This window comes from Actinobacillus minor NM305 (assembly GCF_000175195.1).
Lineage (GTDB): Bacteria > Pseudomonadota > Gammaproteobacteria > Enterobacterales > Pasteurellaceae > Haemophilus_A > Haemophilus_A minor.
Genome location: NZ_ACQL01000068.1, coordinates 1 through 115,343 on the forward strand (window position 1 = coordinate 1; position 115,343 = coordinate 115,343).

The following is a 115,343-nucleotide window of genomic DNA, read 5'->3' on the forward strand; positions in this document are numbered from 1 at the left end:
CGGACAAGGACTGTTACACCTGCCCAATGGGACAACCGCTCATTTACAGCACTACTACAAGAGAAGGCTATCATACCTACAAATCCACCCCGGCTTATTGTCAGACTTGCCCCCTTCGTTCGCAGTGTACCCAAAATCAAAAAGCCGAAAGGCTGATAACCCGACATATCTATCAAGCTGCGATGGAGAACGCCAATGCGGTGAGACTGTCGGAGCAAGGAAAAAACTCTACAAACGTCGAGCCGAAACCGTAGAGCGTAGCTTTGCGGACGCCAAGTAACACCACGGACACCACAACGCCCGTTACAGAGGGTTGTTGAAAGTACAGATGCAATGCTTCCTAGCGGCAATGGCACAAAATATCAAGAAGATAGCCCTTGTGCTATGGGCTTTTTTACGCTTTTTATGACTCAGTGTTTATCAATATGCGGTAATGGTAAAAAAATCCACAAAACTGACCGCTTGAGTGGCTATCTAAAGTGAAGTGCAAAAGAAAGAGATAAAACAGCAAAAAAATAACCCCACCTTTGACAGAAGGTCTGTAAAGGTGGGGTTGTCAGTGGTCTGAGCCTGAAAGCAATTTCAGGCTTTTTTGTGTGTTTATAAATAAAAAATAATAATGTTATAAATAAAATAAATTATTGACATTAAAAAATAATCAAGGTAAAAGCATAGTTAAACACATACATCATTTATAGGGATAATTATGCTAATCATTCATTATACTAGTGAGCATTCTTTACTCTGCACTCTTCCTCCACCTGCGGAGTTATCCAAACAACAAGGCCTTTGGGTATTATCTGAATTTGCACAACGTTTGCCCAATGTTCATGAAACCGTAGTCGGTATGAATAATGTTACCCTATTTCACGATTTTCATACCGATACAAAAACACTGATTGAACAAGTAAATCTATTATGGGAACAGGTTCAGCAGCAAAGTACCACCCATCTAGGCAGATTAGTTGAAATTCCTGTCCATTATGGCGGTGAATATGGCGAAGATCTGCATTATGTTGCCGATTATCACAATACAACACCCGAAGAAATTATTCGTCGTCATACCGAACCAACTTACACAGTATTTATGATGGGCTTTCAACCAGGTTTCCCTTATTTAGGCGGTTTGCCGGAAAATTTGCACACTCCACGCCGAGATGTGCCGAGAACCAAAGTCCCGGCAGGAGCTGTCGGTATTGGTGGTAGTCAAACGGGGATTTATCCTTTCACATCTCCCGGTGGTTGGCAGTTGCTTGGTAAGACCTATACGCAACTTTTTGATGTGAACCAAACTCCTCCGGTACTTTTAAAAGCAGGTGATCAGGTTCGTTTTGTGGCGGAGAGTATTAGCCTATGATTTATATTCAACAACTTCAAGCCTTTGCTCACATTCAAGATTTGGGGCGTTTCGGATGGCGTGGCTTTGGTATTGGCCACGCAGGAGCAATGGATAATCTTGCTTTACAAGCGGGTAATTTATTATTAGAAAATGCAAATAATGCGTCAGCAATTGAACTCGCTCTTGGTGGAATGACGATAACTTTTGATTGCAATACACCCTTTTGTTTAACAGGCGCGCTTTGCGAGGCGGAATTAGATGGTCAGCCGATTTTTTCTTACTGGCGTTATACGGCAAAAGCTCGCCAAACCTTAAAAATTAAGCGGATCGTCAAAGGTAACTATGCTTATCTTTGTGTAGCCGGTGGTTTTATCGTACCAGAAGTACTGGGATCTTGTAGTACCGATTTAAAAGCTGGTTTTGGCGGTTATCAAGGGAGATTACTCAAAGTCGGCGATCATTTGGCAACAGGAAAACGAAATACTACTTTAAATGAAATCGGGATAGAGCCAATTGCGTTTACCAACCGCATTTATGCGACCGTTTCATCTGAATATGAACATTTTACAGCAGAAAGCCAATCGCAATTTTGGCAACAAGGTTGGATGCTCCAACAAAACAGTAACCGTATGGGGTATCGTTTCGCCGGTTTGCAAAAATTAAACCTAAAATCACCGCTTGAAATGCTCTCTTATGCCGCACCGGCTGGGACAGTGCAAGTTCCTCCGGACGGACAGCCAATTATTTTAATGGCGGATGCGCAAACAACAGGAGGGTATCCAAAAATCGCTTGTGTAATTCACGCTGATCTTGGCAGATTAGCTCAAACACCTTTCGGACATCCAGTCTATTTCGAGCAAGTCAGTCGTGAGCAAGCGGTTGCACTATACCAACAAGACCAAATGTATTTAGAAAATATCAGGAGAAAAGTTCGTGAAACACGTTGATTTAAATGTTGATCTTGCCGAAGGTTGTGGCAACGATGAAAAATTATTGCAATTAGTCAGCTCTGCTAATGTTGCTTGCGGTTTACACGCTGGGGATTACAACGAAATGCGCAAAGCAATTCAGTGGGCGAAAGCGAATAATGTACGAGTGGGGGCACACCCAAGTTTTCCTGATCGTGAAAATTTTGGGCGTACCAATATGCAGTTAGCTGATGATGAATTAAGAGCTTGCTTACTTTATCAATTAGGTGCAGTAAAAGCCTTATGCGATGCAGAAAATGTTATTTTGGCATATGTGAAACCTCACGGTGCACTCTATAACCAAGCCGCAAAAGATCCTGCATTGGCACGCCTAATTGCTCAAACGATTAAAGCCTTCGATCCGAAATTGGCAGTAATGGGATTGTCGGGTAGCTTAATGCTTAACATTGCTCAAGAAGAAGGTTTGGACATTATCTCAGAAGTCTTTGCCGATCGACACTACTTGGCAGATGGCTCACTTGTTCCACGCTCTCGAGATGATGCTTTGGTTGAAAATGATGAAGAAGCTATTTCACAAGTGTTACAAATGGTATTAGAGGGAACTGTTCCAACCATTGAAGGCGGTAAAGTTACTATTCAAGCCGATAGTATTTGCTTGCATGGCGATGGTACGCATGCCATTGAATTTGCAGAAAAAATTCGAGTTGCGTTGAAAGAAAAGCAGATTGACATTCATGCAAAATAAAACATAAATAAAAAACACAATAGGAGTCTATATGGCAAATAACAACCGTAGTGCCCTTTTAGGTGCAGCATTTTTGATGGCAACTTCAGCCATCGGTCCAGGTTTTTTAACGCAAACAGCAACTTTTACCCAGTCTTTATTAGCCAGTTTTGGCTTTGTGATTTTACTTTCTATCTTACTAGATATCGGTGCACAGCTTAATATTTGGCGTATCGTTGCAGTTTCCGAAAAGAAAGCTCAAGATATTGCTAACGCCGTTTTACCTGGCGCAGGCTATTTCTTAGCCGTTTTAATCGTCATGGGCGGTTTAGCATTTAATATTGGTAACGTGGGCGGCGCTGGTTTAGGGCTAAATATTTTGACGGGTCTATCACCTGAAATGGGTGCAGTTATCAGCGGTGCTATCGCTGTGGGCATTTTCCTATTTAAAGAAGCTGGAAAAGCAATGGACAGATTTGCTCAAGTGATGGGTTTTGTGATGATAGCACTGACTATTTACGTTGCAGTTAAAGCGAGCCCTCCGGTAGGCGAAGCTGTTGTTCGTACTTTTTTACCAGAAAAATTAGATGTGATTGCAATTGTTACTCTCGTAGGCGGTACCGTTGGTGGTTATATTACCTTTGCAGGCGCACACCGTTTGTTAGATGCCGGTATTAAAGGTAAAGAATCACTTAAAGAAGTGAGCAAGAGTTCGGTCTCTGCGATTTTAATTGCTTCTATTATGCGTGTAGTGTTGTTTTTAGCGATACTCGGTGTTGTATCTCAAGGCGTAACCTTGGATCCTAAAAATCCGGCAGCAACGCCATTTTCACATGTTGCAGGTAATTTCGGCTTAATTATTTTTGGCATTGTGATTTGGGCGGCTTCGATTACTTCTGTTATCGGTGCAGCTTATACTTCTGTTTCATTTATTACCAGTTTTTCACCAAAAATTGAGAAGCATAAAAATTGCTGGATTGTTGCCTTTATTGTGATTTCAACTATTGTTCTTGCGACTATTGGTCGTCCTGCGCAAGTACTTGTTTTTGTCGGTGCATTAAATGGCTTAATTTTACCAGTTTCTTTAGGCTTAATTTTACTTGCAGCCCATAAAACAAAGATTGTTGGTAATTATAAACATCCAATTTGGATGACCGCTTCAGGTGCTGTTGTTGTGATTGTTATGGCAATTTTAAGTGCGATGACTTTAGTTAAATATTTTAATAGCTTATTTGTGTAGTTATAAAAAGCGGTAATAAAAACGGTCGAATAATTTTATTTTTCGACCGTTTTATTTAATGTGATTTAGTAATAAGAGTGTTCACCATGTTGATGTTCTGTCACATCTTTTACGCCGGCTAATTCATCAGGGAATTGGAGTAGAAGTTGTTTTTCGATACCTTCTTTTAAGGTTACATCAACCATTGAACAACCATTACAGCCACCACCAAATTGTAGGATTGCAAATTTATCTTCAGTGACTTCAATCAAAGTAACTTTACCGCCATGGCTGGCAAGTTGAGGGTTGATTTGGGTTTGAATAACATAATCTAAGCGTTCAATAAAAGGTGCATCATCTGCAACTTTACGCATTTTGGCATTAGGCGCTTTTAAGGTTAATTGTGCGCCCATTGGATCCGTTACATAATCAATTTCAGCTTCATCAAGAAATGGTAAGCTAATTTCATCAACAAATGCAGAAAAACCATTATATTGGAATTCTGTATCGGTATCTTCAACGGCATTTGGAGGACAATATGACACTCCACATTCAGCATTTGGCGTACCTGGATTAACGACAAAGATGCGAATGTTAGTACCTTCTTCCTGTTGTTCTAATAAACGGCAAAAATGGGTTTGAGCCGTTTCTGAAATAGAAATGTGAGTAGTTTGTTCTTGTTCCATATTCTTTCTCATCTTAACTTAAATAATTGAGTAATTTCATAAAGTATTCTACGCCTTATCCCATTGTGAATCTAGCTCAAATTAAACAATTTAAACAATAAATAAACATAATCATCTTTTGTAGAAAGTGGCTAATTATTTAGAGGTAGAAGTTGCTTTAGCGTTGTTTGATATATTGATAAAGTTCAATTATTCAAGAGATAAAATGTAAAAAATTTGTGTTTTTATAGAAAAATAACCTCGTTTTGGGGTAGAATAAGGCGTTTATTTTACCTCGTGATAACACGGTGTAAAAATCTGATTTGAGAAATTTGGTAACTTTAGGAATAAGTGGGGGAATTCGTTTATTTCTATATTGAAGTTACAGCTCAAGAGAAGGGGTTGCGAGTTTTCGCAACCGTATTTTTAACCCAAGAAGAAGTAGTGCAAATAATATGATTACAATCAAAAAAGGCTTGGATTTACCGATTGCAGGTAAGCCGGCACAAGTAATCCATAACGGCAATACCGTTAATGAAGTTGCGATCCTTGGCGAAGAATATGTAGGTATGCGTCCTTCAATGAAAGTCCGTGAAGGCGATGCTGTTAAAAAAGGTCAGGTTCTTTTTGAAGATAAAAAGAATCCGGGCGTTTTATTTACAGCACCTGCAAGTGGTACTGTGGTTGCGATCAACCGTGGTGAGAAACGTGTTCTTCAGTCTGTGGTGATCAAAGTTGAGGGTGATGAGCAAATTACCTTTACTCGCTATGAAGCTGCGCAATTAAGCGCTTTAACGGCTGAGCAAGTTAAACAAAATTTAGTGGAATCAGGTTTATGGACTGCGTTCCGTACTCGCCCATTCAGTAAAGTACCTGCGTTAGATGCGAATCCATCTTCTATTTTCGTAAATGCAATGGATACTAATCCATTAGCTGCGGATCCAGAAGTGGTTTTAAAAGAATTTGAAGCAGACTTCAAATATGGTTTAACAGTATTAACTCGCCTATTTGAAGGGCAAAAACCAGTTTATTTATGTAAAGATGCGGATAGCAATATCCCTTCAAGCCCTGCAATCGAAGGTGTAACCATTCAATCATTTAATGGTCCTCATCCGGCAGGTTTAGTGGGTACACATATTCACTTTATTGATCCGGTTGGTGCAACAAAACAGGTGTGGCACTTAAATTACCAAGATGTGATTGCAATTGGTAAGTTATTTACCACAGGCGAATTATTCACAGATCGTGTGGTTGCTTTAGCAGGTCCACAAGTGAAAAATCCTCGTTTAGTACATACTCGTTTAGGTGCAAGCCTTTCACAATTAACGGCAAATGAACTAGAAGCGGGTGAAAACCGTGTGATTTCTGGTTCAGTGCTTTGTGGTGCGAAAGCATTTGGCCCAGTTGATTATCTAGGTCGTTATGCATTACAAGTTTCTGTCATTGCTGAAGGTCGTGAAAAAGAGTTTATGGGATGGATTTCTCCACAGGCTAATAAATTCTCAATTACACGTACTGTGTTAGGTCATTTCGGACGTAAATTATTTAACTTTACAACGGCTGAAAATGGCGGTCATCGTGCGATGGTTCCAATTGGTAACTATGAGCGTGTTATGCCATTAGATATCATTCCAACACTATTACTTCGTGATTTAGAAGCGGGTGATACAGATTCAGCACAAGCGTTAGGTTGCTTAGAGCTAGATGAAGAAGATTTAGCATTATGTACTTTCGTTTGTCCGGGTAAAACCGATTATGCTCCACTCTTACGCCAAGCGTTAGATAAGATCGAGAAGGAAGGTTAATAATGGGTTTAAAAAATCTTTTTGAAAAAATGGAACCTGCATTTTTACCAGGTGGTAAATATGCAAAGCTCTATCCATTATTTGAAGCAATGTATACTCTAATGTATACGCCGGGTTCTGTTACACGTAATACAACCCACGTTCGTGATGCATTAGATTCAAAACGTATGATGATTATTGTTTGGTTAGCGTTACTTCCTGCCGTGTTTTACGGTATGTATAACGTTGGTCATCAATCAATCAATGCGATTTTAAGTATGAATACCACAGTTGAAGCATTAGCTGCAAAAGACTGGCATTATGTATTAGTTCAAATGTTAGGTTTAGATGTTTCTGCAACAGCTGGTATTGGCAGCAAAATGGCACTAGGCGCAGTATTCTTCTTACCAATCTACTTAACCGTATTTGCGTTAGGTTCATTGATTGAGATTATTTTTGCGGTTGTGCGTGGTCACGAAGTAAACGAAGGTTTATTCGTAACAACAATTCTTTTTGCGTTAATCGTTCCACCAACATTGCCTTTATGGCAAGCCGCTTTAGGTATTACGTTTGGTTTAGTGGTTGCGAAAGAAGTATTTGGTGGCGTAGGTAAAAACTTTATGAACCCAGCTTTAGCAGGTCGTGCGTTCTTATTCTTCGCATATCCAGCGCAAATTTCAGGGGATTTAGTTTGGACGGCGGCAGATGGCTTCTCTGGCGCAACAGCACTTTCTCAATGGGCAGTGGGTGGTCAAGCAGCACTTAAACATGTGGCAACAGGCGAACCAATTACCTGGATGGATGCTTTCTTAGGTAATATTCCTGGTTCTATGGGCGAAGTTTCAACAGTTGCTTTAGCAATCGGTGCTGTAATCATTGTGTTTGCACGTATTGCTTCATGGCGAATTATTGCTGGCGTAATGCTTGGTATGGCTGGAATGGCAACGTTATTTAACCTCATCGGTTCAGAGACTAACCCATTATTCTCTATGCCTTGGCATTGGCACTTAGTATTAGGTGGTTTTGCAATCGGTATGTTCTTTATGGCAACGGATCCGGTATCTGCGGCATTTACCAATAAAGGTAAATGGTGGTACGGTATTTTAATCGGCGTAATGGCTGTGTTAATCCGTGTTGCAAACCCTGCATACCCAGAAGGTATGATGTTAGCGATTTTATTTGCTAACCTATTTGCTCCGATCTTCGACTACTTAGTGGTTCAAGGTAACATTAAACGTAGAAAAGCGAGAACTGCATAATGGCTAAATTTAATAAAGATAGCGTAGGCGGTACTTTAACCGTCGTTGTGTTGTTGAGCTTAGTCTGTTCTCTTATCGTAGCGGGTGCTGCGGTGTTATTAAAACCAACACAAGAGATCCAAAAACAGCTTGATAAACAGAAAAACATCTTACAAGCGGCTGGTTTAATGCAAAAAAATACCAATGTTCAAGAAACCTATGCAAAATTCATCGAACCTAAAATCGTGGATTTAGCAACGGGTGATTACGTTGAAGGTATTACCAATTTTGATGCAAAATCGGCAGCAAAAGATCCTGCTCAAAACGTGCAAATTGCACAAGCTGATGATAAAGCTGGCATTAAAACTCGTGCAAAATATGCTGAAATCTATCTTGTAAAAGATGAAAGCGGTAAAGTAACTCAAGCTGTATTACCAATGTATGGTAATGGTTTGTGGTCTATTATGTACGGTTTTGTTGCAGTACAGCCTGACGCAAATACTATCAACGGTATTACTTACTATGAACAAGGTGAAACAGCGGGTCTTGGTGGTGAAATCGCAAATCCAAACTGGCAGAAATACTTTGTTGGTAAGAAATTATTTGATGAACAAGGCAATGTTGCTCTAACTGTTGCTAAAGGTGCTTCAGCAAATAAAGATCATGGTGTAGATGGTCTTTCTGGTGCAACTTTAACTTCAAATGGTGTTGATGGTTCATTTAAATATTGGTTCGGTCCACAAGGTTTTGGTCCATTCTTGGCAAAATTTAAAGCAGCAGGAGCTAACTAATGGCTAGTAACAATCTTAAAAAATTATTGTTATCGCCAGTGGTAGATAACAACCCTATTGCATTACAGATCTTAGGTATCTGTTCTGCACTTGCGGTAACTACGCAGTTACAAACTGCAGTCGTAATGGCGATTGCTGTAAGTTTAGTAACAGCGTTCTCAAGTATGTTTATTTCAATGATCCGTAACTATATCCCAAATAGTATTCGTATCATTGTACAAATGGCAATCATTGCATCATTAGTGATCTTAGTTGACCAAGTATTACGTGCTTATGCTTATGATCTTTCTAAACAATTATCGGTATTCGTTGGTTTAATTATTACAAACTGTATCGTAATGGGACGTGCAGAAGCATTTGCAATGAAATCTGCACCATTAGAAAGCTTTGTTGATGGTATCGGTAATGGTTTAGGTTACGGTGTTATTCTTGTTATCGTTGCATTCCTTCGTGAATTAATTGGTTCAGGAAAACTCTTTGGTGTAACCATTTTCCAAACGGTTCAAGATGGTGGTTGGTATCAAGCTAACGGCTTATTCTTATTAGCACCAAGTGCGTTCTTTATTATTGGCTTCTTAATCTGGGGCTTAAGAACGTGGAAACCAGAACAAGTGGAGAAATAAGATGCAAGAATTACTTAGTATTTTTGTGAAATCAGTATTCATTGAGAATATGGCACTTTCTTTCTTCCTTGGTATGTGTACATTCCTTGCGGTGTCTAAGAAAGTCTCAACAGCATTTGGTTTAGGTATTGCAGTAATCGTAGTATTAGGTATTGCTGTGCCTGCAAACCAAATTGTTTACGAAAACGTTTTAAAAGACGGTGCGTTAGTAGAAGGTGTAGATTTAAGTTTCTTAAACTTTATTACGTTCATCGGGGTAATTGCAGCATTAGTTCAAATTCTTGAAATGGTGTTGGATAAATTCTTCCCGGCGTTATATAGCGCATTAGGTATTTTCTTACCATTGATTACAGTAAACTGTGCAATTTTTGGTGCGGTATCGTTCATGGTTCAACGTGAATATACGTTAGGGCAATCTGTTGTTTACGGTATCGGTGCAGGTACAGGCTGGATGTTAGCAATCGTTGCACTTGCTGGTTTAACAGAAAAAATGAAATATTCTGATGTACCGGCAGGTTTACGTGGTTTAGGCATTACCTTTATTACCGTTGGCTTAATGGCATTAGGCTTTATGTCATTCTCAGGTATTCAGTTATAAGGAGTAAATTGTGGATAGTAATTTTATTTTCGGTATTATCGCATTTACTGCCCTTGTGTTAGTACTTGCGGTGATTATCCTTTTTGCTAAATCAAAATTAGTTGATTCAGGCGACATTACGATCTCTATCAATGAAGACCCATCAAAAGCCATTACTTTACCGGCTGGTGGTAAATTACTTGGTGCATTAGCGAGCAAAGGTATTTTCGTTTCATCAGCTTGTGGTGGCGGTGGCTCTTGTGGTCAATGCCTTGTAAAAGTGAAAAGCGGTGGTGGGGAGATTTTACCAACCGAGCTTTCACACATTACGAAGCGTGAAGCAAAAGAAGGTTATCGTCTTGCTTGCCAAGTAAACGTTAAGAGCAATATGGATGTAGAACTTCCAGAAGAAATCTTTGGCGTGAAAAAATGGCAATGTACCGTGATTTCTAACGATAACAAAGCAACTTTCATTAAAGAGCTTAAGTTAGCAATTCCAGAAGGCGAAGAAGTACCATTCCGTGCCGGTGGTTATATCCAAATTGAAGCAGATCCGCATACAGTTAATTATAAAGACTTCGATATTCCTAAAGAATACCATGAAGACTGGGATAAATATAACTTATGGCGTTATGTTTCTAAAGTGGATGAGCATATTATCCGTGCTTACTCAATGGCTTCATATCCGGAAGAGAAAGGCATCATTATGCTTAACGTGCGTATTGCAACGCCTCCACCAAGCAATCCTGATGCGCCTCCGGGTCAAATGTCTTCATACATTTGGTCATTAAAACCAGGTGATAAAGTCACTATTTCTGGTCCATTCGGTGAATTCTTCGCGAAAGAGACTGATAATGAAATGGTATTTATCGGTGGTGGTGCCGGTATGGCGCCAATGCGTTCACATATCTTTGACCAATTAAAACGTTTAAAATCTAAACGTAAAATGTCATTCTGGTATGGTGCTCGTTCTAAACGTGAGATCTTCTACCAAGAAGACTTCGACCAATTAGCTGCAGAAAACGACAACTTCGTATGGCATGTAGCGCTTTCAGATGCATTGCCGGAAGATAATTGGACGGGTTATACAGGCTTTATTCATAATGTTCTTTATGAAAACTACCTGAAAAACCACGAAGCACCGGAAGATTGTGAATACTACATGTGTGGACCTCCAATCATGAATGCTTCTGTGATCAAGATGTTAAAAGATCTTGGTGTAGAAGATGAAAACATCTTATTAGATGATTTCGGTGGTTAATAAGAGATCTCAATAATTGATCGACAAGCGGTTAAATTTGTAAAATGTTTTGCAGATTTGACCGCTTTTACTTTACCTTTCTTAATCCCCTAAATATCAGACTTATGCTATAATTACCAAAGTTCTTCTTTAAGATTTTGGTAAGTAAATGAAAAAACTCCTTTTAATTTTAACAACACTTTTTGCTTTAACCGCATGTAAACCAGAACCTAAACAAATTGCCTTTGAAGGTAAAACAATGGGGACAACTTACCACATCAAATATATTGATGATGGTAGCGTGAAAAATTTACCTAAAGCCGAAGAAGTTCAAGCACAGCTTGATCAACTTCTTAAAACGGTAAATGATGAGATGTCCACTTACCAAAAGGACTCTCAAATTACGCAATTTAATCAATTTCGTGAAGTCAATGTACCATTTAGCATCTCTACGGATTTCGCCAAAGTGGTTGAAGAGGCAATTCGATTAAATAAAGTTACCGAAGGGGCATTAGATGTCACCGTAGGTCCACTAGTGAATTTATGGGGCTTTGGTCCGGATAAACGTTTAAATAAAGTGCCAAGCGCAGAGCAAATTGCAGAACGAGCAGCACGAGTAGGGATTGACAAAATTTCTGTAGATTTTAGCGATAATAATCGCAAAAATGGGAAAGGTTTACTGACTAAAAAAGTGCCAGAGCTTTATCTTGATCTTTCTTCTATTGCAAAAGGCTTTGGCGTAGATAAACTTGCTGAACATCTTGAAAAACTTGGGCTAGCAAATTATCTTGTTGAAATCGGAGGCGAATTACGCGGTAAAGGCAATAATCTACAAGGTCAAGCTTGGAAAATTGCGATAGAGCAACCAACCTTTGCACAAGGTCAAGCTGCTCAAATTACTGTGCCATTACGCAATTTGGGTATGGCAACATCAGGAAATTATCGTAATTATTTTGAAGATGAACAAGGCAATCGCTTATCACATATCATTGATCCGAAAGCATTAGCGCCTGTTCGCCACAATTTAGCCTCAATTACGGTTCTTGCGCCGACAACAATGACCGCTGATGGTTTATCCACAGGGCTTTTTGTGTTAGGGGCTGAAAAAGCACTTGAGGTTGCAGAACGTGAAAAATTACCTGTTTTCTTAATCATCAAAAACGGGGAGGCATTTGAGACACAAATGTCGAGTGAATTTAAGAAACTTATTAACTAATCGTGGAGTAAATATGGAAACGATATTATTAACTTTTGGCTTTTTTATTGCGGTAATTTTTGCTATGTCGATTGGCTTTATTATTAAAGGTAAAACAATCAAAGGCAGTTGCGGTGGTATTACTGCGCTAGGTATGAAAAAAATGTGTGATTGCGAAGAGCCTTGCGATAATCTGAAATCAAAAATAGCAGATGGTACCGCAGATCCTAATGAAGTTGCTCGTTTTGAAAAGAAAGCTGAGCCACAATTCTACGAAGTAAAATAATGTGATATATCAAGCGGTTAAATTTGTAAAAATTTTTGCAAAAATAACCGCTTGTGGTATATCCATATCCTTTTTTAATCATAACGTGCTTCGCCTTTAACGAAGTAAACGGGAGAACTATGTCAAATTCTAATCTATTACAATCATCTACCTATAATTCACATTTCCCCCCTTTAACGGAAGAACAGCGTGCTGAAAATGCTAAGAAAAAGGTCATTATCGGTATGTCCGGTGGGGTGGATTCCTCGGTTTCGGCTTTTATTCTTCAGCAGCAAGGCTACCAAGTTGAAGGCTTGTTTATGAAAAACTGGGAAGAAGATGATGATACCGATTATTGTACTGCGGCGGCTGATTTAGCTGATGCTCAAGCTGTTGCAGATAAACTCGGTATGAAGTTACATAAAATCAATTTTGCCGCAGAGTATTGGGATAATGTTTTTGAACACTTTTTAAGTGAATATAAAGCTGGACGTACCCCAAACCCGGATATTTTGTGTAATAAAGAAATTAAATTTAAAGCATTTTTAGAATATGCAGCAGAAGATCTTGGCGCAGATTATATTGCAACAGGACACTATGTCCGCCGTTCGGGCGATGATGAGAATGCGCAACTTTTACGTGGTTTAGATACAAATAAAGATCAAAGTTACTTCCTTTACGCATTAAGTAAAAAGCAAGTGGGACAAAGCCTTTTCCCTGTTGGTGAAATTGAGAAGCCAATTGTGCGCAAAATTGCAGAAGATCTCGGGCTTGCCACAGCGAAAAAGAAAGATTCAACCGGTATTTGCTTTATTGGGGAGCGTAAATTTAAAGACTTTTTGGCCCGTTTTCTTCCTGCTCAACCAGGCGAGATTAGAACGGTTGATGGCAAAGTTGTTGGTCGCCACGATGGTTTAATGTATCACACTCTTGGGCAACGTAAAGGACTTGGCATTGGTGGTGTGAAAGGGTTAAGTGAAGAGCCATTTTATGTGGTAGAAAAAGACCTTATCAATAATGTGTTAGTAGTTGCTCAGGGACACGATAATTCTGCCTTGCTTTCCACGGGGCTTATTGCCAGCCAGTTAAATTGGGTTGATTTACAGCCAATTCGTGAAAACTTACGTTGTACGGTAAAAACACGTTATCGCCAAGAGGATATTCCGTGCGAAATTCAACCGATTGATGATAATACAATCCGAGTAATGTTTGACGAACCACAAATCGCGGTAACACCGGGGCAATCTGCCGTATTTTATTTAGACGAGGTTTGCTTAGGCGGTGGAATTATTGAAGAACAATTAAAGTAAGTGGTTGCTTGAAATGTTAGATATTGTTTTATATGAACCTGAAATCCCACAAAATAGTGGGAATATTATTCGTCTTTGTGCTAACTGTGGCTTTCGCTTACATATGATTGAGCCTTTAGGCTTCACGTGGGACGATAAAAAATTGAAACGCTCCGGATTGGATTATCACGAGTTTGTCGATATTCAAAAATACAAAAACTTTGATGATTTTTTAGCTCGTGCGAAACCTAAGCGTTTGTTTGCGCTTACGACCAAAGGCGAGCCTAACCATAGCGATGTACATTATGAATTGGGCGACTTTTTAATGTTTGGGCCTGAAAGCCGTGGGATTCCAAAAGCGATTTTAGATACTTTACCTATGTCGCAAAAAATCCGTATCCCAATGTGTAAAGATAGTCGTAGTATGAATTTATCTAATTCGGTAGCTGTCGTTGTTTACGAAGCGTGGCGACAATTTGGCTATGTTAATGCAGTGCCGAGACAACCTATTTAATTAAATTTTTTAGGTAAAATATTTATGAGTAGAGAATTACAAACGAGAAAAAGCATTTTAGGTAATATTATTTTTGCCAGTCGTTGGTTGCAACTGCCAATTTATTTAGGCTTGATCATCGTGCAAGGTATTTACGCCTATAAATTTACGAAATCGCTTTATAGCCTCATCATGAACCTAAATGAGATGGATTCAGACACCATTATGTTGGCTGTACTGAATTTAATTGATGTGGTTATGATTGCAAATCTGTTGGTTATGGTAATTGTGGGGGGCTATGAAACCTTTGTCTCCAAGCTTAATGTTGATGAACATCCGGATCAACCGGAATGGCTAGATCACGTAAATTCGACTATTTTGAAAGTAAAACTTTCAATGGCAATTATCAGTATTTCGTCTATTCATTTATTACAAACATTTATCAATGCAAGCAAATTGGCAGAGAAAGTTATTATGTGGGAAGTGATAATCCATATTGCCTTTATCATTTCTGCAATTGCGATGGCGCATATTGATCGTTTGCTTAATAGTGCGCATAAACATTAAACCTATTGCAACAATTCAACATCTTTTGCAAAAAGTGATTAGAATTAGCCCGCTTGTATTTTAATTTTAAAGTGAAGGAAACAGATTATGACTAAACATTATGACTACGTTGCGATTGGCGGTGGTTCTGGCGGTATTGCCTCTATTAACCGTGCAGCGAGCTATGGAAAGAAATGTGCCATTATTGAAGCAAAACATCTAGGTGGCACTTGTGTAAATGTGGGCTGTGTGCCTAAAAAAGTCATGTTTTATGGTGCGCAAGTGGCAGAAGCGATTAACCACTATGCGCCCGATTATGGCTTTGATGTGAGCGTCAATCAGTTTGATTATGCTAAATTAGTTGAAAGCCGTGAAGCTTACATTAGCCGAATTCACACCTCTTACAATAATGTGTTGGCAAAAAATAATGTGGATGTGCTAAATGGTTTCGCTAAATTCAAAGATGCAAAAACGATTGAAGTAAGCTATGCCGATGGTTCATCAGAATTAGTTACTGCAGATCATATTTTGATCGCAACAGGTGGTCGCCCAAGTATTCTAAACGTAAAAGGGGCAGAATATGGGATTGATTCAAATGGCGTATTTGCTTTAACATCGCTACCAAAAAGTGTTGCAATTGTCGGAGCAGGTTATATCGCAGTGGAATTAGCTGGCGTATTAAGAAGTTTTGGTGTGGAAACGCACTTATTTGTTCGCCAACATGCGCCATTACGTAGTCAAGATCCGCTGATTGTAGATACGTTATTAGAAGTATTTGAGCAAGACGGTATTCAATTACATACAAAGGCGATTCCTCAAGAAGTGGTTAAAAACAGCGATGGATCTTTAACTCTAAAATTAGAAGATGGTCGTGAAACTCACACAGAAATGCTGATTTGGGCTATTGGCCGTGAGCCGGCAACGGATGTGATCAATTTAGAGGTAACGGGCGTTGCAACAAATGAACGTGGCTTTATCAAGGTTGATAAATTCCAAAATACCAACGTGGAAGGCATTTATGCGGTAGGCGACATTATTGAAGGTGGGATTGAATTGACACCGGTTGCAGTTGCTGCTGGTCGCCGTTTATCTGAGCGCTTGTTCAATAACAAACCGAATGAACATTTAGATTATAACCTTGTTCCAACGGTTGTATTTAGCCACCCACCTATCGGCACAGTTGGTTTAACCGAACCACAAGCTATTGCACAATACGGGGAAGAAAATGTGAAGGTTTACAAATCCTCTTTCACACCAATGTATAGCGCAGTTACCCAACATCGCCAGCCTTGCCGTATGAAGTTAGTCTGTGCAGGTAAAGATGAAAAAATTGTCGGTTTACACGGCATTGGTTTTGGTGTGGATGAGATGATTCAAGGTTTTGCGGTTGCTATTAAAATGGGCGCAACTAAAGCAGATTTTGATAATACCGTTGCAATTCACCCGACAGGTTCCGAAGAATTTGTTACAATGCGATAATATATAACAAGGAAAACCTATATAGATTATAGGTTTTCCTTGAATTCTTCATATAATTTGGGAAAGAATTCTCTCTTAATTTTTTATTCTTTTTATAAGGCTTTGAGCATGAATAAAGTATTAGCTTTTTTAAGTTTCATTTTTTTTGTTTCATCTTGCGATCAATCCATTGAATCTCGTCTGAGTAAACAAAAAGGAAAAAGCAATGAATCAGGGAGCAAAGTAGAAAATATTGAGAGTAAAGCACCTGATTTAAAAAGTGATAAAGTCTCAGAAAGCGAGAATAAAGACAGTAAGTTAGCAGAGTCTACTGAAAAGCTCGCTAATAAGGTCACTCAACCAGAGAGTGAGAAAGCTCAACCTCAAAATATAAACATTGAAGCATCAGAAAAAAAAGATGCTACTTCACCGAAAAAGATTGATACCGTTTCATCAGAACAAGCAAAAGAGCATTTACCAGAAATTAAAGAAAGCTCTTCTTTACTTACTCAGGCTTCAGTAAGTAAAACATCCAAAGATATTTCTAAACCAGTGAAAAAAAATAAACAGCCTAAAGTAGTGAAAAATGTCACATCTAAGCCATCCTTATCTAAGGAAAATAAAGAAGATAAAAAGGTAGTGAAAACCTATACAGTAACAACTCCTAAGAAAAAATTACAAGAAAGTAAAGCGAGCAACTCTGCTAAATTAGAAATTGTTAAAGAGGAAAAAGCGGTTGCTAAGCTTCCTCCTGCTAAAGTTGAGCGTAAAGCTAATGAAAGTGACGGTACTTATGAGAATGGTAAACTTGTGAGTAACTTTACAATAGAGGAACTGCGTTTAGGCTCGCCAAGACCTCTTTCTAAAGAAGAAATTAAATATTTCAAAAGATTATGCCGTTATGCTTTGATGTCAGAGCAAGAAATTATTGAAAACGGCTGCCAAACTAAAAATGTTACTTTCTCCCGTTAATTTTAAATAGCACAAAGTCATTTGTGCTATTTTTTTATGAAGAACTTGACAAAAGCGCCTTGTACTAGTTTAATAGTACAAAATCATAAGCCAAAAGGATAATAAAAAATGGCAGTGCAAATTCAACAAACCTCAATGCCTTATTTTGCGGACACCACTTCCCTTTATCACACATTATGCGGCAATCGTCCGCATACGTTATTGCTTGATTCAGCAGAAATTCAAAGCAAAAACAGCCTAAAAAGCCTGCTCTTTGCCCAATCTGCGTTGCATATTTCTTGCGTAGGGCAAACGGTTTATTTTGAGCCGCTAACCCCAAACGGAAAAGCAGTTATTCCACAAATTAAAACGGTATTAGAAAATTTAGCACCTGCGCCAATTTGCGAAATTTGCTCTGAATCTAACCGCTTGCAAGCGGATTTTCCGTCTATTCCTCTTCATTTAGATGAAGACAGCAAGCTCAAAACAACAACTATTTTTGATGCATTACGTGTTGTGAGCCAATTATTTAAAGAGGCTGAATTTCCTATCTATTTAGGCGGTTTATTTAGCTATGATTTGGTGGCAAATTTTATTCCGATGGAAGGCATTTCTCTCAATGATGATGGTTTAAGTTGCCCCGATTATAGTTTTTATTTGGCGGAGCAATTAGTTTTCATCGATCATCAAACTGAACAAGCAACCCTGCACACCTTCTGTTTTGATCCAAATGAACACGCGCATTTGCAACAACAAGCGGTCGAATTTGCTGAAAAATTAGCGAATGTTGCGCCTTTTGCTACCGTATCTGAAAAAGTTGAGGCTGAAGTTCAAGTAAATTTAGATGATGAGGCATTTAAGCAGATCGTTTGTGATCTCAAGCATCACATCAACATCGGCGATGTCTTCCAAATCGTTCCTTCTCGCCGTTTTAGTTTGCCTTGCCCGAATACGCTTGCGGCATATCGCCAGCTGAAAATCAATAACCCAAGCCCTTATATGTTCTATATGCAAGGTAAAAATTTTACGCTGTTTGGTGCTTCGCCTGAAAGTGCGTTGAAATACGCAGAGCATAACCGCCAGCTTGAGATTTACCCTATTGCCGGCTCTCGTCCTCGTGGCTTTGATGAAAACGGCAATATTGATTTAGAGCTGGATTCTCGCTTAGAGTTAGAACTGCGTTTAGATCAAAAAGAGTTGGCGGAGCATTTAATGTTGGTAGATTTAGCCCGCAATGATGTGGCACGAGTAAGTCAATCTGGCACTCGCAAAGTGGTGGATTTAATGCAAATCGATCGCTATTCGCAGATTATGCACTTAGTTTCTCGGGTGGTGGGGACGCTTCGAACCGACTTAGACGCACTGCACGCTTATCAAGCCTGTATGAATATGGGAACGCTCACCGGTGCACCAAAAATCAAAGCAATGCAATTGATTTATCAAGTTGAGAAACAAAAACGGCATAGTTACGGTGGGGCAGTAGGTTATCTCACTTCCGAAGGCAATTTAGATACCTGTATCGTGATTCGCTCCGCTTTCGTGCAAAATGGCACAGCATATGTTCAAGCCGGCTGTGGCGAGGTGTTGGACTCCGATCCGCAATTAGAGGCAGATGAAACCCGTCATAAAGCAAGAGCGGTATTAAAAGCAATTCAACAAGTTAATCAAGGTTAGGCAAGGAGTAAAAAATGGCAAATATACTTTTCGTGGACAATTTCGATTCCTTCACTTACAACCTTGTCGATCAGTTTAGAGAATTAGGTCATCAAGTAACCATTTTCCGCAACGATTACCCATTGCAAGATTTCTTAGCCAAAGTGCAAAATACCGAAGATTGCTTAGTTGCACTTTCTCCCGGACCGGGTAATCCGGCAGAGGCTGGCAACCTATTAGCCATTATCCAACAGCTAAAAGGAAAAGTACCAATGATCGGCATTTGCCTAGGGCACCAAGCGATTATCGAAGCATTAGGGGGCGAAGTTGTGCATACTGGCACAGTTTTGCACGGCAAAGTGTCTAAAATCGAACACGATAATCAAGCAATGTTTGCGGGGCTAAATAACCCAATGCCGGTAGCTCGCTATCATTCGTTAATGGGCGATAAACTCCCTGAAGAATTGGATGTGAATGCGTGGTTTGGGCATATTGTAATGGCTATCCGCCATAAAACATTGCCGATTTGCGGCTTCCAATTTCACCCTGAATCCATTCTGACGGTGGAAGGCACAAAATTACTAAAACAAGCGATTGAATGGCTTATCAAACAAAAATAATCTTTTGCGATCAATCGAATAATAAGGAAGAAAATATGCAAACTGAACAACTTTTGGAAAAACTCTTCAATAAACAACCGCTTACACAACAAGAGGCACAATTTTTCTTTACTGAAATTATGCAAGGCAAGCTAACTAATGAACAGCTTGCAGGGGCGTTAATCGCCTTAAAAATCAGAGGGGAAACAATAGAAGAAATTTCAGGTGCTGTTTCTGCGGCGCTTGAAAATGCCCAGACATTCCCAACACCGGATTATGCTTTTGCTGATATTGTAGGAACGGGGGGCGATGGGCATCATACCATCAACATTTCAACGGCAAGTGCCATTGTAGCGGCAGCAATGGGCTATAAAATCGCTAAGCACGGTAGCCGTAGCGTATCAAGCAAAACGGGCGCAAGTGATGTATTGTCCGAATTAGGTATTAACATTATGGTCTCACCTAATATCGCTCGCCAAGCCCTTGATGAAATAGGTGTTTGCTTCCTCTTTGCGCCACTTTATCACAGTGGATTTAAATATGCTGTACCGGTTCGACAAGCATTGAAAACACGCACGCTTTTTAATATTCTCGGTCCATTGGTTAATCCGGCTAGAGCAAGACGCCAATTATTAGGTGTTTATTCGCCGGAAGTCCTTGAAATTTATGCCCAAACGGTAAAAGCGTTAAATCACGAGCATACTATAGTGGTTTATGGCGCTGGGCTTGATGAAGTGGCGGTGCATGGCGAAACGCAAGTGGCAGAAATTGAAAATGGACAAATTCGCTACTACACGCTTACCCCAGAAGATTTTGGTGTAGAACGACACAGCCTAGAAAGTTTACGAGGCGGAGAACCTGCAGAAAATGCCGCAAAAATCACCGCTTTATTACAAGGAAAAGGCGAAACGGCGCACATTGATGCCGTTGCCGTTAATGTTGCAATGTTGATGAAAACCTTTGGCGAAAGCGATTTAAAGGCCAATGTAGCAAAAGTAAAAGCTGTTTTAGCTAGCGGTAAAGCATTTGAAACCTTGCAAAAATTAGCAAAATACCAGTAAGATACACGCCCGAGATAATCTTCGGGCGTTTTATTTTATTTGCTAATGAGAGGCCATCTGTGAAAAAAAGCATCTACGACACTCCTATCTTTTTTGAACGCTATCAACAACTTCGCCAAAATCCTATCAGTATGAATGAAGTGGTGGAAAAGCCAACAATGTTTTCCATGTTGCCCGATCTCAAAGGCAAAAAAGTCTTAGATTTAGGCTGTGGTACGGGGGGACATTTAGCGCATTATTTACAGCTTGGCGCAAAGCGTGTCGTAGGACTGGATTTGTCTGAATTGATGTTAAAAAAAGCCACAGACGATCTCTCTTTACAGTGGAAAAAAGGGCAAGATTTTGATTTTCACTGCTTGCCAATGGAGGCGTTAGAGCAGATCGAAGAAGCCGAATTTGATGTGATTACCAGTTCGTTTGCATTTCACTACATAGAAGATTTTTCAGCATTACTTGCAAAAATTTCGGAAAAATTGACCGCCTGTGGTACGCTTATTTTTTCCCAAGAACATCCAATCGTTACTTGTTATCGCCAAGGCTATCGCTGGGAGAAAAACGAACAAAAACAACAAGTTGCATATCGCTTAAATTATTATAGGGAAGAGGGCGAACGAGATCGGAGCTGGTTTCAACAAGGTTTTAAAACCTATCATCGAACAATGGCAACGATTTTTAATCAGCTCATTCAAGCAGGATTTGACATTACTCAGGTAGAAGAACCGATGCTGGTAGCTCAACCTGAATGGCATAACGAATTCAAAGATTTGCAACACCGCCCACCATTGCTTTTTATTAAAGCGGTCAAAAAATAAGAAAAAAACGGACGCCAGCGTGGCGTCCCTACGTTCCTATTAAATCATTCCCATCCCAATCACCGCCACATAACAAGCGATTTCACATTCCTTACCCATTTTAAATTCAAACCGATCCGATCACTGTATCTAATCTTGATCTTTATTTTGTTGAGAATTATTATCGTTTATTAGATGTTGAAGAAAGGAGATAGTTAATTGATGAAAAAGAATGTAATTATAATATCAGGCATTGTATATAGCCTTACTCAATATATTTTTGTAAATATATAATCGTATGATTTATGCTAATACAAAATTGCGGTTCATCTGAGTAAAATAGGAGTGTGTATGAATAGATTTCCTTATGTTATCGGCACTATTATTGGAATAATTATATACTATATATTTAATTATATTATGGGGTATAAATTAAAAGGAGTTATAGGGTTTGTTATTTTTGTGAGTTTAACAACTTTAGGTTGTGTTTATTTTCCAAAATTGATAAAGAAAATGGAATAGAGACATTATTGCCAATTAGCAAATTGATATATTTAAAAAAAATCACTCCACTCGTAACCCAATCGCAGACATATAACAAGCGATTTTACATTCCCCACAACCGTTGCATTTTTCTGTGTCGATGTCTAATTGCGCAGAAATCGCCTTTTGGGGGCAGGCTTGTTGGCAGCTTTGGCAGGGTTGTCCTTTTTTTTGAACGCAGTGAGCCACAATTTCGGGGCGGAGGTGGGTATCGGCTTTAAAGGCGAGGTTGAGAACGTCTTTGGGGCAGGCTTTGGCGCATAGCCCACAAAAATCACAGGCGAGATAATCAATCTCTAAAGTGGCTAAGCCGTCTTGTAAGCTAATCAGCCCATTTGGGCAAGCGGAAACACATTCCGCACAGCCGTTACAGACTGCGGTAAAAAGATGTTCAGAGCAGGCAAAGGGCGGTCGGGTTGCCGTCCGTTTTTGCTCTGTGGAAAGGGTTTTCTGCGTGCCGCCCAACACGCCGCGAAATAAGCCACGGCGAGAAATGTGTTGGTGTGATAAATAAGCCTGATAATAGCGTTCGTCTTTCATCATTAAAAATAGAGTTGCACTTTAGGAACGGTTAAAGCCAGCTCGGTTTTCCAGCGTTGCAAGGTTTGTTGTGCCATCAAACTTAAGCCTTGATAGAACGGATAGTCTGCTTGTTCTGCTAAAAGTTGTAAATAACGCTCCGACCATGTGAGCAAATGTTGAGTGAAAAATTCCTTAAGTAATTCAGGCTTATTCTCCGCCAAATAAGCGGCAAGCATCAACATTAAGCCAAAATGATCTTCAGGCTCATTTTCTGTTGAGCTAAAGGCAATTTGGTGCATTTTTAAGAAGGTACGCAATTCCACCAGTGAGTTGCCAAAAATCACCGCCTCAGGATCCAAATAAACCGAGCCCCAAGCAGGCGCAGGTAAACTGTTTGGACCAATGAAAAGGTATTGGTACGCCTCGTCCAGATCTTGTTGTAAGCCTTTTGCAATCAGTGTTTTAATTTCATCCGCTTGTGTTAAATCTTGCCATTCTTCAATCCAATTAGGCTGGCGGAAAAAGTTTAAAATCGGCTTAACCGCTTGAGCTTGTGGATCGTAATAAAATGCAGCACCTAATAAACGTCCAAAGGTTGAAATTTCTTGTAATAATGTTTGCTCCATAAAATATCCTAATAACAGATAAACCCTGCGCGAAATTTATTTCATTTAACATCTCCCCCTCCGTTTACGGAGGGGGGATAGGGGGGAGGGAAATTATTTCATCTTCTCTCATTATATCCTTTTCCCCCTCCCTCAGCCTTCGGCAGCTCCCTCCGTAAACGGAGGGAGCGAAGGGCTTTAAGCTAAATAATACTGAATTTTTCGTCCGTTGGTTACCCAGCAACCGCCATTCCCACGGTCATATGCAAGCCATAGAAAAGTAAGCGTCCGATCATCTCTGCGAATAAAACAGCTAAAGCGGCAAGGCTTAATAAGCCCGTTTTTGGCAATTTGCAAAGTGCAATGGCGGCTAAGGCTAACAGGGTAAAGCGTAGCGCTTGCAGATTTGCAAAATCAGGCACTAAATCCACCGCTTGTTGTACCGAGCTGTGAATATGGCTAAGCCCGAATGCTTGGTAAATCACCACAACCACGGCAAAGAATAAGCAGGCTAAGTAGATATAAGGCACAAAGCATAAGCGGTATTCTTTATGCGGATTAGTGTTTAACAACGCATAGCCTAATGCCGCCCCCCCGATAATCACGGTTAAATAGAACTGCCACGAAGTTAAAGCGCTGTTCCACGTTGGTACGGTGTTGATATGATAAACGTTGTTCATCATATACATAAACACCAAGCCCAAAAGCGCGGTCAAAATTAACCAAATTTTTGCAAGCGCCTCAGGCATTTTGCCTAAAATGCTCAGTAACCAATATACACCGGCAAAGGTAAAAAACACTGCACCGCTGGCGATTTCGTTACTTAACATTGAAGAGCCGACACGATTGAGGGAGTTAAATGCTCTAAACGGCGAACCTAAGTGCAAAATCGAGCAGAAAAAGCCGATGCCAAGTAGTGCGAGTAACAAAAACATCGCTTTATGTAAGTATTGCTTACTTTGCGCTGTATTAGGTTGGCACAGCACCCAGCTAAACAGCAACCAAGCCCCCACGACCGATTGGGCTAAAACGGTAAAAATAATGAGTGGTAATTCGTGTAATCCGTTCATTTTACACCTCTCTCGGGTTAGCTAAAAAGCCCGTTGTATCGCCACTTGGACGGCAATGTTTATTCGGTTTAATCACTAAATTTGGCTGGGTAATTTCCGCTGGCGGTAATGGGGCAATAGATGCCTGATTGCCGTATTTTTCACGCAATTCATCAATCGGTGCAAAATCCAACGCACGCAATGGACAAGCCTCTACACAAATTGGTTTATGACCTTCTTTTATGCGAGAGTAGCAACCATCGCATTTGGTCATATGTCCTTTTTTAGCATCATATTGTGGCGCATCATACGGACATGCCATATGGCAATAACGGCAACCGATACAAATTTCTTCGTTCACAATCACAAAGCCGTCTTCGTTTTTGTGCATTGCCCCAGTCGGACAAACTTTGGTACAAGCCGGGTCGCTACAATGGTTACAAGAAATCGACAAATAATAAGCAAATACATCTTGGTTCCAACAACCGTCAGCTTGTTGAACCCAATCGCCGCCGGCATATTCATAAATACGGCGGAAGTTTACATCAGTGCCTAAATCTTTATAGTCTTTACAAGCTAATTCGCAAGTTTTACAACCGGTACAACGTTCGGCATCAAAATAAAATCCATATTGTTTCATCATTTACCCCTTACGCTTTCTCGATTTGAACTAAGTTAGAGTGTTGCGGATTACCTTTTGCCAATGGTGAAGGACGCTGGGTTGTTAAAACATTAACACAACCAGCATGATCTACCCGATTAGCATCAGGGGAATGCCAAGCTCCTTCACTTAATGCGATGACACCAGGAATAATTCTTGGCGTTACTTTTGCATTTATTCTAACTTCCCCACGATCATTAAAAATACGGATAATATCACCATTTTTAATCTGTCTAGGTTCCGCATCAATTGGGTTAATCCAAACTTCTTGAGGATTAGCTTCTTTAATTACATCAACATTCCCGTAAGTTGAGTGTGTTCTTGCTTTATAATGGAATCCTGTTAGTTGTAATGGATATTTCTCCATTAATGGATCGCCATAATGTTCAAAGCTATCTACATGTATTGGAAGAGGATGGATAACTTCGTCAGCCTTTAATTTCCAAGTTTTAGCAATTTCAGCTAATCGAGAAGAATAAATCTCAATTTTCCCCGAAGGGGTATTTAACGGATTTTTTTCTGGATCTTGTCTAAAATCTTTATAAGCAACATAGAAACCATTAGGGTCTAATTTTTTGAAAATTCCTTGTTTTCTAAATTCATCGAAAGTTGGTAGTTCTGGGATATTTTCCCGAGATTGCTCATAGATATGGCGTAACCACTCTTCCTGTGTTCTTCCTTCTGTAAATTTTTCTTTAACACCTAATTTTTCAGCAAGCTCTGAAAGCATATCGTAAATATTTTTACACTCAAAAGATGGTTTAATAACTTGATCAGCAAAAATGACGTAATCCATATTGGCAATGTAAGCATCTAGTGCAAAATCCATTTGCTCAGAAGCTGTACAATCAGGGAGTAAAATATCACTATATTTTGCTGTTGAAGTCATGTGATTATCAATAGTAATAATGAGTTCACATTGTGTTTCATCTTGTAAAATATCATGTGTTTTATTGATATCAGCATGCTGATTAATTAAACAGTTACTTGCATAGTTCCAAATAACTTTAATTGGTGAAGTTAATTTTTCTACGCCTCGAATACCGTCTGTTATTGCAGTCATTTCATGGGCTCTGAAAATTGCATCAGTCCAAAGAAACATTGGGATACTTGCTTTAACAGGGTTTTCTAATGTTGGCATTCGAACAAAAGGCATTGAATATGCGCTTTCTCTTGCACCAGTATTACCCCCATGAATCCCTACATTTCCTGTTAGAATTGGAAGCATAGCAATTGCTCGAGAGATAAGTTCACCATTACTACGGCGCTGAGGCCCCCAACCTTGAGCAATAAATGCTGGTTTTGTTGTAGCAATCTCACGAGCGAGCTTAATAATTCGACTTGCAGGAATTCCAGTGATTTTTGCTGCCCATTCAGGTGTTTTTGCAATACCATCTTCGCCTTGCCCTAAAATATAGGCTTTATAATGGCTATTTGGGGGCGCACTAGCTGGTAGAGTTTTCTCATCGTAACCGACACAGTATTTATCCAAGAAGGCCTGATCAACTAAGTTTTCTGTGATCATGACATAAGCAAGGGCAGAGCAGAGCGCTGCATCTGTTCCCGGGCGAATAGGAATCCACTCATCTTCACGACCGGCGCCTGTATCGGTATATCTAGGATCAATAATAATCATTTTAGCGCCAGATTTTGCTCTAGCTTGTTCTATGCAGTAAGTTAAACCGCCTCCACTCATACGGGTTTCTGCAGGGTTATTCCCAAATAACACAACTAATTTTGTATTTTCAATATCAGCCATACCATTACCTAAAGCCCAACCGCCTCCGTAAGTGTAATCTAAGGCAACAGCAATTTGTGCTGTACTGTAATCTCCATAATGGTTTAAGTATCCACCAATACAATTCATTAACCGAGCAAGCATTGTTGATGCTGGCGGCCAAGAGCGTGTCATTGTGCCACCTAATGTACCCGTACCATAATTTAAATAGATGCTCTCATTACCGTATTTTTGGATATTTTTTTGTAATGATTGTGCAATTTCGGTAAGGGCTTCATCCCAAGAGATTCGTTTGAATTTCCCTTCACCACGTTTTCCAACACGTTTCATTGGGTATTTTAAACGATCGGGATTATAAACCCTTTTACGCATAGAACGCCCTCTTAAGCATGCTCTTACTTGGTGATCCACGTTATAAGTATCACTTCCTGTATTATCTGTCTCAACGTAGATAATTTGATTATCTTTTACATGCATTCTTAATGGGCATCGGCTACCACAGTTTACAGTGCAAGCACTCCAAATAACTTTTTCCTCACTGTTTAAGGTATTTGTAGAAGATGAGGTATTTGCCATTGCATTAAAAGGTAATGCAATATCTGTTGCTAATGCGGCAACGCCTAAAGAAGAGCCTTTAAGAAAGCCTCTTCTAGAAAGGGAGAGTGAATTATTAGTATTTTCCATAAATATTCCCTCATAGTGAATTAAGTCAGGAATATTTAATCACTTTTGGTTACTCAATAGTAGTTGTTGATATAAAAATTGAATAAAAAACTGATTAGAATCAAAGTGTTACATTAGTGAGAATTATTATTGTTATATACGTAAGATTATTGCTTTAGTTTATTAACAAAATTAAGAAATGCTGAAAATAACAAAGTGTTTTCCCCAAAATTCAAGTAAAATAGTTTATCTATTTAAATTTATTAAGAAGGAAGCGGAATGTGGTTTAAGAACGTTATGATCTACCGTTTAACGAGCGAACTTGCGTTAAATGAGAGTGAATTAGAAGCACAATTACAACAAACAAAATTTACCCCTTGCCAGCAGAGTGATATGCAAAAATTTGGCTGGTCTCAACCGCTTACAGGCTCTGATTTACACTATTTTTCTCAAGGTAAACAGTTTTTACTCGTTTCTCATAAAGAAGAAAAATTATTACCGGCAAATGTGGTTAAACAAGAAACAGAAGCAAGAATTAAAGAGTTGGAAGCGAAAGAAGCTCGACAATTGAAAAAAACGGAAAAGCAAGCTGTAAAAGATCAGGTTGTCTCTGTTTTATTGCCTCGCGCATTCAGCAAACATCAATTTACAGCAATTTGGTTAGATTTAGAAAATCAGTTGGTTTATGTTGATGCTGCTTCAGCAAAACGAGCGGAAGATACCCTAGCATTACTCCGCAAAACGTTAGGCTCATTGCCTGTTGTGCCGCTTTCATTTATTCTACCTCCGGCAGAAGTGATGACTAACTGGATCGCCAAAGGGCATACACCGGCATGGGTAACGTTATTAGAAGAGGCGGAACTCAAATCATTTGAAACAGAGAGTGTGATCCGCTGCAAACGCCAAGATTTAGAAAGTGAAGAAATCACCCCACATTTACAAGCGGGTAAATTTATTACTAAACTTGCAATTGATTGGGAAAATCACTTCTCTTGTGTGTTAAATGAAGATGGTACTTTAAGCCGAGTGAAATTTGCTGATGAAATTCGAGAAAAAAATGATGATATCCTCAAAGAAGATATTGCCCAACGTTTTGATGCGGATTTCTTACTGATGACAGAAGAATTAAAACTATTTACCCAAAAAATTAGCGAAGAATTTGGGGGAATTAAAGAAGGAATGGTTTAACGAAATACAAATACGAAAAAATAGCCTGTATGCAGAAACATACAGGCTGATTATTATAAATTTAAGGGATTAGTCTTGATATTTTTGGAAGACTAAGCAAGCGTTTGTACCGCCAAAGCCGAAGCTGTTAGACATTACGGTTGTTAATGCTTTGTCTTGGCGTTCTGTAACGATATTGACACCTTGTGCTTGTTCATCAAGTTCTTCAATGTTGATACTTGGTGCAATGAAATCGTTATCTAACATTAATAATGAGTAGATCGCTTCGTGAGCGCCTGCTGCACCTAATGAGTGACCAGTCATTGATTTAGTTGATGAAATCGCTGGGGTTTTATCGCCAAAGACATTTTTGATTGCGCCTAATTCTTTCACATCACCCACTGGTGTTGATGTACCGTGTACGTTGATGTATTCGATTTCGCCTTTAACTGTTGCCATTGCTTGTTTCATACAACGTTCCGCACCTTCACCACTTGGGGCAACCATATCGTAACCGTCTGATGTTGCACCATAGCCTACGATTTCCGCATAAATTTTTGCACCACGAGCAAGGGCGTGTTCAAGCTCTTCAACCACAACAACAGCACCACCACCTGCGATGACGAAACCGTCACGGTTTGCATCGTAAGCACGAGATGCTTTAGTTGGGGTTTCGTTGTATTTAGTTGAAACCGCACCCATTGCATCAAATTCGGTTGCACATTCCCAAGATAACTCTTCTGCACCGCCAGCGAAAACCACGTCTTGTTTGCCTAATTGGATTAACTCCATTGCGTGACCGATACAGTGTGCTGAGGTTGCACAAGCAGAGCTGATAGAGTAGTTTACACCACGAATTTTATAAGGGGTTGCTAAGCAAGCAGATACACTTGAAGCCATTGTCTTAGTTACGGCATAAGGACCAACCGCTTTTACGCCACGAGGACCACGCACTGCATCACAAGCCACTAATTGACTGTGAGCAGAGCCTGTACCTGCACCGATAACTAAACCGGTACGGTCGTTAGACACTTGCTCTTCGGTTAAACCTGAATCTTCAATCGCTTCTTTCATTGAAAGGTAAGCATAAGCTGCTGCATCGCCCATAAAACGATAGATCTTACGGTCAATTAATTCCGCTGGGTTTAATTTAATTGTTCCTGCAACTTGGCTACGCATACCCACTTCAGCAAATTCAGGTACAAATTCAATGCCTGATTTACCTTCTTTTAATGAAGCTAATACTTCTTCTTTGTTATTACCAATACTTGAAATAATGCCGATACCTGTGATGACAACTCTTTTCATGTTTAATCCTTATGATTAGAAAAATTTAAACTTTTCAGCTTACATTTAAAATGGAGCAAGCTGGAAAACTTGCCTATTCTACACAATTTTATGCTTTGCCTGAATAACTTTTCTTAATTCTCTTATTGTGATCCGAGCTGTTGTTGGTAAATATCAAACTTCTATTGGCTTTAGCTTTACTTTTATAACTAAACTGATAGAGTGTATTTCAAATTTTTACATGAAGGAATCTCGCGTGAAAAACTGGGTATCAATCAACCCTTGTCAAATTAAAAATCAGGCGGAAACAGCTGCTTTGGTTTTAGATTTGAATACCCAAATGGGCAAAGCAGTAGAGCGGATTGATACGCTAGAACAGTTAAGGATGCACCGAGCATTAGCATCGGGTAGCCCTCATTTTAAGCATGTCTTTTTACTTCTACCATTACTGATTCATTACAATATTCCAGAATTTCCGGCGTATGTTGAGAATGCTCCCCAAGGAATCGCTCATTTTTATTTAAATGCCTATCAACAACGTTTTTTTGACACAATAAGTGATCATCATGAAGAAGAACTGTCTGAGCAGCCTATGTTTGATGGTTTATATTCAATGGGTAGTACGGGTTCTATTACGCAAACAACATTATCTGATTTGGATTTATGGTTGTGCTATTCAGATAGTATGAGTAATGCACAGTATCAATTAATGGAAACGAAATTAGCCAAACTCAAACAGTGGGCTAAGAATTTAGGTGTGGAAGTTAATTTTTACTTGATGAATCCTCGTCATTTTAAGACAAACCATCATAATAGCCATGTGACCGAAGAGCATAGTGGCTCAGCACAACATTTTTTCTTATTAGATGAATTTTATCGTTCAGCCATTCGTTTGGCGGGGAAAAGGCTGCTTTGGTTACATTTACCAGATGAACTTTATAAACAAGCGGTAAATCATCCCTCTCTTGATTTATCCCAATGGATCGATTTTGGTGACTTTTCTTCACTCTCTACCGCAGAGTTTTTTGGGGCGAGTTTGTGGCAACTTTATAAGGGAATCGAAAGCCCTTATAAATCGGCGATTAAAATTTTGTTATTAGAAAGTTATGCGCAAACTTATCCTGAAACATCACTAATTTCTAAAATTTTTAAACAAAAATTACTTGCTAAAGAAAAAGAAGAATACCATTTTGATCCTTACTTAGCGATGTTGGAACAGGTGACTGCCTATCTAGAAAGTCGTCATGAATACTCACGATTAGACCGCTTACGTCAATGTTTTTATCTTAAAGCAAATGAAGGTAAAACATTATATAACTGGCGTGAGTCTTGGATTAAAGGATTGATAGAACAATGGCATTGGCAAAAAGAGGATATTCAGATTTTAAATAATCGTTCTCATTGGAAAATGAAGCAAGCAATGGCTCAACACAAAATGCTTGTAGAACAGTTATTGCAAAGCTATCGGAATCTAATTAATTTTGCTCGAAAATTCCATATCGATCCTACAATTATGACCGCAGATACAGATATGTTAATGCGTAGATTATATTCCGTATTTGAAGTTTTACCGGGAAAAGTAACTTTAATCAATACGAATATTGCTTCTAATTTATCAGAAAAAGCGATCTCGTTTATTGAAGTCATTGAAGACGGGAATGTTAAGCCGGGTTGGTATATTGTAAATCAAACACCGGCAAGTGATTATGATTCAGAGAAACGTTTTGTTCAGTACAATAAAAATCTAACAAAATTAGTGGCGTGGGCTTATTTTAACGGCGTGATTACCGCAGAAACGAAGTTACATATTGTTAGCAATCATGTAGATTTAGTGAAACTTCGCCAATTTATTACGGATCTTAGACTCTTTTTTCCAATTGCTGCACCTCAGATTTCTAATGAAGAGTTGCTTCATCCGAATGAAATTCGTAGTCTTATTTTAGCGATTAACCTGACAAATGATCCAACGGAGCATGGTTCAAATAATCGCCGTAGTTTCCATCAAAGTGATCTGTTTAATTTAGGCATTTCAGAGCAGAATTTAGTGGGAAGTATTAGTATCATCTATCGAAATATGTGGAATGAAATCAGAACTCACCATTTTGAAGGTGAAAATGCAATTTTGAATGCGCTAAAAGTGATTTCCAATAAAATTTATCGGGATTCCGCACCACCTCAATCGGTAAATGTATTTTGTTATAGTCAATTATTTCGGAGTGAATTGCGAGAAATTATTGCAGATTTAGTTCATCGTAGCATTTCTGTTCAAACTGGAACGGTTTATACCAAAGTATTTAATACGTTAAAAGTGGATGGTAAAACATGGCAATTTGTTTTTAATGATCAAAATGTACAAATTAAGCCGATTCAAGAACAAGCGGTCGAAAATGATCAGCAAAATGTAAAAGGGAGCAGCGTATCTTCACATTATCCAAAAGAGATCAATGAGTTTGCCAGTGAAGGTTTCTTGCAGTTTTTCTTTGAAGATAGCGATAATGATTGTTTTAATGTTTATGTATTAGATGAAAGAAATAACATGGAAAGTTATTCAACTTGTCAGGGCACAAAGGACGAGAAAATAAAAGAAATTAATCGCTTTTATGCAGAAAATGCACTGACGAATTTAGATGAAGGTATTTTTAATTATCCTCAGTTTTATCAGCTACTTAATTTTGATGATCGAGTTGAAATCGTGCCATATCAAAGTAAGCAGCATCTTGATTTTATGCTAAATCATACAAAATAGAAGCATTTTGAATCATCAAATAGACCTAATTCCCTTAGGTCTATTTTTTTATTTATCATTATGCAGAAGATAGTGTAAATCTTAGCTTAATTAATGTTGTCACAGAAAATAGTGGCGCAAAGGCTAAAACAAATGCGGTAACCTTAAAAGATCTCAATAAATCAGCATCCTCTGATTTACGTAGTTTACTCAAAGAAGAACCATCAATTAACTTTGGTGGTGGTAATGGCGGTACATCTCAATGGGTAACGATTCGTGGTATGGGGCAAGATCAAATTGATTTTAAAGTTGATAATACTTCAAGCGATACGCCTATTTTCCACCATCAAAGTAGATTCATGTTAGATCCGAGTTTAATTAAACGTATTGATGTGCGTAAAGGTGCAGGGTCTGCAAGTGCAGGTATTGGGGCAACAAGTGGCTCAATTGAAGCAACAACAGTCGATGCAAAAGATTTATTAAAAGAAGGTCAGGAATTTGGCTTTAAACTTAATGCAGGAGTAAGCAGCAATAAAGGTCATTCTCAAGGCGCAACAGTATATGGAAAATCTGGTGCTTTTGATGCTGTTTTAAGTGGTAACTGGCAAACCCTTGAAAATTATAAAGGGGGAAAAGGTTATTTAAATAAAGAAAATTCAGATACTGTCAAAAATAGCGCATTGGCACAACGTGGCTTATTAGCCAAATTTGGTATTGATTTTACCGAAAATCAGCGCGTAGTATTAAGTCATCGCCAAGAACACTATCATGGTGAACGTGCATTACGTGAGGAGTTTGACTTTTCTCAATCTTATAAAGCAGGAACAAAAAAAGATCTTAAAAATGGTCAAACATTGAGTAATGTTTTTGCTGGAAAATCTCGTGGCAATGACACTTACTATATTTTAGATGCGAATGGTGCCTTCATTCCTTATGATGAAAATAATTCACCTCGTTACCGTATTACCAGTCAAGATACAACAAATTTAGAATGGCAAGGTAAAAATATGGGGGGGGTACAGAAGCAAAAGCTAATGCTTATCGTATCGAAACATCTCGTAAAGAACCTTCCGAAAATAGCAGAACACGAGTATTAACTCACGGTATCAATTTAGATTTAGACTCTGAAATAGGTCAAAATCATTGGCTCAAATATGGGGTAAATTATCGCCATCAAGAAGCAAAACCAAATGCGATTGAAGCGATTGCTAGAAATCGAAATTCTGGAAAAATGGTTCCAACAGGTGTAAAACGTAACCAAGAAAAAGATGACTTAGGTTTTTATCTTGAAGGAATCTGGGGTGTGGGATCGCTTACTCTCACAACAGGAGCTCGTTATGATTACTTTAAGTTTAAAGCCAATAGTGGTAAAGATGTTAGCCATGCGGATTTCAATCCAAGTGTTGGCTTAATCTGGCAAGCATTAGATAACTTAAGTTTCAACACAAACTTAAATTATGCAAGTCGTAGCCCTCGAATGTTTGAGGCTATGCTGGCTGGTAATACTTTAAGAGATGTTGCAGATAATCTTCGTGCAGAAAAAGCTCGCAATACGGAAATTGGATTTAATTATGATTTAACAGAAAATATCTCCTTTAACGGAAGCTATTTCTGGCAAAAAGTAAAAGATGCACATGCAATTAAAGATAATATGATTGTTAATTCTGCGCTTTTACGTAACCAAGGCTATGAATTAAGTGGTGCTTATACATTAGGTGGCTTTAAATTCCGAGTCGGTGTTGCAGAAAGTAAACCTGAAACGTTTACCTTCAATGATGCTAGTTTAGATAATGCTGTTTTTGCAGTAGCGACAGGGCGTACATGGACAACATTAATTTCTTACAAATTTGAAGCTCCGAGTTTAGAAATTGGTTGGAAAGGACGCTTTGTTGAAGGCGAAACAGGCTCACCGAGTCGAGGTTCTAGTTCCAATAGCACTCCAATTAAACAAGCTGGATATGGTGTAAATGATTTCTTTGCTAGCTGGGATGCGAATAAAAACTTGAAGCTTAATTTTGAAGTAAACAACGCATTTAACAAAAACTATAAAAGCCATAGCCAACGAGCTGGAGGTAATAGTCTAGTTGGTGCTGGTCGTGATTTCCGTGTAAATGTGAATTACACCTTCTAATTTATTCACTTAAATCTTTCAACCTCATATACCTCTCTTGGAGTATATGAGGTTTTTTCGTTTCTTCATCTTTGGGATTTATGGCATAATTTCGCTAGTTTTATTTGCGTTATTGGATAATCAATGCTTCCCGAATTAGGTTATTTTGCACTTCTATTGGCAGCAATGACTGCAACAAGCCAAGTCCTTTTTTCACTATGGGGCGAGATCCGAAAGTCTCCCTCTTTTTTAGCGTTAAATCCCTTTTTCACTTTGCTTCAAGCGGTCGGTTGCGGGCTTTCTTTTGCTTGCTTGGCAAATGCTTTTCTGACTGACGATTTTTCTGTCATTTATGTTGCTCAACATTCTAATAGCCAATTACCTGATTTTTTCAAGTTTGCAGCAAGTTGGGGGGGGCATGAAGGCTCAATGCTCTTTTGGCTTACAGCTTTAACGTTATGGTCTGGTGTTTTTTGCATTTTTTCACGAAAAATTGACCGCTTGTTTGCTAATCGAGCATTAGCGATGCTAGCGCTGATCTCGCTTGGTTTTATGCTCTTTATCCTGTTAGTGTCTAACCCTTTCGAACGCAGTTTTCCGCCACCTCCGGAAGGACGGGATCTGAACCCTATGTTGCAAGATGTGGGATTAATCTTCCACCCTCCGCTACTTTATTTAGGCTACGTTGGCTTTGCCGTCAGTTTTGCAATGGTGGTGGCAGGACTGTTGTCCGGTATTTTTGATGCGGCAATCGCACGTTGGCTCCGCCCTTGGGCAATGATTTCATGGGGCTTTTTAACTGCTGGTATCATTTTAGGTGCTTGGTGGGCATATTATGAACTCGGCTGGGGCGGTTGGTGGTTTTGGGATCCCGTTGAAAATGCTTCATTAATGCCGTGGCTTTTAGGTACTGCACTCATTCACTCATTAATTGTGAGTGAACAGCGTGGTATTTTTAATTATTGGACGATTTTACTTGCCATTTTTGCTTTTGCCTTGAGCTTGCTCGGCACTTTTATAGTACGTTCCGGTGTTTTAACCTCCGTTCATGCTTTTGCCGTTGATCCTGATCGTGGTATGGCGTTATTAATTTTGTTTTTTAGTCTCAGTTTTATTGCTCTTGCACTTTTTGCATTAAAAACGAGGCTTTGGCAAGGGGAAGTTCGTTTCTTTTTATGTTCAAAAGAAACGGCGTTTTTACTGCTCAACGGCTTATTTTCGGTGGCAATTTGCGTGGTTTTATTAGGGACTTTTTATCCTATGATCTTTACCGCAATGCAATGGGGATCAATATCCGTAGGCGCACCTTATTTTAATACGCTTTTTATGCCACTTACATTGTTGTTGATGTGTGTGATGGGCATTGCTACGGTATTACGTTGGAAAAATGCTTCTAATCGGGCTATTGTCAAAAAGTTGTGGTTATTGCCTGTGGCAATGTTGTTAGCATTAGGATTGATTTATCATACCATTTCTCAACATCACGTATTTCAAGTTGAAGTTTTACCAGCCGTGTTTATCACGTTAGCGATTTGGTTGATTTTAACGCATATCCCTTATTCGCAAAGAATGTGGAAAATAAAACCGCTTGCGATGCGCTTAGCACATATAGGCTTTGCTGTTTGTATTATCGGCGCTATGATGAACAGTTATTATGGCGATGAAATCGGCGTTCGTTTGAAACCTCAACAAACGGCAACGTTAGCCGGCTTTGAGTTTAAATACCAAGATTATCAAGATGTGATTGGCGATAATTACACTGCTGAACGCGCCATTTTTACCATTGCAAAAGATAATCGCACGCTTGCTGAAGTAAAACCGGAGCGCCGTTATTACGATATTCGCACAATGACAATGGCTGAAGTCGGCTTATATCATCAAGGGCTGAATGATATTTATATTGTCATGGGAGATAAGTTCGGTAATTTAGAATATGCCTTCCGCTTACATTATAAACCTTATGTAGGAGCATTATGGCTTGGTGGTGTGATGATGATTTTTGCTGCTTTATTGGCGCTTTTAGGCTATCGAAAACCTTAAAGGAAGAGTAATGAAAAAAGTATTATTGTTTATGCCTCTGTTTTTTTTGATCAGTATTGTTGCTTTTTTAACAGTACCTTTAATGAATAAAGATGCGCTATCTCCCACAGAAGATTGGCAAGATAAGCCTTTTCCAGAATTTGTCGGTAAAAATTTGCTCGATCCTAATGCCAAAATAACGAATTTGAGCTTGCCACAAGAGCCTTACATTTTGAATGTATGGGGAAGTTGGTGTACGTGGTGTATTAAAGAATTTCCAATTTTATTGAAATTAAAAGCCCAAGGTGTACCAATTGTCGGTTTAACTTATAGCGATCAACCAAATGATGCCCGAGAAGCACTTAACCGTTGGGGAAACCCATTTACGCTTGTCATTGATGATTATGAAAAAGGATTTTTAATTCAGACCTTAAAAGTGTCTTCAGCACCTTCCAGTTATTTGATTGATAGACACGGGATCGTTCGCTATCAGCAAAAAGGCTACAATCCTGATTTTGAAAAAGATTTTCTACCTCGGTTAGAAACCTTACGTAAAGCACCTTAAAAAGGAATAATAGATGAAATTTTGGCAAAAAATACTCTTTTTTCTACCGCTTGTTTTTAATGTAGCGCAAGCCGAAATGGTGGATACTTTCCAATTTCATAATGAAGCCGATCGTATTCGTGCAGTGAATTTAGCCAAATCTTTACGTTGCCCACAATGCCAAAATCAAAACCTCGTGGAGTCTAATGCAACCACGGCTTATAAGCTACGTTTAGAAGTGTATGAGATGGTTAATCAAGGGAAATCAGACCAAGAAATCATAGATACAATGACACAGCGTTTTGGGCATTTTGTAAATTATCAACCGCCGTTTAATCCACAAACGTGGTTGTTGTGGGGATTTCCAATAGGATTATTGGTTGTGCTTTTGGGGGCGATTTTATGGCGAACCTATCATCGAAAACATTCCCAACAGGCTGGTAAAAATGAAAACACGTGAGCAATTAAATACAGAAACTTACCAACAAGCGGTTAAATTTGCACAATCTTTTGCCGAAGAACTTAAAACTGAATATCTAAACGAAGCAACGGAGCGTTATCAGTTTGAGCAATCTCACAACGAGGTTATTTCGCAAAACAAAGAGAAATTATCACCGCTTGTGATGTTATTGATGTTTGCTATGTTAGTTGTGATGAGTAGCGCAATTTACTGGCAATCGGGACGTTATCAGATTGTACAAAAAGGCGAACAGATGCACCAAGCCTTTCAAGTTCAATTCGATTTAGAACAAAAAGAGCAGAAAAATGAGCGCTACATTCTAAATTTGCAAGATCGTTTACGTCAAAATCCGAATGATGGTAACTTGTGGTATGAACTAGGGCAAGCTTATGTGCTAAATAACGATTTTGCATCAGCCTTAATTTGTTATGACAATGCACAGAAGGTTTTAGGCGAAAAGGCAGCCATTTTAGGCGCTATGGCAACGGCAGATTATTATCAGCATAAACAAACGCTAACCGAGCAAACCAAACAGTGGATTGAAAAGGCACTAGCCTTAGATACTAAAGAGAGCTCGAGTTTATTGTTACTTGCCTCAGATGCTTTTCGCAACAAAGATTACGCAAAAGCAATTGATTATTGGCGGAAAGTGCTGGATAGTGAAAATGAAGCAATTGACCGCCGAGCAGTAATTCAAAGCATCCAAATGGCGCGTCAAATGATGCAACAGAACTAATGTGGCATAATGAATGCCGTAGTTGAGATAGCAAAAAGGTCTAGCAAGCTAGACCTTTTATCATTCCTAAAAGAATTATTTTACTAAATCTTTTAATGCTTTACCTGCAACGAATGCTGGGATTTTTGCAGCAGCAATTTTGATTTCTTCACCTGTACGTGGGTTACGACCAGTACGAGCTGCACGCTCATTTACTTTGAATGTACCAAAACCAATTAATTGAACGGTATCGCCTGCTTTTAAGCTTTCAGATACTGCTTCTAATGTTGCTTCTAAAGCTGCTTTTGCATCTTTTTTGCTTAATTCTGCTTTTGCTGCGATAGCATCGATTAATTCACTTTTATTCATAGTTAAAATCCTCTAGGGGTTGTCTTTGAAATAATAACGCTTCATGCGTTAGTATGGTTGAAATAACTGGTGTGTAGCTTAATTCAAACTTTGTATTTCTCAAAGAGGTAAAAGCTATTTTTATGCAAAAAAATTGCTTTACTGATTAAAATTTACACCAATGTTGCTAATGCCGGTACTTCTAATCTCATTTTTTAGATCAAGAATAAGCTGTGTATCACGTTCTTCACACTCATTGAGTAATCGATAAATTTGCCATTGAATATCTAATTCTTCCTGAATTTCAGCGGAATTTTTCAGTTCTTGTTCGTTGAGTTCATGTTCAACTTGAAGTTCTAAATAGCTTGCAACTGTTGAAAGCGATATTTGGCTGATACAAATTGCTTGTTCCAATGTTGAGCCTGCAATAATACTGTGTAACAGTTCAGAGAGCGCTTCACAGGCCTCTTGAGCCGGAAGTACGCCAAAAAATTCATAGTCATTGACATCAGGTATAATTGCTTCTAATTTCTCTAGCTGATTATCGAAATTAATTTTAGCCCCTTTGATGGTTAAATGTTCCCAAACCAAATTTAATATATTTTGGTAGGTTTTGGCGAATTCATCTTGTTCTGTAACTTGACAAAAGAGTTGATAATTTGGATACATTCTTTCACACAGGCAAGCCATAAAAGTTAAATGTTGCCAAGGTTCAAAACGTTCCATGCGTTTATGGATAGGGTTACGCATATAAGCTCCTTTTTAAGTGAATATGGCTTGTTATGGATAACAAGCCATTGTTTTTATTTATGATACGCTTTAGAAAGCTCATGGATAGCATCAACAAAGATTTTTGGGCTTTCTACCGGAACATCTTGATGAATTCCGTGACCTAAGTTAAATACATGTCCAGAGCCATTTCCAAAACCAGCAAGAATTTGTGAAACTTCTTGTTCAATTCTGTCTGCATTTGCATAAAGCACGCTTGGATCCATATTTCCTTGAAGGGCAACTTTATGTCCTACTCGGCGACGAGCATCAGCAATATCAACCGTCCAGTCTAGACCTACGGCATCACAGCCTGTTGCTGCAATCGCTTCAAGCCATAAACCACCGCCTTTCGTAAATAAAGTGACAGGAACTTTTCTGCCTTCATTTTCACGCATTAAGCCATCTACAATTTTATGCATGTAGTGTAGAGAGAAGGTTTTGTAATCTTGGTGAGCTAATACGCCGCCCCAAGTATCGAAAATCATAACCGCTTGTGCACCGGCTTTAATTTGTGCGTTTAGATATAAAATGACGCTATCTGCCAATTTATCTAATAACGCATGTAAGATGTGTGGCTCGGCATACATCATTTTCTTAATTTTAGTAAAGGCTTTGCTTGAACCGCCTTCAACCATATAAGTTGCTAATGTCCATGGGCTACCAGAAAATCCAATTAGTGGTACTTCGCCTTTTAGCTCTCGGCGGATTGTGCGAACGGCATTCATGACGTATTGCAACTCGCCTTCAGGATCCGGAATGGGTAGATTTTGCACTTGTGTAAGATTTTCAATAGGACGTGCAAATTTAGGACCTTCGCCAGCACCAAAACTTAGCCCTAATCCCATGGCATCCGGAATAGTGAGAATGTCAGAAAAGAGAATAGCTGCATCTAAATCATAGCGACGTAAAGGTTGTAGCGTGACTTCACAGGCTAAGTCAGCATTACGGCATAAAGACATGAAATCCCCAGCTTCAGCACGGGTTGCTTTATATTCGGGTAGATAACGACCAGCTTGTCGCATCATCCAAACTGGGGTCATATCAACGGGTTCACGTAATAATGCTCTTAAATAGCGATCATTTTTTAATTGAGTCATGAAGTTTTCCTTTCTCGATCTTATCGACTAAATTTAGTGTAAATTATTTTTTTCTGTTGTTTGTGTGGAAAGCGAAAAGTGGCTATGTAAAAAGAGTGCTAATACTCTTAGGTATTCGACAACTTCTTCACCCGCTTCAATAAGCTCTTCATTTTTATCATCTTCGTGATAGCCTAGTTTTGAGATTTCTTCTAAATCATCAATCGCTTCTCCGACCTCATCGGTTTCTTCATTGAATTTGGGTTGCGCTAATCCTAATCCTAAAATAAATTGGCTTGTCCATTCTGCAATCGCATCTGCTAAAGCAAAACCATCATTTTCGTTTTCAGGAAGCCATAAATTAAACTGGGTATTGGCTTCAGCGTAACAAGCGGTTAGATTTTGGTAAAATTTTTCCAATGCTTGTAAAGGTGTTTGTGAAAATGCATGCCCATCATTGGTAAATTGATAGGTTAATGTTTTCCACGATTCATCTTGGATTCCGCCTGCAATGAGTCCACTTAAAAAGCCGTGAAATTCTGCAGGAGTAAGGTCGATCTGTAATTCTGTAATTAATTGTTTAAACTCGTTTAACGTCTTCATGAATAGTGATTTTATGTTCTTTTCATCAAATAAAAGTGGGTGCATAATAACAAAAAATCTTAAACTTAGGGATAAAAATCCTTAAATTATGAGCATGCTAATAGAAAACTTAGCCTTTACGATGTGTTGGCTGATTTTCTATTGGTGATCAGGCTAAAAAATGGCATAATACTTAAAAAATTTATAAGTTAATTAAGGATTTTTTGACTATGTCGTCAAATAGTATTGAGATACAGATATTTGGACAAGTTTTGCGTTTACATTGTCCGCCTGAACAACAGGAAAATTTACTCGCTTCGGCACAACGTTTAGAAGAGCGAGTAGCGGTATTGAAAGATCAATCTGGCATTATTCAACTTGAAAAAGTGTTAGCCATTGTTGCGCTAAACCTTAACTATGAATTAGAACTCGAAAAACAGAAAAACGAAAATAATAAAGCGGTGCTTGAAAATTGTATTCAACAATTAGATAGCTCTTTGACTAAATTACTCTCAACCGGAACAATTTCTGTCGAGTAGTCGCATAAAAGCTGATCGAACACAAAATTTATTGTGTTTTAGGCTAGGAAAAAACATAAAATTCCGTTATATTTAACTTGTCTGGGGTGTGCGTTGTTAGTTACGTCCCTGAGCCGATAATTTAAAACTTTGAGTTGGATATTCAGTTGCCGGTGAGCAGGCTTACCTTGAGTAAGAAGCCTAAAGGCAAATACATTCGACTCCCTTGAACCGTTAGGTTCAAGGACCATTACTGATGACGGCACTTCGGACACCTTTCATCATGCTTATGCTATCAACTTCAAATCAGGCGTTACGCCAACAAATTCGTAAACAGATCTTAGATATACGTTCTCAACTTTCTGAGCAACAACAAGAAAACGCTTCACAACATATTATACAACCTGCATTACAATGGATTGAACATTATCAAGCCGAACATCTTGCGTTTTATTTGCCATTTAATCATGAAATTTCACCGCTTGTCTTGATGGAAAAACTGAAAAGCCTAGGAAAGTCTATTTATTTACCGGTTATTCATCCTTTCACTCGGGGCAATTTATTATTCTTTAAATATGACGAAGATACGGTTATGCAAACACATCGATTTGGTATGTTGCAACCTAAATTAGATGTCAGAAAACTTATTCCTCTCACGGAATTAGATATTATCTTTACGCCTTTAGTAGCTTGTGATAAAAACAATGGTAGATTGGGCTATGGAGGTGGGTTTTATGATCGCACCTTGATTCAAGCGAAAAAAGCAAAAAGTATTGGTTTAGCTCATCGTTGCCAATATGTAGATAATCTGCCCTTAGAAGCATGGGATATCCCTTTAGATCATATTATTCTGGGTTAAAATAAGAAAAAATTGAGATAAAAAACGTGTTTTTATTGATATTTTGGAAAAATTAGGTAATCTTCTTTACTTTATTGATTTTGTTAAGGACTGAGAATGTTTGGCTTAGAACCAACCATAGTAACTTTCCTCGTATATATTCTGGGAATGATTTTAATCGGCTTTATTGCCTATCGAGTAACGAATAACCTTTCTGACTACATTTTAGGTGGACGTCGTTTAGGAAGTTTTGTCACTGCGTTATCTGCAGGTGCATCGGATATGTCTGGCTGGCTTTTAATGGGATTGCCTGGGGCAATTTATGCTGGTGGATTGATTGAAGGTTGGTTGGCTATCGGTTTAACTATTGGTGCTTATTTAAACTGGAAATTGGTCGCAGGACGTTTACGTTCGCACACAGAACATTGCGGAGATGCTTTAACCTTACCGGAGTATTTTCATAACCGCTTTAATGATAAAACACGAATTATTAAAATTTTATCAGCAATCATTTTCTTATTATTCTTTGCGGTTTATTGTGCTTCTGGTGTGGTAGCTGGTGCTCGTGTTTTTGAGAACCTCTTTGGAGTGCCTTATGAGCATGCGATTTGGTATGGCGCTATCGCTACGATTCTTTATACCTTTATTGGTGGCTTTCTTGCTGTAAGTTGGACCGATACTATTCAAGCAACTTTGATGGTCTTTGCTCTAATTCTGACCCCCGTTTTTGTTTTAATCAATATCGGTGGTTTTGACGCAATGCAAGAAGCGATTACACAAGCCGAAATACTCGCAAATAAAAATTATAATGATATTTTTACCGGCACAACAGTACTTGGTGTTTTGAGCTTGCTTGCATGGGGGCTTGGCTATTTTGGACAACCTCATATCGTTGTACGTTTTATGGCAGCAGAAAGCGTTAAATCGTTAGAAAATGCCCGCCGTATCAGTATGACTTGGATGGTTATTTGTTTAGTTGGTGCTATTGGTATTGGTTATTTTGGTATGGCTTATTTCTTTGCCAGACCAGAGCAAGCCAGTGTGGTTAATGCAAATCACGAACAAATCTTTATTGAATTAGCAAAATTATTATTTAACCCATGGATTGCCGGAGTATTACTTTCAGCTATTCTTGCTGCTGTAATGAGTACGCTCTCAGCACAACTACTTATTTGTTCCAGTGCAATTACGGAGGATCTTTATAAAGGTATTCTTCGTCCACAAGCAAGTGATAAAGAGTTAGTATGGTTGAGCCGTTTAATGGTTCTTGCTGTTGCGGCATTAGCAATTTATATTGCACAAGATCCAAATAGCCAAGTCTTTGGATTGGTAAAAGATGCATGGGCTGGTTTTGGTTCTGCATTTGGTCCGGTTGTTCTTTTATCACTTTTCTGGAAAAGAATGAATGGTTTTGGTGCGATTGCAGGTATGTTAGTGGGGGCTCTAGTTGTTTATTTCTGGAAAGATATTACTTTATCGCTTTCTCTTCCTGAAATGTATTCCATGATCCCTGGCTTTATCAGTGCGATGATTGCGATAGTTATTGTTTCCCTTGTAACCCCTTCGCCAAGTCAAGTGGTGATGGAGACATTTGAATTAGCGGATAAAGCTTATCGTTCAGAATTACAATAAATATTTAATCCCTTTAGCTGAAAATGTTAAAGGGATTTTTCATTTTTTCCATTCAAAGATGGCGAGAATTCACGTATAATTACCTTTCAGTTGTCGAAAGATAACCATTCTTTTTTTACGATCACAACTGAGATTTTCTACATGACTCATCAAACAATTAGCACACCAAAACAGGCGTTTGTAGGTTTACAAATGTTATTTGTTGCCTTTGGCGCACTTGTTCTTGTTCCTTTAATTACGGGCTTAGATCCAAATACTGCACTTCTTACTGCTGGTGTCGGTACATTGTTATTTCAACTTTGTACACAGCGTCAAGTTCCTATTTTCTTAGCCTCTTCATTTGCTTTTATTGCACCGATTCAATACGGTGTTCAAGAGTGGGGCATTGCCGTAACCATGGGCGGCTTGGCTTGTACCGGTTTAGTTTATTTTGCGTTAAGTTTACTCGTAAAATGGAAAGGCGCTCAGATAATGGATAGAATTTTTCCGCCGGTTGTTGTCGGTCCTGTCATTATCATTATTGGGCTTGGCTTAGCACCTGTTGCTGTTGATATGGCATTAGGAAAAACCAGTAATGGGGCGATTTCACAAGATATGGCAATGCTCGTTTCCATGGTGACATTAATTACTACCGTGATTGTTGCTGTATTTGCTAAAGGTATGATTAAATTAGTTCCGATTATGTTTGGGATTGTTGTTGGCTATATTTTATCTATATTTCTTGGTATTGTTGATTTTACGCCAATTACTAATGCAGCGTGGTTCAGTTTACCAACCATTACAACACCAGAGTTCCGCCTAGATGCTATCCTTTATTTACTCCCGATTGCAATTGCACCTGCTGTTGAGCATGTTGGTGGCGTTATGGCAATTAGTTCTGTAACAGGACAAAATTTCTTGAAAAAACCAGGATTGAACCGCACGCTTCTTGGAGATGGCGTGGCAACCTCTGCAGCTTCTTTATTAGGGGGGCCACCAAATACAACTTATGCGGAAGTAACCGGTGCTGTGATGCTGACCAAAAACTTCAACCCTAAAATTATGACATGGGCGGCTTATTGGGCGATTGCAATCTCTTTCTGTGGCAAAGTAGGTGCTTTCTTACAAACGATTCCCGGTGTTGTCATGGGCGGTATAATGATGTTAGTTTTCGGCTCTATTGCAGCAGTTGGAATGAGTACACTGATTAAAGCGAAAGTCGATATGGGAGAAGCTCGTAATCTGGTTATCGTTTCTGTTGTGATGACCTTCGGTATTGGTGGCATGCTAATCAATGTTGGTGAGTTCTCTTTAAAAGGCATTAGCTTGTGTGCCATTGCCGCAATTATAATGAATCTCGTTTTACCGAAAGAAGCGGTTAAAAAAGAAGATTAATTTACAAAAATAAATGAATGAAGCTAGCCCAATGGTTAGCTTCTTTTTTATGTGATAAAAATGTGATCTTATTCACACTTCTGTTACATTCTTATGTTTTTATTTCTATTTTTGTGTATATTGCAATTAATTTTATAGACTAAATTGTTGTGGGGGATTTATGGGCACAAGTGTTCATTCTGTAAAACAAACTAATCTACGCAATATGGTTATTTTTATTGCAAATGTTGTATTGTTTTTTATTTTACTTAATACCTTACCGTTTGCGCCTGAAGCCACAAAAGGGTTGGCTCTTTTGGTATTTGTTGCGGTGCTTTGGCTAACAGAGGTATTACATGTTACTGTAACCGCACTCCTAATCCCAATTTTGGCGATAGGGTTAGGTCTAGTTAAATCAAAAGAAGCGTTAGTTGCTTTTGCTGATCCAACAATCTTCCTCTTTTTTGGCGGATTTGCATTAGCCACTGCATTGCATGTGCAACAATTAGATCGCATGATTGCAAATAAAATCATGGCAATGTCAAAAGGGAAATTATCTGTTGCAGTGATTTACCTTTTTGTGACAACGGCTGGGTTATCCATGTGGATGAGTAATACAGCAACAACAGCCATGATGTTACCACTTGCAATGGGGATCTTGAGTAAATTAGATAGACAAGAAAACCACAATACTTACGTTTTTGTGCTATTAGGAATTGCTTATAGCGCAAGTATTGGTGGAATGGGCACATTAGTTGGTAGTCCACCAAATGCGATTGTAGCATCACAGCTTCATCTTTCTTTTGCTGATTGGATGAAATATGGTTTACCGATGATGTTTATGCTCATGCCATTGATGGTTGGAATTTTATATGTGGTATTTAAACCAAAATTTAATGTTACCTTTGAACAGCAATCTGTTGAACAAATTGAGTTAAATCGTGAGCGTATTTTAACGTTAGTGATTTTTATCTGCGTTGCATTAGGGTGGGTATTTAGTTCTTATTTAAACCCACTGATTTCTAGCGTTTTAGGCTTAAAAGGTAACATTGGTAGCTTTGACAGTATTTTAGCACTTCTTGCCGCAGCATTATTATGTATTACACGCATTACAACGTGGCAACAAATTCAAGATGGTACAGAATGGGGAGTTTTATTCCTATTCGGTGGTGGTTTAACATTAAGTGCCGTATTGGGTCAAACCGGTGCGAGTAAAATCATGGCTGACGGTATAGTATCGATTATTGAAGGTGGGCATTATTATATTATCGGCTTGATTGTTGCAGCCTTTATTATTTTCTTAACAGAATTTACCTCAAATACGGCAAGTGCAGCATTACTCGTTCCTATCTTCATTTCAATTGCTCAAGCTCTTAATATGAATGCATTAGGTTTGGCGTTAATTATTGGTTTAGGTGCATCTTGTGCATTTATGTTACCTGTTGCGACTCCGCCAAATGCGATTGTCTTTGGTACAGGGACAATTAAACAAAGTGACATGGTTAAAGCAGGCTTTTGGTTGAATATTATATGCGTTTTAGCGATTGGTACAGTAGGGTATGTATTCTGGTTTTAGTTTCTAGTATAAGATAAAGAACTTATTAAGGCCTTCATTGAATAATTTTTCAATGAGGGTCTTTCATTTTATATAGTAAGCAAAAAAATGCATGGAGTATTGACTGAGAAGGGGAGATTTCCAATAAGTGGAGAGAAGAAATCATCTAAAAATACTCTCAATTTCTTTTATTGAGAGTATTGGTTTCTTGTATCATGACACATCTGAAATGTTTTTAGTAGAATAACACAATGAGTGCAGAAAGAATAATAAGATACCCTAATATAGGCATGAAAATACATTGCCATACTGTTTTTTTGATATCAAAGCCTATTGCATGAATCATTAAAATAGCCATTCCATAAAAAACAAAAAGTGCTAAATAAGGAATCTTACCGCCAAAATGGTGCGCAAAAAGATTTGAATACATCAAAATAGCAATAAACATTCCTAAGGCTAGGATAAAAGAAAGGGCTTGTAGCCAGCCCTTTCTTGTTAATGAATAGAGTGAGTTAATCATTCTATTACGACCTATTCGTCAAATTTACCCGTCTTCTCAATTTTTACTGTCATAAATACAGCAAAATAGATAGCAAGGAACATGCCGAAGAACCACGTTAAATAAAACATAATAACTCCTTAGTATGCTGTGCTATTGTTGTCTTCAATGAATTTAGCATCAAGACGACCATACATTTTAATATATGACCAAATTGTATAGAACAATACAATCGGAACAAAGAAGCATGCTACATAGAACATCACTGTTAAGGTATTTTCGCTTGCTGATGCATCCCAAATAGTTAAACTCATTTCTGGGTGAGAAATAGAAGGCATTACAAATGGGAACATAGATACAGCAGCTGTGACAATAACACCAATTTGCATCAATGATGAGCTAAAGAAAGCAAAACCTGAGCGATTAGCTTTAGATGCTAAAATAGTCAATAAAGCACCTAATACCGCAATTGCAGGTACTACCCATAACACTGGCATTTCAGCATAATTTTTAAACCATGCACCGCTTTCAACACTTACCGTTTTATTGGTTAATAGTGATTGAGCATGATGATCTAAAGCACTCGTTAATACAAAGCCATCTTTAAAATATAACCATACGCCTGCTAATACAAATGCAACAAGTGCAACGCCAGCAGAAAGTTGTGCCCATGCTCTTGCACGATTACGTAAATCTGCAGTTGTTTTCATTTGTAGCCAAGTAGCCCCTTGTGCTGTAAGCATAGCTAAACTTACTACACCGCATAGTAATGCAAATGGATTTAATAATCCAAAGAATGTACCAGTGTATTGAACTTGATTGATTTGGTTAAATTCAAAAGGTAAACCTTGTAATAAGTTACCAAATGCCACGCCAAAAATTAATGACGGAACGAAGCCACCAACAAATAAAGCCCAGTCCCAAGCATTACGCCATTTAGGTGAATCAATTTTCGCGCGGTATTCAAAACCTACTGGACGGAAAAATAACGCTGCAAGCACAAGTACCATCGCAAGATAAAAGCTTGAGAAGGAAGTTGCATATACGGTTGGCCATGCTGCGAAAATCGCACCACCGCCTGTTAATAACCATACTTGGTTACCATCCCAGTGAGGGGCGATAGAGTTAATCATGATTCGGCGATCTGTGTTACTTTTACCAATTACGGGTAAAAGATTTAAAACGCCCATATCAAAGCCATCAGTAATCGCAAAACCAATTAACAATACCGCAATTAAGATCCACCAAATAAAGCGGAGAACTTCATAATCTAACATAGTCTATCCCTCTTATTTCGCAGATTGTTCAAAGTAGTATTTACCAGTTTTTAATGAACTCGGTCCAAGACGACCATATTTGAACATTAAATACATTTCAACAACAAGGAATACCGTATATAAACCACAGAGTAAACCGATTGAGAGCCATAATTCTCCCGTTGTTAAATTTGATGCTGAAATACCTGTTGGTAAAATCTCATATACAGCCCAAGGCTGACGAGCATATTCAGCTAAGAACCAACCTGATTCAATAGCAATCCATGGTAATGGCATTGACCATAATGCCGCTTTAAGGAATAATTTATTTTTACCCACTGTACCACGGTAGTTAAAGAAGAATGCTAATCCAATAATAACTGACATTAACATGCCTGAACCAATCATTAAACGGAATGCCCAGAAGTTAGGTCCCACATTTGGAATCGTTGCATCCGCGGCTTTAATAATTTGTTCCTCTGTTGCTGTTGTAACATCATTTACATATTGTTTTAACAACAAGCCAAAGCCTAAATCTTTTTGAACTGCTTTAAAGGCTGCTTTGTCTTCTTCCGTATAGTTTCCTGAACGTAATTTCTCTAATAATACAACAGCAGTTGCACCATTACGAACCCGATCTACGTTTTCTTTACGAATATCGTTTAAGCCTTTAATTTCTGTATCAAAAGAACGTGTAGCAATCACACCACCTAAGTAAGGAATTTGAATTGCAAATTCATTAGTACGCGCTTCTGAATTTGGAATTGCAATCGCATTGAATGCTGCTGGGGCAGGATGAGTTTCCCATTCAGCTTCCATTGCTGCTAGTTTTACAGGTTGCGCTTTACCGATTTCATAGCCAGATTCGTCGCCCATTAACATTACTGCCAGAATAGCAAATAGACCAAAGCTTGCGCCCACAGAGAATGAACGTTTTGCAAATCCTAAGTCACGGCCTTTTAAGAGATAGTAAGCACTAATACTTAAAACAAAAATCGCACCACAAGTGTAACCAGCTGTAACAGTATGTAAGAATTTGGTTTGAGTAACAGGATTGAGAACAAGATCCGCGAAGCTTGTCATTTCCATACGCATAGTTTCAAAGTTGAACTCTGAACCCACAGGGTTTTGCATCCAACCATTTGCCACCAAAATCCATAAAGCTGAGAAGTTAGAACCAAATGCAACACAGTAAGTTGCTAATAAGTGTTTACCTTTTGATAGGCGATCCCAACCAAAGAAGAATAAACCTACAAAAGTTGATTCTAAGAAGAAAGCCATTAAACCTTCAATTGCTAATGGAGCACCGAAGATATCCCCTACATAATGAGAATAATATGACCAGTTCGTACCAAATTGGAATTCCATAGTAATACCAGTAGTAACCCCTAATGCGAAGTTAATACCGAATAATTTACCCCAGAATTTAGTCATATCTTTATACACTTCTTTACCTGTGGCTACATAAAGCGTTTCCATCACAACAAGTACGAAAGAAAGACCTAATGTAAGCGGCACAAATAAGAAGTGATAGAGTGCAGTTAAAGCAAACTGCAAACGTGAGAGTTCTACAAAGTCTAACATCTCAAACCTCTTTCTTAATAATATGAATGAATTATATTATTCGAATTACCGAATAATTCCCCCACAAAGCTTACCTAATAAGAGTTGCTCTCATTAAATTATAAAGTAAAGCTTCATTTTGTTATTCTACCTTTAAATGAAGAAATAAAAAACAGTAGAATTTAACATTGCTTTAACCTTTGGGTGTCATTGTTAAAGTTTTATTGACTTTTTTTATTTACAAAAATTTTGATTTTAAAATTACACTCCAAAAAGTTTTTTTTCTATTTGTTTTTTGAGCAAGCTCAAAAAAGAAAAAAGATTTTTTATCATTATAATGCTGACAATATATGCAAAGCATGCTAATCTTTTTCAGTTAATTAGAATAAACTATACCATATCATAGATTTTAACTATAACTGAAAAAGGTAAAAACATGTTCAGAAAATCTTTCATTATGCTGTTTTCTATTAGCTTATCTATGGTGTTTTGTCTAAATGTAAGTGCAACTAATAAAAAGCAGACATTAAGTGCTTCTGGTACTAAATTACCAGAACAATGTAAAAAAATGTTTAGTATGGCTGATTCATTGATTAGCGAAGCGGAAAGACAACCGGGCACACATACCCAAGTGGCAAAGCTAAAAAGTAAGTTATTTGCTACGAAACAACAAATAATCAAGATGGAATCTGAGCTTCAACAAAAAAGTTGTGATAAAGGTTTGGTTGTATTGAATTCATTGAAGCAAAAGCATTAAACTAACAGTACATCAAAATTACAGAGAATAACTTTATTAAAAATGCGATAGCTCCTAAATGATTAGGAATGTTATCGCATTTTTTATGTTACCCTTTAAAGAAAGGCATTTAACATATTATTCCGTAAATTCTTGCATAAATTTAACCGCTTGTTTAACCATAGATGTTGAACCAGTAAAGAAAGGCACTCGTTGGTGTAGTTCAGTCGGTTTAATATCTAAAATTGGATTTATGCCATCTGTTGCCATACCTCCAGCTTGCTCTGCTAAGAATGCGATTGGATTGCCTTCATATAATAAGCGGAGTTTACCTTTCGGATAAACGGTTGAAGTTGGATAAATGTAAATGCCACCTTTTAATAAGTTACGATGGAAATCAGACACTAATGAACCAATATAGCGTGAAGAATAAGGACGTTTAGTCTCTTTATCACTTTCTTGGCAGTATTTAATAAAACGTTTAACACCTTGTGGGAAGGTAACATATTGTCCTTCATTGATCGAATAATATTTTCCTTCTTCAGGCATTTTAAGATCTGGATGAGAGAGAATAAATAAACCGAGAGATGGATCGTAAGTAAAGCCATTCACACCGTTACCTGTCGTATAAACTAGCATCGTAGAAGAGCCATAGGTAACATAGCCTGAAGCAACTTGTTTACGCCCTTCTTGTAAAAAATCTTCCATAGTCACAGGCGTTCCAATGGGGGAAACACGTTTATAAATAGAGAAAATGGTTCCCACGGAAACATTAACATCAATGTTAGAAGATCCATCAAGGGGATCGGTCATCAGAATATATTTAGCATTGCGTCCGCGTTCATTATCAAATGCAACAAAATTATCGTCTTCTTCAGATGCAAAACCTGCCACATCTTCACGAGCAATGAGTGCTTTTTTCATGGTTTCGTTAGCGAATACATCTAATTTCATTTGGGCTTCGCCTTGAATATTTTCAGAACCTGCTACTCCCAAAATATCTTGGCTTAAACCTGCACGGTTAATTTCTCGATGGATAATTTTTGCGGCAAGGCGGATAGAAGAGAGGATACCACTGAGTTCTCCTTTTGCTTCGGGATATTCAGCTTGTTTTTCAATAATAAATTCACCTAGTGTTTTCATAGTACATTCCTTTTATTATGTTAAGTTAGAGAATTGTTAAATTATTATAGAGGGGAATAATGATTAGCTCTAATGAGATCTGATAGTTTTGTGAAGTAGATCACAAATTTTATGAGGCAAAATGTAACATAAAAAAATGAGCGAGAGGTTAGTTATACCTTTCGCTCATTTTCTAGAGAACACTGAGAATTAGCTAATTAACCCTAATTCATAAACCACGAAAAGCAGTGTGAAGGCAGTTAAATAAGTCAAACCAACAACGGCTAACCAGAATAAACCACCTTTAACACGGTGTTCTCCTTTTAATACAAGAGAGAAGTTTAACCATGCAAAAATCGGGGTAGAAACGAATGAACAAATCATCGCAAATGTAAGCATTTTCGCTACATCACTCATAAATGCGGTAATAATGATAATGCCGATAGCTGCGGTAACGGTCATCCAAATATTTAAACTTGCCACAGAGCTTTCTTTTCTACGTAGAATTAAACGTAGTGCTTCATTATTCGCACGTGAATAGCCATCAATTACAGTAATTGTCGTGCCAAACATACACATAAATGCGATTAAGGCGATAAGTAGTTTAGACCAGTCTCCGATTGCGAAAGCGTACATTTTAATTAATTGAGCAATATATTTTACCCCGGCTTGTTCAACCACTTCGCCTGAACCATATTGAACTAATGCACCTAAAGCTAAGAATACAAGGGCTAGAATAGCTGTACCGATAAAGCCTACGTTAAAGTCGAAGATACCATCTTCAAAACTCACTTTACTTAAGCGACGTTTTGCCACCACCCACATAGAGTTGATTGCTGAAATTTCAATTGGAGCCGGCATCCAACCCATTAACGCAACAATAAAACCTAAAGATGCAAGATTCCAAGGGCTTGGTTCAACAAAGTCTGGTGCGATTTGTACACCACCTTTGATCGCTGCAATTACAACCGCAGAAACAGTAGAGACAGTTAATGCGATCATAATCCACTTTGAAAGTTTATCTAAGAATTTGTATTGACCGAGTAATAAAATTCCCCAAGTAACGACAATAATGATAGTACTTGCAGTTGGAATACTAAGATCGATATTTAACCCTAGAGCAGAAATGATGAATTTTAAAATTGCCGCAGTAACGATACCAACTGCTGCGGTATTGATCATGGCAGCAATCACGTTCAGGATAAAGAATACAACAAGATAGATGTTCCCTTTTTCTTGATAGCCTTCTAACAATGTTTTATTTGAGCCTAGTGTATATTGCACACCAAAGCGGAAAAAAGGATATTTGAAAAGATTGGCTAAAATAATGATAATTGCTAATTGCCAACCGTAAATTGCTCCAGCTTGTGTTGAAGCTACGATATGCGAACCACCAACTGCCGCAGAAGCCATTAAAATTCCCGGCCCTATCGCTTTAAATTTAGAAGCCCAGCTTGAGGATTGTTCAATTTCTTGAGTCATGAAAAGTTCCTTTAAATAAGAAAATTATTTGAGTGAAATTGATTGTAATCAAAAATGAAATAAAAAAATAGTGTTATTTTTCTTTAATTTAGAATTTTAATCTGTGGAAAGGTTTATTTTATAATGTTTTTAAATTTTCTTTGATATGTAATGCTGATTTTGTTTTTATTTTTGGAGTTTTATTCTTGTTTTGTTTTATTGAGAGAGATTTTGTAAAATCAAAAAAAGAGGCTAAAACATTTTTGCTTTAGCCTCTTTTTTTCTATTTTTTTCTATTGTAATGCTTTTTCGACTTTCTCAAACAAATCTCGAGCAAGATTATCTAAATTTTTCAGGCGTTCGAGTCCACGTTTCATCAGCGTTTGACGTTGATTATCATAGCGCGAAAGTTTAATCAGCGGTTCAATTAAACGAGACGCTACTTGAGGGTTGCTTTCGTTTAATTTAATTAACATATCCACTAAGAAGCGATATCCAGAACCATCAGCATTATGGAATGCTTTTGGATTTTGGCTTGCAAAGGATCCAATTAACGAGCGAATACGGTTTGGGTTATTGATGTTAAAGCTACGATGCTCAAGCAGTCCTTGTACAATTTCAAGCACATTTTCATCTGGTCTTGTTGCTTGGAGTGCAAACCATTTATCCATCACTAAACCATCTTGATGCCATTTTTCTTCGAAATCGGCTAATAATTCATCTCGACATTCCAGCTCTGCTTTTGTTGCAGCAGAGAGCGCTGCAAGTGTATCCGTCATATTATCGGCAGTAACATAATGTGCTTTAACCAATTCTTCGCCTCGATCAGTGAATGCTAAATAAGATAGGCATACATTTCTTAAAGCGCGTTTTGCCATATCTTCAGCATTGACTTGGTATGCACCACATTCATTAGCGTGGTAGAGTTGAACAAAATGAGCTTCAAAATGCGCAGCAGCAATGGACTCAAGTAAATATTCTCTCACTTTAGCAATACCAATAGGGTCGATATTTTTGAATAGCTCTGCAAACTCTGTTTCTTTTGGTAAAGTCAGCATTAATGCCGTTAATTGAGGATCGACTACGTTATTGAGCAACATTGCAAGTGCATCGGCAAACTTCTCTGAGAATTGGAGTAATTCACCCTGTTGCAAGCGGACTAAATTTTCTTTTAATTCATTATTAAATAGGGTTTGAATAGCATCCCAGCGAATAAAATCATTATCTGCAAATTTTAATAATGCAACAAGTTGCTCTGCTGAATAATTAACATTTAAACGTACAGGCGCAGAAAAATCTCCCAATAATGCTGGAACCGGGCGCTCATTTACATGGTGAAATTCAAACGTTTGCTGTTCTTGAATAACATTTAATATCTCATTAATACTTTCATTTTGGTAAATGAGTGGAATTTTTTGACCGCTTGTTTCTCCAATTAATGCGATTTTTAACGGAATATGTAAATTTAGTTTTTCCAACTGATCTGCGGTTGAAGGCGTATGCTGTTTTACATGTAATCGATAAATATGACGCGCTGGATCATATTCATCGCTTATCGTTAATTCAGGTGTCCCTGATTGGCTATACCAACGGCGGAATTGTGTTAAATCAATACCTGACGCACGTTCCATTGCTGCAACAAAATCTTCACAGGTTGCGGCTTTTCCATCATTTTCTTGAATATAAAGCTGCATGCCTTGTTGGAATTTTTCTTCGCCAAGTATCGTATGTAACATACGGATAACCTCGGCTCCTTTTTCATAGACAGTTACCGTATAAAAATTATTCATCTCAATCACTTTTTCAGGGCGGATTGGATGAGCCATTGGGCTAGCATCTTCGGCAAACTGAACAGCTCTTAATAATCGAACGTCCTCGATACGCTTAGCAGGACGAGACCATAAATCTGAAGTAAATTCTTGATCACGGAAGACGGTTAAACCCTCTTTTAAACTTAATTGGAACCAATCACGACAAGTTACTCGATTTCCCGTCCAGTTGTGGAAGTATTCGTGTGCAATCACACTTTCAATATCTAAATAATCGGTATCAGTTGCAGTTTCTGGTTTAGCTAAGACAAATTTAGAGTTAAAAATGTTTAACCCTTTATTTTCCATCGCGCCCATATTAAAGAAATCCACCGCAACGATCATATAAATATCTAGGTCGTATTCTAAGCCGAAGCGCTCTTCATCCCATTTCATTGAGCGTTTTAAACTTTCCATTGCCCATGATGCACGGTCTAAATTACCACGATCTACATAGATTTCTAATGCAACTTTACGTCCACTTCGGGTAATAAAATAATCGGTAAGTAAGTCAAAATCGCCAGCGACTAATGCAAATAAATAGCTCGGTTTAAAGAAAGGGTCTTCCCATTCAACCCAATGGCGTCCATCTGTTAAATCGCCTTGTGCAATTCGGTTGCCGTTAGAAAGCAAGAATGGGTATTTTGCTTTATTAGCGGTAATTTTTGTTCGATATTTTGCAAGAACATCAGGACGGTCTAGCATATAAGTAATTTGGCGGAAGCCTTCTGCCTCACATTGAGTACAAATGGCATCCCCTGATTGGTATAGACCTTGTAAGGAAGTGTTTTGTGCGGGATTTAAGCCGGTTTCAATTTGTAATTCAAATTGATCTGCAACAGCCGAAACGTCAATAGTTAAAGATTCATCATCTTTTTCAAAGTTTGAATAAGGCTCGCCATTGAGTTTCAATGATAAAAAATCAAAACTATGCCCATCTAAACGTAAATGGGTAGAGCCTTCTACTTTACGTTCAACCTTTAATGTTGAGGCTACAAAAGTGCGATCCGCATCTAATTGAATATCTAATGATATGTCAGTAATGGTAAAATCAGGCGCACGGTAATCTTTTCTAAATTTAGCTTTAGGCTGCATAATATATTCCTTTAGTTTTTATATTTGGATTAGATAATCCCCCAAATTGCTCATCATTGTACTAAAAGTGCAATAAGATTTCACTTTTAAATCAAACTATCTATGAGTAGGATTATGGGAATTTCTTAAATTTATTTATGACATAAAAACAAAATGTAATTTTTTAATATAAACCTCTTGCGCAAGTTTACAGCTATATCTAAAATAGCATCCCAATTTCGCCTAAAAGTTAGGCGTTTTTTTGTGTTTGGTCTGTTAAGGAATTGTATTTTGGATTTTCCTATTCGGGTTTATTACGAAGACACAGATGCTGGTGGCGTAGTTTATCACGCTAATTACATCTGTTTTTTCGAGCGAGCAAGAACAGAATTCTTGCGACAAGGTGGTTTCTCTCAGCAACAATTATTAGCAGAAGATATTGCGTTTGTCGTAAAAAAGCTTTCTATTGATTATAAATCTCCTGCTCGTTTAGATGACTTATTAACAATAAAAACGATCATCACAGAAGTGAAGAAAGCAACTATTGTTTTTAATCAACAATTGTGGAAAGACGATATTTGTTTAAGTGAAGCTACTGTTATAGTAGCAAGCGTTAATTTAACGAAGATGAAGCCTATCGCGATTCCTAATCATATTTTGAATGCTTTACAAGCGGTTCAAAAGTATTAATTTTTTACTAATTCGGAGTTTTAAATGGAAACTGGATTTGACCTTGTTTCTTTATTTGCGCAAGCAAGTATAGTGGTTAAGATTGTTATCTTAATCCTTATTGCATTCTCGGTATTATCTTGGGCGATTATTATTCAACGTAGCCGTACACTTACAAAAGCTAATAAAGATTCTTTAGCATTTGAAGATAAATTTTGGTCTGGTGAAGATTTAAATCGTTTACATGAAGGTTTAGAAAATCGCCGTGATGGTTTAAATGGTTCAGAACAAATTTTTTATGTGGGATTTAAAGAATTTTCACGTTTACAAAATGCAAACCCTGAAGCACCTGAAGCGATTATTCAAGGAACAAGCCGTGCAATGAATCTTGCATTAAACCGTGAGGTTGAGGGCTTAGAAAGCTATATTCCGTTTTTAGGTACGGTAGGCTCTATTAGTCCATATATCGGTTTATTTGGTACTGTATGGGGGATTATGCATTCTTTCATGGGACTTAGTGCGGTAAAACAAGCTACTTTACAATCGGTTGCGCCGGGTATTGCAGAAGCATTGATTGCTACGGCGATTGGTTTGTTTGCGGCAATTCCAGCAGTAATGGCATATAACCGTTTAAATTTACGAGTAAACAAACTAGAGCAAAATTACGCAAACTTTATTGATGAATTTACTACGATTTTACATCGTCAAGTATTCTCAAGAAAATAATAAATGTGTAAATAAGTCAGTAGATTTGACCGCCTACCTGGACAAATCGTAATAAGATAAAAAGAGGAATATATGTCTTACCGCCGTCGTAAACGTAATGACATTAAATCTGAAATCAACATTGTGCCATTTCTAGATGTTCTATTAGTGTTGTTGCTTATTTTTATGGCAACAGCACCGGTAATCAGCCAAAGTGTTGAAGTAAATTTACCAGAAGATAGACATAGTCAATCGGTAACAAATGAAGATAAAACACCTGTTATTTTACAAGTAGCTGGTGTCGGACTATATAAATTAAAAATTGATGGGAATTTTATCACAGGTGCAAATGGCGAAGATCTAAATGATGTGGAAGTTGTTGCATTTGCTGGTGAAGAATTTAAAAAAGATCAAAATACCGTGTTTTTAGTTGCCGGTGATGCAACTGTACCTTATGAAGAAATTATTAAAGGTATTGTATTACTAAAAGAAGCCGGTATTGAGAAAGCTGGTTTAATGACCCAAGGTAAATAATTATTCAAGGATAATGTGTGAGATCTCGAAACGATAGACTTGAATTTGCAGTAATCATCTCCTTTCTTCTACATATTGTACTGATAGGATTGCTTTTACTTGGTTCAATGTTTACTGATACGACGTTACCTGAAGCAGCTGGTGGAAATGGTGGTAGCGGAGAGGAATTCGAAGCTGTCATGGTTGATACTGGGCAAGTGGCTGCAGAATATGGTCGTTTAAAATCAGATAAAAAAGGAACGTCATCGCCTAAAGTTGTTGAAGAAACTCCGGAAAAAGTTGAGGAGACGGAAGACACTCCTACTGAACAAGAAGTTGCTCAACAACAGGAAAAGGAAAAAGCGTTAGAAGAACAGCAACGTGTTGCAAAACTGTTAGAACAGAAAAAGCAACAAGAGCAAAAAGAAGAACTTCGTAAGAAAGCTGAAGAACAGCGTCAGCAAGAAATAGCTAAGCAAGAGCAACTAAAGCAAGAACAGTTGAAACAAGAGCAACTTGAAAAGCAAAAGCAAGAAGAAGCAACGCGGAAGAAAGCCGCTGAAGCAGCTCGTTTGAAAGCTGATGCTGAAGCTAAACGTTTAGAAGCTGCTGCTAAACAAGCAGAAGAAGAGAAAAAAGCAAAAGAAGCTCAGCAAAAAGCTGAAAAAGAAGCTAAATTAAAAGCAGAAAAAGAAGCGAAAGAGAAAGCGGAAAAAGAGGCTAAATTAAAAGCTGAGAAAGAAGCAAAAGAGAAAGCTGAAAAAGAGGCTAAGCTAAAAGCTGAAAAAGAAGCAAAAGAGAAAGCTGAAAAAGAAGCTAAGCTAAAAGCGGAAAAAGAAGCAAAAGCCAAGGCAGCGGCCGAGGCGAAAGCAAAAGCTGATGCAGAAGCAAAAGCTGCAGCTGCTAGAGCAAAAAATAATAAGGCATTAGACGACTTTCTTGCTGGTGGCGACATCGGTGGAGGTTCTAGTGGTGGTGGGAATAAAAATTCTGCAGGTTCACAAGGAAACGGAAACGGTAAAGGAATTGGTGATGGTAAAGGTGTTGCCGACAGAGGTTATGAACAGCTAATTAAGAAAAAATTAGCCCGTACATATCAAGTTGATCCGAGCTTCACTGGTCGTGAATGTCGCGTTAAAATCAATATTGAGCGTGATGGACGTATTTCTAGCCATCAAGTGATTTCTGGCCCTGATGATATTTGTCGTGCAGCAGTAGCCACTATTACAAGAGCGAGAGATGTTCCACGTGCACCAAATGATGAAACGTATAGTAAATATCAGTCGCCAGTGATTAAATTTGGACTGAAAGTTTTATAATTAACCTAGGGGTTTAAATATGAATCTAAAATCTCGTATTACGAGTATATTAGGGATTATGACATTATTATTTAGTAATGTAGTTCGTGCTGAATCTGATGTCGTAATTTCTGTTGATGAAGGTGTTAGCATGGCGCAACCTATTGCAGTCGTTCCCTTCAAAGGAGGGGATTCGGCAGATGTTGCACAGATTGTATCAGATGATTTAAGAAATAGTGGTAAATTTGCACCGGTAGAGCGTTCAAAATTACCAGCGCAACCTGGTTCAGCAGGGGAGGTTGTTTCCCAGCAATGGACTGATATTGGGGTCGATATGGTTGTTGTTGGACAAGTTACACCAGCAGGTGGTGGATATTATAATGTTGCTTATCAATTAGTTGATGTATTAAGTAATCCCGCTGCTGTTCTTACTGAAGGGGCATTTAAAGTGCCGGCTGCACAAATTCGTCAAGGTGCACATACGGTAAGTGATCAAGTTTTTGAGAAAATTACACAAATTCGAGGGGCATTTAGAACAAAAATTGCCTATGTAGTGCAAAGAGGTGTATCATCATATGAACTTCGTGTTTCTGATTATGATGGATTTAATGCTTTTACCGTTGTTCAAAGTAAAGAGCCTCTTATGTCTCCGGAGTGGTCTCCTGAAGGTTCAAAATTAGCTTATGTCACTTTTGAAAATAAGAAACCACAGGTTGTTGTTCATGACCTTCGTTCTGGCGCGCGTCGAGTCGTAGCAGCCTTAAAAGGACATAATGGTGCTCCGGCATTCTCTCCCGATGGTTCAAAAATTGCTTTTGCATCAAACCAAGATGGCGAGTTAAATATTTATGTTGTCGGTGCTAATGGTGGTACACCGAGTAAATTAACTGCAAATGCGGGGAATAATACTGAACCAAGCTGGTCTCCAGATGGTGGTTCTATTTACTTTACTTCAGACCGTTCAGGTTCTCCGCAAGTATATAGAATGAGTTCATCAGGTGGTGGTGTTAGTGCTGTAGGTGGTGGAAAAACCTATAATGCTAAAATGTCATCGGATGGCAAAAGTTTAATCATGATTGCTGGTGATAAAGTTGTAAAACAGGATCTTGCTGCTGGTAGCACGGAAGTATTAAGCTCTACGTTTTTGGATGAAAGTCCAAGCATCTCACCTAATGGCATAATGGTTATTTATAGCTCTACCAAAGGTACGGGTAAAGTGCTACAATTGGTGTCTGCAGATGGTCGCTTTAAAGCAAATCTGCCGGGTACGGGAGGACAATATAAATTCCCTGCTTGGTCACCTTATTTAACAAAACAATAATTTTCTCTTAGGAGTTACAAATGAAAAAACTAGCTAAAGTTTTAATGGTAGCAGCACCGGCTTTCGTATTAGCAGCGTGCAGCAGCTCAACAGATAACGCAGCAGCAAATGCAAACGCAAATGCTGCAGCAGACAGTCAAACTTTCGGTGGTATCTCTGCTCAAGATTTACAAACTCGTTATAACACTGTTTACTTTGCATTTGATAGCTATGCAATTGAAGGTGAATACCGTCAATTATTAGATGCTCATGCACAATTATTAAACGCAACTAAAGCGAACGTAACTGTTGCAGGTCACGCAGATGAGCGTGGTACACCAGAGTACAACATCGCATTAGGTCAACGTCGTGCGAACGCAGTACAAAACTACTTAGCACAACAAGGTGCAACAAATGTTTCAACTGTATCTTACGGTGAAGAAAAACCAGCTGTGTTAGGTCACACAGAAGCTGATTACGCGAAAAACCGTCGTGCAGTATTAGAATACTAATTTTAAATTTATTAGTTTCTTGACAATAAAGCCCTGAGATTATCAGGGCTTTATTTGTATCAAATGTATATGTTTTATCTCTTTATATAATTTGGGCAAGTATTATGCCTTATTCTATTTTTATGATAAATTATGCGCTTTTTTAAAATAAGTAGTTTGGATTATTTCAATGTCGCAAGGTAAAGTTGGGCTTTTTTCCCTTACAGCATTAGTGCTCAGCTCTATGATAGGTTCGGGCATATTTAGTTTGCCTCAAAATATGGCTGCTGTTGCTGGAACAGAAGCTTTATTGATTGGGTGGGGAATTACAGGAATTGGGATTATTTTTCTTGGTTTATCCTTTTTCTTCCTTTCTCGCTTAAAGCCTGAATTAGATGGTGGCATTTATACTTACGCTCGAGAAGGATTTGGCGATTTAATCGGAGGACTGGCAGCTTGGGGCTATTGGCTATGTACTTCTATTGGAAGCGTGGGATATCTTGTAGTGGCTTTCAGTGGTTTTGGTATGTTTTTTGATACGCCGGAAACTACACTATTCGGACACGGCACAACCTTTATTTCTATTCTTTGTTCTTCAATCATTGTATGGCTTATCCATCTTCTCATTGCTAAAGGGGTAAAAGAAGCTGCTTATGTCAATTTAATTGCAACAATTGTGAAGGTTTTACCTCTCATTATCTTTATTTTGGTAGCAATCTATTTTTTCTCTTTTGATGAATTTAAGTACGATTTTAGTGGTGAAACACTCAATTCTCCGTTAATTGATCAAATAAAAAATACGATGCTTATTACGCTATGGGTTTTTGTCGGTGTTGAAGGGGCAACTGTCTTATCTGCTCACGCTAAAAAGAAAAAAGATGTGGGTATTGCAACTATTTTAGGGATTGTCATTGCATTAGTGCTTTATATTCTGATTACCTCACTTTCTTTAGGTATTTTACCTCGTGAAGAAATTGCAAACATGGCAAATCCATCTATGACAGGCTTGATGGAGCATATGATTGGTACAAGCGGTAAGATTTTAATTACGTTTTGCTTAATTGTTTCCGTGCTGGCTTCGTATATGAGTTGGACAATGTTTTCCGCTGAAATTATGTTCCAGGCTGCCAAAACCAGCGTATTTCCAGCATTTTTAAATAAAGAAAATGAAACACCAATCATCTCACTATGGCTAACAAATATTGTTATACAATTGATCCTTATTGTGGTTTTCTTTACAAGCAAAGGATACGATGTTCTGATTCAATTAGCGACTACCATGATTTTGATTCCTTATTTTTTAGTGGGTGTTTATTTGCTGAAAGTGGCTTTTCAAATGAAAAGTGCTTGGTATATTAAACTCACAGGATTTATGGCAACACTTTATGGCTTCTGGCTGGTTTATGCAGCAGGCATCGATTATTTATTGCTTTCTGTTATTTTATATATGCCTGGTGTTGTGCTATTTTTTTATACTCGTTATCAGAAAGAAAAATCGCTGTTATTTTCAGGTGTTGAAAAATGTGCTTTGTTGATGTCATCGGTGCTGTTTATTAGCGCCATTTATGCTTTGGTTTAAAGGCTTATTTGTATGAAGGTTAAATTTCTTGAAAACTTACTTAGTCAAGTGGCTTCAGTCTCACATAAAGTAAGAGATTATTTTAATAATGGTTCGTTTGGCATCGCCATTTACCCTTATTTAATGCACCCTTGTGTCAGAAAAAGCCTTACGGGGCTAATGTTACTTGTGGCTGTATTATCTGCTTTTGGGGGCGTTTTCTATTTATTTGGGGAGCATGTTGCCATTTTATTTAGCGAGCGTTCAATTACGGCTTATGTTCATCATTCTACGTTAGAACTCTTTTTCCCGATAGGCGCGATGGTTGATGGAAAGGAAAGTGTACTTGCTACGATGCCTCAGGTAATGCGAGCGGTATTTGAATATCAAGCTTATATGTTTATACCGTTCTATTTTCTAGGTGTTTACCGAATGTCGAATAAACATTATTGGATTCTCAGTGGCTTTTTGGCGATTTGTTTTGCGATTGGTTGCTTACTTGTTTCAGGGATTACAACAGGTCACTATACAGAAGGCGGTTTACATAATTTAGGGTTGGGCATTACCATTATTATTGGAAATCTGGTTTTACTTGTTTCAGGACTTGATATACCTAAATCATATTTAGCTAAATTTAAGTATTACAGTTTGCTTTTAGGCTTTATAGGCTTAGGCTGCTTAATTTTTACGATGGTTGTTCCGAGTGTTTTCTCACCAATTTTAGAGCGTATCAGTATTTATACCATTATGATTTGGGAAATTTTAGCGGGCTTTGCGTTATTAAAATGCCGCTCCTTGAAACATGTATAATTAGGAGAATATAGATGAAATTTGTAGAAAGATATCGTCAATTGATTGCTATTCCTACTATATCAAGTTTAGAAGCTTCGGAAGATCAATCAAATAAACAACTCATTGAATTATTAGCAAATTGGTTAAATGAGCTAGGCTTTCACACCGAAATTTTAGCAGTGGAAGATAGCCGAAATAAATATAATCTCTTAGCGACTTATGGCGAGGGAGATGGTGGTTTATTACTTGCTGGTCATACGGATACTGTTCCCTTTGATGAAGGAAAATGGACATATAATCCGTTTAATTTAACGGAAAAAGAGGGCAAGTTTTACGGCTTAGGTACTGCTGACATGAAGGGCTTTTTTGCCTTTGTGGTTGATGTGGTAAGCGGTTTGGATTTAACCAAAATACAAAAGCCAATTCGTATTTTGGCAACAGCTGATGAAGAGACTACAATGTTAGGCGCAAGAACCTTTGCTCAACACAGCCATATTAGACCGGATTGTGCCATTATTGGCGAGCCTACGTCATTAAAACCAATACGTGCACATAAAGGGCATATGGGAGAGGCGATTCGCATTACAGGCAAAAGTGGACATTCAAGTGATCCTGAGCGAGGCATTAATGCAATTGAGCTTATGCATGAAGCAATAGGGCATTTAACCATTATGCGCAATCAATTAAAAGACCGTTACAATAACCCATTTTTTAAAGTGCCTTACCCAACAATGAATTTTGGTAATATTCACGGTGGCGATGCAATTAATCGTATTTGTGCGTGCTGTGAATTACAGCTTGATATGCGTCCATTACCAAATTTACCAGTGGAAGATTTACACCATCTCATGTTGGAACATTTGGCGCCAATGTTAGAAAAATATCAAGATTTAATTGAAATTCGTCCGCTTCATCATGGTATTCCTGGTTATGAATGTGAACATTCGGCACAAATTGTGCAGGTGGTTGAAAAATTGTTGGGAGAACGTTGTGAGTCAGCTAACTATTGTACGGAAGCACCTTATATTCAGCAATTATGCCCGACATTAGTTTTAGGTCCGGGGTCTATTGAGCAGGCACATCAGCCGGATGAATTTTTAGAAACAAAATACATTGAACCCACGAGAGAACTTCTCACGAAGTTAATTCATCATTTTTGTATGTAATTGAGAGCCTACAGAAGTAGGCTCCACTTAGTATAATCTCATGAAATTACTTTCTTTTCTCTTTTTGTTTATTTTCATGCAAATTTCACCGCTTGTTTATGCTACAAATGAGCGTGAATTTCAATGTAAAGTCATTGGCATTAGCGATGGCGATACACTAACATGTTTAAAAGATCGAGCATCAATTAAGGTTCGCCTTAAGCATATTGATGCGCCTGAATCTTCTCAACCTTATGGCAACCGAGCTAAACAGGCTTTAGCTAATTTAGTTTTTAAAAAGCAAGTCATACTACGAAGTAGTGGTTATGATAAATATCATCGATTATTGGCGGTAGTTTATGAAGGCGAGCAAAATATCAATTTAGCCTTAGTTCAGCGTGGAATGGCGTGGGCTTACCGAGAAACACAACCCATTTATGAGCAGGCTCAGCAACAAGCCAAACAGCAAAATTTAGGTTTATGGCAAGATAAAAATCCGCTTAACCCTGCCGAATGGCGGCGTCTTAAGGGAACGGGCTATCCCTCAAATCATTCGAGTGCATTAACTCCCTCATTCCCTCAAATGAGCGTTTATGATTGTAGCCAAAAGTTAAGTTGTGCTTATTTTAAAACTTTTGAAGAGGCTAACCGTTATTTTCGTCAGTGTGGTTCAAAAACAATGGATGGAAATGGCGATGGCATTCCTTGCAACTCGTTATATAGAAAAATGAAAAGACGTCATGAATAATCAATTTCGACAGCATTTCCCTTTTTTTCAACATTCTCCAGATTGGTGTTATTTAGATTCTGCGGCAACAACATTAAAGCCACAAGTTCTGATAGATAGTACCGCCGCTTTTTATGCTTCGGCAGGATCTGTTCACCGCAGTCAATACGATCTGTCTCAAACACAGCAGTATGAATTAGCGCGAGATTTGGTGGCTAAGCGTTTCAATGTTGCAAATCGGGAAGCGGTTATTTGGACAAGTGGTACAACCCATGCTATCAATCTTGTGGCTTATGGATTAGAGCATTTACTGAAAGAAGGCGATGAAATTGTCATTTCAGTTGCGGAACACCATGCGAATTTTATCCCTTGGCAGCAACTCGCTAGCAGAACGAAAGCAACATTAAAAGTGCTAGCGGTTAATGAGCATTATCAAATAGATGAAGATGAATTAAGAAATGTTTTGTCTCCAAAGACCAAAATCGTGGCGTTTAATTTGGTATCCAATGTAACTGGTGTGAGACAGCCGGCAGAGAAATTGGTGGCACTTATTCGCCAAAATAGTCAGGCTTATATTTTGCTTGATATTGCTCAAGCTGTCTGTTCTGAGAAAGTGAATGTTCAAGAAATCGATGCCGATTTCTACACATTTTCCGCTCATAAAATGTATGGTCCGAATGGTGTTGGTGTGCTGATGGGGCGTTTGCAAAGTTTGGCAAAATTACGACCGCTTTTTTATGGCGGTAAAATGCTAAAAGAGGTAAGCGAACAGCATTTAACACTTGCCGATTTGCCCTATCGCTTAGAAGCCGGAACACCAAATATCGCTGGTATTATTGGTTTTGGGCAAGTTTTACAATGGTTGGAACAGTGGGATTTTGAGCAACTCAATAGCGAACTTTACCAACTGGCTAATGATGTTTACAAGCGGTTAGAAAAATATCCTCATTTGCAAATATTGGGCTCACACATTAGCTCAACGATTAGTTTTACAATCCAAGGAGTTCATCATGCGGATGTTGCCGCTTTTTTAACGGAAAGTCAGGTCGCTATTCGAGCAGGGGAGCATTGTGCGAAACCTTATATACGCTATTTAGCTCAACAAGGCACATTACGCCTCTCGCTTGCACATTACAATAATGCCGAAGATATCGACCGCTTCTTTGAAGCTTTAGATTTTGCATTAGAGATTTTATCTGGTTAGATCAAAAAATAGTAATTTTGTGGTAGAATCATGCCATAAAATGGCTTAAGCTAACTTCAATTTCAAATTTTTTTAATTTTTAAAATATAAGGTGTCAAAATGGCTAAACAAATTAAACGTATAGCGGTCTTAACCAGTGGTGGTGATGCACCAGGTATGAATGCTGCAATCCGTGGTGTAGTGCGCGCAGCATTAAGTGAAGGATTAGAAGTTTATGGTGTTCAAGATGGTTATTATGGTTTATTCCATGACCGCTTGATTAAACTTGAACGCCGTTCAGTATCTGAAGTGATCAACCGTGGTGGTACATTCTTAGGTTCTGCTCGCTTCCCTGAATTTAAAGATCCTGCTGTGCGTGCAAAATGTGTTGAAACATTAAAAAAATACGAAATCGATGGATTAGTGGTTATCGGTGGTGATGGCTCATACATGGGCGCAAAATTATTAACTGAAGAACACGGTATTGCGTGTATCGGTTTACCTGGCACCATTGATAACGATGTTGCAGGTACAGATTATACGATCGGTTTCCAAACTGCACTTGAAACAGCATTAGAAGCAATTGACCGTTTACGTGATACATCAACATCACACCAACGTATTTCTATCGTTGAAATTATGGGACGTCATTGTGGTGATTTAACGTTAAGTGCTGCACTTGCTGGTGGTTGTGAATATATCATCGTACCAGAAAAAGGCTTAGATAAAGAGTCGCTCATGCGTAACATTGAAGACGGTTTTAATAAAGGTAAACGTCACGCGATTATTGCAATCACAGAGTTGATGACGGATGTTCACCAATTGGCAAAAGAGATCGAAGCTCGTTTTGGTCATGAAACCCGTGCAACCGTATTAGGACATACACAACGTGGTGGTGCACCTTGCGCATTTGACCGAATTCTTGCTTCTCGTATGGGCGTATATGCTGTAGAGCTTTTATTACAAGGCTTTGGCGGTCGCTGCGTGGGTATTCAAAATGAAAAACTCGTTCACCACGATATTATTGATGCGATCAATAATATGCGTCGTCCATTCAAAGAAGAATTATTTGAGACTTCTCGTAAATTATTCTAATCATTTTTAAAGAAGCGGTTGAAAAACCGCTTTTTTTTGCAGATAATTCTGACTAAATTAGTCAAGATTTCTGTCCTATGTTTAAAGAAAAACCGGTTATTTCAAATCAGTATGGCGCTTTAGCTATGGCGCTCTTGCCCTTTTTATATGCTTTTATTGACGCTAAACAATGGCGCTACGAGCTTATTTTGTTTGGTGTTGCTTGGCTTTTTCTTTATCTCTTTTCTTACCCGTTTTTTCAACTATTTAGTAAAAAAATTACGCCTCGAAATAAACGTTGGGCAATAATTTATTTTGCCTTCAGTCTTGCCTTTGCTTTACCTGTGCTTGTTACTCAACCATATCTATTGTTTTTTATTTTGCCTCTGTTTCCTTTGGGGATTATTCAGTATTTTTATGCTAAAAAACGAGATGAACGCCATTTAATCAATGATATTGCCGGTATTTTAGTTTTCGGTGTAGTGGGAATGGCAACTTATTATTTAGCCACTTCCTCACTGGATTTTCGCTTTTTGCTTCATCCTACGCTCTTTTTTATTGCAACGACATTTTATGTGAAAAGTATGGTAAGGGAACGTAAGAATCCGCTCTATCTGGAGTTGAATATACTAAGTCATATGTTGTTAGCTGTGATTTACCTTATTTTAGGAAAGGATATACTTTTTACCTTTTATCTTTTTGCGTTAGCACGAAGTATTCTTGTACCTTATTTAGGCTGGAATGTGAAGCAAGTTGGTATGTTTGAATTTATTACCTTAACGCTATTTTTGATTGCGTTATGCCTTTCGTAAAAAAGGGCGAATAATTCGCCCTCAATGGATTATTTTGTTTTTTCTGTGTTTTCTAATTCGGGTACATCGCCTAATAAAACAGCGTATTGAATGGTTCTTGGGCTTGATTCAAGGGCAATTTTTAGCGCCATGGTCAATGGCACGGAAAGTAGCATACCAACAGTACCAAGTAGCCAGCCCCAAAATAGTAAGGATAATGTTACGACAAGGGTAGATAACCCTAATGTTTTTCCCATCATCTTAGGTTCTAGAATGTTACCAACGATCATATTGATCGCCACAACACCAATTGTAACACCGGCCGCAATCGGGAAATCATTAAGGATTAGTGCTTGTAGCACAATCGGAATACCCGCCAATATAGAGCCTATGTTGGGAATATAATTTAACAAAAATGCTAAAACGGCCCATAATACCGCATATTGCACACCAAAAGATTCAAGTAATAACCAAATGCAAAAGCCAGTTAAGGCACTAACGACAGTTTTGACGCCTAAATATCGGATAATACTTTCCACTACGCGATTGATATGATCTTCTTCTTGTTTAATGCTTTTCAGGTTGTTATGGCTAAAAGCAATAGCTAATTTATGCTTAATCGTAGGGGATTCAAATAACATAAATACCACTACAAGTAAGAGCATAAAAATGTTAGAAACCACATCCGAAAAACTGAGTAGCAATCGGCTCACTAATCTCATGACAACGCTCGGATCAAAATTATCTAAAATACTCATTTCGGGCAGAGATATTGGGATATTCCACTTTTGAATAAAACCTTCTAAAGTATTGAGTTTCACTGCCAATGTTTCTTTATAGAGCGGAATGGACGTTGTAAATTCTCGAATGGTATTGTTAATCATGCTCGCAAGAAAAAAGAAAGCGATGATAAACAAAACAAATAAAAAGGCGACAGCTAACCCAAGGGGAATTTTCCGATTTGTCATAAATCGAATAACCGGAGAGCAAATAATGGCGATAAATAGGGAGAGTAAAAATTGAATAACAATTTCTCCGGCTAATTTCACTCCGGCTAAAATGATAACGACAGCAGCCGTTGCCAAGAAAAAGCGAGTTAAGGAAGACGTTTGCATAATAATACCAAGTAAAGCGGTTAAATTTGTTTATTATTTTGCAAATTTAACCGCTTGTATATTGACTAAACGGATGCTTTGTTAATGAGATATTGGCTAAGCAGAGGTACAGGACGACCTGTTGCGCCTTTTGCCACACCTGATTTCCATGCCGTCCCAGCAATATCTAAATGCGCCCAAGGATATTTTTTCGTGAAGTTAGACAAGAATTGCCCAGCTGTAATAGCGCCACCTAAACGTCCGCCGATGTTAGCAAGATCAGCAAAATTTGATTTTAATTGCTCTTGATATTCTTCGCCAAGCGGTAGTCTCCAAGCTTTATCATCAGCTTGTTCTGCCGCATTAAGGAGATCATGGGCAACCGTATTATGCGTGGACATTAAACCGCTATTATGTGAACCAAGAGCAATCATACAAGCACCGGTTAGAGTTGCAACATCAACGACTACTTCTGGATCGAATCGCTCAACGTAAGTGAGCGTATCACATAAAACTAAGCGCCCTTCCGCATCGGTATTTAGTACTTCTACGGTTAAGCCATTCATGGTGGTTAAAATATCCCCCGGACGATAGGCATTGCCATCAGGCATATTTTCACAACCGGCAAGTACACCAATAACGTTTAAAGGCAGATTCATTTCGGCTAAGGCTTTCATTGTGCCATAAACAGATGCTGCGCCGCCCATATCATATTTCATTTCATCCATTGCTTCAGCCGGTTTAATTGAAATGCCGCCAGAGTCAAATGTTAAGCCTTTTCCTACGAGTACAATTGGCTTTGTATCAGGGATTGGGTGGTTTTTATATTCAATTACTGAAAGATAAGCCGGATTTTCTGAGCCACGAGAAACAGCTAAATAAGCATTCATGCCTAATTCAGTCATTTGTTTTTCATCGACAATCGTTGTTGAAATCGTCTCATATTGCTCAGCTAATTCCGTTGCTAATTTTGTGAGATAAGCCGGATTGCAGACATTTGGCGGACAATTTGCGACATTTTTAGCTGCACTTACACCTAAAGCGATTGCACTACCTTGTTTTAAAGCTCGTTCTGCTTCCGTTAAATCTTTACGATGCGCCACGTTAAAAATTACACGGCGTAGTTCGCGTTTTGTTTCCGGTTTTATGCTTTTAAATTCATTATAGCTATATTGGGATTCTTGAATTGCTTCAATCGCAAAACGGACATTCCAATAAGCCGAGCGTCCTTTGACATGAAGCTCGGTTAGAAATGATACAGCTTCGGTCGTACCGGTCTCATTTAACACTTGAATTGATTTTTGGGTAATTTGTTTATACTGGCGTTCAGTGAGCTCACGTTCTTTACCGCAACCGACAAGAAGGATTCTATCGGCAGGCACATTGGGTACGCTATGTAATAAAAGGGTTTGACCTGCTTTGCCTTCCAGATCGCCTTTACGTAATAAATTGCTTAAATAGCCATCACTTAGCTTATCTAATTGCTCCGCAGCACTTGATAAACGGCGTGGTTCATATACACCTACAACTAAGCAGCCTGTACGCTGTTTTTCGACACTTCCGTTTTTTACGCTAAATTCCATAAATACTCCCGTGATTTTTTTGAGATAAAGAGGTATGATATCGCTTTTACAAGCGGGCTAATTTTACAAAAAGTTTGCAAAAAGGCTTAATAACGCATAGCCGCTTGAACCTAGCGAAAAAATATAGGTCATAACCTACCGATTTGCAAAGAAATTGCAAGTAATAAATTGATAAATGAGAGCTTTAGTGTGATTTTAAGTCGATATTTAACCAAAGAGATATTTAAGAGCCAAATTGCGATACTTTTCATATTGTTATTGATCTTCTTTTGCCAACAACTCGTTCGAGTATTGAGTTCAGCTGTCAGTGGAAAAGTTCCGGCTGATTTAGTGGTTAATCTATTGGGATTAGGCATGCCGAGCATGGCACAACTTATGTTGCCATTATCGCTTTTTATTGCATTATTGCTTACTTTAGGGCGTTTTTATGCTGAAAGTGAAATTACGGTAATGCGAGCTTGTGGTATTGGGCAAGGTTTATTAGCAAAAGTCGCATTATTTCTTTCCATTTTTACGACTGCATTAGCGGTATATAACGTTTTTTGGCTAACGCCATGGGCAATTAATAAACAGAGTGAATTATTAGCTGAGGCGAAGGCTAACCCTCGATTTAGCGCATTGTCAGCAGGTCAATTTATGACAGCGGGCGGCTATGTGTTGTTTATTGATAACATAAATTATGACCAGAATAAGTTAAATGACATTTACGTTTTCCAACCGGATCAGCAAAAGAAAAATCGTCCCTCTGTCATTGTCGCCGATAGTGGCGAATTGAAAGGTTTACCTAATGGTGATCAGATTCTTACGTTAGAAAATAGTACAAGATATGAAGGTACTGCAAAAGTTGCAGATTTTCGTATTTCGCATTTTGAAAACTATACAGCATATTTGGGACACCAAGACGTAGATTCTGATGAAAAACTTGTTCAGCGAGCAGATTGGGCAAAATTAGTTGCAGATAAATCTCCAGAGGCGCGAGCTGAATTGCAATGGCGTTTTGCCTTGATTTTTGCAACGCCAATTATGGCATTACTTGCCGTACCAATGAGTAGTGTAAATCCAAGACAAGGGCGCTTTGCAAAATTATTACCGGCGTTGTTGCTTTATTTAATTTATTTCTTACTACAAAGTACTCTTAAATCATCAGGAGCATCCGGCAAACTTGATCCGACAATTCTTATGCCGGTTGTTTCGGTGGCTTTCTTAATTTTAGGCATTGTTATGAATTCGTGGGATAGCAAATGGATGTCGAAGTTACGTTATCGTTTTAATTTTAAAAAGGCGGTGGCATAAATGAGATTTTTCGGTATGAATGTTCTTGAAAGATACATCGGCAAAACGATTTTATCTGCGATTTTCTTAACGCTCTTTTTATTGGTTGGGCTAGGTGCAATTATAAAATTCGTTGAAGAATTTAAAGCCGTTGGGAAGGGTAGCTATGATGCATTATTAGCCGCATACTATACCTTTTTAACAATCCCTCGTGATGTTGAAACGTTTTTCCCAATAGCAGCACTACTTGGTTCATTGCTAGGTTTAGGTAATCTTGCCAGTCGTAGTGAATTGGTGGTTATGCAGGCATCCGGTTTTTCTCGCTTCCGAATTGGACTTGCAGTGATGAAAACGGCTGTACCCCTGATCTTGTTTACGATGATCATTGGTGAATGGGGGGTGCCACAAACGGAACAATACGCTCGCGATATGCGTTCGGTTGCACAAAGTGGCGGTTCAATGCTTTCTACAAGCGGTGGTTTTTGGGCAAGAGATGGCGAAAATTTTGTCTATATTCGCCGCATTGGTAGTGAAACACAGCTCAATAATCTTTCTATTTACCATTTTGATAAAAAAGAATTAAAGTCAATTACTCAAGCCGCGGAGGCGAAATATACAAATGATAGTTGGATTTTAAAAAAGGTTGAAAAATCAACCATTGAAGGGAATTCCATTAAACAGTCCAAAGAAAAAGATCAACCTTGGCAAACTAGTATCACGCCAAGTAAGCTAGGTATTGTCTCCTTAAAACCAGAATCGCTGTCGATTACGGGATTGGCAGATTACGTTGGCTTTTTAAAAGAAACAGGGCAAGATCCAAAACGTTTTGAAATTACTTTCTGGCGAAAAGTTTATCAGCCAATTTCTATGGCGGTTATGATGTTATTGGCAATTTCCTTTATTTTTGGACCGCTTCGTAGCAGTACGATGGGGGCAAAAATTGTTATTGGGATTGTTGCTGGGTTTATGTTCTATGTTGCAAATATAGTGTTTGGTAATATGAGCTTGATCGCCACCTGGTTACCGGTTTCTATCGGGGCATTAATACCAAGTTTGATTTGTTTGAGTATTGTTTGGTGGTTACTCACCAAAAAACGAGATTAAACTATGAAAAGAGCCTTTCAAAAGATTGCGATTGTGGGGAAACCACGACACGATATTGCATTAGAAACGCATTTGGCGGTCTATAATTGGTTGAAAGATCGCCATTATGATGTCTTGGTAGAGCATAAAATTGCAGAGCAATTGCAGATCCCACAAGGTAAAACATTAGCGGAAATCGGTATGTTTGCGGATTTAGTTATTGTGATTGGGGGCGATGGTAATATGCTTGGAATGGCTCGCCAACTTGCTAAATATCAAGTACCGCTTATTGGCATAAATCGTGGTAATTTGGGTTTTTTAACCGATATTGCTCCGCAAACTGCTTTTGAACAATTATATAATTGTTTGGAGAAAGGTGAATATATCATTGAAGAACGCTTTTTATTGGAAGCGCATATTGAACGTAATGGGAAAACAATTTTATCGAACAATGCCTTGAATGAAGTGGTTATTCACCCAAGTCAAATCGCCCGTATTATTGAGTTTGAGGTTTATATTGATGGTAAATTTGCTTTTTCTCAACGTTCTGATGGATTGATTATTGCCACCCCAACGGGTTCAACCGCTTATTCGCTTTCAGCTGGCGGACCGATTTTAACACCGAATATGAATGCGATTGCATTAGTTCCTATGCATCCTCATACACTTTCTTCCCGTCCTTTAGTAGTTGATGGCGATAGCCATATTTCACTACGTTTTGCTCAATATAATCAAACAAATTTAGAAGTGAGCTGTGATGGGCAATTTGATTTGCATTTTACCCCTGAAGATCGTGTGATTGTACGCAAAAGTCCGGATAAACTTCGTTTATTGCATCTCAAAGATTATAACTATTTTACCGTGCTTGGTTCTAAATTAGGGTGGTCGAGTAAACTCTTCTAATTTTTCGGCTATCTTTGTATTAAATAAATTCATTTTAATATGAGAATTTAGCAAGATAAATTCTTTAAAAAAAGCTACCTTCTAACATTAAAAATGTGTAAAATGCACCGTATCATACAAGCGCAAACGTTTGCGCTTGTTGTTTCTTTATTTTAATTAACTTAAGAGGAACCTTGAATGTTTACAGCAAATATGAACATCAAAGATTACGATCCGATTTTATGGAAAGCAATCCAAGACGAAAATACACGTCAAGAAGAACACATTGAATTAATTGCTTCAGAAAACTACGCAAGCCCACGAGTGATGGAAGCGCAAGGTTCTCAATTCACAAACAAATACGCAGAAGGCTACCCGGGTAAACGCTACTATGGTGGTTGTGAGTATGCTGATATCGTTGAACAATTAGCCATTGATCGTGCCAAAGAACTTTTTGGCGCTGATTATGCTAACGTTCAACCACATTCAGGTTCACAGGCTAATGCTGCCGTTTATGGTGCATTAATCAATGCCGGCGATACGATTTTAGGTATGGATTTAGCTCACGGTGGTCACTTAACTCACGGTGCTAAAGTCAGTTTCTCAGGTAAAATTTATAATTCTGTACTTTATGGTATTACCGCTGATGGTTTAATTGATTACGAAGATGTCCGTCAAAAAGCATTAGAGTGCAAACCAAAAATGATTGTGGCTGGTTTCTCCGCATATTCACAAGTAGTTGATTGGGCAAAAATGCGTGAAATTGCTGATGAAGTTGGTGCTTATTTATTTGTTGATATGGCTCACGTTGCTGGTTTAGTGGCTGCAGGTATCTATCCAAACCCATTACCATACGCACACGTAGTGACAACAACAACACATAAGACATTGGGCGGTCCTCGTGGTGGTTTAATTTTATCTTCTTGCAAAGATGAAGAAATCTATAAGAAATTACAATCATCGGTATTCCCTGCAAATCAAGGTGGTCCATTAGTTCATATTATTGCTGCGAAAGCGGTGTGTTTTAAAGAAGCATTAGAGCCAGAATACAAAGTTTACCAACAAAATGTATTGAAAAATGCCAAAGCGATGGTAGAAGTGTTCAAAAAACGTGGTTACGATGTGGTTTCTAATGGTACGGAAAACCATTTATTCTTAGTAAGCTTCATTAAACAAGGTTTAACAGGTAAAGCAGCGGATGCGGCATTAGGTCGCGCAAACATTACTGTGAATAAAAACTCTGTACCAAACGATCCTCAAAAACCATTTGTTACTTCAGGTATTCGTGTCGGTACACCAGCGGTAACACGCCGTGGTTTTACTGAAGCAGATGTTACTGAATTAGCCGGCTGGATGTGTGATGTACTTGATGCTATCGGCTCAGAAAATGAAGAGAAAGTAATTGCTGATACAAAAGAAAAAGTACTCGCAATTTGTAAACGTTTACCGGTTTATGCGAAATAAATGCAATAGAAAAATAGTGTAATAGATTAAGGGCTGAATCCTGTAAGGAACAGCCCTTTTTTGTTATAGATTCAGGATTGCTTATATCTCAATAACCTTTGACTATTTAACACCACCGTAATTGACGAAAGTGTCATCGCAATCGCTGCAATCATTGGATTTAACAGAGTACCTGTAAACGGATAAAGCGCGCCGGCTGCAATCGGGATTGCGATTACATTGTACATAAATGCACCAAGCAAACTTTGCTTCATATTTGCCAAAACACGTTTAGAGAATGGCAGTATTTTAGCTAAAGGAGCTAGTCCCTGTTGCATAAGTGATAAATCAGCGGTTTCGATCGCAATTTCAGAACCATTTTGCATAACCACCCCCACATTTGCTTGCGCAAGTGCCGGTGCATCATTGATACCATCGCCTACCATTGCAACTTTTTTTCCTTCAGCTTGGAGCGATTGAATTTTCTCCGCTTTTTGCTCTGGCAAAACGTCTGCAATCACGCCATCTAAGCCTAATTGTTGGGCAAAATATTCTGCAGTAGATTTGCGATCACCGGTAAGCATCCAGCATTGATAGCCATTGGCTTGGAATTGTTGGATCATTGATTTGCTTTCTTCTCGTAGTTGATCTGAAATCGCAAAATAACCGGCAGCTTGTTCATTGATACTGATGTAAACAATCGTGCTGTGTTCTTCAAGAGAAACATCAAATTGAGAGGCGGCATTTTCCATAAATTTAAGATTACCGATTTTGACTTTATGATCATCAAAATATCCGCTAATGCCTAGTCCTTTTACAATTTGAACCTGTTCAATATCAAGATCTGCCGCCTGTTCAGCGTAATTAACAATCGCTTTGGCTATCGGGTGGGACGCGTGTTTTTCTAAACTTTTGGCTAGAGAAAGCACAACGTCTTCTTGAACATTTCCAACGGTTTGCATTTGTGTGACTTGCATTTTTCCTGTGGTGAGCGTGCCGGTTTTATCAAAAACAAGGGTATCAATCTCACTACTTGCTTGTAGTGCTTCGATATTTCGAACAAGCACACCAAATTCAGCTGAGCGAGCCACACCGGCAATGGTAGAAAGTGGAATGGCCAAGCCGAGTGCGCAGGGGCAAGCAATGATAAGCACTGTTGTAAAAATCGCAAGTGCGAAGGCAAAATCTTGTCCTAATGCTAACCAAATTAGGCTACTGAGTAGCGCAATACTGACCACAACAGGTACAAAAATACTAGCGATTTTATCGACAAACTGAGCCAACGGTGGTTTACTACTTTGAGCATGGCGAACAGCGTTAATTACTCGAGCTAATGCAGTTTGAGAACCAACTTGTTCGGCAATGTAAATTCCCGCCCCATCTTGAATGAGCGTGCCGGCTCTAACTTTATCGCCCACTTTTTTCTCAATTGGTAAGGCTTCACCTGTGAGCATTGATTCATCAACCCAAAGATTACCACTTTCCAACACGCCATCAACGGCAAGGCGATCCCCTGCTAATGCTTGAAGGCGCATTTGAGGTTTTATGCCTTTTACCGGAATGGTTTTGGCAACATTTTCTTCAAAAATGACCGCTTGTTTTGGGGCTAAGTCGAGTAATTTTTCTAAAGCGAGAGAAGAGCGTTGTTTGGCTTTTAGTTCTAGATATTTACCTAAATTGATAAAGCCAATGATCATCACACTTGCTTCAAAATAGACGTGCGCAGAAGGTTGAGGGAAAACTAGCAAACCGAAAGAGTAAAGCCACGCCACACCTGTGCTTAGAGCAACTAAGGTATCCATATTTGCCGAACGATTTTTAAGGCTTGTCCAAGCGCCTTTAAAAAAATCTCTACCGCTAAAAAACATAATCGCTATGCTTAAAAAAGCAATGATAAACCACCAAAAATGATTATCGGCATTGATGTTCATGCCAATCAGCATACCTATCGCCATAATGGAAAAACCGCCCACTAATGCAAAAATAAATTGCTGTTTTTTATGGGAAAGCGTTGCTTGTGTTTGAACTTGTTGTTTAATTCGGCGTTCTTCTTCGCTCTCAAGTAATTCTGCAGAAAATCCGATTTTTTCGACCGCTTGTAACATATTTTGAGGCAATGCATTCCCCTCAACAAAAGCGGTTTGATCCGCAAGATTAACGGAAGCAAAACTGACACCTTCGATTTTCAGCAACGCTTTTTCTACTCGGCGAACACAAGCCGCACAATGCATACCGCCAATCAAAAGTTGGGTTTCAGAATGAGACATATTTTCTCCACAGTGTGAGTTTATGGTAGTAAGTCCCCCTATACGAGCAGTATAGGGTTACTTAATCTGAGCCGCTCTGCGGCTCTTCCTTCAGCCCCAGCGGGGCTGGGCTTAATGAACCTAGCACGGCTCGTGCTAGGTTATCTCTCAAATTTAAACACTTGCCTCAAACCCAATATCTTCAACCACGTCAATTAAGGTTTGTGCTGAAACATTACCTTCAATAATTGCTTGTTGTGGTTCTAACGTTACGTTTACTTTTTCCACTCCTTCAATGGCGGATAATGCTTTTTCTACGCTTTTAACACAATTACTGCAATGTAAACCGTCTAATTTTAATATTACTGTCATCGTAAGCTCCTTATAATAAAAAATGACAAACTGATATTTGTTATGTATGCTAAACCTTAACTCTAGGTTAAGGTCAAGTAAAAAAATGAATATTAGTCAAGCGGCAAAACAAACGGGGCTTTCTGCTAAGCAAATTCGAGATTATGAAAAAGCTGGTTTATTGCCTGAAGCGCACCGTTCTGAGGCAGGGTATCGCATTTATTCGGAGAGAGATTTAGCACAGTTGCGCTTTATCTATAACGCTCGTAAAGTTGGGTTTTCTTTGGCGCAAATTACGCTCTTATTAGCTTTAAATGATAACCCGAGCCGAACCAGTCGAGAAGTAAAGAAACTCACAGAACAGCATATCGTGGAGTTGGAGCAAAAAATTCAAGATTTGCAGAATATGCTTTCTTTGCTAAAAAGTTGGAGTAAAAGTTGTTGTGGCAATGATAGTCCGGATTGCTCTATTTTAAAGGGATTGACGAAATAAGCATATCTTCACTTGATTTTACATAACTTGACCGCAATATTTTGGCTATTATTGTGAATTTCACGTATAATTACCGGCAAATTTTTCTTAATCATTGATAATGAACTTATTTAGGCACTTTCATCGTAAACCATTTTTATCGCAATTTTTCCTCGGAATGCTTGCGATTTTTGCGTTACCTGAAATTCAGGCACAAACGGTGGAATGTGAACCAACCGTTATCAATCAATCACTTGCGGCTTATTCTGTTAAAGAAAGTGAGCAAGAACAGCATATCTTTTTCCTTTCCGAACTTAAGCAAGATATTCATGTATTACCACAACAAGCGGTTGTTTTTACGGAATTTTTTGCAAAATCTTATTATTTTGATGGCAATCCTAATCAACCTATTCGTGCCGGTCCGATATTTTCTTAATTCATAATATGGGATTATCCCAAAAGAGTAGGGCATTAGAATGTTCTACCCACAACAAAATAATTTATTAAGATTTATAAAGGATACTCAATGATTTCAAAAATTTTAACGGCCATTTTCGGTTCAAGTAATGATCGCACATTAAAACGTTTAAGAAAAACAGTTAATAAAATCAATAAATTAGAACCAGAATTTGAAAAATTAGCAGATGCAGAATTACAAGCAAAAACAGCTGAATTTAAACAGCGTTTAGCAAATGGCGAAACGCTTGCAGCTATGTTACCGGAAGCATTTGCAACGGTTCGTGAAGCAAGTAAGCGTGTTATGGGCATGCGCCATTTTGATGTGCAGTTAATTGGCGGTATGGTTCTAACAGAGCGTAACATTGCAGAAATGCGTACAGGGGAAGGTAAAACTTTAACTGCAACGCTACCTTGCTATTTAAATGCTTTAACAGGTAAAGGTGTTCACGTTGTTACGGTAAATGATTACCTTGCTCGCCGTGATGCTGAAACTAATCGCCCTCTCTTTGAATTTTTAGGTTTAACGGTTGGTGTAAACGTGCCAGGTATGGCGCCTGAAGAGAAACGTGCTGCATACCGTGCGGATATTACTTACTCAACAAACAGCGAATTAGGCTTCGATTATTTACGTGATAACCTTGCGCATGATAAAAATGATCGTTTCCAACGCGAGTTACATTATGCCTTAGTGGATGAAGTGGACTCTATCTTAATTGATGAAGCCCGTACACCGCTGATCATTTCAGGTCCTTCAGAAGATGCGACACAAATTTATCAAGCGATTGATCAGGTTATTCCACATTTAGTTTTCCAAGAAAAAGAAGACCGTGATGAATATACCGGCGAAGGTGACTACACCCTTGATCTTAAAAATAAGCAAGCGCATTTAACCGAACGTGGTATGGTTAAGGTTGAAAAAATCTTAACTCAAATGGGCTTAATGCAAGAAGGGGAAAGTTTATATCAACCTGCTCGTATTTCATTATTACACCACACTTACGCAGCACTTCGTGCTCATAAATTATTTGAGAAAAATGTTGATTACATTATTCAAAATGGCGAAGTGGTGATTATTGATGAACATACCGGTCGTACTATGGCGGGGCGCCGTTGGTCTGATGGTTTACATCAAGCTATTGAAGCAAAAGAAGGGGTAAACATTCAAGGCGAAAACCAAACAGTCGCTTCAATCACTTACCAAAACTATTTCCGTCTTTATGAAAAATTAGCTGGTATGACGGGAACGGCGGATACGGAAGCCTTTGAATTCCAACAAATTTATGGTTTAAATACAGTGGTTATTCCAACGAATAAACCCGTGTTACGTAAAGACCATACCGATTTAATGTTTAAGAGCGAACCGGAAAAATTTGCCGCTATCATTAAAGATATTCGTGAATGTATCGAACGTAATCAGCCGGTACTCGTAGGTACGGCATCGGTAGAAAAATCAGAATTACTTTCTGAAGCATTAACCAAAGCCGGTATTGCTCATAACGTATTAAATGCAAAATTCCACGCACAAGAAGCAGAAATTGTTGCTGATGCAGGCTTACCAGGAGCGGTAACTATCGCTACAAATATGGCTGGTCGTGGTACGGATATTGTCTTAGGCGGTAACTGGAAAGCGGAAATTGCGAAGCTTGAGAACCCGACTGAAGAACAAATTGAAGCGATTAAAGCAGCTTGGAAAGAGCGTTATGATATCGTAATGGCTGCCGGTGGTTTACATATTATCGGTACAGAGCGTCACGAATCTCGCCGTATTGACAACCAGTTACGTGGTCGTTCAGGGCGTCAAGGCGACCCGGGTTCATCACGTTTCTACCTCTCGCTTGATGATGCGTTAATGCGTATTTACCTCAACGAAGGTAAACTCAATATGATGCGTAAAGCCTTTACAGAAGAAGGCGAAGCGATGGAGTCAAAATTATTAACGAAAGTGATTGCATCTGCGCAAGCTAAAGTGGAAGCGCACAACTTTGATGGTCGTAAACATCTTCTTCAATACGATGATGTGGCTAATGAACAGCGTAAAGTTATTTACGAACAACGCAACTACTTGCTTGAAACAGATGATGTTTCATCTATGATCAACACAATCCGTGATGATGTATTCAATAGTGTGATTGACCAATATATTCCACCGCAATCTATTGAAGAAATGTGGGATATCGAAGGTTTAGAACAACGCTTAGAACGCCAATTTGGTATGAAATTACCGGTTAAACATTGGTTAGAAGAAGAAAATGATCTTCACGAAGAAACATTACGTGAACGTATTATTAATCTTGCGAAAGAAGAATATCAAGCGAAAGAAGCGATTGTTGGTGCAGAAGTAATGCGAAACTTTGAAAAAGGTATCGTATTACAAACCCTCGATGAGCTTTGGAAAGAACATCTTTCAGCGATGGATTACTTACGTAAAGGGATTCATTTACGCAGTTATGGTCAAAAAGATCCGAAAAATGAATACAAGAAAGAATCTTTCGCGATGTTCACTGAAATGTTGGATCACTTAAAAATGAACGTAATTAGTGTATTAAGCCGTATCCAAATACGTAAACAGGAAGAAGTGGAAGAAGCACAACGCCAACAAGCAGAAGCTGCACAGGTAGAGGCTTCTCACTACGCAACTTCTAATGAAGAAGAGCAGTTAGAAAACTTAACAGAAGAACAATTGGCAAATTTAAACATCGGTCGTAACGATCCTTGCCCTTGTGGTTCTGGTAAGAAATATAAGCACTGCCACGGTAGTAAAGCGAAATATGCTTAGAGCATAGTCTAACAAGCGGTTCGATTTGCCTTATTTTTTGCAATCGAACCGTAATTTTATTCACAGAGTATAAAGGAATAATTATGAATAAACCCATTGTTCAAGTTGCAGCAGGGATTGTTCGCAATGAATTTGGGCAAATTTATCTCACTCAACGCCTTGAAGGGCAAGATTTTGCTCAAGCATTGGAATTCCCTGGTGGTAAGGTCGATCCAGGTGAAACACCAGAAGAAGCGGTAGCAAGAGAATTAGAAGAAGAAATTGGTATTCAAGTATTAAGCGCCTTCCCTTATGAGCATTTTAGTTTTGAATATCCGACAAAAGTGATCGAATTTTTCTTTTATCTAGTTGAAGAATGGATTGGGGAACCTTTTGGACGAGAAGGGCAAGATGGTTTTTGGATTGCACAAGCAGAATTAGATGAAGGACAGTTTCCACCAGCAAATGAGCGTCTTATCGGTAAACTAAAAGCTGAAATAATAAATGAAGAATAATGGAATCAAGGCTAGTTTTCAGAAAGCTATCATCGTACTTATAAAATTCTAAGATAGCAGTTTCAAAATACTGTAAAAAAAATCATGATTACCTCTTGACACTGGTTGTTTAATCAGTAAAATTATTACTGTATAAAACGCCAGATTTAAGATAGAGGTATAACATGGCAAGTCTTAAAGTTATCAAAAAAGCATCGTCTTATCAGCCAATTCCTTTATATCGAGATATAAATCCCGATCATGGACGATCCATTAAATTAGATTTAAACTCACTTTGCATTAAACGTCCTAGGGATACATTTTTTCTTTTAGTAAAAAATCCTAATTTAATTGCTTGGGGAATTGAGTTTGATGATCTTGTGATTGTTGAAAAAGCGCAGCAATACTATAAAAATGATTTGCTTGTGCTTGAAAAAGGCGGTGATTATAAATTCTATCAATTTTTTAATGAAGTTGATGGTGAAATCATACTCTTTTCATTAGATATTCATGAAAAAAATTTACGTCTAAAAGATTTGGATGAGGTCAATGTAGCCGGTGTTATTACCAATGTTGTACATCAAATGAGACAACGTTTTTCTCATTCTCAAGAAAGAAGATATGTAGCTTAATTTATAAGATAAAAAGGTTTAGGTCTGTATTTCCTAAACCTTTTGAGTATTCTAAACTGGTACAAACCCGATCTCAATTTTTAGACCTCCTAGACTACTTTGGCTAAAGGCTAGGGTAAATCCATGAAGTTCAGTAATCCGTTTAATAATAGAAAGCCCCAAGCCACTTCCTTTTTCTTCTTGTCCTTTATTTGGTCTCTCTGTTGGACGGAAAAAAGGTTGCCCTAGTTTCAGTAAATCCGCTTCACTAACGCCATTGCCATTATCTTCTATCACTAATTTTTCTTCTGAAAGAGTTAATTTAATCAAACTCCCATTTGGGGTGTAGTTAATCGCATTCTCTAGCGAATTACGCAAAATCAAGTGAAGTAATAAAGGTTTGCCTTGTTGTTTGGGTTCGCTTTTTATATCAACTTGAATATCGGTTTGTTTTCTCTCGGCTTTCGTATAGAGTTCACTGACATTTTGCTCTAATAGGGAACGCCATGAAATTTCTTCAAGATCATTGAGATGTTCAATATTTTCTAGACGTGATAACACCAATAGCTGTTCTATGAGTTGCGAAATACGATCTATGCCTAAAGTTAGGTTATTTAACGCTTGAACGTGTATTTCCGGATCGTTCATTGTCATTTGAGCTAATTCTGTTTGAACCCGCAATCCAGCCAATGGGCTACGTAGCTCGTGAGCAGCATCTGAAGTAAAGCGTCTTTCACGATTAAGCATGGTTTGCGTGCGTTTAAAATAGCGGTTTAGGCCTTTTACCAAAGGCAAAACTTCTTTAGGAAGGTAAGTTTCATCAATAAGTTCGGTCTCATCCGGTTTACGTGCTTGAAGCTGTTGTTCTAAACGTTTGAGGGAAATAAACTCGCGCCTCACAATCCAAAATATACCTAAAATTATAATAGGAAAGGCCGGTAACCAGCTTCCCATTTGAGAGAAAATCACTTTATTGATTAAGTCATCACGGTATTCTAATTCTTGCCCAACTGCAATATAGACATCATTATGTTTTAACCAATAGATGCGCCAAGTATCTCTGTCAATCTCATCATCTTCATACTCATCAGTAACGACGGTATCAAAACCTTCTGTTGGCGTAAATTTAATAAAACGCCCGTTTCTATCATCATTGATAATTTGTTCACCTCGTTGAGTGAAAATAGCAAAAGCAAGCGCATCATCATCAACATCAGCAAAATAAAAATCGGTGTTTTCTTGTATTTGATGAAACCCCTCTGCTATCTTTGAAGAAGCCAAGCGTTCAGCAAAAAAGATTTGCTGAGTATCAAAAAGTGTATTGATCTCTTTACGTAGGGTTTTCCAGCTCATGAGCGTGGTTATCATGGCAACAACGAGAGTAATGAGCGAAAGAAAGATAATTAAACGAGCCCTTAAGCTTTGTTTTTCAAACAAATTAAGCATTTGATGTTCCCAACTTATAGCCAATACCATGAACGGTTTTTATCCATGATTTGCCAAGTTTTTTTCTTAAATTATGGATGTAAACTTCTAGAGCATTACTGCTTACCTCATTATCCCAACTATATAGTTTTTCTTCGATTAAGGTACGAGGAAGCACGCGATCTTTATGATGAGCAAAAAGCTCTAATAGGCGAAATTCCTTTGCAGTCAGTGCAATATCTTCCCCATCTAGGGAGACACTGCGAGTATGGCTATCAATCACTAAATCGCCAATTACGATTTCTGAAGAGACTTGTTGATGACTACGGCGAATCAATGCCTGCAGACGAACAACAACTTCCATTAAAGCAAAAGGCTTGCAGAGATAATCATCTGCGCCTGCGTTAAAGCCCAAAATACGTTCATCTAACGTATCTCTTGCGGTAAGGATCAAAACGGGGGTATGTTGATTTTCTTTTCGCCACTGCTTAAGGATGTCTAGACCATCCATTCGGGGTAAAGAGAGATCTAAAATAACCGCATCATATTCTGCAGAAAAAAGGGCATCAAAACCTAATTTACCGTCTGTAAACCAATCCACAGCAAAATTTTGTTTGGTAAGTCCTAACTTAATTCCTTCACCAATTAACTTATCGTCTTCAATGAGTAAAATGCGCATTATTTTTCCTTATGAAGTAAGCGGTCTTTTTTGCAAAAAACTTTACAAAGAAGACCGCTTGTTATGATTAATTCACTTTCTCAACACTAAAGGCATCGACTTGAGTTGAAAATGTTTCTTTATCAACTTTACCGTGAATGCGAATAGTGTCATTTGGTGTAACATTTAAGCCTCGCCAAATATGGTTATCGATCTCTACTTGAATAGAATCTGTTGAATCTGCAACCAGATAATCTTCACCATCTAATTGTTTAATGATTTTTCCTGTAAAGGTAACAAGAGCATCATCATACTGGCTTTTTACCTGAGAGATAGTCATATTGGTCGAGCTTTTGTCTCCAAATACTTGATTTTGTGCTACTGGTTGAGAACAGCCTACGAGAAATAACGTAGTAATAGCCGTTGTTAAAATTAATTTTTTCATTTTTTTCTCCATTAAATATGATTTAGTTGTATTAAAACAGATAAATCTTAAAAAATCCTTAAGAAAAAAAGTTTTATTTTTCACTAATCATTGCTATATCCTTCCGCTGGTAAGCAAAGCCCATCTAAATACGCTTTTCCATCTTTCTCTATTAGGCGATTTTGGCAGAACCATTCGATAACAAGGGGATAGCAACGATGTTCCTGCTCTTGAACTCGCTCTACCACGTCTTCAACTTCATCATCAGGAAAAATAGGAACTTTTGCTTGTAAAATAATAGCACCACCATCAAGCACTTGATTAACAAAATGAATAGTCATACCGTGTTCGCTATCGCCTGCGTCCATTGCTCTTTGATAAGTATTTAAACCAGCATATTTAGGTAAAAGCGAGGGGTGAATATTGAGAATTTTCCCACTAAAGCGTTCAACAAATTCATTTGAGAGAATTTTCATATAACCGGCAAGCACGATAAGATCAGCTTCTAGAGCCTCAATTTGCTCTGCAATGGCTAAATCCATATCGAGATTTGAAGAAAAGTTTTTACGTTCAAACACAAAAGCCGGAATTTGGGCTTTTTTAGCACGCTGTAAACCAAAAGCCTCGCTTTTATTTGAGATGACTCCGCAAATTTTCCCAGAAATTCGACCGCTTGCTTGCGCATCGATGATTGATTGTAAATTTGAACCATTCCCAGAAATTAAAACAACAATTTTTTTCATATTTTATTTACTCTTTTTATATTTCTTAGAGAAAATACAGCGATTTAAATGTCATCGTCTGCTAAAAAACCACCACTTTGATGCGCCCATAATTTAGCATAAACACCATTTTGTGCTAACAGCTCTTCGTGAGTGCCTTGTTCCACGATTTCGCCTTTATCTAACACGATTAAACGATCCATTGCCATAATGGTTGATAAACGATGCGCAATCGCTACAACCGTTTTGCCTTCCATTAAGTCAGTGAGGTTTTCTTGAATTGCCACTTCAACTTCGGAGTCTAAGGCACTTGTTGCTTCATCAAGTAACAAAATTGGAGCATCTTTTAACATAACACGCGCAATCGCAATACGTTGGCGCTGTCCACCGGAGAGTTTAACGCCTCGTTCGCCTACGTGCGCATCTAAACCGGTGCGCCCTTTTGCATCTTGTAAATTAGGGATAAACTCGCTTGCTGCGGCTTTTTGTATCGCTTGTAACATCTCTTCTTCTGTCGCATTTGGTCTGCCGTACATTAAATTTTCACGGACAGAACGGTGTAGCAATGATGTATCTTGAGTAACCAAGCCAATTTGTGAGCGTAAACTTTCTTGGGTAATATCACGCACATTTTGCCCATCAATGGTAATTGTACCGTTTTGAATATCATAAAAACGAAGCAATAAATTCGTTAGGGTCGATTTTCCTGCGCCACTTCGACCGACCAATCCGACTTTTTCTCCCGCTTTAATCGTGAGATCAAAATCTTTCAATAATGGCTTTTTCGGATCATAAGCAAAATCAACATGCTCAAATTTAATTTCGCCTTGTGTTACGGTTAGTGGTTTCGCATCTGCCTTATCTACAACGGTATGTGGTTTAGAAAGAGTCGCCATACCATCTTGAACCGTGCCTAGATTTTCAAATAAACGAGCAAATTCCCACATAATCCATTGTGATAAACCTTTAATACGTAACGCTAATGCTGTTGAAGTAGCAATAGCACCGGCACTCACAATTTCTTGTGACCAAAGCCATAAACCAATTCCGGCTGTTGAAACAATCAAAGCAATACTGGTAAAGTTGGTTAAAGTTTCAATGATGGTCACTAAACGCATCTGTTTATGCACTGTTGTCATAAACTCTTCCATCGACTCTTTTGCATAAGCCGACTCACGATTGCCGTGAGAAAAGAGTTTGACGGTAGCGATATTAGAATAAGCATCAGTAATACGTCCGGTCATCAAACTGCGAGCATCAGATTGCTCTTGAGCGGCTTCCGCTAATTTGGGTACAAATACTCGGATAGTAATTGCCAGTGAAATAACCCATAGAATGAAGGGGAAAAATAACCAACCATCAAATTGTAATAAAATGACGCTTGATGTAGTGAGATAAACAGCAACATAAATAAGCATATCTGCACAAGTCATCACGACATCTCGTACGGCTAATGCTGTTTGCATCACTTTAGCTGAAACTCGCCCTGCAAATTCATCTTGGTAAAAGCCCATGCTTTGCCCAAGCATTAAACGGTGGAAGTTCCAGCGTAAACGCATCGGGAAGACGCCTTGCAAACTTTGGAAACGAATGCTGCTGGCTAAGAAAACAAAAAGCACGCCCAACATTGCGACAAAGAACATACCAATAATTGTACTGCCTTTTTCTTGCCATAATGAAGCCGGGCTAAGTTTATTGATCCAATCGACTAATTCGCCCATAAATTGGAATAAGATCGCCTCAATAATCCCAACGGCTGCAACTAAAATGGTTAAAATCGTTAAGTAACCTCTCATTCCTTTTGTTGCTTCAAAAATAAAAGGAATAATGCCTGATTTGGGTGTTTGGGGAGCTTCTTCCGGATATGTTTCAACTCGGTTTTCAAACCAAGTAAAAATTTTATTAAACATTTCTCTATCCTAAAAAATAAGGACGCTGGCGTGCGTCCGTTACAATTATTGTTTAAATTATAAAGGCTGTAGGGACACACTGCGTGTGTCCGTTGGGTGTAGCAACTATGTTCAATCACCTCATCGTGGCGATCGATATATACAACCCTCGCCCCTTGTGGGAGAGGGACAGATTTTGCTTCGTTTAGAAGCAAAATCAGGGAGAGGGGGAAATCGTATTTTGAAAGCCGTTGGCTTTTCCCCTCTCTCTGCCGAAGATTGCTGAACGCACTCTTCGGCTGTCTCTCTCCCACAAGGGGAGAGAGTTTGAGTATCGTTTTAGGAATATCGTAGAGGAAAATTATATTTCCCCTACAAAATGTGTAAAACAACTACATCATTTGAAAAATAAATCAAAAATTTAACCGCTTGTTGAGCCATAAATTATGGATTTAATAATTTTTCATCTAAGGCTAAATCTTCGTTACGATTAACACCAATTCCTTTTGCAAGTACATTACGTGCAATTTGATGTGCTTCTTCTAAAGAATGTTCTTTATACGAGCCGCATTGGTATTCATTCAATTCCGGAATTTTTGACACATCCGGCACTTTATTTAAAGCATCTTCCATTGAAGCTGTCCACGCTTTTACCACCTCTTGTTCAGAAGGTGTGCCAATTAATGACATATAAAAACCGGTACGGCAGCCCATTGGCGAGATATCAATGATTTCAACCGTTTCACTATTAAGGTGATCACGCATAAAACCGGCAAATAAATGCTCCATTGTATGAATACCACGTACAGGTAAAATATCAATGTTTGGACGGCAAAAACGTAAATCAAACACAGTAATAGTATCTCCTTTTGGGGTTGTCATTGTTTTTGCGACACGCACTGCCGGCGCATTCATTCTTGTATGATCAACTTTAAAACTATCTAATAAAGGCATTTTGCTCTCCTCATAAAATGGTTAAATCTATTCCGAAATGCCTTGATCCCAAGCAGGGGCATCTTGCGGAATTTTACGTTGTAATAAGAAATGACGATTAGGTTTTGCTTGCGGCTGAACCACTCGTCCCGAAGGGGTTGAAAACTCAATGCCACCTTTCAGTAATTGAGACATTGTACCAGAATTCATACTTACCCCTTGCAAGCTTACATCCATTGTATAGCCTGAAGCTGCCCAGAACTCTGTATTATTTCTCACTAAATGCTGATATTTATTTTCAATACTTAGGTGGATCAGCACTCGATCGCCTAATTCACTCAAATTCAATTTTTTCACGATTCCAACCTGCATTCCTCGATATAAAACGGGAGCGTCAGGCTCAATACCTCGCGCATCGCTAGTTTCCACAATAATAGGGTAACCATTGGCATAAGTTGTTTGGTTCGTTGCTGTGTCGGATAAATTAAAGAGTGTTTGAGCTTTTCCGGTTCCAGCTTCAACATTGATATAGGTTTGTAACATTGCATCAATGTTTTTTATTCCGCTAGTCGTAATTTCAGGCGATATCGCACTGAATTTACTCCCTGTTTTGGCAAGTAATGAATAATACTGTCCATCGAGGTAAGCGGTGACTTTTATCTGTTTTTTTGCATTTTGTAATTCAAGCTTTTCCACTTTACCGACAGTTAAGCCCATATAGCGAATATCCATACCTTTAAAGAGTTTTGAAGCATCTTTAGCAATAAGCGTAATGTAAGTATAACCAACAGTTGCTTGTTCTTTACTTGCATATAACGTTTTGCTTCCTTTTCCTTCGTTATCAAAACTGATCGCACCTTTTAACGTTCTCATTAAAGGAGAAGACTGAACGGTTAAGCCTTTTAAGGAAAGCTCTGCGGCAATCGCAGGTTCAATCCAGAAGCGACTTTTTTCACTCATTAAATGGCGATAAGCAGGCTCAATATAAAGCTCAACATCAAAACCATTTTTCTGTGGGTGAACTTTTAAAATCTCTCCCACTTGAAAATCTCGATAAAGAACAACTGATCCTTTATCAATCCCTTCCAATGTTTTGGCTGATAAAACAACAGTCGCTTTTTTCTCACTTGAGGTTATTCCTGCTTGTGCTGAATCAAGATCTTTATAAAGCGGGTAGCTACTTTTCGCCTTTCCATTTTGTTTCTTATCAGTAATTAAACGCACTCCGCCTTTAATCCAATCATTTGGCGCGCCTGCTTGTACACGAAGCCCATCCAAACCAACACTAATATCTAAATGAGAAATAGCAACGAATTTACTATTTTCTGAAATCAACGCTCGATAAGGTGGATAAACCAGTGCTTGGAAAGAAACATTATCAATGGTTAATTGTCGTTTTAATACTTCACCAATTTGAATATCGTTATAATAAATGCCTTGCCCTTCTTCAACACCGTAAGATTCTGGTGCGGTAAAGGTTAAAGCGAGAATATTCGGAAGCGAAAGTAAGAAGTCCGCTTCTTTTTGCACGGTAAAACTTAATTTTTCTTCGCCTTGTCCGGCTAAAATATCAAAATAAATCCCTCTAAATAACTCGCCAATTTTACTGATTTGCTCTTTATTTAAGCTAAATTTTGGCTCACGTAATAAGATTGTCGTTCCATTTTTTAGCAAATCGCTATAATTTGGATCAATCAAGAGCGTCCCTTTTAACATACCTTTACGACCAATGCCTTTAAAAAATTCATTGTCATCATCACTAGGCATATCTAAATTAGAAAGAACACCGATTTGTACATTTTTATAAAAAACAGGCGTTTCATTTACCTTCAAATTATCTGCCATTGGGACAGCAACTTTTACCTCTACGCCTCTTAACGCAGATTTCTGATCTTTATATAAAGAAAACGCTTGCCCTTGTTCTGCGGCTTCAGAATTATCCGGAGAATCAAAAGACACAGCCCCTACAACCACAGAAGCTAAACTGTCCACAGAAATATCTACCCCTGATAACCCTGCTTTTACATCAATACCGCTAATATTCCAAAAACGGCTATCTTTTTTCACTAAAGAAGCATATTTCTTGTTAATTAGCACATCAATTTCGACTTTTTTATGGTCGGCACTAAAACGATAATCAGCAACTTGTCCAACCGGCGCTTTACGATAATAAATTTGTGCTCCAGCAGTAATTGAACCTAAATCATCAGAAATCAAACGTACTAATAAAGCACCATCGGTTGCAATAGCAACAGGTGCTTCCTCTTCAGCGATAAATTCATCTTCGGCTTTTGCATTCGGATCAGCACTTGGTTTTAAGGTAATATAATTCCCCGAAACCAATGTATCTAATCCTGAAACTCCTGCGAGCGAAGCTGTTGGCTTAACTACCCAGAAAATAGTCCCTTCTTTCAGCACCGATTTAGCTTCTGGGTTGATTTCCGCCTCTACTTCAACCTTTTTCAAGTTATCAACAAAATAGACTTTTTTCACTAAACCAATTTGCAGGCCTTGATAGCGAATAGCCGTTTTGCCTGCGGTAATGCCATCTCCTTCATTAAATCGGATAGTAATTGTTTCCCCTTGTTCTTTTAAAATTTGAAAGAAAAGTAAACAGCCAATAGCAAATGCGACTATCGGCAGTAACCAAAACGGAGAAATTTTACGAGGTGGTCTAATTTTTGCAACTTGTACAGTTTGTTCTTCCATTTTCTTAATCTTTTCGATAAATATCTTGCCCATCACGGCGTGTTTTTAAGATACGTAAAATCCAAACATACTGTTCAGGATTTTTAGGCACGAAGTATTCAATCACTTCATTCATTTGGCGAGCGGATTGTAACTCATCGCCTGCAAATTCAAGAGGCGGTAAGATCTCAATTTGATATACGCCTTTTTCTGCATTATAAATCGGAAACATCGGGATCACGACAGCATTAGCTACTCGAGCCATTTTTGCCAAACCCGGTAATGTTGCCTTTTCTGTGGCAAAAAAAGGAACATAAACACTTGCCTTTTCGCCAAAATCTTCATCAGGGAGGAAATAGCCAAGATTTCCTTTACGCACATCATTTAAAAAAGGCTTAATACCGTTTTGACGGGTATGCATTTTACCGCCGAAACGTTCCCGTGTACGGTTCCATAGCCAATCCACAAGAGGATTGTGATGAGGATTATACATAGAAACCATTGGCATACCATACGTATGCATAATAATGCCCGAGGCATCAATCGACCAAGTGTGAGGAACGAGTAAAATCACATTTTTACCTGATGCTCTCGCTTCTCGTACAATGTCTAACCCTGAAAATTCACTACGCTTTCGGATATGCTCTACCGAACGTAAAGCGATTTCGCCAATCCCTAACATCGTTTGCGCAACGGTAATAAACATTTTTTCAATAACATCTGCACGTTTTTCTTCCGACCAATCTGGAAAACAGTAACGTAAATTTGTCTCTGCTCGATGATATTGTTTTTTCCCTTTCAGCTTTTTTACAACGATTTTAGCCAGTTTAGCCGCTATCTTATCGCGGATTCTAAACGGCACATAAGCTAAAATCACAAGCACGAAAATACCTAGCCAAATTCCCCAGTATTTAGGGTGTAAAAAGGCTTTTTGAAATTGATGCTGATAACCTACTCGATATGTTTCTCGTTCCATATTAGTCCTTGTTACTAAGCTTCTCAATTCGAATGACTAAAATACGTGCAGAGTGTGCTTTTAATATCGTAAAGACATATCCGTCAAGTGTAATTTGATCATTGACTTTCGGGATCGTATCAAATTGAGAGAGTAAAAAACCACCTAATGTAAATTGTTCGGCATTTTCAAACATATCAGGCTCATTTAACTCTAATTTGAGCTGTTCTAGCGTTGCCGTACCCTGCACAATCCAGTAATCTTCTCGTGCAACAATTTCTAATGTTTCATCTTCATCAGGGAATTCACCGGCAATCGCTTCTAATAAGTCTAATGGTGTAACTAAGCCTGCCACTTGCCCATATTCATCGATAACAATCGCTAAATTACCTTTAGCATTTTTCAACATATTCAACAATTTTAAGTTATCTACGGTATCAGGTACGATAACAGGCTGCTGTTTAGCTAATAACGGTTTTAACGCTATAAAGATATCTTGATGATTATCTAATACCGCTAAAATATCCTTCGCTCTCACCACACCTAAAATTTCATCAATGCTTCCACGACAAACCGGGAATAAATTATGTGGCGTATCTAAAAGCTGCTGTCTGATTTCCTCTTCTGTTGTTTCAATATCTACCCACGAAATTTCATTTCTTGGTGTCATAATCGTTTGAACATTACGCTCGCCTAACGCTAATACACCGCTGATCATATAACGCTCTTCTTGCGCAAAAGGTAAAACTTGTTCAACTTCCGCTTTTTCTTCTGTTGTTGCGGTATCGCCCACTTCTTTTGCTGTTTTGCCACCCATTAAACGTAAAATCGCCTCAGCCGTACGATCTCTTAGTGGCTGCTGGTTTTCATACTTAGTTTGATTACGATGAGCAAATTGATTAAAGCCCTCAATTAAAATTGAGAAGCCAATTGCCGCATAGAGGTAGCCTTTTGGAATATGTAATCCAAAGCCTTCTGCAATAAGGCTAAAACCAATCATCAACAAGAAACTTAAGCATAAAATAACAACCGTAGGATGTTTGCCAACAAATTCTGTGAGCGCTTTTGAAGCAATAAGCATAAGCCCCATAGCAATCACAACCGCAATCATCATGACTTCAAGCTGTTTTACCATCCCCACAGCGGTAATGACAGCATCAAAAGAGAACACGGCATCTAATACAACAATTTGTACCACAACGGCATATAAACTTGCATAAACAATATTCTCTCCCGTTGTTTCAGGTTTACCTTCTAAACGCTCATGTAATTCAATAGTCGCTTTAAAAAGTAAAAACAATCCCCCAACAATTAAAATAATATCTCGAATTGAGAGTGAAAAAAGTGTATTACTAATCACTGGTGTCGTTAAAGTCACGAGCCAAGACATCACAGATAATAACCCTAATCGCATAATAAGTGCGAGGGTTAAGCCGACCCGGCGAGCTTTTGCACGTTGTGATGGAGGGAGTTTATTCGCTAAAATAGCAATAAACACTAAATTATCTATTCCTAAAATGATCTCAAGAATAATTAAAGTGATTAAACCAAGCCAAATGGAAGAATCACTAAAAAGCTCTAACATATATTCCTCAATGTTTATTTTTTCTTATTATCCAGTAAATTCTTTATCGCTAAGATAATCCCCAGACCAATAAATGCTCCTGGCGGTAAAATAGCTAGAAGTAAACCGGAATCTAAATGTAGCACATCTATTTTAACGGCTTTTGCCCAACTACCCAATAATAAGTCCAAACCATCAAATAGCGTACCATTGCCGATAATTTCACGAATTGCACCAAGTAAAACAAGGCTAAATGTCATACCTAGCCCCATAGCAAAGCCATCAAAAGCAGAATGAGCAATACTGTTTTTAGAAGCAAAAGCCTCCGCTCGTCCAATCACAATACAGTTAGTCACAATCAACGGAATGAAAATTCCTAGCGATTGATAAACCGGATAAGCAAACGCATTCATCAGTAATTGCACGGCGGTAACCACTGTTGCGATGACCATCACATAAATCGGGATACGAATATCGTGCGGCGTGATTTTACGAAATAGCGAAATTGTCGTATTTGTACAAATTAACACAAATAAGGTCGCTAAACCTAATCCCAGCGCATTTGTTACACTATTCGAAACCGCTAAAAGAGGGCATAACCCTAATAATTGAACTAAGGTTCCATTATTTTTCCATAATCCATCTGTCAGCAACGACTTCCAAATATGAGGCTCTGGCGTTGTTGTTTCGACTTGTACAACGGGAATTTGATTTTCTGTTGTCATTTTTACTCAAACCGTTTTTCTTTAAAATAAAAAATTTTATCCTGCTCTGTAATTTCACGTAATACACGGCACGGATTTCCGACTGCAATGCAGTTATCCGGAATATCTTTCGTAACGACACTACCAGCACCAATTACCACATTATTCCCAATAGTCACATTTGGCATAACGACCGAATTACCGCCAATCCAAACATTATTTCCAATGCTAATCGGCATCGCAAATTCAATACCGCTATTGCGTTTTTCCGCATCAATCGGATGAGCTGCTGTGAATAATGAGACATTAGGCGCAAACATCACATTATCGCCTATGGTAATCTTGGCACAATCCAACATCGTACAGTTATAATTTGAATAGAAATTTTTACCCAGCGCAATGTTATAGCCATAATCACATCGGAAAGGTAATTCAATATGAAAATCGGCTTGTTCACAACGAAAGAGTTGTTGAAATAAATCTTGTTTTTCCGCTTTTTTAGAAGGGCGTAATTGCGCTAATTCAAAGCATAAATCTCGTGCAATGCTTCGATCTTCCTTTAATTTCGGGTCTGCTGAATCATAAAGCTGCCCACTGATCATTTTTTGATATTCACTTTGCATTATCGACAAACCTCAAACTGTTCAACCATCTCCGGTTTTTGGGCTAATTCCGTTAAAACCCACTTTGCACTTTGACGCACATTATTCACCACTGCTCTTGGCGTAATGGTTGCACCGGTAAATTGGTCAAATTGACCGCCGTCTTTTTTTACCGCCCATAAAGTTTCATTATCTAAGGCAAATTTCTTGCCAGTAAAAGAGAAAATCCAGTCGGAAATCCGAGTTTCAATTTTATCACCTAAACCGGGAGTCTCTTTATGCTCAAGGGTTCGAACCCCTAAAATGCGCCCGTCCGGTTGAATGCCGATTAACAAAACAATATCGCCGGAATAGCCGTCCGGAGCCGTGGTTTGAATGGCGTAAGCGGTTATATTTTCTGATTTTTTTGCTAAATAAATGCGGTTTAAATAACCGGCATTGGGCAAATCAATTTTCTTACAACTTGCCAACAAATCGTTGTCAAAATAGTTGGCGGGAATAACTTCTTGCAATAATTGGCGTTGTTGCGCTGCGACAACCGCCTCGATCCGCCCCTTTGTCAGCAGATAAACAGCTGTAGATACGGCGGTGCAAATTAGCGCAACAACACCGAGCAATAGCGCATATTTTAGCGTAATTTTGGAAACACTCATTATTTTTTCATTCCATATAATCTTGGTTGTGTATAGTGGTCAATTAACGGCACACAGATGTTTGCCAGCAAGACTGCAAACGCCACGCCGTCTGGGTAGTTGCCATAATAACGAATTAAATAAACCAACAAGCCGACCAACGCCCCGAAAATCAGTTTACCTTTTGGCGTGATTGAAGCGGTGACAGGATCGGTCGCAATAAAAAACGCACCGAACATCATCGCCCCACTAAAGAGTTGGGCTTGAGCTGTCCAATGAGCCGTTTCTGAAACCAAATCTGTTGTAAAGCTTAATAAGGCAAAAGTCCCCAACATTGCCATAGGAATTTGCCAATGAATAATGCGTTTATAAATCAATAACAAACCTCCAAGCAAAAAGGCTAAATTCACTTGCCCCCAACCGCCGACCAGCACATTTGCAAACAATTTTTCCAGTTGAATACCCAACATAACATTATCTTTGATCGTATTCACAGCCTGTTTTGAGCCATCTAACACTGTGGCAGACGATATACCATCGACACTTTGAATAAGCTGATGAACGCTAAAACCGTCCGTGGTGACATTCGCAAAAATCAGCGAAAAACTATCCGCTAATGTAGGAGGTTCGTTCAATAACGCTAAAGGTGGCAACCAAGCGGTCATCTGTACAGGGAATGACACCAACAGCAACGCATAGCCAATCATCGCAGGGTTAAATAAATTCTGCCCTAAACCGCCATAAACGTGCTTTGCCAGCAACAACGCCACGATCACACCAATCACAATTACCCAATAAGGTGCATAGGGCGGAATAGCCATCGCCAAAATCAATGCGGTCAAAATTCCCGACAAATCTTCAAGATAAAAAGCGGTCGATTTACGGCGTAATTTTGCAACAACAATTTCAATGATAATAGCCAAACCTACTGCAATACCGGCTTGAATTAACACCCCATAACCGAAGTAATACCATTGCACCACTAGTGCTGGCAACATGGCACCGATGACCCAAAGCATAAAATTTGCTGTGAGGTTATTGGAATGGGTATGAGGAGAACTGATCATTTTAAACATCAAATGTTCCTTTATCGTCTAATTCGCTAAATTCTCGTTTTGGGCTTTCGTTGCTTCTTTTTTTGCCTTTGCTCGAGCGATAGCTGCGGCAACCGCTGCTTTTCTCGGATCCGTTTCAACTGTTTCTGTTTTTGCAATCGGTTCTTCAGAAACAACCGCTTGTTGTGCGGCTTTCTTCGCTTTTGCTCTTGCTAATGCTGCTGCAACTGCAGCTTTTCTTGGATCCGTTTCAACCGTTTCTGTTTTGGCAATCGGTTCTTCAGAAACAACCGCCTGTTGTGCGGCTTTCTTCGCTTGTGCTCTTGCTAATGCCGCAGCAACCGCCGCTTTTCTTGGATCTGTTTCAACCACTTCTACTTTTGCAACAGGTTCTTCAGAAATAACCGCTTGTTGTGCGGCTTTTTTCGCTTGTGCTCTTGCTAATGCTGCAGCAACCGCAGCTTTTCTTGGATCCGTTTCAGCCACTTTTGCTTTTGCAACAGGCTCTTCAGAAACGACCGCTTGTTGGGCGGCTTTCTTCGCTTGCGCTCTTGCCAATGCTGCGGCAACCGCCGCTTTTCTTGGATCCACTTCAGCTACTTCTGCTTTTGCAACAGGTTCTTCAGAAACAACCGCTTGTTGTGCGGCTTTTTTCGCTTGCGCTCTTGCTAATGCTGCAGCAACCGCCGCTTTTCTTGGATCCGTTTCAGCCGTTTCTGTTTTTGCAACCGGCTCCTCGGAAACAACCGCTTGTTGCTGTTCTTCTGCTTGTTTGGCTAATCGTCTCGCCCGACGTTGTGCCATTAACTCGCTATTATCCGGTTCGCCATTGGCTTTAGCGTGAACCGTAGTTTGTTCGGCATTTTCCGCTTTCTTCGCTTTTAAACGAGCTAATGCTGCTGCAACCGGATCTTCGCCCTTACTGTTTGCAACTTCTTCACGGCGTTTCTCAGCTGCTTGACTAATACGAGCCGTTCTTGCTTCTTTTTCCTTATTCAAACGGGCTTCACGGGCTTCAAAACGCTGTTTCGCCTCTTCCGCCTTTTTCGCTTTTTCATCAATTTCCGCTATTTTGGCTTTTTCTTGGCGGAAATATTGAATAAGTGGGATATAGCTTGGGCAAACATAAGCACAAACACCGCACTCAATACAAGCATCTAAGTGATATTCTTTTGATTTTTCGTGATCTTCTGAACGAGCAAACCAATATAACTGTTGTGGTAATAGCCCTACCGGACAAGCATCTGAACAGCTTGAACAACGGATACACGCTCGTTCGTCTTCGGGCGGTGCATATTCAAAATGATCCGGGGCAATAATACAGTTGGCGGTTTTCGTTATCGGCGATTGTAATGATGGCAGAATAAAGCCGGTCATTGGTCCACCTAAGAAAACAGGGAAGCGTTTATCGGCTTGATAATCCACTTGCTCAAGTAAATGAATAATCGGCGTACCGAGCCTTGCCCATACATTACCTTTATTCCGAATTTTATCGCCGGTTAAAGTTACAATACGCTCAATTAAAGGCTCGTCGTCAATAATCGCACGTTTCACAGCTAATGCCGTCCCAACGTTATGCATCACAATGCCCATTTCGATAGTTCTTTTACCGTATGGGATTTCTAAGCCTGTTAAAATTTGAACGAGCTGATCACTTGCCCCAGAGGGGTATTGCGTTGGTATCGCTCGCACAAACATATCATTTGCACCTTTTAAGGCTTTTTCGACCGCTTGTATCGCTTTCGGTTTATTATCTTCAATAGCAATAACCACTTCTTCAGGTCGTAATACGTAACGTAAAATACGGATACCCTCAATAAGCTCATCGGCATATTCCTGCATTAAACGGTCATCACAAGTAATATAAGGCTCACATTCAGCCCCATTGATAATTAAAACTTTACAGCGTTTATCGGCAAAATGTAATTTCGAGGCAGTAGGGAAAACCGCACCGCCTAAGCCTGCAATGCCATAGCGGTAAACTTTTTCAACAATTTCACCGCTTGTCAGTTGTAAAAAGTCCTCAATCGGTTGGCGTTCAAACCATTGATCTTTACCGTCTGTTTCAATAATCACGGTCATTTCCGGTAATCCGGATGGATGTGAAGAAACGTGCGGTTCAATTGCCAGAATTCTACCCGATGTTGGAGCGTGAACAGGTAATTGGCGATAATTTTCGCCTTTGGTCAAAGCTTGCCCTTTTAAGACTTCATCACCCACTTTTACAATAAGATCGCCGGCCCAACCTGAATGTTGTACGACAGGCACATAGAAAAATTTAGGTAAATTTAATTGGCGAATAGCCTTTTGGTTAGATTGCTTTTTATTTTCTGCCGGATGAATACCGCCGGGATATTTCCATAATTTACCCGTTTCTTTATTCTGGCGGATCCGCTCCAATACTTCGTTTGGATTACTCACTTTTCCCTCCGCCAACAATCATTTTTTTCTGTAATTCTGTGGTATTTACAATCGGAATAACCAAGTTTTGATCGAATTTCCAATTCCAATTTTGTGCTGATGTTTTTGGTTTAATCATTTCAATACAATTTGTTGGACAAGGCGCTATGCAAAGCTCACAACCGGTGCAAAGGTCTGCAATGACCGTGTGCATTGCTTTATTCGTGCCGATAATAGCATCCACAGGGCAAGCCTGAATGCATTTTGTACAGCCAATGCACATATCCTCGTGAATAAATGCGACCTTAGTTTCAGGTGCTTCTTCTCCTTCCATTGTGGGTACATCAACACCCATTAAATCTGCGATTTTAACCACAAGCGGTTGCCCACCGGGAACGCATTTCGTGATCTGATCGCCATTTGCGATAGCTTCTGCATAAGGGCGACAACCAGGGTAGCCACATTGTCCGCATTGACTTTGAGGTAATAATGCATCAATTTGATCCACGATAGGATCGGCTTCGACCTTTAATTTAACCGAAGAATAGCCCAATATCGCCCCAAAAACTAAGGCGATAAGTGCAATAACAATTAAAATATAAACAATAATAGGTAAGTCTAACATTAGATTTTTACAAGTCCTGTGAAGCCCATAAAGGCAAGAGACATTAAACCAGCCGTAATTAAGGCAATTGAAGCACCTTGGAATGGACGAGGCACATCTGCTGCCGCTAAACGTTCACGCAAGGCGGCAAATAATACTAATACTAAGGAAAAGCCTACTGCTGCACCAAAACCATATAACACTGATTCAATCAGATTATTGGCAAGGTTTACATTTAATAATGCAACCCCTAATACAGCGCAGTTGGTGGTAATCAATGGCAAATAAATCCCGAGTAAACGATACAGCGTTGGGCTGGTTTTGTGAATAATCATTTCGGTTAATTGAACGATAACGGCAATCACGAGAATAAAAACCAATGTTCGGAGAAATTGCGCATCTAACGGTACTAATACAAAGGTTTCAACCAAATATGCCGCAAGAGAAGCGACTGTTAAAACAAATGTTGTTGCCATTCCCATACCAATCGCCGTTTCTACTTTTTTCGACACCCCCATAAATGGGCAAAGCCCTAAAAACTTCACAAGCACGAAGTTATTGATGAGTGCTGTGCTAATGATAAGCAGAATATAATCAACCATTTCCCACACCGAAATTCAAAATACTAAACTAAAATAGTGCGTATTATCCCGTTTTTTGGCGAATGGGACAATAAGAAAAACAGCTAAAAATAAAAAATCAAATACATTCAAAGAGTTATTGCAAATTAACATTTGAGTTTATTTTTTATTCAAAAATTTACAATTCTCTATCGCCTTGATTTTCCTTATCTAAAAAAATTGCAACCCTTTTTCATGCATTTTTTCTATTTTATTTTTGGAAAGAAAAACGTAACATATCAACATCTAGTGTTTAAAATTTTAAAAAGCACAACATATTGTGTTTGTTTTGATATGGATCAAATTCGTTTTTTTTCAGAACAAGTCGTTTGGCAAGAGGTTCCCAACGAAACATCGCTTGCCTTTCTCATCTGTGGCTGCCCATTAAAATGTAAAGGTTGCCATAGTGCAGAAAGCTGGAAAGCAACAAGCGGTCAAATTTTGACAGAAAATTACCTCATTCATAAACTCAAACAATATCAAGGTTTGCTCAGCTGTGTCTTATTTATGGGAGGAGAATGGCACGCTGATCAATTACTGGCTTTACTTAAATGTGCAAAAGCAGAACGCCTGAATACCTGCCTTTATACGGGGCTAGAGTATGATGAAGTGCCAACGAATTTACTGGGTGAACTAACCTATATCAAAACAGGGCGCTGGATCGCAGAAAGAGGCGGATTAAACAGCCTCACGACCAACCAACGTTTTATTGATTTACGCACCGGCGAAAATCTTAACCATTTGTTTATAAAAGGATCTTGACACATGATTAGACTTCAACCTCAACAAGTTGCGGATAAACTTGCTTTTATTGAGCATTATATTCAAGCTCAAAATGCGGCGGATGGCTCAAAAATGGATGCTAATGCCAATGTTACCCAAAAAAACATTGCCACTATGGAAAATGAGTTGATGAAAGACTTTTTTGTGCAAATTAACCGTGCCAAAGTCAGTCAAAAAATCCGAGATTTATTCGGCGATGAGCTGGCAACAGAGTATCTCCGCCAAATTGAAGCACACGAAATTTATGTTCACGATGAAACCAGTCTTAAACCTTATTGTGTTTCGGTAACGCTCTACCCATTTTTACGTGATGGTTTAACAAAACTTGGCGGAGAATCCAAAGCGCCGAAACATCTCGCTTCTTTTTGTGGTTCTTTTGTGAATTTAGTGTTTGCGATTAGCTCGCAATTTGCCGGCGCGGTTGCTACCGTTGAATTCTTAACCTATTTTGACTACTTTGCCCGTAAAGATTTTGGCGAAAATTATTTAGAAACGCACCGCTTCGAAATCGAAAATCATCTACAACAAGTAGTGTACTCGATTAACCAGCCAGCGGCCGCTCGTGGTTATCAAAGCGTGTTTTGGAATATCTCGGTATATGATAAGCACTACTTTGAAGCGATGTTTGGTAATTTTATGTTCCCTGATTTTGAACGCCCAAATTGGGAAACGACCGCAAAACTCCAGCGCTTTTTTATGAAATGGTTTAATCAAGAACGAACTAAAGCCATTCTCACATTCCCCGTGGTTACTGCCGCAATGCTGACTGAAAACGGGCAATGTAAAGATAGTGAATTTGCCGATCAAATGGCGGAAGAACTTTCGCAAGGTAATGCTTTTTTCATTTATCAATCCGATAATCCGGACTCTTTAGCTTCTTGTTGCCGATTACGTAACGAAATTTCCGATCACACCTTTTCTTACTCTTTAGGGGCTGGCGGTGTGGCAACGGGTTCAATTAATGTCATCACCCTTAATATGAACCGTTTAGTGCAAGATAAACGTGATTTAGCCGCAGAAGTAAGCAAAATTCATCAATATCAATATGCTTATCGTAAATTGATGGAAGAGTATCTCGCTGCAGGTATGTTGCCGGTTTATGACGCTGGCTTTATCTCATTGGATAAACAATTTTTAACCATTGGTATTAACGGTATGGCAGAAGCGGCGGAGTCGCAAGGTTTAACGGTTGGTTATAATCCGGATTATATTGAGTTTGTCCAAAGCCGTTTAAAAGTGATTTTTGAACTAAATCAGCAAGCCTCAAAAAAATACGGCATTAAATTTAATACCGAGTTTGTACCGGCAGAAAATTTGGGGGTAAAAAACGCCAAATGGGATAAAGAAGATGGCTATTTCGTCCCACGGGAGTGCTACAACTCTTACTTTTATCTGGTTGAAGACGAAAAAACGAATACGCTAGACAAATTCTTACTACACGGCAAAACGCTTATTGAATGGCTAGATGGTGGCTCGGCGCTACATCTGAATTTAGATGAAGCATTAAGCCAGACTGGCTACCGCTCACTTTTAGATATTGCGGCAAAAACGGGTTGTAATTATTTTTGTATTAACGTCAAAATTACTATCTGTAATCAGTGTAACCATATTGATAAACGCACGCTTTGCCATTGCGCTAAATGTGGCTCGCAAGATATTGATTATGGTACGCGCGTTATTGGCTATTTAAAACGGGTTTCTTCGTTTAGCTCAGCACGCCAAAAAGAACATCATCTGCGCTTTTATCACCGCCAAGCAGCTTAGGTAATTAGGTTATCTTTTTTATATTATGTAACAAACCTTTAATTTAATAAAACAGCATAGTAGAGACGCCACGCTGGCGTCCCTACTATTTCTTTTGCAGAAAAAATAGCACTAATGCCCAACAATCTCTAAAAAATCTTGTTCAGAAAGCACCTTAACGCCAAGTTCTTGCGCCTTAGCTAGTTTTGAGCCTGCCTTCTCGCCGGCAATCAAATAATCTGTTTTACTCGAAACCGAGCCGGAGACTTTACAACCTAGCCCTTGCAATAGTGCTTTTGCCTGATCTCGGGTTAGCACGCTTAATGTACCGGTTAAAACCACATTTTTATCTTTTAGCGGGTTATCAGCAATCTCCACTTGCTCAATGTTCTGCCAAACTACCCCTTGTTGAATGAGATCTTCGACTACCTCAACATTGTGCGGTTCTTGCCAGAAGCGAACGATACGATTTGCGACCACCTCTCCCACATCTTGAACCTCTTGCAACTGTTCAAAAGTTGCTGTGCGGATGGCTTCTAATGAACCAAAATGGTTTGCTAAGTTTAGGGCTGTTGCTTCTCCCACATCACGAATACCAAGCGCAAATAAAAAACGAGGAAGCGTGGTATTTTTCGCTTTTTCGATGCTGTTTAACGCATTTTGTGCTGATTTCTCCCCCATGCGCTCTAAGCGCATTAAAGTGACTTGATCAAGTTTAAACAGATCCGCAGGGGTATGAACTAGTTCACGCTCCATCAGCTGTTCAATCAGTTTTTCTCCCACGCCGTCAATATCCATCGCTTTGCGAGAAACAAAGTGCTTTAATGCCTCTTTACGTTGAGCTTCGCAAAATAAGCCACCGGTACAACGTGCGACAGCTTCGCCTTCAACCCGTACTACCGCAGAACCACAGATAGGGCAAGCGGTCGGAAAAGTAATTTTTTTTGCATTTTCCGGACGGCGCTCTGCCACAATGCCAATAATTTGTGGAATAACATCACCGGCACGGCGAATAATCACGGTATCGCCAATCGCAATCCCTAAACGTTCGATTTCATCGCCATTATGCAAAGTCGCATTACTTACCGTAACTCCAGCCACAAATACCGGCTCTAATTTTGCGACAGGCGTAATTGCTCCTGTTCGCCCCACTTGGAATTCAACATCATTTAAAACAGTCATCTCTTCTTGAGCTGGGAATTTGTAAGCAATTGCCCAACGTGGAGAACGAGAAATAAAGCCGAGCTGTTCTTGTAAAGCAATATCATTGACTTTCAATACCGTGCCATCAATGTCATAGCCCAACGTTGGACGTTTGGTCTGAATATCCGCATAGAATTTCAACAAATTTTCTCGCCCTTTCTCTAAGCGAATTTCATTGTTTACCGGAATGCCTAACGACTTCAACCATTGCAGGCGTTCAAAATGAGTATTTGGTAATTCATCATCAGAATCATAAATGCCAATACTATACGCATTTAACATCAACGGGCGTTGTGCCGTAATTTTCGGATCTAACTGACGTAGCGAACCTGCCGCCGCATTACGAGGATTCGCAAAGGTTTTCTCGCCTTTTTCTAACGCTTTTTGGTTTAACGCCTCAAAACCTTTTTGTGGCATAAAGACTTCGCCACGTACCTCTAAACGAAGTGGTGGGTTATCTGTTTTTAGTCTTAGCGGAATGTTGCGAATGGTTCGAATATTGGCGGTAATATCTTCGCCTGTTGTGCCATCGCCTCGAGTCGCTGCCTGCGTTAAAACCCCGTTTACATATAAAATACTGACCGCCAAACCGTCTAATTTCGGTTCACAACAAAAATCTAATGAGCTTGGTGTAACGCTAATATAGCTTTCCATTCGGCGCAAAAATCCATCGAGATCTTCATCTGAAAAGGCATTATCTAACGACAGCATCGGCAATTCGTGAGTCACTTGGCTAAAGCCATCTAATGGTTTTGCCCCGACTCGTTGCGTAGGCGAATCCGGTGTAATCAACTCTGGGTGTTGCCATTCTAAATTTTTCAGCTCATTCATCAAGCGGTCGTATTCCGCATCCGGCACGAGGGGATTATCCAGCACGTGGTAATGATATTCGTATTCTCGGAGTTTATTGCGTAATGTTTCAATCTCTGAAAGAGATATTGTTGTATCAGTTTGGGAAAATAGCGGCATAGTAAAATTCTCGATAAAAAAGACCGCTTACAAGCGGTCAATTTTGGTTTGTTTTTTGCAAATTAACGAAGGCGATTTAAATACTCTAAACGTGAATTTTCATCAAAAATTTCACGGCGATCATTTAACACAAACCCACCTAAAGATTGTGCCAAACGTTCTGCACTTTGCAACATCAATTTCAGATTTGCCACATCATTTCCTTCTGATGGTAAATGCATAAACATCACTAAACCGATAGTCGAAAAACGATCCATTTTTTCTAAGTCGAATACGCCCGGTTGCATCATATTTGCTACACTAAAAATAACCGGCGTGGTGTTATTACCAATATGTTGATGGCGGTGGAAAATTTGATATTCGCCATATTGGAAACCTAATCCTTCCAAACATTGCGCTAAATAGTTGCCATAGAACACTTGCCCTTCTGCGGCAACAACATAAAGCATCATCATATTTGCTGGTGTTTCTACTGCTGGTTGAGCAGCCGGTTCTTCCGTTCTCACATTCATTGACTCTGGTGGTTGCGTAGTTTCAACAAATGCAGGCGTATTTTGCTGACTATAAACAGATGTAGAAGATTGTACTTGTTCTTGATAAGGCGACACCTGAGGTTCTAATTGCGCCGTTTCTTCGCCTGGGAGTTTGATTTTAATATTATTCAATGAACTTTCGACATCTTGTTGAATCTCAGCAGATGTATTCACTTCCACATCAGGCTGTGAAACATAATTTTGATCGTGATAACTTTGTGGATCAAGCGTTTTAGGCACTTCAGTTTGAGCAGCCGATTGAATTGGCGTTGAAGGAGGGCGCGTTGAAAAAGTATTTGTGAAAACACGTGATTTCTCACGGCGATGTGACCAAATACTAAAACCGACCATTGCGGCAATAAGCAATCCTGCTAGAATATAAAAAAGAATATTAATCTCCATGGTGTCCTCTTGGCTTGCAATTATCTACAAAATTTAATGTTCGCTATTTGCGAAAATGGTTTGCATAGCTTACCATATTTCTTGTGAAATTTTGAGTGTTTAAGGATCTTTATGTCATCTCCCTTTTCAGAACCCCAAAATCAAATGGGATTAGGCTTCCATTATTTTATTTACGGCTGGCGTTTATTATTACAACGTCAATTTATGCCCTTTGTGATTTTTCCTATCATCATTAACACAGTGTTAATGATTGGTTTAGTTTGGGCATTTTTTGCCAATATTACAGGTTGGCTCGATATGCTTCTTCCCTCTTGGTTGGAATGGCTCTCTTTTGTTTTAATTCCACTTATATTTCTTTTACTGCTTGTGGGTTTTTATTTTGCCTTTACCACATTAGCAAACTTTGTCGCCGCCCCCTTTAATGCATTATTAGCCGAAAAAGTAGAATTACAACTGACCAATCAACCACTTGGCGCCACCTCATTTACCGGTATGCTAAAAGACGTACCGAGAATGTTAAAACGTGAATGGCAAAAAATGATGTATAGCGTTCCACGCCTTATCGCTATTTTCTTATTAGGATTTGTTCCGGTATTAGGGCAAACCATCGTGCCAGTCATTGCTTTTATTTTTAGTGCGTGGATGATTGCGATTCAATACTGCGACTATCCTTTTGATAACCACAAAATTAGCTTTCAGCGAATGCGTAATGCGCTGGAACAAAACAAAGTGATGAATTACACCTTTGGTTCATTAGTGAGTTTGTTTACCATGATACCTTTTGTAAATTTAGTGGTAATGCCGGTTGCAGTGTGTGGCGCAACAGCTATGTGGATTAATGAATATCGTGATTTCTTTTTAGAAAATCAGCATGGCGAATTTAGTAAAGCGGATTACACCTTCAAAAAAACGAAAGGGACATCGGTAAGTACCGAAACACGCACGGGAAATGTGGTAAAAAAATAGAAAAGCATATCAGACCGTTGAAACCCTATACGAGCCGTATAGGGTTACTTAATCTGAGCCGCTCTGCGGCTCTTCCTTTCAGCCCCAGCGGGGCTGGGCTTAATGAACCTAGCACGGCTCGTGCTAGGTTATTGCTCAAATATAACCTTTATCAGCAATCTGGCATATGTTTTTATTTTTCCTCCCTCTATTTACGGAGGGAGGTACCAATAGCAGAGGGAGGGAAAACTTACCTCCCCTGTTTCCACTTCACAATTCTCTCAATTAAAGCAACCAACTCACTGCGCTCACCATCTTCCAAATGATGAAATAATAATTCTAATTTACGAGCCTGATCGATTGAACGGTTACTACTCTCCGTTAATAAATCCGCCACCTCACAACCAAAAATTTCAGAAAGCTCTAACAGCCTCAACACAGACGGCACGCTTTTGCCTCTTTCCATACGAGAAACCGCATCATTACTAATGCCTAAAATTTCGGCTAATTGTGCTTGTGTTAGCCCAACGGCTTGTCGATATTTTGAAATCGCTCGCCCAATGCTTTGTACTAATTGTTCTGTTTTGTCCGACACCCAATCCCCCTTTTATGATGTAAGGAAATGATAGGCGCTAACATTCTTTGATAAATAGCAAATGACATCCAATCTAGACTTGAAAAGCCTAATAAAAACAAATAACATACTAAAATTCACTTTTTAGGCGTTTTTCTAGTATTAAACAACCAAAATGAAAAAATATTTTACTTTTTCTATTATCATGACACGACCTGTCGCACAACATTGCTAAACTTCATACCAACAAATGAGATAGGATATTCATCATGAGAAAAAGTAATATATTAGCCCAGCGCTTAAGTGAGATTTTAGTTCTCCTAAATCAAGGTAAACGCCTTGATACCCATCAATTAGCTGAAGAATTTGAAGTAAACCTTCGCACCATTCAACGCGATATTCGAGATCGCTTTGCTTATCTCGACTGGGAAGAATTCGGGCCTCGCTATTACAAATTAAACACCCAAAAGCTAGGCTTTTTAGATAAAGAAGATATTGAACGCTTTGCTCGTTTTGCCAGCGTAGCGGATTTATTCCCTAAAGTGGATCAAACCTTTTATCAAGAAAAATTAACCGAAAGTGTGAAAGTTAAAGGCTTTCAATATGAAGATATCCGCCATCTTGAAAACGAATTCCGCTTACTGAAACAAGCGATAGAAGAGCGCCAATTTGTGAGCTTTCTGTATAAAAAAAGCGGTCAAAATGACGGAAAATTTTACAAAATTGCCCCTTACAGCCTAATCAACAAAAATGGCATTTGGTACTTAATTGGCACAGACGCAGACAAACAAAAAACCTTCTGTTTTACTCAAATTTCAATGGCAACCAAGCTAGAAGAAACCTTCGAGCCAAACCAACAGCTACAAGAAGAGATCAAAAGTAATGACAGCATTTCTTTTGGCAATCAGCTTAGTGAAGTATTGGTCAAAGTCTCCAGCTTTGCCGCCCCTTACTTCCTTCGCCGAAATTTACTGCCTAATCAAAAACTGGTGCATAAATCGGAAAACGGCGAACTTATTTTAGCAAGCGAAAACGTAAACGAACTCGACATCGTACCGCTTGTGCAGTATTGGATTCCCCATTTAACCATCATCAGCCCTGATGGGTTGCAGGAAAAAATGGTGGAGAAGTTAAGACAATATATTGCGAATGATTAGGGGGAAATATGAAAAAAATTGATATTAGCGCGCCATTTTCGACCATTAAAGAATTAATTAATGAACGTCAAAGTTTTGAAATCTGTGGCATTGAAACAGGTAATTTATTCGCCTTTAGTCAAGAACTTGAAAAATATATCGAAAGTTTAAATTTGAAATGCCGCCTTTACACCAAAAACCGCTTAGCCACAGGCTTATCTGCGGTATTAAATCCCCGTTGGGGCATTTTATCCCTTGCAGCGATTGCGGCACATAATTTACTGACCTTAAACCCAGACTGTGAAATCTATCGGGATCTTGCAAATAAAAGGGTTGGGGTGGTTTGGAAGAAATGGAGTAAAAAATGAAAAAAGACGATTTTAAAGAATATATGGTGGCTGCAGGTTCACAGGAACTTGTGAGCCGTTATGGAAGTGCTGGTGCTGAGTTTCTAAAAGGGCTTAGGGGTATTGATTATGAAACAGGGATTAAATTTGACCGTAGTTTGACGGATATTGGTAACTACAAAATTAATCCTAATGATGTTGAAAAGACTGTTAAACAACAAGCAGGTTTTTCTGCGGAAGTCGCTCACGTTTCTAGAAAGAATGCGGAAGCAATTATTAATAAAACAGGTTCAACATTTTCTCGCAGTGAGGACATAGCTGAATTTGGGAAAAATCATAATGTAGTTGATATTGTGGAAATTACTGCCTCTGGAGAACAGATTACATCTCAGATGAAATTTGTAACTGATCCTGAATCATTACTTAGGAAAATAGCAGAGGGTAATGGGGGAGGAAAAAATGATTTATCCCGTTATATGAATGTTGACCGACTTGATTTACCTACTGAGCAAGTTGAAAAAGCAAAAGAATATTGCCGTAGAAGAGCCAATGAATTACGAAAAAATGCAGAAGCAGCTGCTAAAGCAGGGAAAACAGATGTTGCTGAAAAGTTAAACAAAGCAGCTGATAATTATGAAAAATTATCCACAAAAATTAGTGATTCAGGGATTTCAACAGAAGAAGCAATTAAATATCGACTTAATCCAAAATGGGAAACAGCAAAAGATATTGCAAAAGTAAGCCATAGAGCAGGTATTGAAGGAGCGAAATTTGGTGCAGCGATTGGGGGAAGTATTTCTCTAATTACTAATATGATTGCAGTGAGGTCTGGCAATAAAGAATTTGCTGATGCTCTTTTTGATACAACAAAAGATACACTGAAATCGGCAGGCGTTGGTTATGGGACTGCATTTGCTGGATCAGCAATCAAAGGTGTAATGCAGCAGTCATCAAAGGCGGCTATACGCAATTTATCAAAAACAGGACTTCCTGCAATGATTGTTTCAACTTGTATTTCTACAGGAAAATCAATTAAACGATATGCTAAAGGAGAAATTAATGAAACAGAATTATTTAGAGAGATTGGAGGTGTTGTAAATAACACACTATCTATAGCGACTTTTTCAATGATTGGGCAAATTGCAATACCTATTCCTGTGTTAGGCAGTTTAATTGGGGGAATGGTTGGTTATACATTAACAAATAATTTTTATCATAGTTTTTTAGATTCGCTTGATGAAGTAAAAGCTTCTGAAGAACGGTATCACTATATAGAAATGTGTTGTTTAAGGGCAAGAGCTACAATGCGTGGATATAGGTATTACTTAGATAATTTATTTGCTAATAAACTTTCTGAGTTAAGAATAGAATCAGAGAAACTATTTAATTCATTAGAAAATCAAAATACTAATATTGATGAATTTTGTCAAAACATCAATCAATTTGCTGATGTTCTTGGTAAAAAACTACCATTCAATAATATTGATGAGTTTAATGATTTTATGTTATCTGATAGTACGTTAAAAATTTGATAGGAGCATTCTATGTTTTTAAATAAATTAAGTAATAATGGAGTTAAAGAGTTATTTTTAGAATTGGCTGTTTTAGTTGCAATCTCTGAAAATGAAAAAGTAAATAGAAAAGATAATGGTTATAAACTTATGTTTTCTAATTATTTAAGCGATTATGAAATTGACTTACTATTTCAGTATGCTGAAGAAATGGGTAAAAAAGATTATTTGCTTGGATTATTAAATGATGAGAAAACCTATTTATCACGTACTGTTGAGGTTCCTTCTAAACTTGGAGGTGTAGCTCCAATTGTTGCTGCTACTGGTTTATTAGGTTTAGCTGCAGCCGCTGCTGTAAGTAAAACTAAAAAAACTGAAGAGGTTAAGTTCCCTGTAAGTACAGATTTCTCTCGTTGTCTTTCTGATGTTTTATCAGAAGTATATCAAGATAAAAAGAATGATAAAGGAATCGAAAAAGAACTCTTAAGTAGAATATCTGAAAAAGGATTGAATATATTTGAGTTAGAAAAAGATGCTCTATTATTAGAAATAGCTAATATTCCGTCAGTAAAAGAGGAAATTATTAAAAAAACAGCTGTAAGATTGATATATATGAAAAAAAGTGGCGAACATCCTTTTATGGCAAGAGCACACCTAGCTGTGGGAATATCTCCATTTATAAAACATACCCCTATTGAGATTAATGAAAGAGATAAGAAAATTATTTTATTTGAATTGATATTTATAGCTTATGTAAATGGAAATTTTAACTCATTTAAAAAAGAGTTAATTGAGAGTATTGCGATGAATTTACAGCTAGATATGGAATACATTCCAGAATTTATTGATGTTGTATCTGGAATTTCTTCGTGTTTCAGAGAAGCTAATCAACTGATTTCAGAATAAATAGATAGGGAGTTTTAGATGAGCCTATTACAAAAACATAGTCGCAGTGAAAAAGAGCTTGCTCTTGAACTAGCTGTACTGATATCCATAGCAGACAATGAATTGAATTATTATTCAAATAATGGGACAAAATTATATTTTGATCATTATTTTAATGCAAATAAGAGAAATGTCTTAAACTTATATTTAGAAGAGTTGGATATTGAAAGGAAAAATTTAGATAAGATACTAAATTCTTATGATAATAATTTATCTCAATCTATAACTAGAGCGGTTGATATTGTTTTTTCTAAATATAGAGATGATAGAAACATTCAGAAAGAAACTCTAAAGTTAATGGAAAAATTAGATATAAGTATTATTAATGCTAGTACTGCTGCTATTAATAAATGTATGAGTTACATACCTATGATAAAAGAAGAAATCTTATATATGGCTTTACAAGGCATTTTAGATAAAAGAAATCTTAAGTTATCAGGAAAAGATAAGAAAATATTCTTATTTGAGCTAATTTACTTAGCTTTATTATATGGAAATTATGAGTCTATTATTTTTATTTTAAGGAAGTTATGTAATTTATTCTCTATTGATTTTGAATATGTTGATGAGTTTAAAGATATGGCGAAAGAGTATTGTTTTGCTAGAAATAAGCTAAATTCAATCAATGAAAATATAAGAGAGTTAATTGAAGAATAAGTTTTTAGCAATCAATAAATCTAATCTATTATATAGGAGTAATTAAAATGGTATTACCAGTAATTCCAATTGCAATCGGTATGGGCGTCTCTGCTCTTTGGGGAGTATATAAGGGTGGAAAAGCAGTAAAAGATAATAGTGAAGCAAAAGATATTAATGCTTCTGCTCAAGAAATTATTAATTCTGCAAATAAATCTTTAGAAGCTTCTAGAGAAATTTGTGAACAAGCATTAGAAGAATTAGGGCAGAAAAAATATGATGCTCTAACAAAGAATATTCATTCATTTATTAATGTATTTGGTCGAATTAAAAATGTTGAGTTATCTCAAGATCAAAGTTTAGAAGAACTAAAAATTGCTGAATTTAGCAATGAAGTATTAGAAGAGTTGAAGAAGGAAATTTCTTTTTTCACGAGTTCTTCTCTCGGTGTTCTCGGTGGTTCTGCTGCTGGTGCTATGGCTGCATTTGGGGCTTATAGTGGAACAATGGCTTTTGCAGCGGCAGGTACAGGAACAGCTATTAGTACATTAAGTGGAGCAGCAGCAACAAATGCGACATTAGCTTGGTTGGGGGGAGGTACGATTGCTAGTGGTGGATTCGGTATGGCAGGTGGTGCAATGATATTAAATGTGATTACTATTGCACCAGCTTTAGCTATTGCTGGTTGGTATATGGGAAATCAAGCCGCTAAACAATTAAATGATGCTAAATCAAATAAAGAGTTGGCATTGAAATATGAGGAAGATTCTCGCACTACAGTAACTTTTACAGATGGTATTGCAGAAATTGCAGTTAATTCTATCGAGGTATTATCTCTATTGCGTAAGGCTTCTCGCAGAAGTACTAAAGCATTAGAGAATATTACTTTAGAAAAAGGATTTGATTATCAACAATATGAACAATCAGATAAAGAAGTTGTGTTAAGAAGCTTGAAATTAGTCCAATTATTAAAAGCAGTAATTGATACGCCGATTCTTAATGAAAAAGGCGAATTATTAGGTGATGCAAGCTCTAATATTAATGATATTAAGAAAGTTGCATTAAGTATGTAATAAAAAATGAGGTAGTTTAAAATGGGATTTTTCGATTTTTTAGGAAAAGTTGGTAAAAGTATCAATGATTCAATGCAATCAGCTATGGAGGATAAGATCATTGATCTATGGCAACGACTTAAAAACTCTGATGAAGATAGAATTGCATCATATCTCAATTCTAAAGAAAGAATAACAAATTTAGATTGTACAGCTATTTTAGCTATTTATTATCGACATCAAAGGTATGGTGTAGATTCTGTATTAAGCAGGGTAAACCATAATAGTGAAGATATTATTCAGCAAACCTTAAAGTTGTGTGGACATAATATGATCCAACTTTCTAAAAAGAGTCCAATGAGAGAAATTCAGCAAACAGCAGATAAATTCATTGCAGATTATCGTAAAAATACATACTAGTATTTTTATAATGAAGGGATATTTAAGGTTAAATATCCCTTTTTATTTAAAATATAAAGAATAAGGATTAACAAATGAACTTCGAAGAACAACTTGTTAAAGAAGTCGTTGCTCGCATGAGTGAAGAACAAAAATGGGAAACGTTCAAGGCGCTTCAAAAGTTTGATTTTGATGAAATGGATAGAATGTTTGAAGAATATGATAAAAAACTTAGAGATATTGAACAAACACTCAGAAATAGTGAACAGCTCTTGGAAAAGATGAAAGCTGAACATAACTTTAGAACGGTGTAATAGCAAAATAGTCGCTAAAAAAATGGCTTAAAGCCTTATAAGCACAGAACGTTAAACCCTATTTTTGAAATATGAATAAAAAATAGACTACTTTGCCAAAGCCTGAAAACAAAGAAATATGGTATGCAAAATAATACTCAACGTTATTTTTGTAGTGAATGTCATAAAATATTTATCTTAAAAAATAAATTAGATACAAATTAAGATTTGGACTGATGTACATAGGGTAAACAAACCCATCAATAACTTTCCGTTAAATATCATTGTTCAATTAGAACGATTCAAAGATATATTGATAAAGTGCTTAAAATACCTTTGAATCCACCTTTCACTATAAAGTGATTTCCCCCAATGGTAAAAAATAACCGCTTGTTTGTGTTTTACATTTGTTTTACACTATGCTTAAACATAGGGGGAACAATGTCAAACTTAAATATTCGTATTGATGAAGTGGTAAAACAACAAGCATTTGAAGCTTTTGATAACTTAGGGATCAGCCCGTCAGATGCCATACGATCATTCTTAGCGTATGTAGCGGAAACAGGTAGAATGCCA

The 115,343-nt window shown here is 38.4% G+C and carries 109 protein-coding genes, 1 other RNA gene and 2 pseudogenes (1 of these 112 running past the window's edge); 71 read left to right on the plus strand and 41 right to left on the minus strand.

The window, feature by feature from the left end; translation table 11 throughout:
• From AM305_RS11955 to AM305_RS02785, 5 genes and pseudogenes are all read left to right on the plus strand, one after another.
• A pseudogene (locus AM305_RS11955) lies at window positions 1–409 on the plus strand (transposase); the annotation flags it as partial.
• Between the two features lie 297 nt (window positions 410–706).
• Entirely contained in the window at window positions 707–1,357 is a 651-nt protein-coding gene (pxpB, locus tag AM305_RS02770) for a 5-oxoprolinase subunit PxpB (protein ID WP_005822984.1), read from the plus strand.
• Complete coding sequence (locus tag AM305_RS02775) at window positions 1,354–2,286, plus strand: 5-oxoprolinase subunit C family protein (RefSeq protein WP_005822986.1); 933 nt, start codon at window positions 1,354–1,356, stop codon at window positions 2,284–2,286. The genes pxpB and AM305_RS02775 overlap by 4 nt, the downstream gene beginning before the upstream one ends.
• Window positions 2,273–3,013 carry a 5-oxoprolinase subunit PxpA gene (gene pxpA, locus AM305_RS02780; protein ID WP_005822988.1) on the plus strand — a complete coding sequence of 247 codons (741 nt, stop codon included), beginning with the start codon at window positions 2,273–2,275 and terminating at the stop codon, window positions 3,011–3,013. The genes AM305_RS02775 and pxpA overlap by 14 nt, the downstream gene beginning before the upstream one ends.
• A 31-nt stretch (window positions 3,014–3,044) precedes the next feature.
• Window positions 3,045–4,232, plus strand: a complete 1,188-nt coding sequence (locus AM305_RS02785; RefSeq protein WP_005822989.1) for an NRAMP family divalent metal transporter — start codon at window positions 3,045–3,047, stop codon at window positions 4,230–4,232.
• 65 nt (window positions 4,233–4,297) lie between these two features.
• Here the strand turns inward: AM305_RS02785 and nfuA are convergent, their stop codons facing one another.
• On the minus strand, window positions 4,298–4,897 hold the full coding sequence (gene nfuA / locus AM305_RS02790; protein ID WP_005822990.1) for a Fe-S biogenesis protein NfuA: 600 nt from the start codon (window positions 4,895–4,897) through the stop codon (window positions 4,298–4,300).
• A 434-nt stretch (window positions 4,898–5,331) separates the two neighbouring features.
• Between nfuA and AM305_RS02795 the strand changes: the two genes are divergently transcribed.
• The 17 genes from AM305_RS02795 to AM305_RS02875 all read left to right on the plus strand — a co-directional run bounded on the left by AM305_RS02795 (window position 5,332) and on the right by AM305_RS02875 (window position 21,451).
• A complete protein-coding gene (locus AM305_RS02795; protein ID WP_005822991.1) occupies window positions 5,332–6,681 on the plus strand; it encodes a Na(+)-translocating NADH-quinone reductase subunit A in 1,350 nt (449 codons plus the stop codon).
• A 2-nt stretch (window positions 6,682–6,683) separates the two neighbouring features.
• Window positions 6,684–7,919, plus strand: coding sequence for an NADH:ubiquinone reductase (Na(+)-transporting) subunit B (locus AM305_RS02800; RefSeq protein ID WP_005822992.1), 1,236 nt, complete (start codon window positions 6,684–6,686; stop codon window positions 7,917–7,919).
• The gene (locus tag AM305_RS02805) at window positions 7,919–8,689 is read left to right on the plus strand and encodes a Na(+)-translocating NADH-quinone reductase subunit C (protein WP_005822993.1); all 771 of its coding nucleotides are present in this window, start codon (window positions 7,919–7,921) and stop codon (window positions 8,687–8,689) included. The genes AM305_RS02800 and AM305_RS02805 overlap by 1 nt, the downstream gene beginning before the upstream one ends.
• Window positions 8,689–9,312 carry an NADH:ubiquinone reductase (Na(+)-transporting) subunit D gene (locus AM305_RS02810; RefSeq protein ID WP_005822994.1) on the plus strand — a complete coding sequence of 208 codons (624 nt, stop codon included), beginning with the start codon at window positions 8,689–8,691 and terminating at the stop codon, window positions 9,310–9,312. The genes AM305_RS02805 and AM305_RS02810 overlap by 1 nt, the downstream gene beginning before the upstream one ends.
• A gap of 1 nt (window position 9,313) precedes the next feature.
• Window positions 9,314–9,910, plus strand: a complete 597-nt coding sequence (gene nqrE / locus AM305_RS02815) for an NADH:ubiquinone reductase (Na(+)-transporting) subunit E (protein WP_005818628.1) — start codon at window positions 9,314–9,316, stop codon at window positions 9,908–9,910.
• 10 nt (window positions 9,911–9,920) lie between these two features.
• Window positions 9,921–11,150, plus strand: coding sequence for an NADH:ubiquinone reductase (Na(+)-transporting) subunit F (gene nqrF, locus AM305_RS02820; protein WP_005822996.1), 1,230 nt, complete (start codon window positions 9,921–9,923; stop codon window positions 11,148–11,150).
• A gap of 148 nt (window positions 11,151–11,298) precedes the next feature.
• Window positions 11,299–12,345 (plus strand): FAD:protein FMN transferase, encoded by a 1,047-nt coding sequence (locus AM305_RS02825; protein WP_005822998.1) that lies wholly within the window; start codon window positions 11,299–11,301, stop codon window positions 12,343–12,345.
• A 13-nt stretch (window positions 12,346–12,358) separates the two neighbouring features.
• Entirely contained in the window at window positions 12,359–12,610 is a 252-nt protein-coding gene (nqrM, locus tag AM305_RS02830; protein ID WP_005818632.1) for a (Na+)-NQR maturation NqrM, read from the plus strand.
• Between the two features lie 119 nt (window positions 12,611–12,729).
• Window positions 12,730–13,899, plus strand: coding sequence for a tRNA 2-thiouridine(34) synthase MnmA (gene mnmA / locus AM305_RS02835; protein WP_005822999.1), 1,170 nt, complete (start codon window positions 12,730–12,732; stop codon window positions 13,897–13,899).
• Between the two features lie 13 nt (window positions 13,900–13,912).
• On the plus strand, window positions 13,913–14,392 hold the full coding sequence (trmL, locus tag AM305_RS02840) for a tRNA (uridine(34)/cytosine(34)/5-carboxymethylaminomethyluridine(34)-2'-O)-methyltransferase TrmL (RefSeq protein ID WP_005823000.1): 480 nt from the start codon (window positions 13,913–13,915) through the stop codon (window positions 14,390–14,392).
• A gap of 24 nt (window positions 14,393–14,416) precedes the next feature.
• Window positions 14,417–14,938 carry a TIGR00645 family protein gene (locus AM305_RS02845; protein ID WP_005823001.1) on the plus strand — a complete coding sequence of 174 codons (522 nt, stop codon included), beginning with the start codon at window positions 14,417–14,419 and terminating at the stop codon, window positions 14,936–14,938.
• An 87-nt stretch (window positions 14,939–15,025) separates the two neighbouring features.
• Window positions 15,026–16,396, plus strand: coding sequence for a glutathione-disulfide reductase (gene gorA, locus AM305_RS02850; protein ID WP_005823002.1), 1,371 nt, complete (start codon window positions 15,026–15,028; stop codon window positions 16,394–16,396).
• Between the two features lie 108 nt (window positions 16,397–16,504).
• Entirely contained in the window at window positions 16,505–17,347 is an 843-nt protein-coding gene (locus tag AM305_RS11790; protein ID WP_005823004.1) for a hypothetical protein, read from the plus strand.
• Window positions 17,348–17,455: 108 nt separating this feature from the next.
• Window positions 17,456–19,000 (plus strand): anthranilate synthase component 1, encoded by a 1,545-nt coding sequence (locus AM305_RS02860; protein ID WP_005823005.1) that lies wholly within the window; start codon window positions 17,456–17,458, stop codon window positions 18,998–19,000.
• A 14-nt stretch (window positions 19,001–19,014) separates the two neighbouring features.
• A complete protein-coding gene (locus AM305_RS02865) occupies window positions 19,015–19,599 on the plus strand; it encodes an aminodeoxychorismate/anthranilate synthase component II (protein ID WP_005823006.1) in 585 nt (194 codons plus the stop codon).
• Window positions 19,600–19,634: 35 nt separating this feature from the next.
• On the plus strand, window positions 19,635–20,639 hold the full coding sequence (trpD, locus tag AM305_RS02870) for an anthranilate phosphoribosyltransferase (RefSeq protein WP_005823007.1): 1,005 nt from the start codon (window positions 19,635–19,637) through the stop codon (window positions 20,637–20,639).
• A gap of 59 nt (window positions 20,640–20,698) precedes the next feature.
• Window positions 20,699–21,451 carry a class I SAM-dependent methyltransferase gene (locus tag AM305_RS02875; protein ID WP_005823009.1) on the plus strand — a complete coding sequence of 251 codons (753 nt, stop codon included), beginning with the start codon at window positions 20,699–20,701 and terminating at the stop codon, window positions 21,449–21,451.
• Window positions 21,452–21,994: 543 nt separating this feature from the next.
• On the opposite strand, the gene napF is transcribed toward AM305_RS02875, so the two are convergent.
• From napF to AM305_RS02900, 5 genes are all read right to left on the minus strand, one after another.
• Complete coding sequence (napF, locus tag AM305_RS02880; RefSeq protein ID WP_035293813.1) at window positions 21,995–22,513, minus strand: ferredoxin-type protein NapF; 519 nt, start codon at window positions 22,511–22,513, stop codon at window positions 21,995–21,997.
• A 2-nt stretch (window positions 22,514–22,515) separates the two neighbouring features.
• Window positions 22,516–23,121, minus strand: coding sequence for a Tat proofreading chaperone DmsD (dmsD, locus tag AM305_RS02885; protein ID WP_005823014.1), 606 nt, complete (start codon window positions 23,119–23,121; stop codon window positions 22,516–22,518).
• Between the two features lie 212 nt (window positions 23,122–23,333).
• Window positions 23,334–24,170 (minus strand): DmsC/YnfH family molybdoenzyme membrane anchor subunit, encoded by an 837-nt coding sequence (locus AM305_RS02890; RefSeq protein ID WP_005823015.1) that lies wholly within the window; start codon window positions 24,168–24,170, stop codon window positions 23,334–23,336.
• A 1-nt stretch (window position 24,171) separates the two neighbouring features.
• Window positions 24,172–24,789, minus strand: coding sequence for a DMSO/selenate family reductase complex B subunit (locus tag AM305_RS02895; protein ID WP_005823017.1), 618 nt, complete (start codon window positions 24,787–24,789; stop codon window positions 24,172–24,174).
• A gap of 10 nt (window positions 24,790–24,799) precedes the next feature.
• Window positions 24,800–27,232: a DMSO/selenate family reductase complex A subunit gene (locus AM305_RS02900; protein ID WP_005823019.1), complete on the minus strand. Its 2,433-nt coding sequence runs from the start codon at window positions 27,230–27,232 to the stop codon at window positions 24,800–24,802.
• A 258-nt stretch (window positions 27,233–27,490) separates the two neighbouring features.
• Here AM305_RS02900 and rdgC point away from each other — a divergent pair, with 258 nt between their 5' ends.
• Window positions 27,491–28,399, plus strand: a complete 909-nt coding sequence (gene rdgC / locus AM305_RS02905; RefSeq protein WP_005823021.1) for a recombination-associated protein RdgC — start codon at window positions 27,491–27,493, stop codon at window positions 28,397–28,399.
• 69 nt (window positions 28,400–28,468) lie between these two features.
• On the opposite strand, the gene fabB is transcribed toward rdgC, so the two are convergent.
• Window positions 28,469–29,686 carry a beta-ketoacyl-ACP synthase I gene (gene fabB / locus AM305_RS02910; RefSeq protein WP_005823023.1) on the minus strand — a complete coding sequence of 406 codons (1,218 nt, stop codon included), beginning with the start codon at window positions 29,684–29,686 and terminating at the stop codon, window positions 28,469–28,471.
• A gap of 319 nt (window positions 29,687–30,005) precedes the next feature.
• Between fabB and AM305_RS02915 the strand changes: the two genes are divergently transcribed.
• The 6 genes and pseudogenes from AM305_RS02915 (at window position 30,006) to AM305_RS02940 (ending at window position 38,259) form a co-directional block, all read left to right on the plus strand.
• On the plus strand, window positions 30,006–32,411 hold the full coding sequence (locus AM305_RS02915) for a class I adenylate cyclase (RefSeq protein ID WP_050771529.1): 2,406 nt from the start codon (window positions 30,006–30,008) through the stop codon (window positions 32,409–32,411).
• A gap of 50 nt (window positions 32,412–32,461) precedes the next feature.
• A pseudogene (locus AM305_RS02920) lies at window positions 32,462–34,521 on the plus strand (TonB-dependent receptor domain-containing protein).
• A gap of 123 nt (window positions 34,522–34,644) precedes the next feature.
• Entirely contained in the window at window positions 34,645–36,540 is a 1,896-nt protein-coding gene (gene nrfE, locus AM305_RS02925) for a heme lyase NrfEFG subunit NrfE (RefSeq protein ID WP_005823026.1), read from the plus strand.
• Window positions 36,541–36,550: 10 nt separating this feature from the next.
• Entirely contained in the window at window positions 36,551–37,084 is a 534-nt protein-coding gene (locus AM305_RS02930; RefSeq protein ID WP_005823028.1) for a redoxin family protein, read from the plus strand.
• A 13-nt stretch (window positions 37,085–37,097) separates the two neighbouring features.
• The gene (gene nrfF / locus AM305_RS02935) at window positions 37,098–37,523 is read left to right on the plus strand and encodes a heme lyase NrfEFG subunit NrfF (RefSeq protein WP_005818150.1); all 426 of its coding nucleotides are present in this window, start codon (window positions 37,098–37,100) and stop codon (window positions 37,521–37,523) included.
• Complete coding sequence (locus AM305_RS02940) at window positions 37,510–38,259, plus strand: TPR domain-containing protein (RefSeq protein ID WP_005823030.1); 750 nt, start codon at window positions 37,510–37,512, stop codon at window positions 38,257–38,259. Before nrfF ends, AM305_RS02940 begins: the two co-directional genes overlap by 14 nt.
• Window positions 38,260–38,334: 75 nt before the next feature.
• Here the strand turns inward: AM305_RS02940 and AM305_RS02945 are convergent, their stop codons facing one another.
• The 4 genes from AM305_RS02945 to AM305_RS02960 all read right to left on the minus strand — a co-directional run bounded on the left by AM305_RS02945 (window position 38,335) and on the right by AM305_RS02960 (window position 41,036).
• Window positions 38,335–38,607 carry an HU family DNA-binding protein gene (locus tag AM305_RS02945; RefSeq protein ID WP_005819506.1) on the minus strand — a complete coding sequence of 91 codons (273 nt, stop codon included), beginning with the start codon at window positions 38,605–38,607 and terminating at the stop codon, window positions 38,335–38,337.
• Window positions 38,608–38,745: 138 nt separating this feature from the next.
• The gene (locus tag AM305_RS02950) at window positions 38,746–39,336 is read right to left on the minus strand and encodes a YjaG family protein (RefSeq protein WP_005823032.1); all 591 of its coding nucleotides are present in this window, start codon (window positions 39,334–39,336) and stop codon (window positions 38,746–38,748) included.
• A gap of 53 nt (window positions 39,337–39,389) precedes the next feature.
• A complete protein-coding gene (gene hemE, locus AM305_RS02955) occupies window positions 39,390–40,454 on the minus strand; it encodes a uroporphyrinogen decarboxylase (RefSeq protein ID WP_005823034.1) in 1,065 nt (354 codons plus the stop codon).
• Window positions 40,455–40,487: 33 nt separating this feature from the next.
• Window positions 40,488–41,036, minus strand: a complete 549-nt coding sequence (locus AM305_RS02960; RefSeq protein WP_005823035.1) for a UPF0149 family protein — start codon at window positions 41,034–41,036, stop codon at window positions 40,488–40,490.
• Window positions 41,037–41,245: 209 nt separating this feature from the next.
• On the opposite strand from AM305_RS02960, the gene AM305_RS02965 reads away from it, so the two are divergent.
• The 6 genes from AM305_RS02965 to AM305_RS02985 all read left to right on the plus strand — a co-directional run bounded on the left by AM305_RS02965 (window position 41,246) and on the right by AM305_RS02985 (window position 46,932).
• Window positions 41,246–41,554: a cell division protein ZapA gene (locus tag AM305_RS02965; protein ID WP_005823037.1), complete on the plus strand. Its 309-nt coding sequence runs from the start codon at window positions 41,246–41,248 to the stop codon at window positions 41,552–41,554.
• A 75-nt stretch (window positions 41,555–41,629) separates the two neighbouring features.
• Window positions 41,630–41,811, plus strand: a non-coding RNA gene (ssrS, locus tag AM305_RS11960) — 6S RNA.
• 11 nt (window positions 41,812–41,822) lie between these two features.
• The gene (locus AM305_RS02970) at window positions 41,823–42,392 is read left to right on the plus strand and encodes a 5-formyltetrahydrofolate cyclo-ligase (protein ID WP_035293817.1); all 570 of its coding nucleotides are present in this window, start codon (window positions 41,823–41,825) and stop codon (window positions 42,390–42,392) included.
• Between the two features lie 96 nt (window positions 42,393–42,488).
• Window positions 42,489–44,003: a sodium/proline symporter PutP gene (putP, locus tag AM305_RS02975; protein WP_005823041.1), complete on the plus strand. Its 1,515-nt coding sequence runs from the start codon at window positions 42,489–42,491 to the stop codon at window positions 44,001–44,003.
• 141 nt (window positions 44,004–44,144) lie between these two features.
• Window positions 44,145–45,377, plus strand: coding sequence for a uracil-xanthine permease family protein (locus AM305_RS02980; RefSeq protein WP_005823043.1), 1,233 nt, complete (start codon window positions 44,145–44,147; stop codon window positions 45,375–45,377).
• Window positions 45,378–45,537: 160 nt separating this feature from the next.
• Complete coding sequence (locus AM305_RS02985; RefSeq protein ID WP_005823044.1) at window positions 45,538–46,932, plus strand: DASS family sodium-coupled anion symporter; 1,395 nt, start codon at window positions 45,538–45,540, stop codon at window positions 46,930–46,932.
• A 214-nt stretch (window positions 46,933–47,146) separates the two neighbouring features.
• On the opposite strand, the gene ybgE is transcribed toward AM305_RS02985, so the two are convergent.
• Genes ybgE through AM305_RS03000 form a run of 4 tightly spaced genes read right to left on the minus strand, consistent with a single transcriptional unit; the run spans window position 47,147 to window position 50,250 of the window.
• On the minus strand, window positions 47,147–47,431 hold the full coding sequence (gene ybgE / locus AM305_RS02990; protein ID WP_005823046.1) for a cyd operon protein YbgE: 285 nt from the start codon (window positions 47,429–47,431) through the stop codon (window positions 47,147–47,149).
• 11 nt (window positions 47,432–47,442) lie between these two features.
• Window positions 47,443–47,541, minus strand: coding sequence for a cytochrome bd oxidase small subunit, CydX/CbdX family (locus tag AM305_RS11965; protein WP_005821133.1), 99 nt, complete (start codon window positions 47,539–47,541; stop codon window positions 47,443–47,445).
• Window positions 47,542–47,550: 9 nt separating this feature from the next.
• The gene (gene cydB, locus AM305_RS02995; RefSeq protein ID WP_005823048.1) at window positions 47,551–48,687 is read right to left on the minus strand and encodes a cytochrome d ubiquinol oxidase subunit II; all 1,137 of its coding nucleotides are present in this window, start codon (window positions 48,685–48,687) and stop codon (window positions 47,551–47,553) included.
• Window positions 48,688–48,699: 12 nt separating this feature from the next.
• Entirely contained in the window at window positions 48,700–50,250 is a 1,551-nt protein-coding gene (locus tag AM305_RS03000) for a cytochrome ubiquinol oxidase subunit I (RefSeq protein WP_005823050.1), read from the minus strand.
• A 460-nt stretch (window positions 50,251–50,710) separates the two neighbouring features.
• Between AM305_RS03000 and AM305_RS03005 the strand changes: the two genes are divergently transcribed.
• A complete protein-coding gene (locus AM305_RS03005; RefSeq protein WP_407705992.1) occupies window positions 50,711–50,986 on the plus strand; it encodes a DUF5339 domain-containing protein in 276 nt (91 codons plus the stop codon).
• Between the two features lie 117 nt (window positions 50,987–51,103).
• On the opposite strand, the gene fbp is transcribed toward AM305_RS03005, so the two are convergent.
• From fbp to pepN, 3 genes are all read right to left on the minus strand, one after another.
• The gene (gene fbp, locus AM305_RS03010) at window positions 51,104–52,108 is read right to left on the minus strand and encodes a class 1 fructose-bisphosphatase (protein WP_005823054.1); all 1,005 of its coding nucleotides are present in this window, start codon (window positions 52,106–52,108) and stop codon (window positions 51,104–51,106) included.
• 189 nt (window positions 52,109–52,297) lie between these two features.
• Complete coding sequence (locus AM305_RS03015; protein ID WP_005823056.1) at window positions 52,298–53,569, minus strand: NRAMP family divalent metal transporter; 1,272 nt, start codon at window positions 53,567–53,569, stop codon at window positions 52,298–52,300.
• Between the two features lie 272 nt (window positions 53,570–53,841).
• Window positions 53,842–56,451, minus strand: a complete 2,610-nt coding sequence (gene pepN / locus AM305_RS03020) for an aminopeptidase N (RefSeq protein ID WP_005823058.1) — start codon at window positions 56,449–56,451, stop codon at window positions 53,842–53,844.
• 270 nt (window positions 56,452–56,721) lie between these two features.
• Here pepN and ybgC point away from each other — a divergent pair, with 270 nt between their 5' ends.
• From ybgC to AM305_RS03085, 13 genes are all read left to right on the plus strand, one after another.
• On the plus strand, window positions 56,722–57,120 hold the full coding sequence (gene ybgC / locus AM305_RS03025; RefSeq protein WP_005823059.1) for a tol-pal system-associated acyl-CoA thioesterase: 399 nt from the start codon (window positions 56,722–56,724) through the stop codon (window positions 57,118–57,120).
• A 24-nt stretch (window positions 57,121–57,144) separates the two neighbouring features.
• Window positions 57,145–57,825 (plus strand): protein TolQ, encoded by a 681-nt coding sequence (gene tolQ, locus AM305_RS03030; RefSeq protein ID WP_005823061.1) that lies wholly within the window; start codon window positions 57,145–57,147, stop codon window positions 57,823–57,825.
• A 72-nt stretch (window positions 57,826–57,897) separates the two neighbouring features.
• Window positions 57,898–58,338, plus strand: coding sequence for a colicin uptake protein TolR (gene tolR / locus AM305_RS03035; RefSeq protein ID WP_005823063.1), 441 nt, complete (start codon window positions 57,898–57,900; stop codon window positions 58,336–58,338).
• Between the two features lie 17 nt (window positions 58,339–58,355).
• Window positions 58,356–59,636, plus strand: coding sequence for a cell envelope integrity protein TolA (gene tolA, locus AM305_RS03040; protein ID WP_081453534.1), 1,281 nt, complete (start codon window positions 58,356–58,358; stop codon window positions 59,634–59,636).
• 19 nt (window positions 59,637–59,655) lie between these two features.
• Window positions 59,656–60,936 carry a Tol-Pal system beta propeller repeat protein TolB gene (gene tolB / locus AM305_RS03045; protein ID WP_005823067.1) on the plus strand — a complete coding sequence of 427 codons (1,281 nt, stop codon included), beginning with the start codon at window positions 59,656–59,658 and terminating at the stop codon, window positions 60,934–60,936.
• Window positions 60,937–60,956: 20 nt separating this feature from the next.
• The gene (pal, locus tag AM305_RS03050) at window positions 60,957–61,427 is read left to right on the plus strand and encodes a peptidoglycan-associated lipoprotein Pal (RefSeq protein WP_005823069.1); all 471 of its coding nucleotides are present in this window, start codon (window positions 60,957–60,959) and stop codon (window positions 61,425–61,427) included.
• A gap of 169 nt (window positions 61,428–61,596) precedes the next feature.
• Window positions 61,597–62,985 carry a basic amino acid/polyamine antiporter gene (locus AM305_RS03055; protein ID WP_005823071.1) on the plus strand — a complete coding sequence of 463 codons (1,389 nt, stop codon included), beginning with the start codon at window positions 61,597–61,599 and terminating at the stop codon, window positions 62,983–62,985.
• A gap of 12 nt (window positions 62,986–62,997) precedes the next feature.
• Window positions 62,998–63,774 carry a hypothetical protein gene (locus AM305_RS03060; RefSeq protein ID WP_005823073.1) on the plus strand — a complete coding sequence of 259 codons (777 nt, stop codon included), beginning with the start codon at window positions 62,998–63,000 and terminating at the stop codon, window positions 63,772–63,774.
• A 14-nt stretch (window positions 63,775–63,788) separates the two neighbouring features.
• Window positions 63,789–64,922: an acetylornithine deacetylase gene (argE, locus tag AM305_RS03065; RefSeq protein WP_005823075.1), complete on the plus strand. Its 1,134-nt coding sequence runs from the start codon at window positions 63,789–63,791 to the stop codon at window positions 64,920–64,922.
• A gap of 40 nt (window positions 64,923–64,962) precedes the next feature.
• On the plus strand, window positions 64,963–65,649 hold the full coding sequence (locus tag AM305_RS03070; protein WP_005823077.1) for a thermonuclease family protein: 687 nt from the start codon (window positions 64,963–64,965) through the stop codon (window positions 65,647–65,649).
• Window positions 65,642–66,832 carry an aminotransferase class V-fold PLP-dependent enzyme gene (locus AM305_RS03075; RefSeq protein WP_005823079.1) on the plus strand — a complete coding sequence of 397 codons (1,191 nt, stop codon included), beginning with the start codon at window positions 65,642–65,644 and terminating at the stop codon, window positions 66,830–66,832. The genes AM305_RS03070 and AM305_RS03075 overlap by 8 nt, the downstream gene beginning before the upstream one ends.
• A 99-nt stretch (window positions 66,833–66,931) precedes the next feature.
• On the plus strand, window positions 66,932–67,906 hold the full coding sequence (gene pfkA / locus AM305_RS03080) for a 6-phosphofructokinase (RefSeq protein ID WP_005823081.1): 975 nt from the start codon (window positions 66,932–66,934) through the stop codon (window positions 67,904–67,906).
• Between the two features lie 77 nt (window positions 67,907–67,983).
• Window positions 67,984–68,697 (plus strand): YwiC-like family protein, encoded by a 714-nt coding sequence (locus tag AM305_RS03085; RefSeq protein WP_005823083.1) that lies wholly within the window; start codon window positions 67,984–67,986, stop codon window positions 68,695–68,697.
• 29 nt (window positions 68,698–68,726) lie between these two features.
• On the opposite strand, the gene AM305_RS03090 is transcribed toward AM305_RS03085, so the two are convergent.
• Window positions 68,727–69,791 (minus strand): AI-2E family transporter, encoded by a 1,065-nt coding sequence (locus AM305_RS03090; RefSeq protein WP_005823084.1) that lies wholly within the window; start codon window positions 69,789–69,791, stop codon window positions 68,727–68,729.
• Window positions 69,792–69,856: 65 nt separating this feature from the next.
• Window positions 69,857–71,353 (minus strand): leucyl aminopeptidase, encoded by a 1,497-nt coding sequence (gene pepA / locus AM305_RS03095; RefSeq protein ID WP_005823086.1) that lies wholly within the window; start codon window positions 71,351–71,353, stop codon window positions 69,857–69,859.
• 189 nt (window positions 71,354–71,542) lie between these two features.
• On the opposite strand from pepA, the gene lptF reads away from it, so the two are divergent.
• The 4 genes from lptF (at window position 71,543) to glyA (ending at window position 76,054) form a co-directional block, all read left to right on the plus strand.
• Window positions 71,543–72,646, plus strand: a complete 1,104-nt coding sequence (lptF, locus tag AM305_RS03100; protein WP_035293805.1) for an LPS export ABC transporter permease LptF — start codon at window positions 71,543–71,545, stop codon at window positions 72,644–72,646.
• Window positions 72,647–73,729 (plus strand): LPS export ABC transporter permease LptG, encoded by a 1,083-nt coding sequence (gene lptG / locus AM305_RS03105; RefSeq protein WP_005823089.1) that lies wholly within the window; start codon window positions 72,647–72,649, stop codon window positions 73,727–73,729.
• A gap of 3 nt (window positions 73,730–73,732) precedes the next feature.
• Entirely contained in the window at window positions 73,733–74,611 is an 879-nt protein-coding gene (locus AM305_RS03110; protein ID WP_005823090.1) for an NAD(+) kinase, read from the plus strand.
• 177 nt (window positions 74,612–74,788) lie between these two features.
• Window positions 74,789–76,054, plus strand: coding sequence for a serine hydroxymethyltransferase (glyA, locus tag AM305_RS03115; RefSeq protein WP_005823091.1), 1,266 nt, complete (start codon window positions 74,789–74,791; stop codon window positions 76,052–76,054).
• Between the two features lie 71 nt (window positions 76,055–76,125).
• On the opposite strand, the gene AM305_RS03120 is transcribed toward glyA, so the two are convergent.
• Both AM305_RS03120 and AM305_RS03125 read right to left on the minus strand, forming a co-directional pair.
• Window positions 76,126–78,300, minus strand: a complete 2,175-nt coding sequence (locus AM305_RS03120) for a heavy metal translocating P-type ATPase (protein ID WP_005823093.1) — start codon at window positions 78,298–78,300, stop codon at window positions 76,126–76,128.
• Between the two features lie 153 nt (window positions 78,301–78,453).
• Window positions 78,454–78,651, minus strand: a complete 198-nt coding sequence (locus tag AM305_RS03125) for a heavy-metal-associated domain-containing protein (protein WP_005823095.1) — start codon at window positions 78,649–78,651, stop codon at window positions 78,454–78,456.
• 85 nt (window positions 78,652–78,736) lie between these two features.
• Between AM305_RS03125 and cueR the strand changes: the two genes are divergently transcribed.
• The 5 genes from cueR (at window position 78,737) to AM305_RS03150 (ending at window position 83,442) form a co-directional block, all read left to right on the plus strand.
• Window positions 78,737–79,123, plus strand: coding sequence for a Cu(I)-responsive transcriptional regulator (gene cueR, locus AM305_RS03130; RefSeq protein WP_005823097.1), 387 nt, complete (start codon window positions 78,737–78,739; stop codon window positions 79,121–79,123).
• A 100-nt stretch (window positions 79,124–79,223) separates the two neighbouring features.
• Complete coding sequence (gene secM, locus AM305_RS03135; protein WP_005823099.1) at window positions 79,224–79,538, plus strand: secA translation cis-regulator SecM; 315 nt, start codon at window positions 79,224–79,226, stop codon at window positions 79,536–79,538.
• A gap of 90 nt (window positions 79,539–79,628) precedes the next feature.
• Entirely contained in the window at window positions 79,629–82,337 is a 2,709-nt protein-coding gene (gene secA, locus AM305_RS03140) for a preprotein translocase subunit SecA (RefSeq protein ID WP_005823100.1), read from the plus strand.
• Between the two features lie 83 nt (window positions 82,338–82,420).
• Entirely contained in the window at window positions 82,421–82,831 is a 411-nt protein-coding gene (mutT, locus tag AM305_RS03145; protein ID WP_005823101.1) for an 8-oxo-dGTP diphosphatase MutT, read from the plus strand.
• A 164-nt stretch (window positions 82,832–82,995) separates the two neighbouring features.
• Window positions 82,996–83,442 carry a LexA family protein gene (locus AM305_RS03150; protein WP_005823103.1) on the plus strand — a complete coding sequence of 149 codons (447 nt, stop codon included), beginning with the start codon at window positions 82,996–82,998 and terminating at the stop codon, window positions 83,440–83,442.
• Window positions 83,443–83,493: 51 nt separating this feature from the next.
• Here the strand turns inward: AM305_RS03150 and AM305_RS03155 are convergent, their stop codons facing one another.
• From AM305_RS03155 to rsxA, 16 genes are all read right to left on the minus strand, one after another.
• Window positions 83,494–84,867, minus strand: a complete 1,374-nt coding sequence (locus AM305_RS03155; protein ID WP_005823104.1) for an ATP-binding protein — start codon at window positions 84,865–84,867, stop codon at window positions 83,494–83,496.
• On the minus strand, window positions 84,860–85,525 hold the full coding sequence (locus tag AM305_RS03160; RefSeq protein ID WP_005823106.1) for a response regulator: 666 nt from the start codon (window positions 85,523–85,525) through the stop codon (window positions 84,860–84,862). The genes AM305_RS03155 and AM305_RS03160 overlap by 8 nt, the downstream gene beginning before the upstream one ends.
• Window positions 85,526–85,592: 67 nt before the next feature.
• Window positions 85,593–85,949, minus strand: coding sequence for a NirD/YgiW/YdeI family stress tolerance protein (locus AM305_RS03165; RefSeq protein ID WP_005823107.1), 357 nt, complete (start codon window positions 85,947–85,949; stop codon window positions 85,593–85,595).
• A gap of 83 nt (window positions 85,950–86,032) precedes the next feature.
• A complete protein-coding gene (gene purN / locus AM305_RS03170) occupies window positions 86,033–86,671 on the minus strand; it encodes a phosphoribosylglycinamide formyltransferase (RefSeq protein WP_005823109.1) in 639 nt (212 codons plus the stop codon).
• A 44-nt stretch (window positions 86,672–86,715) separates the two neighbouring features.
• Window positions 86,716–88,560, minus strand: coding sequence for an ABC transporter ATP-binding protein (locus AM305_RS03175; RefSeq protein ID WP_005823110.1), 1,845 nt, complete (start codon window positions 88,558–88,560; stop codon window positions 86,716–86,718).
• A gap of 423 nt (window positions 88,561–88,983) precedes the next feature.
• Window positions 88,984–89,493 (minus strand): S-ribosylhomocysteine lyase, encoded by a 510-nt coding sequence (luxS, locus tag AM305_RS03180; RefSeq protein ID WP_005823112.1) that lies wholly within the window; start codon window positions 89,491–89,493, stop codon window positions 88,984–88,986.
• Between the two features lie 27 nt (window positions 89,494–89,520).
• On the minus strand, window positions 89,521–92,181 hold the full coding sequence (locus tag AM305_RS03185) for a PqiB family protein (RefSeq protein ID WP_005823113.1): 2,661 nt from the start codon (window positions 92,179–92,181) through the stop codon (window positions 89,521–89,523).
• Between the two features lie 4 nt (window positions 92,182–92,185).
• Window positions 92,186–93,136: a lauroyl-Kdo(2)-lipid IV(A) myristoyltransferase gene (lpxM, locus tag AM305_RS03190; RefSeq protein WP_005823115.1), complete on the minus strand. Its 951-nt coding sequence runs from the start codon at window positions 93,134–93,136 to the stop codon at window positions 92,186–92,188.
• A 1-nt stretch (window position 93,137) separates the two neighbouring features.
• Window positions 93,138–94,700 carry a TerC family protein gene (locus AM305_RS03195; protein ID WP_005823116.1) on the minus strand — a complete coding sequence of 521 codons (1,563 nt, stop codon included), beginning with the start codon at window positions 94,698–94,700 and terminating at the stop codon, window positions 93,138–93,140.
• A 14-nt stretch (window positions 94,701–94,714) separates the two neighbouring features.
• Window positions 94,715–95,404: an electron transport complex subunit E gene (locus AM305_RS03200; protein ID WP_005818199.1), complete on the minus strand. Its 690-nt coding sequence runs from the start codon at window positions 95,402–95,404 to the stop codon at window positions 94,715–94,717.
• A gap of 2 nt (window positions 95,405–95,406) precedes the next feature.
• A complete protein-coding gene (locus tag AM305_RS03205) occupies window positions 95,407–96,006 on the minus strand; it encodes a sugar O-acetyltransferase (RefSeq protein WP_005823117.1) in 600 nt (199 codons plus the stop codon).
• A complete protein-coding gene (gene rsxG / locus AM305_RS03210; RefSeq protein ID WP_005823118.1) occupies window positions 96,006–96,638 on the minus strand; it encodes an electron transport complex subunit RsxG in 633 nt (210 codons plus the stop codon). The genes AM305_RS03205 and rsxG overlap by 1 nt, the downstream gene beginning before the upstream one ends.
• Window positions 96,638–97,693, minus strand: coding sequence for an electron transport complex subunit RsxD (rsxD, locus tag AM305_RS03215; RefSeq protein WP_005823119.1), 1,056 nt, complete (start codon window positions 97,691–97,693; stop codon window positions 96,638–96,640). The genes rsxG and rsxD overlap by 1 nt, the downstream gene beginning before the upstream one ends.
• Before the next feature lie 18 nt (window positions 97,694–97,711).
• Entirely contained in the window at window positions 97,712–100,093 is a 2,382-nt protein-coding gene (gene rsxC / locus AM305_RS03220; RefSeq protein ID WP_005823120.1) for an electron transport complex subunit RsxC, read from the minus strand.
• Window positions 100,086–100,697, minus strand: a complete 612-nt coding sequence (gene rsxB, locus AM305_RS03225) for an electron transport complex subunit RsxB (RefSeq protein WP_005823121.1) — start codon at window positions 100,695–100,697, stop codon at window positions 100,086–100,088. The genes rsxC and rsxB overlap by 8 nt, the downstream gene beginning before the upstream one ends.
• Window positions 100,697–101,278, minus strand: a complete 582-nt coding sequence (gene rsxA, locus AM305_RS03230) for an electron transport complex subunit RsxA (RefSeq protein WP_005823122.1) — start codon at window positions 101,276–101,278, stop codon at window positions 100,697–100,699. Before rsxA ends, rsxB begins: the two co-directional genes overlap by 1 nt.
• A 312-nt stretch (window positions 101,279–101,590) precedes the next feature.
• Here rsxA and nrdG point away from each other — a divergent pair, with 312 nt between their 5' ends.
• Together nrdG and nrdD are read left to right on the plus strand one after the other, a co-directional pair.
• Entirely contained in the window at window positions 101,591–102,058 is a 468-nt protein-coding gene (nrdG, locus tag AM305_RS03235; RefSeq protein WP_035293821.1) for an anaerobic ribonucleoside-triphosphate reductase activating protein, read from the plus strand.
• Between the two features lie 3 nt (window positions 102,059–102,061).
• A complete protein-coding gene (gene nrdD / locus AM305_RS03240) occupies window positions 102,062–103,843 on the plus strand; it encodes an anaerobic ribonucleoside-triphosphate reductase (RefSeq protein WP_005823125.1) in 1,782 nt (593 codons plus the stop codon).
• A gap of 111 nt (window positions 103,844–103,954) precedes the next feature.
• Here nrdD and ligA read toward each other — a convergent pair whose 3' ends face one another.
• Together ligA and zipA are read right to left on the minus strand one after the other, a co-directional pair.
• Window positions 103,955–105,994 (minus strand): NAD-dependent DNA ligase LigA, encoded by a 2,040-nt coding sequence (gene ligA / locus AM305_RS03245; RefSeq protein WP_005823126.1) that lies wholly within the window; start codon window positions 105,992–105,994, stop codon window positions 103,955–103,957.
• 62 nt (window positions 105,995–106,056) lie between these two features.
• Window positions 106,057–106,929 carry a cell division protein ZipA gene (zipA, locus tag AM305_RS03250; protein WP_005823127.1) on the minus strand — a complete coding sequence of 291 codons (873 nt, stop codon included), beginning with the start codon at window positions 106,927–106,929 and terminating at the stop codon, window positions 106,057–106,059.
• Between the two features lie 111 nt (window positions 106,930–107,040).
• Between zipA and cysZ the strand changes: the two genes are divergently transcribed.
• Window positions 107,041–107,895, plus strand: a complete 855-nt coding sequence (cysZ, locus tag AM305_RS03255) for a sulfate transporter CysZ (protein ID WP_005823129.1) — start codon at window positions 107,041–107,043, stop codon at window positions 107,893–107,895.
• Window positions 107,896–108,124: 229 nt separating this feature from the next.
• On the opposite strand, the gene AM305_RS03260 is transcribed toward cysZ, so the two are convergent.
• Window positions 108,125–108,469 carry a helix-turn-helix domain-containing protein gene (locus AM305_RS03260; RefSeq protein ID WP_005823131.1) on the minus strand — a complete coding sequence of 115 codons (345 nt, stop codon included), beginning with the start codon at window positions 108,467–108,469 and terminating at the stop codon, window positions 108,125–108,127.
• 248 nt (window positions 108,470–108,717) lie between these two features.
• On the opposite strand from AM305_RS03260, the gene AM305_RS03265 reads away from it, so the two are divergent.
• From AM305_RS03265 to AM305_RS03305, 10 genes are all read left to right on the plus strand, one after another.
• On the plus strand, window positions 108,718–109,605 hold the full coding sequence (locus AM305_RS03265) for a helix-turn-helix transcriptional regulator (protein WP_005823132.1): 888 nt from the start codon (window positions 108,718–108,720) through the stop codon (window positions 109,603–109,605).
• Between the two features lie 8 nt (window positions 109,606–109,613).
• Window positions 109,614–109,952 carry a hypothetical protein gene (locus AM305_RS03270; protein WP_005823134.1) on the plus strand — a complete coding sequence of 113 codons (339 nt, stop codon included), beginning with the start codon at window positions 109,614–109,616 and terminating at the stop codon, window positions 109,950–109,952.
• Entirely contained in the window at window positions 109,949–111,463 is a 1,515-nt protein-coding gene (locus AM305_RS03275; protein ID WP_005823135.1) for a hypothetical protein, read from the plus strand. The genes AM305_RS03270 and AM305_RS03275 overlap by 4 nt, the downstream gene beginning before the upstream one ends.
• Before the next feature lie 12 nt (window positions 111,464–111,475).
• The gene (locus AM305_RS03280; protein ID WP_005823137.1) at window positions 111,476–112,348 is read left to right on the plus strand and encodes a hypothetical protein; all 873 of its coding nucleotides are present in this window, start codon (window positions 111,476–111,478) and stop codon (window positions 112,346–112,348) included.
• Between the two features lie 18 nt (window positions 112,349–112,366).
• Window positions 112,367–113,044 (plus strand): hypothetical protein, encoded by a 678-nt coding sequence (locus AM305_RS03285; RefSeq protein WP_005823138.1) that lies wholly within the window; start codon window positions 112,367–112,369, stop codon window positions 113,042–113,044.
• A 47-nt stretch (window positions 113,045–113,091) separates the two neighbouring features.
• Window positions 113,092–114,096, plus strand: coding sequence for a hypothetical protein (locus AM305_RS03290; protein ID WP_005823139.1), 1,005 nt, complete (start codon window positions 113,092–113,094; stop codon window positions 114,094–114,096).
• Between the two features lie 21 nt (window positions 114,097–114,117).
• Window positions 114,118–114,495, plus strand: coding sequence for a hypothetical protein (locus tag AM305_RS03295; RefSeq protein WP_005823141.1), 378 nt, complete (start codon window positions 114,118–114,120; stop codon window positions 114,493–114,495).
• A gap of 74 nt (window positions 114,496–114,569) precedes the next feature.
• Window positions 114,570–114,788 carry a hypothetical protein gene (locus tag AM305_RS03300; RefSeq protein ID WP_005823143.1) on the plus strand — a complete coding sequence of 73 codons (219 nt, stop codon included), beginning with the start codon at window positions 114,570–114,572 and terminating at the stop codon, window positions 114,786–114,788.
• A gap of 123 nt (window positions 114,789–114,911) precedes the next feature.
• Complete coding sequence (locus AM305_RS12940; RefSeq protein ID WP_420196303.1) at window positions 114,912–114,992, plus strand: hypothetical protein; 81 nt, start codon at window positions 114,912–114,914, stop codon at window positions 114,990–114,992.
• Window positions 114,993–115,208: 216 nt separating this feature from the next.
• Window positions 115,209–115,343, plus strand: the 5' portion of a protein-coding gene (locus AM305_RS03305; RefSeq protein ID WP_005823145.1) for a type II toxin-antitoxin system RelB/DinJ family antitoxin. Its footprint extends 114 nt past the window's final position; the window shows 135 of its 249 coding nt (coding positions 1–135); it begins with the start codon at window positions 115,209–115,211; its stop codon lies off the right edge, out of view.

What these genes read in the sequence shown, in the direction of transcription:
- nrfF (WP_005818150.1), top strand. Translation starts at nt 37,098, where the DNA reads ATGAAATTTTGGCAAAAAATACTCTTTTTTCTACCGCTTGTTTTTAAT.
- AM305_RS03125 (WP_005823095.1), bottom strand. Translation starts at nt 78,651, where the DNA reads ATGACAGTAATATTAAAATTAGACGGTTTACATTGCAGTAATTGTGTT.
- AM305_RS02985 (WP_005823044.1), top strand. Translation starts at nt 45,538, where the DNA reads ATGGGCACAAGTGTTCATTCTGTAAAACAAACTAATCTACGCAATATG.
- dmsD (WP_005823014.1), bottom strand. Translation starts at nt 23,121, where the DNA reads ATGGAGCAAACATTATTACAAGAAATTTCAACCTTTGGACGTTTATTA.
- tolB (WP_005823067.1), top strand. Translation starts at nt 59,656, where the DNA reads ATGAATCTAAAATCTCGTATTACGAGTATATTAGGGATTATGACATTA.
- AM305_RS02800 (WP_005822992.1), top strand. Translation starts at nt 6,684, where the DNA reads ATGGGTTTAAAAAATCTTTTTGAAAAAATGGAACCTGCATTTTTACCA.
- AM305_RS02865 (WP_005823006.1), top strand. Translation starts at nt 19,015, where the DNA reads ATGGCAAATATACTTTTCGTGGACAATTTCGATTCCTTCACTTACAAC.
- AM305_RS11965 (WP_005821133.1), bottom strand. Translation starts at nt 47,541, where the DNA reads ATGTTTTATTTAACGTGGTTCTTCGGCATGTTCCTTGCTATCTATTTT.
- cysZ (WP_005823129.1), top strand. Translation starts at nt 107,041, where the DNA reads ATGTCATCTCCCTTTTCAGAACCCCAAAATCAAATGGGATTAGGCTTC.
- AM305_RS02810 (WP_005822994.1), top strand. Translation starts at nt 8,689, where the DNA reads ATGGCTAGTAACAATCTTAAAAAATTATTGTTATCGCCAGTGGTAGAT.
- argE (WP_005823075.1), top strand. Translation starts at nt 63,789, where the DNA reads ATGAAATTTGTAGAAAGATATCGTCAATTGATTGCTATTCCTACTATA.
- putP (WP_005823041.1), top strand. Translation starts at nt 42,489, where the DNA reads ATGTTTGGCTTAGAACCAACCATAGTAACTTTCCTCGTATATATTCTG.
- AM305_RS02965 (WP_005823037.1), top strand. Translation starts at nt 41,246, where the DNA reads ATGTCGTCAAATAGTATTGAGATACAGATATTTGGACAAGTTTTGCGT.
- AM305_RS03270 (WP_005823134.1), top strand. Translation starts at nt 109,614, where the DNA reads ATGAAAAAAATTGATATTAGCGCGCCATTTTCGACCATTAAAGAATTA.
- AM305_RS02890 (WP_005823015.1), bottom strand. Translation starts at nt 24,170, where the DNA reads ATGAACGGATTACACGAATTACCACTCATTATTTTTACCGTTTTAGCC.
- AM305_RS02960 (WP_005823035.1), bottom strand. Translation starts at nt 41,036, where the DNA reads ATGAAGACGTTAAACGAGTTTAAACAATTAATTACAGAATTACAGATC.
- AM305_RS03295 (WP_005823141.1), top strand. Translation starts at nt 114,118, where the DNA reads ATGGGATTTTTCGATTTTTTAGGAAAAGTTGGTAAAAGTATCAATGAT.
- AM305_RS02940 (WP_005823030.1), top strand. Translation starts at nt 37,510, where the DNA reads ATGAAAACACGTGAGCAATTAAATACAGAAACTTACCAACAAGCGGTT.
- cydB (WP_005823048.1), bottom strand. Translation starts at nt 48,687, where the DNA reads ATGTTAGATTATGAAGTTCTCCGCTTTATTTGGTGGATCTTAATTGCG.
- AM305_RS03150 (WP_005823103.1), top strand. Translation starts at nt 82,996, where the DNA reads ATGGCAAGTCTTAAAGTTATCAAAAAAGCATCGTCTTATCAGCCAATT.
- fabB (WP_005823023.1), bottom strand. Translation starts at nt 29,686, where the DNA reads ATGAAAAGAGTTGTCATCACAGGTATCGGCATTATTTCAAGTATTGGT.
- pepN (WP_005823058.1), bottom strand. Translation starts at nt 56,451, where the DNA reads ATGCAGCCTAAAGCTAAATTTAGAAAAGATTACCGTGCGCCTGATTTT.
- hemE (WP_005823034.1), bottom strand. Translation starts at nt 40,454, where the DNA reads ATGACTCAATTAAAAAATGATCGCTATTTAAGAGCATTATTACGTGAA.
- trmL (WP_005823000.1), top strand. Translation starts at nt 13,913, where the DNA reads ATGTTAGATATTGTTTTATATGAACCTGAAATCCCACAAAATAGTGGG.
- AM305_RS03015 (WP_005823056.1), bottom strand. Translation starts at nt 53,569, where the DNA reads ATGACTCAAGAAATTGAACAATCCTCAAGCTGGGCTTCTAAATTTAAA.
- pfkA (WP_005823081.1), top strand. Translation starts at nt 66,932, where the DNA reads ATGGCTAAACAAATTAAACGTATAGCGGTCTTAACCAGTGGTGGTGAT.
- AM305_RS03175 (WP_005823110.1), bottom strand. Translation starts at nt 88,560, where the DNA reads ATGTTTAATAAAATTTTTACTTGGTTTGAAAACCGAGTTGAAACATAT.
- cueR (WP_005823097.1), top strand. Translation starts at nt 78,737, where the DNA reads ATGAATATTAGTCAAGCGGCAAAACAAACGGGGCTTTCTGCTAAGCAA.
- trpD (WP_005823007.1), top strand. Translation starts at nt 19,635, where the DNA reads ATGCAAACTGAACAACTTTTGGAAAAACTCTTCAATAAACAACCGCTT.
- AM305_RS03090 (WP_005823084.1), bottom strand. Translation starts at nt 69,791, where the DNA reads ATGCAAACGTCTTCCTTAACTCGCTTTTTCTTGGCAACGGCTGCTGTC.
- AM305_RS03055 (WP_005823071.1), top strand. Translation starts at nt 61,597, where the DNA reads ATGTCGCAAGGTAAAGTTGGGCTTTTTTCCCTTACAGCATTAGTGCTC.
- nrdD (WP_005823125.1), top strand. Translation starts at nt 102,062, where the DNA reads ATGATTAGACTTCAACCTCAACAAGTTGCGGATAAACTTGCTTTTATT.
- lpxM (WP_005823115.1), bottom strand. Translation starts at nt 93,136, where the DNA reads ATGGAACGAGAAACATATCGAGTAGGTTATCAGCATCAATTTCAAAAA.
- ybgE (WP_005823046.1), bottom strand. Translation starts at nt 47,431, where the DNA reads ATGATTAACTCACTCTATTCATTAACAAGAAAGGGCTGGCTACAAGCC.
- AM305_RS02785 (WP_005822989.1), top strand. Translation starts at nt 3,045, where the DNA reads ATGGCAAATAACAACCGTAGTGCCCTTTTAGGTGCAGCATTTTTGATG.
- nqrE (WP_005818628.1), top strand. Translation starts at nt 9,314, where the DNA reads ATGCAAGAATTACTTAGTATTTTTGTGAAATCAGTATTCATTGAGAAT.
- AM305_RS02945 (WP_005819506.1), bottom strand. Translation starts at nt 38,607, where the DNA reads ATGAATAAAAGTGAATTAATCGATGCTATCGCAGCAAAAGCAGAATTA.
- AM305_RS03200 (WP_005818199.1), bottom strand. Translation starts at nt 95,404, where the DNA reads ATGACAACAGAAAATCAAATTCCCGTTGTACAAGTCGAAACAACAACG.
- AM305_RS02795 (WP_005822991.1), top strand. Translation starts at nt 5,332, where the DNA reads ATGATTACAATCAAAAAAGGCTTGGATTTACCGATTGCAGGTAAGCCG.
- AM305_RS03205 (WP_005823117.1), bottom strand. Translation starts at nt 96,006, where the DNA reads ATGCAAAGTGAATATCAAAAAATGATCAGTGGGCAGCTTTATGATTCA.
- glyA (WP_005823091.1), top strand. Translation starts at nt 74,789, where the DNA reads ATGTTTACAGCAAATATGAACATCAAAGATTACGATCCGATTTTATGG.
- pxpB (WP_005822984.1), top strand. Translation starts at nt 707, where the DNA reads ATGCTAATCATTCATTATACTAGTGAGCATTCTTTACTCTGCACTCTT.
- purN (WP_005823109.1), bottom strand. Translation starts at nt 86,671, where the DNA reads ATGAAAAAAATTGTTGTTTTAATTTCTGGGAATGGTTCAAATTTACAA.
- AM305_RS03075 (WP_005823079.1), top strand. Translation starts at nt 65,642, where the DNA reads ATGAATAATCAATTTCGACAGCATTTCCCTTTTTTTCAACATTCTCCA.
- fbp (WP_005823054.1), bottom strand. Translation starts at nt 52,108, where the DNA reads ATGAAAACACTAGGTGAATTTATTATTGAAAAACAAGCTGAATATCCC.
- napF (WP_035293813.1), bottom strand. Translation starts at nt 22,513, where the DNA reads ATGAAAGACGAACGCTATTATCAGGCTTATTTATCACACCAACACATT.
- pepA (WP_005823086.1), bottom strand. Translation starts at nt 71,353, where the DNA reads ATGGAATTTAGCGTAAAAAACGGAAGTGTCGAAAAACAGCGTACAGGC.
- AM305_RS03000 (WP_005823050.1), bottom strand. Translation starts at nt 50,250, where the DNA reads ATGTTAGACTTTGTAGAACTCTCACGTTTGCAGTTTGCTTTAACTGCA.
- nrdG (WP_035293821.1), top strand. Translation starts at nt 101,591, where the DNA reads ATGGATCAAATTCGTTTTTTTTCAGAACAAGTCGTTTGGCAAGAGGTT.
- AM305_RS02915 (WP_050771529.1), top strand. Translation starts at nt 30,006, where the DNA reads ATGGGCAAAGCAGTAGAGCGGATTGATACGCTAGAACAGTTAAGGATG.
- AM305_RS03165 (WP_005823107.1), bottom strand. Translation starts at nt 85,949, where the DNA reads ATGAAAAAATTAATTTTAACAACGGCTATTACTACGTTATTTCTCGTA.
- ligA (WP_005823126.1), bottom strand. Translation starts at nt 105,994, where the DNA reads ATGCCGCTATTTTCCCAAACTGATACAACAATATCTCTTTCAGAGATT.
- AM305_RS02825 (WP_005822998.1), top strand. Translation starts at nt 11,299, where the DNA reads ATGAAAAAACTCCTTTTAATTTTAACAACACTTTTTGCTTTAACCGCA.
- AM305_RS02775 (WP_005822986.1), top strand. Translation starts at nt 1,354, where the DNA reads ATGATTTATATTCAACAACTTCAAGCCTTTGCTCACATTCAAGATTTG.
- AM305_RS03290 (WP_005823139.1), top strand. Translation starts at nt 113,092, where the DNA reads ATGGTATTACCAGTAATTCCAATTGCAATCGGTATGGGCGTCTCTGCT.
- AM305_RS03185 (WP_005823113.1), bottom strand. Translation starts at nt 92,181, where the DNA reads ATGGAAGAACAAACTGTACAAGTTGCAAAAATTAGACCACCTCGTAAA.
- tolQ (WP_005823061.1), top strand. Translation starts at nt 57,145, where the DNA reads ATGGAAACTGGATTTGACCTTGTTTCTTTATTTGCGCAAGCAAGTATA.
- AM305_RS03280 (WP_005823137.1), top strand. Translation starts at nt 111,476, where the DNA reads ATGTTTTTAAATAAATTAAGTAATAATGGAGTTAAAGAGTTATTTTTA.
- secM (WP_005823099.1), top strand. Translation starts at nt 79,224, where the DNA reads ATGAACTTATTTAGGCACTTTCATCGTAAACCATTTTTATCGCAATTT.
- AM305_RS12940 (WP_420196303.1), top strand. Translation starts at nt 114,912, where the DNA reads ATGCAAAATAATACTCAACGTTATTTTTGTAGTGAATGTCATAAAATA.
- luxS (WP_005823112.1), bottom strand. Translation starts at nt 89,493, where the DNA reads ATGCCTTTATTAGATAGTTTTAAAGTTGATCATACAAGAATGAATGCG.
- AM305_RS03160 (WP_005823106.1), bottom strand. Translation starts at nt 85,525, where the DNA reads ATGCGCATTTTACTCATTGAAGACGATAAGTTAATTGGTGAAGGAATT.
- AM305_RS03285 (WP_005823138.1), top strand. Translation starts at nt 112,367, where the DNA reads ATGAGCCTATTACAAAAACATAGTCGCAGTGAAAAAGAGCTTGCTCTT.
- mnmA (WP_005822999.1), top strand. Translation starts at nt 12,730, where the DNA reads ATGTCAAATTCTAATCTATTACAATCATCTACCTATAATTCACATTTC.
- AM305_RS02895 (WP_005823017.1), bottom strand. Translation starts at nt 24,789, where the DNA reads ATGAAACAATATGGATTTTATTTTGATGCCGAACGTTGTACCGGTTGT.
- rsxG (WP_005823118.1), bottom strand. Translation starts at nt 96,638, where the DNA reads ATGAGTGTTTCCAAAATTACGCTAAAATATGCGCTATTGCTCGGTGTT.
- AM305_RS02980 (WP_005823043.1), top strand. Translation starts at nt 44,145, where the DNA reads ATGACTCATCAAACAATTAGCACACCAAAACAGGCGTTTGTAGGTTTA.
- AM305_RS03005 (WP_407705992.1), top strand. Translation starts at nt 50,711, where the DNA reads ATGGTGTTTTGTCTAAATGTAAGTGCAACTAATAAAAAGCAGACATTA.
- nqrM (WP_005818632.1), top strand. Translation starts at nt 12,359, where the DNA reads ATGGAAACGATATTATTAACTTTTGGCTTTTTTATTGCGGTAATTTTT.
- AM305_RS03070 (WP_005823077.1), top strand. Translation starts at nt 64,963, where the DNA reads ATGAAATTACTTTCTTTTCTCTTTTTGTTTATTTTCATGCAAATTTCA.
- AM305_RS03120 (WP_005823093.1), bottom strand. Translation starts at nt 78,300, where the DNA reads ATGTCTCATTCTGAAACCCAACTTTTGATTGGCGGTATGCATTGTGCG.
- AM305_RS02950 (WP_005823032.1), bottom strand. Translation starts at nt 39,336, where the DNA reads ATGCGTAACCCTATCCATAAACGCATGGAACGTTTTGAACCTTGGCAA.
- AM305_RS11790 (WP_005823004.1), top strand. Translation starts at nt 16,505, where the DNA reads ATGAATAAAGTATTAGCTTTTTTAAGTTTCATTTTTTTTGTTTCATCT.
- AM305_RS03300 (WP_005823143.1), top strand. Translation starts at nt 114,570, where the DNA reads ATGAACTTCGAAGAACAACTTGTTAAAGAAGTCGTTGCTCGCATGAGT.
- tolR (WP_005823063.1), top strand. Translation starts at nt 57,898, where the DNA reads ATGTCTTACCGCCGTCGTAAACGTAATGACATTAAATCTGAAATCAAC.
- rsxA (WP_005823122.1), bottom strand. Translation starts at nt 101,278, where the DNA reads ATGGTTGATTATATTCTGCTTATCATTAGCACAGCACTCATCAATAAC.
- secA (WP_005823100.1), top strand. Translation starts at nt 79,629, where the DNA reads ATGATTTCAAAAATTTTAACGGCCATTTTCGGTTCAAGTAATGATCGC.
- AM305_RS03155 (WP_005823104.1), bottom strand. Translation starts at nt 84,867, where the DNA reads ATGCTTAATTTGTTTGAAAAACAAAGCTTAAGGGCTCGTTTAATTATC.
- AM305_RS02930 (WP_005823028.1), top strand. Translation starts at nt 36,551, where the DNA reads ATGAAAAAAGTATTATTGTTTATGCCTCTGTTTTTTTTGATCAGTATT.
- AM305_RS02845 (WP_005823001.1), top strand. Translation starts at nt 14,417, where the DNA reads ATGAGTAGAGAATTACAAACGAGAAAAAGCATTTTAGGTAATATTATT.
- nfuA (WP_005822990.1), bottom strand. Translation starts at nt 4,897, where the DNA reads ATGGAACAAGAACAAACTACTCACATTTCTATTTCAGAAACGGCTCAA.
- AM305_RS03275 (WP_005823135.1), top strand. Translation starts at nt 109,949, where the DNA reads ATGAAAAAAGACGATTTTAAAGAATATATGGTGGCTGCAGGTTCACAG.
- gorA (WP_005823002.1), top strand. Translation starts at nt 15,026, where the DNA reads ATGACTAAACATTATGACTACGTTGCGATTGGCGGTGGTTCTGGCGGT.
- AM305_RS03060 (WP_005823073.1), top strand. Translation starts at nt 62,998, where the DNA reads ATGAAGGTTAAATTTCTTGAAAACTTACTTAGTCAAGTGGCTTCAGTC.
- nrfE (WP_005823026.1), top strand. Translation starts at nt 34,645, where the DNA reads ATGCTTCCCGAATTAGGTTATTTTGCACTTCTATTGGCAGCAATGACT.
- AM305_RS02860 (WP_005823005.1), top strand. Translation starts at nt 17,456, where the DNA reads ATGGCAGTGCAAATTCAACAAACCTCAATGCCTTATTTTGCGGACACC.
- AM305_RS02805 (WP_005822993.1), top strand. Translation starts at nt 7,919, where the DNA reads ATGGCTAAATTTAATAAAGATAGCGTAGGCGGTACTTTAACCGTCGTT.
- AM305_RS03110 (WP_005823090.1), top strand. Translation starts at nt 73,733, where the DNA reads ATGAAAAGAGCCTTTCAAAAGATTGCGATTGTGGGGAAACCACGACAC.
- zipA (WP_005823127.1), bottom strand. Translation starts at nt 106,929, where the DNA reads ATGGAGATTAATATTCTTTTTTATATTCTAGCAGGATTGCTTATTGCC.
- AM305_RS02970 (WP_035293817.1), top strand. Translation starts at nt 41,823, where the DNA reads ATGCTATCAACTTCAAATCAGGCGTTACGCCAACAAATTCGTAAACAG.
- AM305_RS03265 (WP_005823132.1), top strand. Translation starts at nt 108,718, where the DNA reads ATGAGAAAAAGTAATATATTAGCCCAGCGCTTAAGTGAGATTTTAGTT.
- rdgC (WP_005823021.1), top strand. Translation starts at nt 27,491, where the DNA reads ATGTGGTTTAAGAACGTTATGATCTACCGTTTAACGAGCGAACTTGCG.
- AM305_RS02900 (WP_005823019.1), bottom strand. Translation starts at nt 27,232, where the DNA reads ATGGAAAATACTAATAATTCACTCTCCCTTTCTAGAAGAGGCTTTCTT.
- lptG (WP_005823089.1), top strand. Translation starts at nt 72,647, where the DNA reads ATGAGATTTTTCGGTATGAATGTTCTTGAAAGATACATCGGCAAAACG.
- pal (WP_005823069.1), top strand. Translation starts at nt 60,957, where the DNA reads ATGAAAAAACTAGCTAAAGTTTTAATGGTAGCAGCACCGGCTTTCGTA.
- AM305_RS03085 (WP_005823083.1), top strand. Translation starts at nt 67,984, where the DNA reads ATGTTTAAAGAAAAACCGGTTATTTCAAATCAGTATGGCGCTTTAGCT.
- mutT (WP_005823101.1), top strand. Translation starts at nt 82,421, where the DNA reads ATGAATAAACCCATTGTTCAAGTTGCAGCAGGGATTGTTCGCAATGAA.
- rsxD (WP_005823119.1), bottom strand. Translation starts at nt 97,693, where the DNA reads ATGTTTAAAATGATCAGTTCTCCTCATACCCATTCCAATAACCTCACA.
- AM305_RS03195 (WP_005823116.1), bottom strand. Translation starts at nt 94,700, where the DNA reads ATGTTAGAGCTTTTTAGTGATTCTTCCATTTGGCTTGGTTTAATCACT.
- rsxB (WP_005823121.1), bottom strand. Translation starts at nt 100,697, where the DNA reads ATGTTAGACTTACCTATTATTGTTTATATTTTAATTGTTATTGCACTT.